The sequence below is a fragment of the Pseudomonas sp. G1002 genome, from assembly GCF_013385455.1.
Classification (GTDB): Bacteria; Pseudomonadota; Gammaproteobacteria; order Pseudomonadales; family Pseudomonadaceae; genus Aquipseudomonas.
The window spans coordinates 1-105,900 of record NZ_JACAPY010000033.1; the positions used below are offsets into that span (position 1 = coordinate 1).

Annotated in this window: 105 protein-coding genes, 2 tRNA genes and 1 pseudogene; 62 read left to right on the forward strand and 46 right to left on the reverse strand. The window is 60.3% G+C overall.

Going from position 1 to position 105,900, the window contains the following annotated elements; translation table 11 throughout:
- Positions 1-65 precede the first annotated feature (65 nt).
- From HX801_RS21705 to HX801_RS21740, 8 genes are all read right to left on the reverse strand, one after another.
- The gene (locus tag HX801_RS21705; RefSeq protein ID WP_174717800.1) at positions 66-395 is read right to left on the reverse strand and encodes a GlpM family protein; all 330 of its coding nucleotides are present in this window, start codon (positions 393-395) and stop codon (positions 66-68) included.
- A gap of 18 nt (positions 396-413) precedes the next feature.
- Entirely contained in the window at positions 414-1,754 is a 1,341-nt protein-coding gene (locus HX801_RS21710; protein ID WP_003208736.1) for a sigma-54 dependent transcriptional regulator, read from the reverse strand.
- Positions 1,751-3,652, reverse strand: a complete 1,902-nt coding sequence (locus HX801_RS21715) for a sensor histidine kinase (RefSeq protein WP_003208735.1) — start codon at positions 3,650-3,652, stop codon at positions 1,751-1,753. Before HX801_RS21715 ends, HX801_RS21710 begins: the two co-directional genes overlap by 4 nt.
- Before the next feature lie 67 nt (positions 3,653-3,719).
- Positions 3,720-4,454 (reverse strand): amino acid ABC transporter ATP-binding protein, encoded by a 735-nt coding sequence (locus HX801_RS21720; protein WP_003208734.1) that lies wholly within the window; start codon positions 4,452-4,454, stop codon positions 3,720-3,722.
- Entirely contained in the window at positions 4,451-5,122 is a 672-nt protein-coding gene (locus tag HX801_RS21725; protein ID WP_003208733.1) for an amino acid ABC transporter permease, read from the reverse strand. Before HX801_RS21725 ends, HX801_RS21720 begins: the two co-directional genes overlap by 4 nt.
- A complete protein-coding gene (locus HX801_RS21730; RefSeq protein WP_003208731.1) occupies positions 5,122-5,868 on the reverse strand; it encodes an amino acid ABC transporter permease in 747 nt (248 codons plus the stop codon). Before HX801_RS21730 ends, HX801_RS21725 begins: the two co-directional genes overlap by 1 nt.
- Positions 5,869-6,063: 195 nt before the next feature.
- Positions 6,064-6,990: a glutamate/aspartate ABC transporter substrate-binding protein gene (locus tag HX801_RS21735; RefSeq protein WP_008433481.1), complete on the reverse strand. Its 927-nt coding sequence runs from the start codon at positions 6,988-6,990 to the stop codon at positions 6,064-6,066.
- 336 nt (positions 6,991-7,326) lie between these two features.
- On the reverse strand, positions 7,327-9,651 hold the full coding sequence (locus HX801_RS21740) for a TonB-dependent siderophore receptor (RefSeq protein WP_177022709.1): 2,325 nt from the start codon (positions 9,649-9,651) through the stop codon (positions 7,327-7,329).
- Between the two features lie 125 nt (positions 9,652-9,776).
- On the opposite strand from HX801_RS21740, the gene HX801_RS21745 reads away from it, so the two are divergent.
- A complete protein-coding gene (locus HX801_RS21745) occupies positions 9,777-10,499 on the forward strand; it encodes a tetratricopeptide repeat protein (protein ID WP_177022710.1) in 723 nt (240 codons plus the stop codon).
- Between the two features lie 48 nt (positions 10,500-10,547).
- On the opposite strand, the gene glpD is transcribed toward HX801_RS21745, so the two are convergent.
- The 4 genes from glpD to HX801_RS21765 form a co-directional block, all read right to left on the reverse strand.
- The gene (gene glpD, locus HX801_RS21750) at positions 10,548-12,086 is read right to left on the reverse strand and encodes a glycerol-3-phosphate dehydrogenase (protein ID WP_008433488.1); all 1,539 of its coding nucleotides are present in this window, start codon (positions 12,084-12,086) and stop codon (positions 10,548-10,550) included.
- Positions 12,087-12,259: 173 nt separating this feature from the next.
- Complete coding sequence (locus HX801_RS21755; RefSeq protein ID WP_003208723.1) at positions 12,260-13,015, reverse strand: DeoR/GlpR family transcriptional regulator; 756 nt, start codon at positions 13,013-13,015, stop codon at positions 12,260-12,262.
- 94 nt (positions 13,016-13,109) lie between these two features.
- On the reverse strand, positions 13,110-14,615 hold the full coding sequence (glpK, locus tag HX801_RS21760) for a glycerol kinase GlpK (RefSeq protein ID WP_003208721.1): 1,506 nt from the start codon (positions 14,613-14,615) through the stop codon (positions 13,110-13,112).
- An 80-nt stretch (positions 14,616-14,695) separates the two neighbouring features.
- On the reverse strand, positions 14,696-15,550 hold the full coding sequence (locus tag HX801_RS21765) for an MIP/aquaporin family protein (RefSeq protein WP_008433490.1): 855 nt from the start codon (positions 15,548-15,550) through the stop codon (positions 14,696-14,698).
- A gap of 360 nt (positions 15,551-15,910) precedes the next feature.
- On the opposite strand from HX801_RS21765, the gene ybaK reads away from it, so the two are divergent.
- Positions 15,911-16,381 carry a Cys-tRNA(Pro) deacylase gene (ybaK, locus tag HX801_RS21770; protein ID WP_003208718.1) on the forward strand — a complete coding sequence of 157 codons (471 nt, stop codon included), beginning with the start codon at positions 15,911-15,913 and terminating at the stop codon, positions 16,379-16,381.
- A gap of 10 nt (positions 16,382-16,391) precedes the next feature.
- Here ybaK and HX801_RS21775 read toward each other — a convergent pair whose 3' ends face one another.
- Positions 16,392-17,501, reverse strand: a complete 1,110-nt coding sequence (locus tag HX801_RS21775) for an ABC transporter ATP-binding protein (RefSeq protein WP_008433494.1) — start codon at positions 17,499-17,501, stop codon at positions 16,392-16,394.
- Positions 17,498-18,418, reverse strand: a complete 921-nt coding sequence (gene argF / locus HX801_RS21780; protein WP_134327267.1) for an ornithine carbamoyltransferase — start codon at positions 18,416-18,418, stop codon at positions 17,498-17,500. The genes HX801_RS21775 and argF overlap by 4 nt, the downstream gene beginning before the upstream one ends.
- A 445-nt stretch (positions 18,419-18,863) precedes the next feature.
- Between argF and HX801_RS21785 the strand changes: the two genes are divergently transcribed.
- Both HX801_RS21785 and grxD read left to right on the forward strand, forming a co-directional pair.
- Positions 18,864-20,960, forward strand: a complete 2,097-nt coding sequence (locus HX801_RS21785; RefSeq protein WP_177019253.1) for a molybdopterin oxidoreductase family protein — start codon at positions 18,864-18,866, stop codon at positions 20,958-20,960.
- 99 nt (positions 20,961-21,059) lie between these two features.
- On the forward strand, positions 21,060-21,398 hold the full coding sequence (gene grxD / locus HX801_RS21790; RefSeq protein ID WP_003208710.1) for a Grx4 family monothiol glutaredoxin: 339 nt from the start codon (positions 21,060-21,062) through the stop codon (positions 21,396-21,398).
- Between the two features lie 78 nt (positions 21,399-21,476).
- Here the strand turns inward: grxD and bfr are convergent, their stop codons facing one another.
- Both bfr and HX801_RS21800 read right to left on the reverse strand, forming a co-directional pair.
- On the reverse strand, positions 21,477-21,947 hold the full coding sequence (gene bfr, locus HX801_RS21795) for a bacterioferritin (RefSeq protein ID WP_177022711.1): 471 nt from the start codon (positions 21,945-21,947) through the stop codon (positions 21,477-21,479).
- Positions 21,948-22,147: 200 nt separating this feature from the next.
- The gene (locus HX801_RS21800) at positions 22,148-22,366 is read right to left on the reverse strand and encodes a bacterioferritin-associated ferredoxin (RefSeq protein WP_003208706.1); all 219 of its coding nucleotides are present in this window, start codon (positions 22,364-22,366) and stop codon (positions 22,148-22,150) included.
- A 237-nt stretch (positions 22,367-22,603) separates the two neighbouring features.
- Between HX801_RS21800 and HX801_RS21805 the strand changes: the two genes are divergently transcribed.
- Positions 22,604-23,206: a peroxiredoxin gene (locus tag HX801_RS21805; RefSeq protein ID WP_003172097.1), complete on the forward strand. Its 603-nt coding sequence runs from the start codon at positions 22,604-22,606 to the stop codon at positions 23,204-23,206.
- Positions 23,207-23,270: 64 nt separating this feature from the next.
- Here HX801_RS21805 and rnt read toward each other — a convergent pair whose 3' ends face one another.
- Positions 23,271-23,948 carry a ribonuclease T gene (rnt, locus tag HX801_RS21810; RefSeq protein WP_003208704.1) on the reverse strand — a complete coding sequence of 226 codons (678 nt, stop codon included), beginning with the start codon at positions 23,946-23,948 and terminating at the stop codon, positions 23,271-23,273.
- Positions 23,945-24,991, reverse strand: coding sequence for a dihydroorotase (gene pyrC, locus HX801_RS21815; protein WP_003208703.1), 1,047 nt, complete (start codon positions 24,989-24,991; stop codon positions 23,945-23,947). Before pyrC ends, rnt begins: the two co-directional genes overlap by 4 nt.
- 156 nt (positions 24,992-25,147) lie before the next feature.
- Between pyrC and HX801_RS21820 the strand changes: the two genes are divergently transcribed.
- The 3 genes from HX801_RS21820 (at position 25,148) to HX801_RS21830 (ending at position 28,692) form a co-directional block, all read left to right on the forward strand.
- The gene (locus tag HX801_RS21820) at positions 25,148-26,056 is read left to right on the forward strand and encodes an OmpA family protein (protein ID WP_087695280.1); all 909 of its coding nucleotides are present in this window, start codon (positions 25,148-25,150) and stop codon (positions 26,054-26,056) included.
- Positions 26,057-26,185: 129 nt separating this feature from the next.
- Positions 26,186-27,403: an argininosuccinate synthase gene (locus tag HX801_RS21825; RefSeq protein ID WP_003208700.1), complete on the forward strand. Its 1,218-nt coding sequence runs from the start codon at positions 26,186-26,188 to the stop codon at positions 27,401-27,403.
- 656 nt (positions 27,404-28,059) lie between these two features.
- Complete coding sequence (locus HX801_RS21830) at positions 28,060-28,692, forward strand: response regulator transcription factor (protein ID WP_003208698.1); 633 nt, start codon at positions 28,060-28,062, stop codon at positions 28,690-28,692.
- A gap of 71 nt (positions 28,693-28,763) precedes the next feature.
- Here HX801_RS21830 and HX801_RS21835 read toward each other — a convergent pair whose 3' ends face one another.
- The 4 genes and pseudogenes from HX801_RS21835 to metG form a co-directional block, all read right to left on the reverse strand.
- Positions 28,764-28,949 (reverse strand): PA3496 family putative envelope integrity protein, encoded by a 186-nt coding sequence (locus HX801_RS21835; protein ID WP_003208696.1) that lies wholly within the window; start codon positions 28,947-28,949, stop codon positions 28,764-28,766.
- A 107-nt stretch (positions 28,950-29,056) separates the two neighbouring features.
- Positions 29,057-29,695 (reverse strand): endonuclease III, encoded by a 639-nt coding sequence (gene nth / locus HX801_RS21840; RefSeq protein WP_010170146.1) that lies wholly within the window; start codon positions 29,693-29,695, stop codon positions 29,057-29,059.
- Between the two features lie 150 nt (positions 29,696-29,845).
- A pseudogene (gene rsxB, locus HX801_RS21845) lies at positions 29,846-30,667 on the reverse strand (electron transport complex subunit RsxB); the annotation flags it as partial.
- Between the two features lie 121 nt (positions 30,668-30,788).
- Entirely contained in the window at positions 30,789-32,840 is a 2,052-nt protein-coding gene (gene metG, locus HX801_RS21850; RefSeq protein WP_177022712.1) for a methionine--tRNA ligase, read from the reverse strand.
- Between the two features lie 172 nt (positions 32,841-33,012).
- Between metG and apbC the strand changes: the two genes are divergently transcribed.
- Positions 33,013-34,107 carry an iron-sulfur cluster carrier protein ApbC gene (gene apbC, locus HX801_RS21855; protein ID WP_102369833.1) on the forward strand — a complete coding sequence of 365 codons (1,095 nt, stop codon included), beginning with the start codon at positions 33,013-33,015 and terminating at the stop codon, positions 34,105-34,107.
- Between the two features lie 496 nt (positions 34,108-34,603).
- On the opposite strand, the gene fdxA is transcribed toward apbC, so the two are convergent.
- Together fdxA and mutS are read right to left on the reverse strand one after the other, a co-directional pair.
- Positions 34,604-34,927 (reverse strand): ferredoxin FdxA, encoded by a 324-nt coding sequence (gene fdxA / locus HX801_RS21860; RefSeq protein ID WP_003208688.1) that lies wholly within the window; start codon positions 34,925-34,927, stop codon positions 34,604-34,606.
- 142 nt (positions 34,928-35,069) lie between these two features.
- Positions 35,070-37,661 carry a DNA mismatch repair protein MutS gene (gene mutS, locus HX801_RS21865; RefSeq protein ID WP_177022713.1) on the reverse strand — a complete coding sequence of 864 codons (2,592 nt, stop codon included), beginning with the start codon at positions 37,659-37,661 and terminating at the stop codon, positions 35,070-35,072.
- 198 nt (positions 37,662-37,859) lie between these two features.
- Between mutS and HX801_RS21870 the strand changes: the two genes are divergently transcribed.
- The 37 genes from HX801_RS21870 to recX all read left to right on the forward strand — a co-directional run bounded on the left by HX801_RS21870 (position 37,860) and on the right by recX (position 66,340).
- Positions 37,860-38,594, forward strand: a complete 735-nt coding sequence (locus tag HX801_RS21870; RefSeq protein ID WP_023659216.1) for an XRE family transcriptional regulator — start codon at positions 37,860-37,862, stop codon at positions 38,592-38,594.
- A gap of 610 nt (positions 38,595-39,204) precedes the next feature.
- Positions 39,205-39,543, forward strand: coding sequence for a phage holin family protein (locus tag HX801_RS21875; protein ID WP_003208680.1), 339 nt, complete (start codon positions 39,205-39,207; stop codon positions 39,541-39,543).
- A 22-nt stretch (positions 39,544-39,565) separates the two neighbouring features.
- Positions 39,566-40,081, forward strand: coding sequence for a hypothetical protein (locus HX801_RS21880; RefSeq protein WP_177009853.1), 516 nt, complete (start codon positions 39,566-39,568; stop codon positions 40,079-40,081).
- Between the two features lie 3 nt (positions 40,082-40,084).
- Positions 40,085-40,693, forward strand: coding sequence for a phage baseplate assembly protein V (locus tag HX801_RS21885; protein ID WP_003208676.1), 609 nt, complete (start codon positions 40,085-40,087; stop codon positions 40,691-40,693).
- A gap of 12 nt (positions 40,694-40,705) precedes the next feature.
- Positions 40,706-41,038, forward strand: a complete 333-nt coding sequence (locus HX801_RS21890) for a phage baseplate protein (protein ID WP_003208675.1) — start codon at positions 40,706-40,708, stop codon at positions 41,036-41,038.
- Entirely contained in the window at positions 41,035-42,030 is a 996-nt protein-coding gene (locus tag HX801_RS21895) for a baseplate J/gp47 family protein (protein WP_177022714.1), read from the forward strand. Before HX801_RS21890 ends, HX801_RS21895 begins: the two co-directional genes overlap by 4 nt.
- Positions 42,027-42,656 (forward strand): phage tail protein I, encoded by a 630-nt coding sequence (locus HX801_RS21900; RefSeq protein ID WP_008433535.1) that lies wholly within the window; start codon positions 42,027-42,029, stop codon positions 42,654-42,656. Before HX801_RS21895 ends, HX801_RS21900 begins: the two co-directional genes overlap by 4 nt.
- Positions 42,657-44,780, forward strand: coding sequence for a phage tail protein (locus HX801_RS32065; protein ID WP_008433537.1), 2,124 nt, complete (start codon positions 42,657-42,659; stop codon positions 44,778-44,780).
- 2 nt (positions 44,781-44,782) lie between these two features.
- Positions 44,783-45,418 carry a hypothetical protein gene (locus HX801_RS21910; protein WP_050550304.1) on the forward strand — a complete coding sequence of 212 codons (636 nt, stop codon included), beginning with the start codon at positions 44,783-44,785 and terminating at the stop codon, positions 45,416-45,418.
- A 98-nt stretch (positions 45,419-45,516) separates the two neighbouring features.
- Positions 45,517-45,690 (forward strand): hypothetical protein, encoded by a 174-nt coding sequence (locus HX801_RS21915; RefSeq protein WP_008433539.1) that lies wholly within the window; start codon positions 45,517-45,519, stop codon positions 45,688-45,690.
- Positions 45,691-45,692: 2 nt separating this feature from the next.
- Positions 45,693-46,859, forward strand: a complete 1,167-nt coding sequence (locus tag HX801_RS21920) for a tail protein (protein ID WP_003208663.1) — start codon at positions 45,693-45,695, stop codon at positions 46,857-46,859.
- On the forward strand, positions 46,859-47,365 hold the full coding sequence (locus HX801_RS21925) for a phage major tail tube protein (RefSeq protein ID WP_003208662.1): 507 nt from the start codon (positions 46,859-46,861) through the stop codon (positions 47,363-47,365). The genes HX801_RS21920 and HX801_RS21925 overlap by 1 nt, the downstream gene beginning before the upstream one ends.
- A gap of 51 nt (positions 47,366-47,416) precedes the next feature.
- Positions 47,417-47,998, forward strand: a complete 582-nt coding sequence (locus tag HX801_RS21930; protein ID WP_177022715.1) for a phage tail assembly protein — start codon at positions 47,417-47,419, stop codon at positions 47,996-47,998.
- A gap of 127 nt (positions 47,999-48,125) precedes the next feature.
- Entirely contained in the window at positions 48,126-50,324 is a 2,199-nt protein-coding gene (locus tag HX801_RS21935) for a phage tail tape measure protein (protein ID WP_177022716.1), read from the forward strand.
- Positions 50,324-50,707, forward strand: coding sequence for a phage tail protein (locus tag HX801_RS21940; RefSeq protein ID WP_003208656.1), 384 nt, complete (start codon positions 50,324-50,326; stop codon positions 50,705-50,707). Before HX801_RS21935 ends, HX801_RS21940 begins: the two co-directional genes overlap by 1 nt.
- A complete protein-coding gene (locus tag HX801_RS21945; RefSeq protein ID WP_177022717.1) occupies positions 50,700-50,912 on the forward strand; it encodes a tail protein X in 213 nt (70 codons plus the stop codon). The genes HX801_RS21940 and HX801_RS21945 overlap by 8 nt, the downstream gene beginning before the upstream one ends.
- 9 nt (positions 50,913-50,921) lie before the next feature.
- The gene (locus tag HX801_RS21950) at positions 50,922-51,929 is read left to right on the forward strand and encodes a phage late control D family protein (protein WP_177009847.1); all 1,008 of its coding nucleotides are present in this window, start codon (positions 50,922-50,924) and stop codon (positions 51,927-51,929) included.
- 64 nt (positions 51,930-51,993) lie between these two features.
- Positions 51,994-52,584, forward strand: a complete 591-nt coding sequence (locus HX801_RS21955; RefSeq protein ID WP_177022718.1) for a hypothetical protein — start codon at positions 51,994-51,996, stop codon at positions 52,582-52,584.
- Entirely contained in the window at positions 52,581-52,763 is a 183-nt protein-coding gene (locus HX801_RS21960) for a DUF2635 domain-containing protein (RefSeq protein ID WP_087695298.1), read from the forward strand. Before HX801_RS21955 ends, HX801_RS21960 begins: the two co-directional genes overlap by 4 nt.
- Positions 52,763-54,259, forward strand: coding sequence for a phage tail sheath subtilisin-like domain-containing protein (locus HX801_RS21965; RefSeq protein WP_177022719.1), 1,497 nt, complete (start codon positions 52,763-52,765; stop codon positions 54,257-54,259). The genes HX801_RS21960 and HX801_RS21965 overlap by 1 nt, the downstream gene beginning before the upstream one ends.
- 64 nt (positions 54,260-54,323) lie before the next feature.
- Positions 54,324-54,671, forward strand: a complete 348-nt coding sequence (locus HX801_RS21970) for a phage tail tube protein (protein ID WP_177022720.1) — start codon at positions 54,324-54,326, stop codon at positions 54,669-54,671.
- On the forward strand, positions 54,668-54,964 hold the full coding sequence (locus HX801_RS21975; RefSeq protein ID WP_177022721.1) for a phage tail assembly protein: 297 nt from the start codon (positions 54,668-54,670) through the stop codon (positions 54,962-54,964). Before HX801_RS21970 ends, HX801_RS21975 begins: the two co-directional genes overlap by 4 nt.
- A gap of 5 nt (positions 54,965-54,969) precedes the next feature.
- Positions 54,970-55,095 (forward strand): hypothetical protein, encoded by a 126-nt coding sequence (locus HX801_RS32070; protein WP_010170085.1) that lies wholly within the window; start codon positions 54,970-54,972, stop codon positions 55,093-55,095.
- Complete coding sequence (locus tag HX801_RS21980) at positions 55,095-56,711, forward strand: hypothetical protein (RefSeq protein WP_177022722.1); 1,617 nt, start codon at positions 55,095-55,097, stop codon at positions 56,709-56,711. Before HX801_RS32070 ends, HX801_RS21980 begins: the two co-directional genes overlap by 1 nt.
- Positions 56,698-57,936: a DNA circularization protein gene (locus tag HX801_RS21985; RefSeq protein WP_177022723.1), complete on the forward strand. Its 1,239-nt coding sequence runs from the start codon at positions 56,698-56,700 to the stop codon at positions 57,934-57,936. Before HX801_RS21980 ends, HX801_RS21985 begins: the two co-directional genes overlap by 14 nt.
- Before the next feature lie 3 nt (positions 57,937-57,939).
- A complete protein-coding gene (locus tag HX801_RS21990) occupies positions 57,940-58,977 on the forward strand; it encodes a phage baseplate assembly protein (RefSeq protein ID WP_177022724.1) in 1,038 nt (345 codons plus the stop codon).
- A 16-nt stretch (positions 58,978-58,993) separates the two neighbouring features.
- A complete protein-coding gene (locus tag HX801_RS21995) occupies positions 58,994-59,503 on the forward strand; it encodes a phage baseplate assembly protein V (RefSeq protein ID WP_017480159.1) in 510 nt (169 codons plus the stop codon).
- Positions 59,503-59,901 carry a phage GP46 family protein gene (locus HX801_RS22000; RefSeq protein WP_177022725.1) on the forward strand — a complete coding sequence of 133 codons (399 nt, stop codon included), beginning with the start codon at positions 59,503-59,505 and terminating at the stop codon, positions 59,899-59,901. Before HX801_RS21995 ends, HX801_RS22000 begins: the two co-directional genes overlap by 1 nt.
- The gene (locus tag HX801_RS22005; RefSeq protein ID WP_177022726.1) at positions 59,891-60,931 is read left to right on the forward strand and encodes a baseplate J/gp47 family protein; all 1,041 of its coding nucleotides are present in this window, start codon (positions 59,891-59,893) and stop codon (positions 60,929-60,931) included. The genes HX801_RS22000 and HX801_RS22005 overlap by 11 nt, the downstream gene beginning before the upstream one ends.
- A complete protein-coding gene (locus tag HX801_RS22010; RefSeq protein ID WP_087695306.1) occupies positions 60,919-61,518 on the forward strand; it encodes a YmfQ family protein in 600 nt (199 codons plus the stop codon). Before HX801_RS22005 ends, HX801_RS22010 begins: the two co-directional genes overlap by 13 nt.
- 11 nt (positions 61,519-61,529) lie before the next feature.
- The gene (locus tag HX801_RS32075; RefSeq protein WP_371316580.1) at positions 61,530-62,627 is read left to right on the forward strand and encodes a hypothetical protein; all 1,098 of its coding nucleotides are present in this window, start codon (positions 61,530-61,532) and stop codon (positions 62,625-62,627) included.
- The gene (locus HX801_RS22020) at positions 62,627-63,064 is read left to right on the forward strand and encodes a phage tail assembly chaperone (protein WP_157721310.1); all 438 of its coding nucleotides are present in this window, start codon (positions 62,627-62,629) and stop codon (positions 63,062-63,064) included. The genes HX801_RS32075 and HX801_RS22020 overlap by 1 nt, the downstream gene beginning before the upstream one ends.
- 28 nt (positions 63,065-63,092) lie before the next feature.
- The gene (locus HX801_RS22025; protein WP_177022727.1) at positions 63,093-63,650 is read left to right on the forward strand and encodes a glycoside hydrolase family 19 protein; all 558 of its coding nucleotides are present in this window, start codon (positions 63,093-63,095) and stop codon (positions 63,648-63,650) included.
- Entirely contained in the window at positions 63,638-64,150 is a 513-nt protein-coding gene (locus tag HX801_RS22030) for a lysis system i-spanin subunit Rz (RefSeq protein ID WP_177022728.1), read from the forward strand. Before HX801_RS22025 ends, HX801_RS22030 begins: the two co-directional genes overlap by 13 nt.
- A gap of 71 nt (positions 64,151-64,221) precedes the next feature.
- Positions 64,222-64,722, forward strand: a complete 501-nt coding sequence (locus HX801_RS22035) for a CinA family protein (RefSeq protein WP_177022729.1) — start codon at positions 64,222-64,224, stop codon at positions 64,720-64,722.
- Positions 64,723-64,805: 83 nt separating this feature from the next.
- Complete coding sequence (gene recA, locus HX801_RS22040; RefSeq protein WP_003208645.1) at positions 64,806-65,864, forward strand: recombinase RecA; 1,059 nt, start codon at positions 64,806-64,808, stop codon at positions 65,862-65,864.
- 8 nt (positions 65,865-65,872) lie between these two features.
- A complete protein-coding gene (recX, locus tag HX801_RS22045) occupies positions 65,873-66,340 on the forward strand; it encodes a recombination regulator RecX (RefSeq protein WP_003208644.1) in 468 nt (155 codons plus the stop codon).
- A 168-nt stretch (positions 66,341-66,508) separates the two neighbouring features.
- Here recX and HX801_RS22050 read toward each other — a convergent pair whose 3' ends face one another.
- Positions 66,509-67,618 (reverse strand): TIGR00730 family Rossman fold protein, encoded by a 1,110-nt coding sequence (locus tag HX801_RS22050; RefSeq protein ID WP_177009844.1) that lies wholly within the window; start codon positions 67,616-67,618, stop codon positions 66,509-66,511.
- Between the two features lie 375 nt (positions 67,619-67,993).
- Positions 67,994-68,434, reverse strand: a complete 441-nt coding sequence (locus tag HX801_RS22055; protein ID WP_003208640.1) for a PA3611 family quorum-sensing-regulated virulence factor — start codon at positions 68,432-68,434, stop codon at positions 67,994-67,996.
- 205 nt (positions 68,435-68,639) lie between these two features.
- Between HX801_RS22055 and HX801_RS22060 the strand changes: the two genes are divergently transcribed.
- The 3 genes from HX801_RS22060 to HX801_RS22070 all read left to right on the forward strand — a co-directional run bounded on the left by HX801_RS22060 (position 68,640) and on the right by HX801_RS22070 (position 70,693).
- Entirely contained in the window at positions 68,640-69,350 is a 711-nt protein-coding gene (locus HX801_RS22060) for a tRNA-uridine aminocarboxypropyltransferase (protein WP_003208638.1), read from the forward strand.
- Between the two features lie 254 nt (positions 69,351-69,604).
- Entirely contained in the window at positions 69,605-70,255 is a 651-nt protein-coding gene (erdR, locus tag HX801_RS22065) for a response regulator transcription factor ErdR (RefSeq protein ID WP_003208636.1), read from the forward strand.
- Between the two features lie 75 nt (positions 70,256-70,330).
- A complete protein-coding gene (locus HX801_RS22070; RefSeq protein WP_003208635.1) occupies positions 70,331-70,693 on the forward strand; it encodes a diacylglycerol kinase in 363 nt (120 codons plus the stop codon).
- Here the strand turns inward: HX801_RS22070 and HX801_RS22075 are convergent.
- Positions 70,690-71,616 (reverse strand): LysR family transcriptional regulator, encoded by a 927-nt coding sequence (locus HX801_RS22075; protein WP_003208633.1) that lies wholly within the window; start codon positions 71,614-71,616, stop codon positions 70,690-70,692. The two genes, HX801_RS22070 and HX801_RS22075, sit on opposite strands and share 4 nt — an antisense overlap.
- A gap of 124 nt (positions 71,617-71,740) precedes the next feature.
- Between HX801_RS22075 and fpr the strand changes: the two genes are divergently transcribed.
- Complete coding sequence (fpr, locus tag HX801_RS22080; protein WP_003189055.1) at positions 71,741-72,520, forward strand: ferredoxin-NADP reductase; 780 nt, start codon at positions 71,741-71,743, stop codon at positions 72,518-72,520.
- A gap of 118 nt (positions 72,521-72,638) precedes the next feature.
- On the opposite strand, the gene tsaA is transcribed toward fpr, so the two are convergent.
- The 5 genes from tsaA to rimO all read right to left on the reverse strand — a co-directional run bounded on the left by tsaA (position 72,639) and on the right by rimO (position 76,577).
- Positions 72,639-73,334 (reverse strand): tRNA (N6-threonylcarbamoyladenosine(37)-N6)-methyltransferase TrmO, encoded by a 696-nt coding sequence (gene tsaA, locus HX801_RS22085; protein ID WP_003208631.1) that lies wholly within the window; start codon positions 73,332-73,334, stop codon positions 72,639-72,641.
- Positions 73,335-73,338: 4 nt separating this feature from the next.
- Positions 73,339-73,800, reverse strand: coding sequence for a DUF1456 family protein (locus HX801_RS22090; protein ID WP_003208629.1), 462 nt, complete (start codon positions 73,798-73,800; stop codon positions 73,339-73,341).
- Between the two features lie 77 nt (positions 73,801-73,877).
- Positions 73,878-74,588 carry an rRNA pseudouridine synthase gene (locus HX801_RS22095; protein WP_003208627.1) on the reverse strand — a complete coding sequence of 237 codons (711 nt, stop codon included), beginning with the start codon at positions 74,586-74,588 and terminating at the stop codon, positions 73,878-73,880.
- 71 nt (positions 74,589-74,659) lie between these two features.
- The gene (locus tag HX801_RS22100) at positions 74,660-75,133 is read right to left on the reverse strand and encodes a GNAT family N-acetyltransferase (protein ID WP_003208626.1); all 474 of its coding nucleotides are present in this window, start codon (positions 75,131-75,133) and stop codon (positions 74,660-74,662) included.
- Between the two features lie 103 nt (positions 75,134-75,236).
- The gene (gene rimO / locus HX801_RS22105) at positions 75,237-76,577 is read right to left on the reverse strand and encodes a 30S ribosomal protein S12 methylthiotransferase RimO (protein WP_003208624.1); all 1,341 of its coding nucleotides are present in this window, start codon (positions 76,575-76,577) and stop codon (positions 75,237-75,239) included.
- 301 nt (positions 76,578-76,878) lie between these two features.
- On the opposite strand from rimO, the gene HX801_RS22110 reads away from it, so the two are divergent.
- On the forward strand, positions 76,879-78,780 hold the full coding sequence (locus HX801_RS22110) for a potassium transporter Kup (RefSeq protein ID WP_003208622.1): 1,902 nt from the start codon (positions 76,879-76,881) through the stop codon (positions 78,778-78,780).
- Positions 78,781-78,834: 54 nt separating this feature from the next.
- Here the strand turns inward: HX801_RS22110 and HX801_RS22115 are convergent, their stop codons facing one another.
- From HX801_RS22115 to HX801_RS22130, 4 genes are all read right to left on the reverse strand, one after another.
- The gene (locus HX801_RS22115) at positions 78,835-80,121 is read right to left on the reverse strand and encodes a virulence factor family protein (protein WP_177022730.1); all 1,287 of its coding nucleotides are present in this window, start codon (positions 80,119-80,121) and stop codon (positions 78,835-78,837) included.
- The gene (mprF, locus tag HX801_RS22120; RefSeq protein ID WP_008433574.1) at positions 80,121-82,763 is read right to left on the reverse strand and encodes a bifunctional lysylphosphatidylglycerol flippase/synthetase MprF; all 2,643 of its coding nucleotides are present in this window, start codon (positions 82,761-82,763) and stop codon (positions 80,121-80,123) included. Before mprF ends, HX801_RS22115 begins: the two co-directional genes overlap by 1 nt.
- A gap of 280 nt (positions 82,764-83,043) precedes the next feature.
- Positions 83,044-83,120: transfer RNA gene (locus tag HX801_RS22125), tRNA-Met, on the reverse strand.
- 206 nt (positions 83,121-83,326) lie between these two features.
- Positions 83,327-83,403: transfer RNA gene (locus HX801_RS22130), tRNA-Met, on the reverse strand.
- 291 nt (positions 83,404-83,694) lie between these two features.
- On the opposite strand from HX801_RS22130, the gene dinB reads away from it, so the two are divergent.
- A complete protein-coding gene (gene dinB / locus HX801_RS22135; protein ID WP_003208617.1) occupies positions 83,695-84,753 on the forward strand; it encodes a DNA polymerase IV in 1,059 nt (352 codons plus the stop codon).
- A 115-nt stretch (positions 84,754-84,868) separates the two neighbouring features.
- Here the strand turns inward: dinB and HX801_RS22140 are convergent, their stop codons facing one another.
- The 4 genes from HX801_RS22140 to HX801_RS22155 form a co-directional block, all read right to left on the reverse strand.
- Positions 84,869-85,822, reverse strand: coding sequence for a hypothetical protein (locus HX801_RS22140; RefSeq protein ID WP_003208616.1), 954 nt, complete (start codon positions 85,820-85,822; stop codon positions 84,869-84,871).
- Between the two features lie 20 nt (positions 85,823-85,842).
- A complete protein-coding gene (locus tag HX801_RS22145; protein ID WP_003208614.1) occupies positions 85,843-87,558 on the reverse strand; it encodes a proline--tRNA ligase in 1,716 nt (571 codons plus the stop codon).
- Between the two features lie 179 nt (positions 87,559-87,737).
- Positions 87,738-89,279 (reverse strand): AmpG family muropeptide MFS transporter, encoded by a 1,542-nt coding sequence (locus tag HX801_RS22150; RefSeq protein ID WP_003208613.1) that lies wholly within the window; start codon positions 89,277-89,279, stop codon positions 87,738-87,740.
- 43 nt (positions 89,280-89,322) lie between these two features.
- Positions 89,323-89,637, reverse strand: coding sequence for an MGMT family protein (locus HX801_RS22155; RefSeq protein ID WP_218166212.1), 315 nt, complete (start codon positions 89,635-89,637; stop codon positions 89,323-89,325).
- A 202-nt stretch (positions 89,638-89,839) separates the two neighbouring features.
- On the opposite strand from HX801_RS22155, the gene HX801_RS22160 reads away from it, so the two are divergent.
- Positions 89,840-90,847 (forward strand): DUF481 domain-containing protein, encoded by a 1,008-nt coding sequence (locus tag HX801_RS22160; protein ID WP_003208606.1) that lies wholly within the window; start codon positions 89,840-89,842, stop codon positions 90,845-90,847.
- Between the two features lie 15 nt (positions 90,848-90,862).
- On the opposite strand, the gene HX801_RS22165 is transcribed toward HX801_RS22160, so the two are convergent.
- On the reverse strand, positions 90,863-91,621 hold the full coding sequence (locus HX801_RS22165) for an SDR family oxidoreductase (protein ID WP_003208604.1): 759 nt from the start codon (positions 91,619-91,621) through the stop codon (positions 90,863-90,865).
- Positions 91,622-91,696: 75 nt separating this feature from the next.
- On the opposite strand from HX801_RS22165, the gene HX801_RS22170 reads away from it, so the two are divergent.
- From HX801_RS22170 to groL, 4 genes are all read left to right on the forward strand, one after another.
- Entirely contained in the window at positions 91,697-92,428 is a 732-nt protein-coding gene (locus tag HX801_RS22170) for a HugZ family protein (protein ID WP_003208603.1), read from the forward strand.
- 66 nt (positions 92,429-92,494) lie between these two features.
- The gene (locus HX801_RS22175; protein ID WP_003208601.1) at positions 92,495-92,971 is read left to right on the forward strand and encodes an FxsA family protein; all 477 of its coding nucleotides are present in this window, start codon (positions 92,495-92,497) and stop codon (positions 92,969-92,971) included.
- A 249-nt stretch (positions 92,972-93,220) separates the two neighbouring features.
- Complete coding sequence (groES, locus tag HX801_RS22180; protein ID WP_017846112.1) at positions 93,221-93,517, forward strand: co-chaperone GroES; 297 nt, start codon at positions 93,221-93,223, stop codon at positions 93,515-93,517.
- A 50-nt stretch (positions 93,518-93,567) separates the two neighbouring features.
- Entirely contained in the window at positions 93,568-95,211 is a 1,644-nt protein-coding gene (groL, locus tag HX801_RS22185) for a chaperonin GroEL (RefSeq protein WP_003208597.1), read from the forward strand.
- Between the two features lie 131 nt (positions 95,212-95,342).
- Here the strand turns inward: groL and HX801_RS22190 are convergent, their stop codons facing one another.
- The 5 genes from HX801_RS22190 to HX801_RS22210 form a co-directional block, all read right to left on the reverse strand.
- A complete protein-coding gene (locus tag HX801_RS22190; RefSeq protein ID WP_177022731.1) occupies positions 95,343-96,770 on the reverse strand; it encodes a glycosyl hydrolase family 8 in 1,428 nt (475 codons plus the stop codon).
- Between the two features lie 85 nt (positions 96,771-96,855).
- On the reverse strand, positions 96,856-98,151 hold the full coding sequence (locus HX801_RS22195) for a HAMP domain-containing sensor histidine kinase (RefSeq protein WP_177022732.1): 1,296 nt from the start codon (positions 98,149-98,151) through the stop codon (positions 96,856-96,858).
- Entirely contained in the window at positions 98,141-98,839 is a 699-nt protein-coding gene (locus HX801_RS22200; protein WP_003208592.1) for a response regulator transcription factor, read from the reverse strand. Before HX801_RS22200 ends, HX801_RS22195 begins: the two co-directional genes overlap by 11 nt.
- 73 nt (positions 98,840-98,912) lie before the next feature.
- Positions 98,913-99,656 (reverse strand): phosphatase PAP2 family protein, encoded by a 744-nt coding sequence (locus HX801_RS22205; protein ID WP_134327250.1) that lies wholly within the window; start codon positions 99,654-99,656, stop codon positions 98,913-98,915.
- A gap of 54 nt (positions 99,657-99,710) precedes the next feature.
- On the reverse strand, positions 99,711-101,660 hold the full coding sequence (locus tag HX801_RS22210; protein WP_177009838.1) for an LTA synthase family protein: 1,950 nt from the start codon (positions 101,658-101,660) through the stop codon (positions 99,711-99,713).
- 201 nt (positions 101,661-101,861) lie between these two features.
- Between HX801_RS22210 and colR the strand changes: the two genes are divergently transcribed.
- The 5 genes from colR to HX801_RS22235 all read left to right on the forward strand — a co-directional run bounded on the left by colR (position 101,862) and on the right by HX801_RS22235 (position 105,635).
- Positions 101,862-102,545, forward strand: a complete 684-nt coding sequence (colR, locus tag HX801_RS22215; RefSeq protein WP_003208587.1) for a two-component system response regulator ColR — start codon at positions 101,862-101,864, stop codon at positions 102,543-102,545.
- The gene (locus HX801_RS22220) at positions 102,535-103,815 is read left to right on the forward strand and encodes a HAMP domain-containing sensor histidine kinase (RefSeq protein ID WP_102369809.1); all 1,281 of its coding nucleotides are present in this window, start codon (positions 102,535-102,537) and stop codon (positions 103,813-103,815) included. Before colR ends, HX801_RS22220 begins: the two co-directional genes overlap by 11 nt.
- A 188-nt stretch (positions 103,816-104,003) precedes the next feature.
- Complete coding sequence (locus HX801_RS22225) at positions 104,004-104,684, forward strand: class I SAM-dependent methyltransferase (RefSeq protein ID WP_008433602.1); 681 nt, start codon at positions 104,004-104,006, stop codon at positions 104,682-104,684.
- Positions 104,685-104,688: 4 nt separating this feature from the next.
- The gene (locus tag HX801_RS22230) at positions 104,689-105,405 is read left to right on the forward strand and encodes a lipopolysaccharide kinase InaA family protein (protein WP_023659223.1); all 717 of its coding nucleotides are present in this window, start codon (positions 104,689-104,691) and stop codon (positions 105,403-105,405) included.
- The gene (locus HX801_RS22235) at positions 105,405-105,635 is read left to right on the forward strand and encodes a hypothetical protein (protein ID WP_008433604.1); all 231 of its coding nucleotides are present in this window, start codon (positions 105,405-105,407) and stop codon (positions 105,633-105,635) included. The genes HX801_RS22230 and HX801_RS22235 overlap by 1 nt, the downstream gene beginning before the upstream one ends.
- The last annotated feature ends 265 nt before the right edge of the window (positions 105,636-105,900 follow it).

Sequence of the window (105,900 nt, forward strand, 5' to 3'; positions counted from 1 at the left end):
AAGAGCGGAACCAATATCAGCCGTTACCTAAAAAATGGACAAACACACTCATTCGGCTCCACATGTCAGGCGTGCATGCGAACCCAAACGCTGACCAAAATCGTAGCCGCCATCAACCACGCCACCGCCGCCACCGCCAGCGAAGCCTCCAGACGCATCCGGTCAACCATCACATACAACGTCGCCAGGTACACAAAGTACGGAATGATCGACCACATCCCGAACACGATGGTGGTCTTCAAATCCTCCACCGACCGACCCTTGCCGACAATGTAATGCGCAATCAACGCGAACGTCGGAAACAGCGGCACCAACCCTGCAATGTAGTAGTTCTTGGTCTTGGCCAGCGCCGCCAGAATAAGCACCACCCCCGCACCCAATGCCGCCTTCAACAATAAATCCACAATGCGCTCCTAGTGGCTCAGCCCGTACTTCTTGACCTTGTCGAACAACGTGGTCTTGGCCATCCCCAGTTCCTGGCTGGCCTGGGTCAGGTTGCCGCCGCTGCGTTGCAAGGCATCGTTGAGCAGGTTGCGCTCGAACGCCTCCACCGCTTCGGTAAAGGCCAGCCCATGGTTGCCGCTGCTGGCGCCGCTCTTCTTGAACGCCGGCAAACCGAGGGCAAACCGCTCGGCCACGTTGCGCAGTTCACGCACGTTGCCCGGCCAGTCATGGCTCATCAGGCTGGACAGGGTCTGGTTGTCGAGGTCCGGCGCGGTGCGGTCGAAACGCAGCGACGACTGCTGCAGGAAGTGTTCGAACAACTGCAGGATGTCTTCGCGGCGTTCACGCAGCGGCGGCAGTTCCAGGGTCACCACGTTAAGGCGGTAGTACAGGTCGCTGCGAAACTGGTTGGCGCGGCTCAGGTCGTCGAGGTCGGACTTGGTCGCGGCGATCACCCGGCAATCCACCGCCACGCTCTGGTTCGAGCCCAGGCGTTCCAGGGTGCGTTCCTGCAACACCCGCAGCAGCTTGATCTGCAGGTTCATCGGCATGCTTTCCACTTCGTCGAGGAACAGCGTGCCTTCGTGGGCGTGTTCGATCTTGCCGATGCGGCGCTTGCCGGCACCGGTGAACGCGTTGGCTTCGTGGCCGAAGATTTCGCTTTCGAACAGGTTCTCGGGCAGGCCGCCGCAGTTCAAGGCGACGAACTGGTGGGAGTGGCGCCGGCTGAAATCGTGCAGGCAGCGCGCGACCAATTCCTTGCCGGTGCCGGTCTCGCCCTCGATCAACACGTTGGCCGAGGTGTCGGCGACGTTGGCGATCAATTCCCGCAGGTTCTGCATGGCCGGGGAGCGACCGATGATCCGGCCTTCCAGCGAATCGCGCTCGGCCAGTTGCCGGCGCAGCGACCAGACTTCCCGGGCCAAACCGCGTTGTTCCAGGGCGCGGCGGGCTACGTCCACCAGGCGCTCGGGAGAGAAGGGTTTCTCCATGAAGTCATAGGCGCCGTTGCGCATCGCGCCCACGGCCATGGAGATATCGCCGTGGCCGGTGATCAGCACCACCGGCAGGCTTTTATCCAGGGCCTTGAGCCGGGTCAGCAACTCCAGGCCGTCGATGCCCGGCAGGCGAATATCGCTGATGACGATGCCGGCGAAGTTTTCACCGACGAGGGTCAAGGCTTCTTCGGCACTGCCCACGCCCACGCTGGGAATGTCTTCCAGGGCCAGGGCTTGCTGGCAGCCGAGCAATACATGGGGGTCGTCTTCGACGATCAGGACGGTCAGGTCGGTGGTTTTTTCTGCGTTCATTTCGACTCGACTTGTTGAGGGCTCGCCAGCGGCAAACTCAGGACAAAGGCAGTACCACCGCTGGCCGGATGCTCGACGGCGAGGTTGCCGCCGGTCGCCGCCGCGAGGCTGGCCGACAGCGTCAGGCCGAGGCCCAGGCCTTGTTCGCCGGGTTTGGTGGTAAAGAACGGTTCGAACAAATGCTTGCGGGTCTCGGGATCAATCCCGTGGCCGTTATCGCGCACCCGCAGGCGATATTTGCCGTCGGCGATGTCGCCTTCCAGCCACAGTTCGGGGGCCGGTTGCGCCTGCATCGCGTCCAGGGCGTTGCCCATCAGGTTGACCAGGATCTGCTCCAGGCGTGTCTGGTCGATCTGCAACTGCGCGCTGCTGAAGTGGCGGTGCACCGTCAGCGGCAGGGTCTCCAGGCGACTGCCGAGGATCTGGAACGTAGCGTCCACCGCCTTGCCCAGATTGGCTTCGCCCTGGTCATCGCCACGCCGGGCAAAGGAGCGCAGGCTGGCGGTGATGCGACCCATGCGGTCGATCAGTTCGTTGATGGTCTTGAGGTTGGCACTGGCGGTGTCCAGCGCCCCACGCTCAAGGAAGCGCACGGTGTTGCCCGACAGGGTACGCAGGGCGGCCAGTGGCTGGTTCAATTCATGGGCGATGCTGGTGGACATCTGGCCGATGGCCGCGAGTTTGCCGGCCTGCACCAGTTCGTCCTGGGCCCGGCGCAAGGTTTCCTCGGCCTGGCGCCGCTCGCGAATCTGGCTCTTGAGCCGCTCGTTGCTGGCCCGCAGGTCGGTGGTGCGTTCGGCAATCCGTCGCTCCAGCTGGTTATTGGCTTCCTGCAGGGCTTCCCGGGCGGCGAGGCGGGTGGCAATCACCTTTCGGCGCTCGTTCCAGGCAATCAGCAGGAATGCCACCAGCGCAAAGGCTACGGCCACCAGGATGCCTTGGTTGATGGCGGCCCGGCGCAGGTCGTTCAGCGGGGTGAGCAGGGTGAAATTCCAGGGGGTGTCGTTCAGTGGGCGGGTCTGGGCCAGGTAGCTGACCTCATGCTCGTCGGCCACCACTTCGCTGTTGGCCGGGAAGGTCAATTTCTCGGTGCCTTCGTTGAGGCGTTCGCGGGCCAGTGGTTCCAGCTCGTTGAGCGTCGCCCAGTAGTATTGCAGGCTGTGGGCGAGGCGGTCCTTGGTGTCATCGCTCAATGGCCGCACGGACTTGAGGCGACGGGCCGGGTCGCTGGAGAGAATGATGATGCCGTTCTCGTCACTGACGAAGGCCTCCAGGCGCGCCCGCTGCCAGCGCTCTTCCAGCGCTTCCAGGCGTACCTTGACCACGGCGACGCCGATGATCTTGCCGTGTTCTTCCAGGCCATGGGCCAGGTAATAGCCGGGTTCGCCGTTGGTGCTGCCGATGCCGTAGAACCGGCCGGGCTGGCCGCGTACGGCATTCTGGAAATAGGCACGGAAGGACAGGTCTTCACCCTGGTAACTGTCGGCATCGCGCCAGTTACTGGTCGCCAGCACACGGCCGGTGGTGTCCATCACGTAGATCGCCCGGCTGCGACTGCGCCGGTTCAGGCCTTCGAGGTAGTCGTTGACGGTTTTGCGGGTTTCTTGATTCGGGTCGGCCAACAGCCTGGAGACGCTGGATTCCAGCTCCAGGAGACTGGGCAGGTAGGTATATTTGCTGAGTTCGCTCTCGACGGTGCGGGCGTGCAATTCCAGTTGGCGTTCGCCGGTATCGCTGAGGGTGCGGATCCCATAGAACTCGCTGATCCAGAAGCCGACGTAACCCAGTCCGATCATCAGGGCGATGATCAGCGGCGGCAGGAACAATTGGCGAATCAGACGAGGCTTCACGGCAAGTGATGGCGGCGCGGCGCGAAAGAGGTTGGGGTCGCATTTCATCACAGATGCCTTGGGTCAACCAGTTGTGGTGAGTGGGGTTGCCCGACCCACCACAACAGGGCAGTGCTTAGTGCTGCAGGATTTTCTCGAGGAAGTGCTGCGCACGCTCGGAGCGGGCGCTGATGTCGCCGAAGAATTCCTCTTTCGGGCAGTCTTCGATGATCTTGCCGGCGTCCATGAAGATCACCCGGTCGGCTACCTTGCGGGCGAAACCCATTTCGTGGGTCACGCACATCATGGTCATGCCTTCCTGGGCCAGTTGCACCATCACGTCGAGCACTTCGTTGACCATTTCCGGGTCGAGGGCCGAGGTCGGTTCGTCGAACAGCATGACGATCGGGTCCATCGCCAGCGCACGGGCAATTGCCACACGCTGTTGCTGGCCGCCGGAAAGCTGGCCCGGGTGCTTGTGGGCGTGAGCCGACAGGCCGACGCGCTCCAGCAGTTGCAGGCCCTTCTTGGTGGCTTCTTCCTTGCTGCGGCCCAATACCTTGATCTGCGCGATGGTCAGGTTTTCGGTGATGGTCAGGTGCGGAAACAGCTCGAAGTGCTGGAACACCATGCCAACGCGCGAGCGCAGTTTCGGCAGGTTGGTCTTCGGGTCGGCAATGGAGGTGCCATCGACCACCACGTCGCCTTTCTGGAACGGTTCCAGGGCGTTGACGCACTTGATCAGGGTCGATTTGCCCGAGCCGGACGGCCCGCACACCACGATCACTTCGCCTTTTTTAACCTCGGTGCTGCAATCGGTCAGCACCTGGAAGTCGCCATACCACTTGTTGATATTCTTGATAGAGATCATACGGCAAACCTTTTTTGCAGACGCTTGACCAGCAGCGAGGCGGAAAAGCTGATGATGAAGTAGACGACACCGGCGAAGATCAGGAACTCATTGGAGCGGCCGATGATGTCGCCGTTGGAACGGGCGGAGTTGAGGAAGTCCACCAGGCCCACGGTGTAGACCAGCGAGGTGTCCTGGAACAGGATGATCGACTGTTGCAGCAGCAACGGGGTCATCTTGCGGAACGCCTGGGGCAGGATGATCAGGCGCATGGTCTGGCCGTAGGTCATGCCCATCGCTTGCGCCGCGGCCATCTGGCCCTTGGGGATCGACTGCACGCCGGCCCGCACGATTTCGCAGAAGTACGCCGCCTCGAACATCATGAAGGCCACGACGCAGGAGGTGAACGCACCGATCGGGGTGTCTTCGCCGGTGATCCAGCGCAGCACGAACGGCACCGCCAGGTAGAACCAGGTGATCACCAGCAGCAGCGGGATCGAGCGGAAGTAGTTCACGTAGGCGCCGGCCAGGCGCGACAGCAGTTTGCTGGACGACAGGCGCATCAGCGCGAGGATCGTACCCAGGATGATGCCGCCGACCACGCCCATGACCATCAACTGCAAGGTCATGACCATGCCGTTCCACAGGCCCGGGATGGCGGGGATGATGCCGCTGAAATCGAAGTCCATTATTTACCCCCCACGGAGATCAGGCCGGGCACGGCGACTTTCTTCTCGACCACGCGCATCAGCAGCATCAGGCTCATGTTCAGGGTGAAATAGATCAGCGTGGCCAGGGTGAAGGCCTCGAACAGGTTGGCCGAGAACTCGGCGGTCTGTTTGGTTTGCGCCAGCAGTTCCATCAAGCCGATCAGGGACGCCACGGAGGAGTTCTTGAAGACGTTGAGGAATTCCGAGGTAAGCGGCGGAATGATGATGCGGTAGGCCTGGGGCAGCAGCACGTTCCAGTAGATCTGCGGCAGCTTGAAGCCCATGGCGCGCGCGGCGGATTCCTGGCCCCGTGGCAGCGCCTGGATGCCGGTACGCACTTGTTCGCACACACGGGCAGCGGTGAACAGGCCCAGGCACACGACAACGCTCAGGTAGGCCGAGGTGGTCGGGTTGAGGTCTTGTTTGTACCAGTCCTGCAGGTTCTGCGGCAGCAGGTCGGGTATCAGGAAATACCAGATGAACAGCTGAACCAGCAGCGGTACGTTGCGAAACAGTTCCACGTAGCAGGTCGCGATGCCCGATACGATGCGGTTTGGCACGGTGCGCATGACGCCCAGAATGGACCCCAGCAGCAAGGCGATAATCCATGCCACGACGGCGATGGCAATGGTCCAGCCCAAGCCGGCGATGTACCAGTCGAGATAAGTCTCGCTGCCCACGCCGGTGGACTTGAAGAACACGCCCCAGTCCCAGTTGTAATTCATTAGGGTCTCCCCTCGAGATCGATCGATGTACAAGCACCCGCTTGGGGAAGATCCTTTCCCGCCCGACGGTGAACGCCAGGCACACGCGATCGGCTCGAAAACCGCCAGGTCGAGTGTTCCAAAATTAAAGCCAGCAGGTAGCAACAGACGCCTGAGGGAGGGTTGGCTCCCTCAGGACATAAGCTTAGTCAGGTATCAGATTTTTACGTCAGGCGCTGGCTTGTCGCTTGGGTTGGCGATCAGATCCTTGACCTTGTCGCTCATCGGGAAGTTGAGGTTCAGGCCTTTTGGTGGAATCGGGCTCTCGAACCACTTGCTGTAGATCTTGTTGATCTCGCCAGACTTGTACAGGCCGACGATCGCGTCATCCACGGCCTTCTTGAAGGCTGGGTCGTCTTTGCGAACCATGCAGGCGTAGGCTTCGAAGGACTGTGGAGTACCGGTGATGACCCAGTCGTCCGGCTTCTTGGCCTTGGCTTCTTCACCGGCCAGCAGCGCGTCGTCCATCATGAAGGCAACGGCGCGGCCGCTTTCCAGCATCTGGAAGGACTCGCCGTGGTCCTTGGCGGAGATGACGTTCATGCCCATCTGCTTGTCGGCGTTCATCGCCTTGATGATGCGCTCGGACGTGGTGCCGGCGGTGGTCACGACGTTCTTGCCTTTCAGGTCGGCGAAATCGCTGTAGGACGGCTTGCCTTCCTTGTCTTTCTTGACCAGCAGGCGGGTGCCGATTTCGAAGATATTGACGGTGAAGTCAACCTGCTGGGCGCGTTCGGCGTTGTTGGTGGTGGAGCCGCACTCGATATCCGCGGTGCCGTTCTGGATCAGCGGGATACGGGTTTGCGAGGTGACCAGGTTGTACTTGGTCTTCAGGTCGGGTTTGTTCAGGTCTTTTTTCAGGGCTTCAACGATAGCCAGCTGAATGTCGTGGGAGTAGCCCACGGGTTTGCCCGAACCATCCGCGATATAGGAAAACGGAATGGAGCTGTCGCGGTGAGCGAGAGTGATCGTGCCGGAGTCGTTGATTTTCTTCAGTGTGCCGGTGAGTTCGGCGGCGAAAACTGGAGTGCTGATCAGAGCAGCAGCGATAGCTGCGCCCAGGATATGGGGAACGATGCGCATCAATACTTCCTCGACATTTGTTTTTTTTATGAGACCGGTTGGGACGGCCACGTTTTTATATAAACAGTACTGCGAAAGCCTGTGACGGCTCCTGAGGCGCCTCAGGCAATCGCCTACGAGTGTAGAGCATGAGTCGTGCCAGACCAGAAATAAAAGGTTAACCATATGATTTATATAGAGATTAACTTTGTATTACGGGTTTTTTCTCCTGTTTTGGTCCGGCAAACCGAATAGGTTGAGCTATGGCGTTCGGAAAACCGAATGGCGGCGTGGGCCTGTATCGCCCATGAAAAAGCCCCGAGAGTGTGGCTCCCGGGGCTTTTGGGTGTGGCTCTGTCAGAACGTGTAGTCGGCCGACACCACTGCCGCGCGGCCATCGCCGGGCACTGCCCAACCGTTGTTGCGGATACGGGTGAGGTACTCCTTGTCGAACAGGTTGTTGATGTTCAGCTGCAGGTTCAACTGTTTGTTGACCTTGTAACCGAGCATCGCACGCTGCACCGCATAGCCGGGGGAAGTCGGCGAGTTGGCGGCGCTGACCAGGTACTGCTTGGTTTGCGCCGTGATGCCGTAGCCCACCTGGAAGTCGTAGGGCAGGTCGTACACCGTCCAGATGCTGGCTGCATGTTTGGGGGTGAAGGTCAGCGGCTCGCCTTTCTGCACGTCGATGCCGGTGGTCGCCAGGGTGTAATCGCTGGCGCTGCGCAGCACACGAGTGTTCAGGTAGGTGTAGTTGGCGAAGACCTTCCAGCGGTCAGTCAGCTGACCGCTCATGCCCAGCGCCACACCGTCTGCACGTGCCTTGCCGTCGAGGGTCTGGGTGCCGCTCAGGTTGCTCGGGTCATTGTCGGCGACTTTATAGTTGGTGCGGTCATTGCGGAAGATCGCGCCCGTCAGCGACAGGGCATTGTCGAGCAGGTCCCATTTGGTGCCGATCTCATAGCTGACGGCGGTTTCCGGGGAAACATCGCAGTTGTTGGTGGCGATGCTTGAGCTTTTGGCCGGGGTGTAGCAACCCCCATTGACGCTGGCCTGGGACGGCGTCTTGCTGTTGCCGTAGGCGATATAGAAGCTGCCGTTTTCCACCGGTTTGTAGACCAGCGCCAGGCGGTAGGAGGTCAGGTCATCCGCCTGGCCGTAGCGAGTGCCGGGCGTTTCCACGCCAGTGCTGGAATAGGCATTGGTCACCGAGCTGCCGGCGTTGTGCTCGTAACGCAGGCCGCCGTTGATTTCCCACTGTGGGTTGAGCTTGAGCGTGTCGAAGGCATAGGCGGCGCGGTTGTTCAGCGCGCCGTCAATGTGGGCGGCCCGGGTGAAGTTGACGGGGCCGGACCATTCGGAGTTCGGGTCGCTGTAGCTGACCGGTGGTGGGACGATGGTGCTGCCGTTGGCGTTGGTCAGCCATTTACCGGTATCCGCCTCGTATTCCTCGCGGCTGATGGCGATGCCGGTCACCAGCGTGTGGTCGATGAACCCGGTGCTGAAGTGGCTGGTGACGTCGGTCTGGTTGGTGAACATCTTGTTCTGGGTGTTGCGCTCGTTACCCAGTGAGCCGCCGCTTGGCTGGAAGTAGCCTGGCTGCAGGCCTGCGGCGCAAGGGGCGCCGGTGATCTGGGTGCCGCTGGCCAGGCAGCCGGTCAATGCACCTTCGGGGCCTGAGGCGCGCAGGTCCTGGCGCACCCGCTCGACGCGGGTGAAGTTGCGCACGGACACGGCGTCGTTGAAGTCGTGTTCGAGCTTCAGGCTGAACGAGTCCGAGGTGATTTGCTGGTCATTGATGTTGTGGTAGCCGTAGTAGTCACTCCAACCCACGCCCGGCATGGGCTTGCCGTTGTAGATCGGGATGCCGTACTGCGGCGTGTTGTTGTCTTTCTGGTGCTCGTAACTGACGGTGACGCGTGTCGGCGTGCCCAGGCCAAACGCGATGGAGGGCGCGATGCCCCAGCGTTCGTAATCTTCATAATCGCGGCCAGGTACGTCGTTACCATGGGCCATCAGGTTCAGGCGGAACGCGGTGGTGTCGTTCAGCGTCTGGTTGGTGTCCAGGGTGGTGCGCTTGTAGTTATCGGTGCCGATGCCCGCACTGATGGTGGTTTTGTCGCGTAATTCCGGCTGTTTGCTCACCAGGTTGATGGTGCCACCGACCGCGCCGGAGCCGGAATACACCGAACTTGCGCCGCTGACGACTTCGACCTGCTCCAGGTTGAACGGGTCGGTGCGGCTGTACTGCGCGCTGTCGCGCACGCCGTCCACGTAGATGTCGCCGCTGGCGGAGAAGCCGCGCAGGTTGATGCTGTCGCCATACCCGCTGCCACCTTCGCCGGCCCCGAAGGTGATCCCCGGCACGGTGCTGAGCACGTCGCGCAGGGTCAGCAGGTTCTGGTCATGAATGACTTCCTTGGGCACCACCGTGATGGTCTGCGGCGTGTCGCGCAGGGCCTCGGTGTACTTGGGGGAAGAAGGCGCCACAGGGTTGTAGACGCTCTGGCTCGGGGCCTGGCCTTCGATGCTGGTCGCGCCGAGTTGGATGACCCCTGTGTTGTCTTCTGGTGCGGGCTCCGCCGCGTAACTGAATCCTCCTTGCGCAGCCACTGCCAGGCCCACTGCCGACGCGAGCAAATGCCGCGATGAGAGGGGGGCAGAACTGATGCCGGTAGCCATTGAGTAATCTCTTGTTAGTGTTAGTGAGATGCGATCGTAATTGATAAGCGATCTCAAATGTAATACTTTGTAACCAAATAAATCATGAAACTTTTTGCGGTCCTTGATCGCTACTCGGGGCAGGAATGCAGAGCGCACAGCCAGGCAGCGAGCCCTCGGATATCGGTGATAACCCGCGTGCCTATGTGCGCTGGGTGATGCATGCGGCACAGCTGGGAGATGTCGACGCACAGGCGACCCTGGCCCAGCTGCTGCTCGACGGTCGTGGCGTGCAGAAGGATGAGGCGCTGGGGTTGAGCTGGTTTCGCATCGCTGCGCGGCAGCGTCACCCCATGGCGATCAACATGATCGGGCGCTGCCTGGAGAATGGCTGGGGCTGCGAGGTCGACTTGGAAGACAGTGCGCGGCATTACCGCAAGGCCGCCGATCTGGGGCTGGATTGGGGTTTGTATAACTACGGCCAGTTGCTGACGCGTGGCCGTGGTGTGGAGCGTGACCTTGTCGCGGCATATGAACTGTTCCGCCAGGCTGCGGCCAAGGGGCACGCCAAGTCGATGAACCTGTTGGGTCGGTTCCACCATGAAGGCGTGGTGGTGCCCAAGGATGTTCAACTGGCGCGCCAGTGGTATCAGCGCTCAGCCGAGGCCGGGGATTTCCGCGGGCAATACAACCATGCTGCGGAGCTGGCTCACGACGGCGACGAAGTGCAGGCCTGCCTATGGTTGGAGCGGGCCCTCGCGACGGCCACGCCAGGCTTTTTGCAGGCGGCTTATCCCGTGTTGCTGGGCTCTGCCTTCAGCGGGATTCGTGAAATGGGCCTGCGCTATCAGCGTCATCTGCAGGCATGAAAAAGCCCCTGGACCTTTCGGTGCAGGGGCTTTTTTACGTCGGGCTGATCAGGCCGCTTCGATCTTGCCGCGGTTGTGCTCAACCTTGGACAGGTAACGCTGCACGTTCTCCTGCTCCTGCGGCGTGGTGAACAGGCCCAGCTTGCTGCGGCGCCACAGGATGTCCTGGGGCTGAGTGGCCCATTCTTCAGCGCACAGGTAATCGACTTCGCGGGTGTACAGGCCGCCACCGAGGTGGTCACCCATGTCCGCCAGCGATTGCACGCCTTCCAGCAGGCGCCAGGTGCGGCTGCCGTAAGTGGTGGACCAGCGACGGGCAATCTCGCTCGGCACCCAGTCGTATTTGCTACGGATTGCATCGGCCAGGGCTTCTGGCGTGCTCATGTTTTCGCCGCCGGGCAGGGTGGCTGTAGCCGTCCAGCTTGGGCGCATCTGCGTGAAGTAAGGCGCCAGTTGTGCCATCGCCGATTCGGCCAGCTTGCGGTAGGTGGTCAGCTTGCCGCCGAACACCGACAGCAACGGCGCCTCGCCCGAGGTGCCGGACAGCGCCAGGGTGTAGTCGCGGGTCACCGCCGACGGGTTGTCGGACTCGTCGTTGCACAGCGGGCGCACGCCGGAATAGGTGTGCACGATGTCATCGCGGCTCAGCTGCTTCTTGAAGTGCGCGTTGACCACGTTGAGCATGTAGTCGGTTTCACCTTCGGTAATCGCCACTTTCGCCGGGTCGCCGGTGTATTCGCGGTCGGTGGTGCCGATGATGGTCAGGTGATTCAGGTACGGAATGGTGAAGACGATACGCTGGTCTTCGTTCTGCAGGATGTGCGCGTGGGCGCCTTCATACAGCTTCGGTACGATCAGGTGGCTGCCCTGGATCAGACGGATGCCGTAGGGCGAATCCAGCTTCAAGTCATCCTTGATGAACTTGGCCACCCACGGGCCGGCGGCGTTCACCAGCGCTCGGGCGCGGATCGAGAACAGGCTGCCGTCGGCACGTTCCATGTTCATTTCCCACAGGCCTTTGCTGCGGTGTGCGCTGACGCAACGGGTCTGGGTGTGGATGTGCGCACCCTTTTCCCGCGCAGCCATGGCGTTGAGTACTACAAGGCGGGCGTCGTCGACCCAGCAATCGGAGTATTCGAAGCCTTTGGTGATTTCGCTTTTCAGCGGGCTGTCGGGGCCGAACTTGAGGCTCTTGGAGCCTTCGAGTTTTTCCCGCTTGCCCAGATGGTCATACAGGAACAGGCCGGCGCGAATCATCCATGCCGGACGCAGGTGCGGGCGGTGAGGCAATACAAAGCGCATCTGCTTGACGATGTGCGGGGCCTTGGCCAACAGCACCTCACGTTCAGCCAGGGCTTCGCGCACCAAGCGGAATTCGTAATGCTCCAGGTAACGCAGGCCACCGTGGATCAGCTTGCTGCTCGCGGAGGAAGTGTGGCTGGCCAGGTCGTCCTTTTCGCAAAGGAATACCGACAAACCGCGACCGGCTGCGTCTGCTGCAATCCCGACGCCATTGATCCCGCCACCGATAACGGCGACGTCATAGACTTCGGCAAGCGGTGGGGCAGGCAAGGTAGAAGGGTTCATCGGCTGGCCTCGCAATCTTTTTCGTATTGGAATTCGAACATAAATGTTCATTTGCGAAAATGGTAGCTTATAAACGCAGGTACAGCCAGCCCGCTTCGATTGAAAATACTGATCGAAGGGCGAAGAAAGGAAAATTTGTGAACATCAGGGGGCAGGACACCCCCTGTATAGGCTTACACCACTTCCAGCCGAATCTTGTGCTGATTCAGCAACTGCACCAGTGCCGGGACCGGCTGCTGATCGGTGACTAAACAATCAATCAAACTGATGGGTCCCAGGCGAATCATGGCGTTGCGCCCGAATTTGCTGGAGTCCGCCGCCAGGATCACCTTGCGCGCATTGGCAATGATCGCCTGGGAAACCCGTACTTCCTGATAATCGAAGTCCAGAAGGCTGCCGTCTTCATCGATACCGCTGATGCCCACCAAGGCGAAATCGACCTTGAACTGGTTGATGAAATCAACGCTGGCCTGGCCTACCACACCGCCATCCCGGCGCACGTTGCCGCCGGTCAGGAGTACGTCGAAGTCGTCTTTGGCACTCAGCATCATGGCGACGTTGAGGTTATTGGTGATGATTTTCAGGTGGCTGTGGTTAAGCAGCGCACGCGCGATCGATTCGGTGGTGGTACCGATGTTGATAAACAGCGAGGCGTGATCGGGGATTTGCGCGGCGATGGCTTCGCCGATGCGCTGTTTTTCGTCGCGCATCTGGTCGGCACGCATGGCGTACGCGGTGTTTTCAACGCTGGAGTCATAGGCTGCGCCGCCATGGTAGCGGCGCAACAGATTGGCTTCCGCCAGTTGATTGATATCGCGGCGGATGGTTTGCGGGGTGACAACGAAGAGCTGCGCCATTTCCTCGATACTCACATAGCCGCGTTCGCGAACCAGTTCGAGGATTTGTTGCTGGCGGGGAGGCAGATTCATGGTGCGTCCTTTGGGCTGCCGTAAAAAGTGGCCCATGATGACGCAGGAATCTGCTCCCTGCCAGTTACAACCCTATGCGCGTCCGGCGCTTGGCTTATTCAGCGCCTTCGTGGGGTTCCCAGTCGCGGGTGCGGCTGACTGCTTTCTGCCAGCCGGCGTAGAGTTTTTCCTTCGCCGCTTCTTCCAACTGCGGTTCGAATTGACGCTCGATTACCGCCTTGCCACGCAGTTCGTCCAGGCTGCCCCAGAAACCGCACGCCAGGCCGGCCAGGTAGGCGGCGCCCAACGCGGTGGTTTCGCGCATTTGTGGGCGTTCAACCTGGGTACCGAGGATGTCGGCCTGGAACTGCATCAGGAAGTTGTTGGCGACCGCGCCACCGTCTACCCGCAGGGATTTGAGGCGTTCGCCGGAATCCTGCTGCATGGCATCGAGTACGTCGCGGGTCTGGTAGGCAATCGACTCCAGGGCTGCACGAATGATGTGATCCACGCGTACACCACGGGTCAGGCCGAACAGCGCACCACGGGCATACGGGTCCCAGTACGGAGCGCCCAGGCCGGTGAAGGCTGGCACCAGGTACACGCCGTTGCTGTCCTTGACCTTGCCGGCGAAGTATTCGGTGTCGGTGGCATCGGCGATGATCTTCAACTCATCACGCAGCCATTGCACGGTGGAACCGCCGTTGAACACGGCGCCTTCCAGGGCGTAGGCCACTTCGCCACGCGGGCCGCAGGCGATGGTGGTGAGCATGCCGTGTTTGGATTTCACCGCCTTGTCGCCGGTGTTCATCAGCAGGAAGCAGCCGGTGCCGTAGGTGTTTTTCGCCTGGCCCGGTTCTACGCACATTTGGCCAAACAGCGCCGCCTGCTGGTCACCGGCGATACCGCCGATGGCGATACCGCTTTTGGTGCGACCGTAGATTTCCGAGGAAGACTTCACTTCCGGCAGCATTTCGCGCGGCACGTCGAGAATCTCCAGCATCTTCGCATCCCACTCCAGCGTGTGGATGTTGAAGAGCATGGTGCGCGAGGCGTTGGTGTAGTCGGTGACGTGGGTCTTGCCGCCGGTAAATTTCCAGATCAGCCAGCTGTCGATGGTGCCGAACAGCAGCTCGCCGTTACGCGCACGTTCGCGACTGCCTTCGACGTTGTCGAGGATCCACTTGAGCTTGGTGCCGGAGAAGTACGGGTCGGTGACCAGGCCGGTGGTGTCGTTGATGTATTGCTCGTGACCGTCGCGCTTGAGCTGCTGGCAGATCTCGGTGCTGCGGCGGCATTGCCAGACTATCGCGTTGTAGATCGGGCGGCCGGTGATTTTGTCCCAGACCACGGTGGTTTCACGCTGGTTGGTGATACCGATGGCCGCGACCTGGTCATGGTGCAGGCCGGCTTGTGCCAGGGCCTCGACCATCACCGCGCTCTGGGTGGCGAAAATCTCCATCGGGTCATGTTCGACCCAGCCGGCTTGCGGGTAATGCTGGGTGAATTCACGCTGGGCGGTGCAGACCACGTTGGCGTCACGATCGAAGATGATCGCCCGGGAACTGGTGGTGCCCTGATCGAGGGCAATGATGTAGTTCTTATTCTGAATGTCGGTCATGTCGATTGCCTTGGACGGAGAATAGGGAAGTCAGTAAACAGCCTGGGCCGCAAAAGGGCAGTACGGTCCAGGCTATCGCATCAGGAAGTACGGGTTTTGGCGGTGGCAGCCGCTTCGGTTGCATCAGTTGTAGCAGGTGCGGCGCTGGGCAGGTGACGGGCAATCAGCCCGCGATAGGCGGCAGCACCGAGGCAGGCGCCGACAATCGGCGCAAAGATCGGAATCAGGAAGTAAGGAATGTCGCGCCCGCCAGTGAAAGCCATTTCACCCCAACCGGCGAAAAAGGTCATCAGCTTGGGGCCGAAGTCACGGGCCGGGTTCATCGCAAAGCCGGTCAGCGGGCCCATGGCACTGCCGATCACGGCAATCAGCAAACCAATCAGCAGCGGCGCCAACGGGCCGCGGGGCAGGCCGTTGTTGTCATCGGTCAGGGCCATGATCACGCCCATCAGGATCGCGGTGATGACCATTTCCACCAGGAACGCCTGGGCCGTGCCCAGCAGCGGATGCGGGTAGGTGGAGAACACCGACGCCAATTCCAGGCTGGCCTGGGTGCCGCGAATCATGTGGTGGGTTTGTTCGTAATCGAAAAACAGGTTGCTGTAGAGCGTGTAAACCAACGCGGCCGAACAGAAGGCCCCGGCGACCTGGGCGATGATGTAGAACGGCAGTTTGCGCTTGTCGAAATCGGCAAAGATGCACAGCGCGATACTGACCGCCGGATTCAGGTGAGCCCCGGAAATACCGGCGCTCAGGTAGATCGCCATGCTGACGCCGATCCCCCAGATGATACTGATTTCCCACAACCCAAAGCTGGCACCCGCGACCTTGAGCGCAGCAACACATCCGGTACCGAAGAAGATCAGCAACGCAGTGCCCAGGAATTCGGCCATGCATTGACTTGAAAGTGAAGGCTGTTGAAGAGCAGTTGTCATGGAAAACCTCTGTTTTTGTTGTTGTCTGGCGTTTTGCCGCAACGGGCAATCGGCGATTTTCACCGTGGCGAGGATCCCCATCCTGTTCGCGGCTTACTGCTGTGAATCCGTAGGTGCATTCCTACAGTATTCGTAAACGAAAAAATATAGACAAGAATGACGGCTGTCAAAGGTCGAAAGTGAACGATCGGTCATTTTGTAATTATTGGTGTGATGAATGATCGTGCCGTGGGCGCGGGAAGCGGCAGGGAAGGTGCGCGTGAGCGCGTGGCAGAGGGCTTCGGACTAGAGCCTTTTGCTTGTTGTTGGCCTAGAATTGGCTGTCTGTTTTTTCACCTTTTTGCCAAGCCTGGAGCCCACATGACGCCCGCATTGGACCTGTTGAAAAAAGTTCGCGCCGAACATCGAATTCACAGTTACGAACATGACCCCAAGGCAGCGTCCTATGGTCTGGAGGCCGCGGAAAAATTGGGCCTGGACCCGGCGCAGGTGTTCAAGACCCTGCTGGCCAGCAGTGAAAAAGCCGAGCTGCTGGTGGCGGTTGTGCCGGTCGTCGGAAGTTTGGATTTAAAGGCGTTGGCGCAGGCGGCGGGGGTAAAAAAGGTCGAGATGGCAGACCCGGCAGCGGCGCAACGGGCCACCGGTTACTTGTTGGGCGGCATCAGCCCGCTGGGGCAGAAGAAACGCCTGCGCACCTTCATCGATGTGACGGCGCAGTCGTTTCCGACAATTTTTATCAGTGCGGGGAGAAGGGGGCTTGAGGTGGAGTTGGCAGCGACAGTGCTGGCCGAACACACCCAGGCCAAGTTCGCGGAAATTGGCCGGGCGTGATGCGTTGACGTCAGGAGGCGGTGCTGTAGCGTCGAACGCCTGACTCAACCTGAGGGATTTGTGCTGCGGTGCTGCCTGAGGCCTGGAACAACACCAGGTGCTCGGCTGCCACGCGAATACCCACGTCGGCACCGACCAAGTGATCGGCGTGGCTGGGAAAGATCGACTCCAGCTGAGCGCCTGTCGGCAGCTGCAAGCGATACAGGGTCGACGCGCCGAGGAACGTCTTGCCGACAATCCGCGCCTTCAAGGCGCTGTCCGGTGCATAAACGATGTCGTCCGGGCGCAGCAACACATCCACCGCGCCGCCGGTTGGCCAGGTGTAGGCACGATTGCCGCGCAACTCCCCCAGTTCGGTGGTAACCGATTCCGGCGTGTTCAACTGCCCGCGAATGAAGTAACCCTGGCCAATGAAGCTGGCGACAAAGGGTGTCAGCGGTTCGTGATAGAGGTTGTAGGGCGTATCCCACTGCTCCAGGCGACCCTCCTTGAACACGCCGACATGGTCACTCACTGCGAAGGCTTCTTCCTGGTCGTGGGTCACCAGAATCGCACTGGTGCCCCGCGCCTTGAGGATATCGCGTACTTCGTGGCTGAGTTTGCGCCGCAGTTCGCCGTCGAGGTTGGAGAAGGGTTCGTCCAGCAGCAACAATTGCGGTTCCGGCGCCAGGGCGCGAGCCAGGGCGACGCGTTGCTGCTGGCCGCCCGAGAGTTCGTGGGGGAAGCGCTTGCCGAGGTTCTTCAGGTTCACCAGTTCCAGCAATTCAGCGACCACACGCTCTTTTTGCGGGTGCTTGCGAATCCCGAAGGCGATGTTGTCGGCCACGCTGAGGTGTGGAAACAGCGCGTAGTCCTGGAACACCATGCCGATCCGACGTTTCTCCGGAGCCAGTGTGAAACCGGCGCTGGAAATGACTTCGCCTGCCAGGCTGATCTCGCCTTCATGCACCGGCTCAAACCCGGCAATCGCTCGCAGGGTGGTGGTCTTGCCGCAGCCCGAGGAGCCCAGCAGGCAACCGATGTCGCCGGCGTTGAGGTGCAGATTGAGGTTCTGCACCACCCGTTGGTCTTGATAGCCGCATGCCAGATTGCGCAGGTTCAGCAGTAGTGGCTGGCTCATGCAGGACGGTACGCTGGCGCAACCAGAAACTCGAGCAGGGCTTTTTGTGCGTGCAGGCGGTTTTCCGCCTGGGCCCAGGCTACTGAACGTTGATCGTCCAGCAGGTCGAGACTGATTTCTTCGCCACGGTGGGCGGGCAGGCAGTGCATGAACAGCACGTCCGGCGCGGCCAGGTCGAGCAGGGCGCGGGTGACCTGGAACGGGGCGAAGAGCTTGAGGCGCTTGGCGGTTTCCTCTTCCTGGCCCATGGAGGTCCACACGTCGGTGCTCACCAGGTGTGCGCCGATGACCGCCTCACGCGGGTCGCGGACGATGGTCACGCGGTCGCCGGCCTCGGCCAGGAAACGTGCATCCGGCTCGTAGCCTTCAGGGCAGGCAACGCGCAATTTGAAGTCGAACTGGATCGCCGCTTCTATATAGCTGTTGCACATGTTGTTGCCGTCGCCGATCCAGGCCACGGTCTTGCCCTGGATCGAGCCGCGCTGTTCGAGGAAGGTTTGCATGTCGGCCAGCAACTGGCAGGGGTGCAGGTCATCGGACAGGCCGTTGATCACGGGCACTCGGGAGTTGGCGGCAAATTCGGTCAGGGTGCTGTGGGCGAAGGTACGGATCATCACCGCATCCAGCATGCTCGACATCACGATCGCGCAATCGCTGATCGGCTCGCCACGGCCCAGTTGGGTATCGCGAGGTGACAGGAAGATAGCCTGGCCGCCGAGCTGAATCATGCCGGCTTCGAAAGACACGCGGGTGCGGGTGGACGACTTCTCGAAAATCATCCCGAGCACGCGGTTTTTCAAAGGCTCGAACAGTACGCCGCGGTTACGCAGGTCTTTAAGCTCAATGCCTCGACGGAGCACGCTGACCAGCTCTTCGGGCGTGCAATCCATCAGGGAGAGAAAGTGCCTTGCGCTCATCATTAACTACCTTTTTGCAACAGACCGCAGATACTCAAAGCCTGGTTTATTTTGAAAACGGGCGAGACCTGCGGCGAAAGCCGCACGGGGCGACGAAATAGGGGAAGGCGCGATCTTATAATTAAATGTCGCGTCTTACCAATAGGGCTACAGTTTTTAGGGGAGTTCAAGGACGCGGGGAGGGCGCTTTTGAAGCCTGTTTCCTGACAGCAGCGGGTCATTTGTACACTGGCGCTGCGCCACATTGCAATGCGTGAGGGCGGGCTGAGGCCGGGCTGCGTCGGTTTCAGCGGGCTGCCGAAGGCTTCTGAAACATTTCCTGATGTTTCCTCATGGCCTGGCCTGATGCCCCTGGATTCACACGACGAACGTTGCTGGCGCTGCTGCCCCGGGCGGGCCATAGTTTTCGTCCGAAGCGCCTAGCCCACAATAAAAGAGACTGGCCATGACCAAGACTCTCCACCACCGTGCCTGCCATCTGTGCGAAGCCATCTGCGGCCTCACACTGGAGACCACCCAGGGCGAAGACGCAAGCCTGGCGATCACCTCGATCAAGGGCGACCCCCTGGATACGTTCAGCCGTGGCCATATCTGCCCCAAGGCCGTGGCCCTGCAAGACATCCAGAATGACCCGGACCGCCTGCACCAGCCCATGTTGCGAGTGGGCAGCGAATGGCAGCCGATCCCGTGGGAAGACGCCTTTGTACTTGTAGCCGAGCGCCTGGCCGCGATTCAGACGCGTCACGGGCAGAATGCTGTGGCGGTGTACCAGGGCAATCCGAGCGTGCACAACTATGGCCTGATGACCCACAGCAACTACTTCCTTGGCCAGCTGAAGACCCGCAATCGTTTTTCCGCCACCTCGGTGGACCAGTTACCCCACCACCTCACCAGCCACCTGATGTACGGCCACGGCCTGTTGCTGCCGATCCCGGACATCGACCATACCGATTTCATGCTGATCCTCGGCGGCAACCCGTTGGCGTCCAACGGCAGCATCATGACCGTGCCGGATGTGGAGAAACGCCTGAAGGCCATCCAGGCTCGCGGCGGCAAAGTCGTGGTGGTTGATCCGCGCCGCAGCGAGACGGCGGCGATGGCCGACCAGCATCTGTTCGTGCGCCCGGGCGGTGATGCGGCGTTGTTGTTCGGATTGCTCAATACACTGTTTGCCGAGAACCTGACCCGTGACAGTCACCTGCCGGTGGACGGCCTGGATGACGTGCGCCACGCCGTGGCCGGATTCACCGCCGAGGCCATGAGCCGTCAATGTGCGGTACCCGCCGAGCAGATCCGCCAGTTGGCCCGGGACTTCGCCGCGGCCGATGCGGCGGTGTGCTATGGCCGCATGGGCGTATCGACCCAGGCGTTCGGCACGCTGTGCCATTGGCTGGTGCAGTTGATCAACCTGGTGACCGGTAATCTGGATCGAGTCGGCGGGGCCTTGTGCACCACGCCGGCAGTCGACCTGGTAGCTTCCACCTCCGGCGGGCATTTCAATCGCTGGCAAAGCCGGGTTTCCGGGCGACCGGAGTACGGGGGCGAGCTGCCGGTGTCGGCACTGGCCGAAGAAATGCTCACCGAGGGTGAAGGGCAAATCCGTGCGCTGGTGACGGTGGCGGGCAATCCGGTGCTCTCCACGCCTAACGGCCGGCAGTTGGAACAGGCGCTGGATGGCCTGGAGTTCATGGTCAGCATCGACCTGTATATCAACGAGACCACGCGTTATGCCGACCTGATCCTGCCGTCCACCTCGGCCCTGGAAAACGATCACTACGACACCACCTTCAATATGTTCGCGGTGCGTAACGTCACCCGTTTCAATCGCGCCATCCTGCCGAAACCCGAGGGTGCGTTGCATGACTGGGAAATCTTCGTCGGCCTGGCCCGGGCGTTTGCCGAGAAGACGGGTAATACACTCAAACCGACGATGCCGCCTGCGCAGATGATCGACTTCGGGCTGCGGGCCGGGCCTTATGGTGACAGGTTGTCCATTGCCGCTCTGGCCGATCACCCTCATGGCCTGGACCTCGGGCCGCTGAAACCCAACCTCGCAGGCCGCCTGAAAACCGCCAATGGCCATCTGCAGGCCGCACCATCGGTAATCCTTGCCGACCTGGCGCGCTTTGCCGCGCAGCCGGTGCCCGAGGTGAATGAGTTGCTGCTGATCGGCCGCCGGCATGTGCGCAGCAACAACTCCTGGATGCATAACTACCACCGGCTGGTGAAGGGCAAGCCTCGCCATCAACTGCTGATGCATCCGGATGACCTTGCCCATCGCCAGTTGACTGACGGGCAGCGGGTACGGGTCAGCTCGCGGATCGGCATGATCGAGGTGGAAGTGTTGGCCAGTCTCGACATGATGCCCGGCGTGGTCAGCCTGCCTCACGGTTGGGGCCACGGCCGCCCTGGCGTGCAGATGACCATCGCCAGCGGGCAGCCGGGGGCGAGCGCGAATGACCTGACGGATGAGCGGCAACTGGATGAGCTGTCGGGCAACGCAGCGTTGAACGGCGTGCCGGTGCAGGTGGCGGCGGCGTAAGGATTGTCTGTCGGGGAGTCCGAGCGTCACGCTGGGGTTTGCGTTACAATGCGCCACCGTGCCGACCCATGAGTCGGAAAGTTCCAGCCGAGGTGTTCCATGGATATCATCGAAACGATCAAAGAGCAGATTGCCAACAACACTATTCTGCTTTACATGAAGGGCGCCCCTAACGCTCCCCAGTGTGGCTTCTCCGCAAAGGCTTCCCAGGCAATCATGCAATGTGGCGAGAAGTTCGCCTACGTGGATATCCTGCAGAACCCGGAAATCCGCGCCAACCTGCCGAAGTACGCCAACTGGCCAACCTTCCCGCAGCTCTGGGTTGCCGGTGAGCTGGTCGGCGGTAGCGACATCATCACCGAAATGGCGGCTGATGGTTCGTTGCAGGCACTGATCAAAGACGCAGCGGCCAAAGCAGCTGCGAAGACCGAAGCCTGATTTGTTTTAGGCCGCGGCAATAAAAAGCCCCGCTTCTCGAAAGAGAGCGGGGCTTTTTAGTGGCCGGGAATTGAAGGGTTATTCACCCATCTGCGATTGCAGGTAATTCTCGATAGTCACTTTGTCGATCAGGCCGATTTGGGTTTCCAGCCAGTCGATGTGTTCTTCCTGGTCTTCAAGGATATCTTCCAGCAGTTCACGGCTGCCGAAGTCGCCCTTGGATTCGCAATGAGCAATGGAGGCCTTCAGGTCGGTGTGGCTCTTGCGCTCGAAGTTCAGGTCGCAGTTGATCATTTCCTGGGTGTGCTCGCCGATGTTCAGCTTGCCCAGGTCCTGCACGTTCGGCAGGCCTTCCAGGAACAGGATGCGTTTGATCAGCGCGTCAGCGTCCTTCATGGCCTTGATGGATTCTTTGTATTCACGCTTGCCCAGCTTTTCCAGGCCCCAATCGTCATACATGCGCGCATGCAGGAAGTACTGATTGATCGCGACCAGTTCATTGGCAAGGATTTTGTTGAGTTGCTGGATGACTGTGATGTCGCCTTTCATGATTGGGGTCCTGCCCTGTATTAGCTGTATATAAGGCGGAGTTTGAGCTGCGCATTTACTACTGTCAAACCTAAGTTATTGAATAATAAATGAAAATTAATCGGAATAAGAATGTTTGTGTTCCGCGTCTTGGCGCTAACTGTTTGAATTACGGGCATAAAAAAACCGGACACTCAGTCCGGTTCTTTAAAACATGCCTGTTAAGCGTGTGTAAATTCTGCTGAGTAGGGGATCGCAGCCTGGGCAGTTTGCAGCTGCGTCAGGGTTTCCCGTACCACTTGCTTGGCGAGGCAGGCGCATTTGCCGCATTGGCTGGCAACGCCGGTGGTTTCACGTACTTCCTTGTAGCTGCAGCAACCTTCGTAGATTGCTTCGCGGATTTGTCCGTCGGTGACGCCAGTGCAAAGGCAGACATACATAAGGGAGAACCATCGCGGTTTAAGGCTTAAGTGCGACGGATCTTAATGTTAACGAGAATGATTGTCAAAGTAGTTTCTCAAGCCTTGGTGTTTGCACGCGGCGTCACTGACGAACGGCTTTTTTCCGGTATGATGGTCGGTCTTCACGAAGCGTGATCACGTCACAGGCCTGTCGTTTAGCTGCGGCACACTGGGACGGATCCTTTTACTTCAGTCACCACCATCAGGAGATACCCAATGAGCGTACTCGTCGGCAAACAAGCCCCGGATTTCGACGTACCCGCCGTCCTCGGCAATGGCGAAATCGTAGACAGCTTCAAACTGTCTGAAGCCATCAAAGGCAAATACGGCCTGGTGTTCTTCTACCCGCTGGACTTCACCTTCGTCTGCCCATCGGAGCTGATCGCCCTGGATCACCGCATGGACGATTTCAAGGCGCGTAATGTTGAAGTGGTTGCCGTTTCCATCGACTCCCATTTCACCCACAACGCCTGGCGCAACACCGCCATCAATGATGGCGGCATCGGCAAAGTCAAATACACCATGGCTGCCGACATGAAGCACGACATCGCCAAGGCCTACGACGTTGAGTCCGAAGGCGGCGTGGCATTCCGTGGCGCGTTCCTGATCGACGACAAGGGCGTTGTACGCTCGCAGATCATCAACGACCTGCCGCTGGGCCGTAACATGGAAGAGCTGATCCGTCTGGTCGACGCCCTGCAATTCCACGAAGAGCACGGCGAAGTCTGCCCTGCCAACTGGAAAAAAGGCGACAAGGGCATGAACGCTTCGCCAGAAGGCGTTGCGGCTTACCTGACCGAGAACGCTGGCAAGCTGTAAGCCACGTTCGAAGCAAAAAAAACCGGCCTGAGAAGGCCGGTTTTTTTATGTGCGGGATTTGGCTTCAGTCGCCGAAGTCTTCCCAGCCGCCCATCTGTTTCCAACGGTTGACGATGCCGCAGAACAGCTCGGCGGTCTTCTCGGTGTCGTAGCGGGCCGAGTGGGCCTCACGACCGTCGAAGTCGATACCGGCAGCCTGGCAGGCCTTCGCCAGCACGGTCTGGCCATAGGCCAAACCGGCCAGGGTCGCAGTGTCGAAGCTGGAGAACGGGTGAAACGGGTTGCGTTTCATGTCCAGGCGCGCCACGGCGGCGTTGAGGAAGCCCAGGTCGAAGCTGCTGTTGTGGCCCACCAGGATCGCGCGTTTGCAGCCATTGGCCTTCAGGGCCTTGCGTACGCCACGGAAGATGTCGGTCAGCGCCGCTTCTTCACTGACGGCCATGCGCAGTGGGTGATCAAGCTTGATCCCGGTGAACTCCAGGGCCGCCGCTTCGATGTTGGCGCCTTCGAACGGCTCGACGCGGAAGAAGTGGGTGTGTTCCGGGAACACGAAACCCTGTTCATCCATGCCGATGGTCGTGGCGGCGATTTCCAGCAACGCATCAGTGGCGCAATTGAAACCGCCGGTTTCTACGTCGATGACAACGGGCAGGTAGCCACGGAAACGCTCGGCCATCGGGTGACGGGAACCGCCACCACCGCCGCCGTGTTCCTGGTCGTCGTCGTAATGGTCTTCACTCACGGGTGTTCCTCCAGCAGGCGCCAGCGCAGTGTTTCACCGGCGCGCAGCGGGATAACGGTCAGCTCGCCAAACGGCAGGCTGGTGGGGGCGGTCCAGTCTTCACGGACCAGGGTAATGCGGTCGGTATTCGCCGGCAGGCCATAGAAACGCGGGCCGTTGAGGCTGGCGAACCCTTCAAGCTTGTCCAGGGCGTTGCGTTGTTCGAACGCTTCGGCATACAACTCGATCGCCGCATAGGCGGTGTAACACCCGGCACAACCACACGCGGCTTCCTTGGCGTGTTGGGCGTGAGGTGCAGAGTCGGTACCGAGGAAAAATTTCTCGCTGCCACTGGTGGCGGCATCGAGCAGCGCTACCTGGTGCGTGTTGCGCTTGAGAATCGGCAGGCAATAGAAGTGCGGCCGAATCCCGCCCACCAGCATGTGGTTGCGGTTGTACAGCAGGTGATGCGCGGTGATGGTCGCGCCGACGTTGGCCGAAGCCTCGGTGACGAACTGCACGGCATCGGCGGTGGTGATGTGCTCGAACACCACCTTGAGGGTCGGGAACAGCTCGACAACTCGGCGCATGTGCTCGTCGATGAAGATCTTTTCACGATCGAACACATCGACATCGCCACGGGTGACTTCACCGTGGATCAGCAACGGCATGCCCACTTCGGCCATGGCTTCGATGGCCGGCAGGATCTTGTCGATACTGGTGACGCCGGAATCGGAGTTGGTGGTCGCGCCGGCCGGGTACAGCTTGGCGGCGTGCACGAAACCACTGGCCTTGGCCTGGCGGATTTCTTCGGGCTGGGTGCGGTCGGTCAGGTACAGCACCATCAACGGTTCGAAGCGGCTGCCGGCCGGTCGTGCAGCGAGAATGCGCTGGCGATAGGCGTCGGCTTCCGCGGCGTTACGCACCGGAGGTACCAGGTTAGGCATGATGATGGCGCGGCCAAACGTGCGCGCTACATCGGCCACGGTTTGGGGCAACGCAGCACCATCGCGAAGATGAATATGCCAGTCGTCGGGACGCAGCAGGGTCAGGCGGTCGGACATTGGGGATTCCAGGCGGGTCAATCTGGTGGGAATGCTACCGGAAAAGACTCTTGCAGGCACTCGCTATCAAGTTTTGCAGGATGCGACCGATATCCCTGGGTATGCCTTAACGATGTATGACGCCTTGATGTGTTGTAGAAACCAGTGGAGCCTCCCGTGCGCCAGCATTATTTAGCCCTGCTCAGTGTGTTCGCCAGCCTGCCCGCGATGGCCCTCACGTTCCAGACACGTCTGGAGAATATTGAGTGGAAAGTGGAGGGCGATAAATTCGAGTGCCGCTTGACCCAGCCGATCACCGATTTCGGCTCGGGCGAGTTCGTGCGCCGGGCCGGCGAGCAGGCGACGTTTCGCCTGAAAGCCTTTAACGGCTCGTTGGGTGCCGGTTCCGCAACCCTGTTGGCGGCGGCTGCGCCGTGGCAGCCGGGGCGTGGCGATATCAACCTGGGGGCGGTGCGTGTCGGCAGTGGCGATGTGCTGTTCAACAGCTCCCAGGCCCAGGCCGGGCGTTTGTTTACCGGCCTGCTCGAAGGGCGCAGCCCGACGGTGCGGCACTATAGCCGCGACGGCGGTTACTCCGAGATCCGCCTGCTGCCGGCGAAATTCAGCAAGGCCTACAACGACTACCAACTCTGCACCACCAAGCTGCTGCCGATGAATTTCGAGCAGGTCAAACAGACCGAGGTGGGTTTCCCGGGTGGCGGCATCGAACTGGACGCGGCGGCCAGGAAAAAGCTCTCGGTGATTCTCGAATTCATGAAAGCCGACCCGACGGTTAACCACGTCGAGTTGAATGGCCACTCCGACAACAGCGGCAATCGCCTGACCAATCGCGACGTTTCGCGGCGTCGTGCATTGGCGGTGATGGACTACTTCAAGGCCAATGGCATCCAGGAATCGCAGATTACCCTGCGCTTTCATGGCGAAAGCTATCCGCTGGCGCCGAACACCAACGCGGCCAACCGGGCGAAAAACCGCCGGGTGAATATTCAGCTCGAACGGGTGGCAGCCCCCGAGAAACCGGCGCCCCAGGCCAAGGCGCCAGGCAACGCTGCCGCCACCTCATAAGGTGCGGCGTTTCGTCGCCCGCTCGACATAATCTGTCGCTTTATCTTCATTTGCTGTCGCGCCTCTGTAATTTCACGGTTTTGGTCGGTAGAATCGACGCCTTTCCGTACAACCCCGTGGAGTGATGGCATGGCCGACGTAAACAAGGTCGTTCTCGCGTATTCCGGCGGCCTGGACACTTCGGTGATCCTCAAGTGGCTGCAGGATACTTATAACTGTGAAGTGGTGACCTTCACCGCTGACCTGGGTCAGGGCGAAGAGGTCGAACCTGCACGTGCCAAGGCGCAAGCCATGGGCGTGAAAGAGATCTACATTGACGACCTGCGCGAAGAGTTCGTCCGCGATTTCGTTTTCCCGATGTTTCGCGCCAACACTGTCTACGAAGGCGAGTACCTGCTGGGTACTTCCATCGCACGTCCGCTGATCGCCAAGCGCCTGATCGAAATCGCCAACGAAACCGGCGCCGACGCCATTTCCCATGGCGCCACCGGCAAGGGCAACGACCAGGTGCGTTTCGAACTGGGCGCCTACGCCTTGAAGCCAGGCGTAAAAGTGATTGCTCCGTGGCGTGAATGGGACCTGTTGTCCCGTGAAAAGCTGATGGACTACGCTGAAAAGCACGCGATCCCGATCGAGCGTCACGGCAAGAAGAAGTCCCCGTACTCGATGGACGCCAACTTGCTGCACATCTCCTATGAAGGCGGCGTGCTGGAAGACACCTGGACCGAGCACGAAGAAGACATGTGGAAATGGACCGTCTCCCCGGAGAACGCTCCTGACAAGGCCCAGTACCTGGAACTGACCTACCGCAACGGCGACATCGTCGCGCTGGACGGCGTCGAAATGACCCCGGCCACCGTACTGGCGACCTTGAACCGTATCGGTGGCGAACACGGTATCGGCCGCCTCGACATCGTCGAGAACCGTTACGTGGGCATGAAGTCCCGTGGTTGCTACGAAACCCCGGGCGGCACCATCATGCTGCGCGCTCACCGCGCCATTGAGTCCATCACCCTGGACCGTGAAGTGGCTCACCTCAAAGACGAGTTGATGCCCAAGTACGCCAGCCTGATCTACACCGGCTACTGGTGGAGCCCGGAGCGTCTGATGCTGCAACAGATGATCGACGCTTCCCAGGTCCACGTGAACGGCGTTGTGCGCCTGAAGCTGTACAAGGGCAATGTGATCGTGACCGGTCGCAAGTCCGATGAGTCGTTGTTCGACGCCAACATCGCCACTTTTGAAGAAGATGGCGGCGCCTACAACCAGGCAGACGCGGCAGGCTTCATCAAGCTGAACGCGTTGCGCATGCGCATTGCGGCCAACAAAGGTCGCAAGTTGTTCTGAGTGTTGTAAGTTGCAATGAAAAATGGCCCCTCAAGGGGCCATTTTTTTTGGTTGAAAATACATCCGGAATCATCGGGCGCGCGCCTGTGTTTATTGTTCGCTTCGAAAAAGTTCAGGTACTCCAGGAGATGATCTGGAGTGTTTATATTTTTACGGGGGCAATGTTTATTAATTTCGCTCGATAAGTGATGCATTGTTGAAAGTGAGATTTTTTCTTGTAGGCAGGAACTATGTACTACAGAAAATTCACTCAGAAATGTACCGCGAATATGTCAGATGCTGACATGCCTGTAGGATTTATGGAGCGTTAGTAATTATGTCGAATGGAACTTTTAAAAACCCGGTTTCCCTCCGGGTTCACAGGTCTTCTGACAGCGCACAAGGGGCATTTCCTGAAACTTGTGTACGGCGCGTTTACCCGGGCCCGCGTAATCCTGGGAATTTTCACTCAAAATATGTTTGTGCTCGGAAAGTTCTGAAAGCCCCAACAAAACTGGATAGCTCCGATCTGGCGTTTTTTTGTAGGTTAAATCCTATGTCTTTGTGGGTTAGGTCTCTGCTTGCTGTTGCTTGGGGGGGAGCGCTATGCCAAGCGAGAAACGACTAGGCTATTGTGCTTACTCTTAATAATTCGAACAGCGAAATTGGACTTGCCCATGAATAAAGTGCTGATCGTGGATGATCATCCCGTCATTCGTCTTGCTGTGCGTATGCTAATGGAACGTCATAGTTATGAGGTCGTTGCCGAGACCGATAACGGTGTCGATGCCTTGCAACTTGCGCGCGAGCATATGCCGGACATTGTCATACTGGATATTGGAATTCCCAAACTCGATGGCCTGGAAGTTATATGCCGGCTGTCATCAACCAAACAGGCACATCCCTTCAAGGTGCTGGTGCTGACGTCCCAGGCGCCCGGGCATTTCTCGATGCGGTGCATGCAGGCGGGTGCTGCCGGCTACGTGTGCAAGCAACAGGATCTCACCGAGCTGTTGAGCGCGGTCAAGGCGGTGCTGTGCGGGTACAGCTACTTCCCCAACCAGGCGTTGAACTCGGTGCGCTCCACAATGGGTAACGCCAGCGAAGCGGACATGGTCGAGCGCCTGTCCGGCCGGGAGATGATGGTGTTGCAGCAGTTGGCCCGCGGCAAGACCAACAAGGAGATCGCCGATGGCATGTTCCTGAGCAACAAGACTGTGAGCACCTACAAGACCCGCTTGCTGCTCAAGCTCAACGCCCGCTCGCTGGTGGACTTGATCGAGCTGGCCCAGCGTAACGGCCTGGTGTAGGCCGGCCTCACATTTACATCCAGTCAGAAAAAAGCCTCCGCAAGGGAGGCTTCTGTTTATCGTTGGATCGATTAGAGATCGAAGTCGTAATCGGCCAACTGTTTTTGCAAGCGCCGCTCTTCCAGAAGGTTGTCGATGGTGCGGCGTTTGCTCAAATTGGTCTTGGCCACCTCTACCGGTGCTTCTGCTGCATCATCGTCGGATTCAGCGCCAACAACGTCGTCTTCTACATCCAGTTGTTCTTTGCCAGTGCTCATAAGGTTAACTCCAGGCTAAGACTGCCGTTGGCGCTCCTTATAACGATAATCTCGGGCCTGGTAAAAAAGATTTTTTCAATCGACTCATCGATAAAAGCAATGATGGCTCAATCGTCGGAAGTCTTTTCCTTGTATTCGCACAGGTCTTCGATGCGGCAGCTGCCACAGCGCGGCTTGCGGGCTTGGCAGACATAGCGTCCGTGAAGGATCAACCAGTGATGCGAGTCCAGCAGATACGGCTTGGGCACGAACTTCATCAGCTGTTTTTCCACTTCCACCACATTTTTTCCGCGGGCAATACCGGTTCGGTTGCTGACCCGAAAGATGTGCGTGTCCACCGCCATGGTCAATTGGCGAAATGCCGTATTGAGCACCACATTGGCGGTTTTTCGGCCAACACCCGGAAGGGCTTCCAGGGCTTCGCGCGTTTGCGGTACTTCGCTGCCGTGCAGTTCCACCAGTAGCCGGCAGGTCTCGATGACATTCTTCGCCTTGCTGTTGTACAGGCCGATGGTCTTGATGTATTCGGACAACCCCTCAACCCCCAGCGCGTAGATCGCCTCCGGGGTGTTCGCCACCGGATACAATTTAGCGGTGGCCTTGTTGACGCCGACGTCTGTGGACTGGGCCGAGAGAATCACGGCGATCAGCAACTCGAACGGCGAGGAGTAGGCCAGTTCGGTTTTCGGTTCCGGGTTGTCTTCGTGAAGCCGACGGAAAATTTCCAGGCGTTTTGCGGCGTTCATGGGGCGAGCGGTTCCTTGCGGACAGTCAGTGTGGTTACGAAAAACGGGCCCAATAACCCAAGCAGGATAAACGCGGCGTGCACCGGCAGTACACGCTTCATCACGTGGGGCCGGTGCTCAAGGGGTTCAGGTGCGGGCATCAGCCACCACCAGTGCTGCAAGCGCCTGCTCTGCCGTTTCGAAGTGCTGTTGCAGAATGATCAACTGCGACTGCTGTTCAAAGGTCGGCGGGTGGCCGAAAGCTTTCAGGGATTTGTGTAATTGGGCGCGGCTCATGGCCAGGTTGATCTTGGCCTTCTTCAAGGCGGCGTCCATGGCCGCGGCTTTTTGTGCACGAACCCGCTCAATGGCCGCCTGGACCGGGTTGACCGTGGCCGCAGCTACCGGGGCGGCGCGCTTGGAGCGTGCCTGGCGTTCGGCAAGTTTCTGTTCCTCTTCGCGTTGCAGCCGCGCGTTGCGCTGTTCAAACCGTCGCCGGGCCCGGTCGCGCTTGAGGCTGCGTGCCTCGCGTTCATGATCATTGGAGGCCAGCCCGCCGACAATCGGTACCACGGTGCTCAACGGACGCATTTCGATGCAATCAACCGGGCAGGGTGCTACACACAGGTCGCAACCCGTGCACTCGTCGACAATCACCGTGTGCATCAATTTGGCAGCACCGACGATAGCGTCCACCGGGCAGGCCTGGATGCATTTGGTACAGCCGATGCACTCCGCTTCACGGATAAACGCGATCTGTGCGGGCGCTTCCCCTCGAGATGTGTCCAACTCCAGCACCGGGAGCTTCAACAGCTGCGCCAGGCCTGCGATGGTTTCCTGGCCGCCCGGAGGGCACTTGTTGATCGCCTCGCCTTGGGCAATGCCTTCTGCGTAGGGCTTGCAGCCAGGATGCCCACATTTGCCACACTGGGTTTGCGGCAGCAGGGCGTCGATACGTTGAATCAGGCTCATGGTTTGATCATTGCGTTGGAACCCGGAAAAGCCACAGCCAACAACGGGCCGACAGCAAACAGAATCCGATTATCCGGCAAGCGAGGAGGGGGTACTAGCTTAAACCGCCCCATGGCCGAGACCATGAGGCAGTTAGCCATTGTTACTTGATGCGCTGACCCGGCTTGGCGCCGCTGTCCGGGCTCAACAGGTAGATCTCTTCACCGCCAGGGCCGGCCGCCATCACCATGCCTTCGGAGATACCGAACTTCATTTTCCGCGGCTTGAGGTTGGCGATCATCATGGTCAGGCGACCATCGAGCTTGGATGGGTCCGGATAGGCGCTCTTGATCCCCGAGAACACGTTGCGTTGTTCATCACCGATGTCCAGGGTCAGGCGCAGCAGCTTGTCGGCGCCTTCCACGGCTTCGGCCTTGAGGATCAGGGCCACCCGCAAGTCCACCGCAGCGAAGGCGTCGAAGTCGATTTCCGGCGACAACGGATCTTTCGCCAGTTCGCCATTGCCCGCAGGTGCAGCGTCGCCGGTATCGGTCTTGCTGGCCTCGAGGTCTTCTTTCGATGCGTCGGTCACGGCCTGCACTTTTACCGGGTCGATACGGGTCATCAGCGGCTTGAACTCATTCAACTGATGGTTGCCGAGCAGTGTCGCATGGTCATTCCAGGTCAGCGGCGGCACATTGAGGAACGCCTCGGCGTCGGCTGCCAGCAATGGCAATACCGGCTTGAGGAAGATCACCAACTGACGGAACAGGTTGACGCCTGTGGCGCAGATCGCCTGGACTTCAGCCTGCTTGCCTTCCTGCTTGTTCAGCGACCACGGCGCCTTGTCGGCGATCCAGGCGTTGGCGCGGTCGGCCAGGCCCATGATTTCGCGCATGGCCCGGGCAAAGTCGCGAGCTTCATAGGCATCGGCGATGCTCGGCGCGGCGGCCAGGAATGCATCGGTCAACTCAGGTGCGGCATTTTCAGCCACCAGCACCCCGGCGTTGCCCTTGTGGATAAACCCGGCGCAACGGCTGGCGATGTTGACGACCTTGCCCACCAGGTCCGAGTTGACCTTCTGTACGAAGTCTTCCAGGTTCAGGTCCAGGTCGTCGACACCACGGCCCAGCTTGGAGGCGTAGTAGTAGCGCAGGTATTCCGGCGACAGGTGGTCCAGGTAGGTGCGCGCCTTGATAAAGGTGCCACGGGACTTGGACATCTTCTGGCCGTTGACCGTCAGGTAACCGTGCACGGCAATGCCGGTTGGCTTGCGATAGCCCGAACCTTCAAGCATTGCAGGCCAGAACAGCGCGTGGAAGTTGACGATGTCCTTGCCGATGAAGTGGTACAGCTCGGCCGTGGAGTCCTTGTTCCAGAACGCGTCGAAGTCCAGCTCCGGCGTGCGGTCGCACAGGTTCTTGAAGCTGGCCATGTAGCCGATCGGCGCGTCCAGCCACACGTAGAAGTACTTGCCTGGTTCGCCCGGGATCTCAAAGCCGAAGTACGGCGCATCGCGGGAGATGTCCCACTGTTGCAGGCCGGCGTCCAGCCATTCGGCGATCTTGTTCGCCACGGCGTCCTGCAGGGTGCCGCTGCGGGTCCAGGTTTGCAGCATCTGCTGGAAATCCGGGAGCTTGAAGAAGAAGTGCTGGGAATCCTTGAGTACCGGGGTGGCGCCGGAGATGGCCGACTTCGGATCCTTCAGGTCGGTGGGCGCGTAAGTGGCGCCGCATTTCTCGCAGTTGTCGCCGTACTGGTCCTCAGTGCCGCATTTCGGGCAGGTGCCCTTGATGAAGCGGTCGGCCAGGAACATTTTCTTTTCCGGGTCGAAATACTGGGTGATCGAACGCGTGGCAATGTGCCCGGCGTCCTTGAGGCGCAGGTAGATCTGGCTCGACAGCTCGCGGTTTTCGTCGGAGTGGGTCGAGTGGAAGTTATCGAAATCCACCAGGAACTCGGCAAAGTCGGCGCTGTGTTCAGCCTGGACATTGGCGATCAGTTGTTCCGGGGTGATCCCTTCCTTCTCGGCGCGCAACATGATGGCCGAACCGTGGGCGTCGTCCGCGCAGACATAAATGCATTGATTGCCGCGATGCTTCTGGAAGCGCACCCACATATCGGTCTGGATGTACTCAAGCATATGGCCAAGGTGGATGGAACCATTGGCATAGGGCAGGGCGCTGGTGACGAGGATCTTGCGTGGCTCGGACATGGGGCTCGGCTACTTGATGAAACGGAGGTCGGCCACTATAAAGCGCCGGGAAATTTATTTCACCCCGTGCGGCTGTTTCCGGATTTTCCCACAGGCCGAAAGCGTGCCGCTGGGGCGCTGGAACGGTTAGGATAGCCGCCTGTTTTAGTCAGTCTTTTTTCGGGAGTAGCCCATGAGCGCCGTCAATCGCGCAGCGGTGGAAGCCGTTCTTCGCCAGTACACCGACCCCTACCTGAACCAGGACCCGGTCAGCGCCGGGTGCGTACGCGCCATCGACGTGCAGGGTGACAAGGTTTCGGTCCAGCTTGAGCTGGGTTACGCCGCAGGCCTGTTCAAGAGCGGCTGGGCGCAGATGCTGCAAATGGCCATCGAAGGCCTGGACGGCGTCAGCGCGGCCAGGGTCGACATCCAGTGCGTGATCGCCCCGCACAAGGCCCAGGCGCAGATTCCGGGCCTGGCCAACGTCAAGAACGTGGTGGCCGTGGCTTCCGGCAAGGGCGGCGTGGGCAAATCCACCACCGCCGCCAACCTGGCCCTGGCCCTGGCCCGGGAAGGCGCGCGGGTCGGGATTCTCGACGCCGACATCTATGGCCCGAGCCAGGGCGTGATGTTTGGCATCCCGGAAGGCACCCGGCCGAAGATCAAGGACCAGAAATGGTTCGTGCCGATCGAGTCCCATGGCGTGGAAGTCATGTCCATGGCCTTCCTGACCGATGACAACACACCGATGGTCTGGCGCGGCCCGATGGTATCCGGTGCGTTGCTGCAACTGGTCACCCAGACCGACTGGGGCAATCTGGACTACCTGGTGATCGATATGCCGCCAGGCACCGGCGATATCCAGCTGACCCTGGCGCAGAAAGTGCCGGTGGCCGGCGCGGTGATCGTCACCACACCGCAGGACCTTGCGCTGCTGGATGCCCGCAAGGGTGTGGAGATGTTCCGCAAGGTCAACATCCCGGTGCTGGGCGTCGTGGAAAACATGGCGGTGCACATCTGCTCCAACTGCGGCCACGCCGAGCATCTGTTCGGTGAAGGCGGCGGCGAGAAGCTCGCGACCCAGTACGGCGTGGAACTGCTGGCGTCATTGCCGCTGTCCATGGGGATTCGTGAGCAGGCTGATGGCGGCAAGCCGACGGTGGTTGCCGAGCCCGATGGCCAGATTGCCATGGTCTACCAGGAGCTGGCGCGCCACGTAGGCGCGCGAATCGTCCTGCAGGAAGCAGAGGCCCAGGCAATGCCGACGATTACTGTCAGCGACGACTGATCCACCGGATGGGAAAAAAGCCTCGACCTTGTCGGGGCTTTTTCTTGCCTGATGAACAGCAACGAGGCGTTTTTTACTCTTTTACGTAATTGCTGGTGTAAGCATTCACTTACTTTTTCGTAAGCGTTTGGGTTTTTTCATCGACGGGGGCGTCTTGAATTGATTGCCTATATTTCTATCTAGTTGAAATATAAGGATTATTTATTCGCGTTTGAGCGCGTAAATCGAAAATCCGGCGGGTTGGATCCCGTTGAACTTCCCCGTGAACTCTCTAAGATCAGCCCTGTGTCCACGGATTGACACAGTCATCAAGGAACGATGATTCAGGGAACCTCGCAGGATGCGATTCATCAGGACGATGAAAAGGAACACAGGGACTAGGGAAAAAATGTGGGCGGGTCATACCGCCCCTTTTTTTTGCCTGTAGAAAAGTGAAACCTGCCCCGCAGAAATGCAAAAAGGCCCGCAAGGGGCCTTTTGGAGGGCATCGACGCTATCAGCGTTCGAGGTCGGCAATCTTGCCTTTTTTGCCATCCCACTCTGCCGCATCCGGCATCGGGTCTTTGCGCTCAGTGATATTCGGCCAGATTTCCGCCAGCTCAACGTTCAACTGAATAAATTCCTGCATCTCTGCCGGGACTTCGTCCTCGGAGAAAATAGCGACGGCCGGGCATTCTGGTTCACACAGGGCGCAGTCAATGCACTCGTCCGGGTGGATGACCAGGAAATTCGGGCCTTCGTAGAAGCAGTCCACCGGACACACTTCTACGCAGTCGGTGTACTTGCACTTGATGCAGTTGTCGGTGACGACGAAGGTCATTTCTAATTTTCTCCTCAGGCGGCGGCAGCGAAACCCTTTGTAGCAGGGCTCGCGAGGTTCGGGAGCGATAGTCTGCAGGCCAGGCTAAAAGCCCGCAGCATCCCAAACCGCGCGAGAGTCTACCAGCTTGCAAGCGTCTGCGTTATATCCGAGTCTTCAGTGCATATAACATTTCGAGCGCTTTTCGCGGCGTCACGTCATCCAGGTCAAGCTTAGCCAACTCATCCAGTACCGGATGAGGCAGGCTGGCGAACATGTCGCTCTGGTGCGGCGCGCTGGGTTTGTTGCTGGCCTTGGCCGGGCTGGCCACTGGAATCTCATGGGGCAGCGCGGTTTCTTCCAGGCGGCTCAGGTGCTCGCGAGCACGGGTAATCACCTCGGCCGGCACCCCCGCCAGTTGCGCCACGGCCAGGCCGTAACTCTGGCTTGCCGGGCCGGGCAGCACGTGGTGCAGGAACACGATGCGCTCGTTGTGCTCGGTGGCATTGAGGTGCACGTTGGCTACCAACGGCTCGTTTTCCGGCAGCACGGTCAGTTCGAAGTAGTGCGTCGCGAACAGCGTATATGCCCGCAGGTGCGCCAAACGCTCGGCCGCCGCCCACGCCAGGGACAGCCCGTCGAAGGTGCTGGTGCCGCGGCCCACTTCGTCCATCAGCACCAGGCTGCGTTCGGTGGCGTTGTGCAGGATGTTGGCGGTTTCGCTCATTTCCACCATAAAGGTCGAACGGCCGCCGGCCAGGTCATCGCTGGAACCGATCCGGGTGAAGATGCGGTCCACCAGTGACAATTCGCAGCTTGCCGCCGGCACGAAGCTGCCGATATGCGCCAGCAGCACGATCAACGCGGTCTGACGCATGTAGGTGGATTTACCGCCCATGTTCGGACCGGTGATCACCAGCATGCGGGTATCGTCGTCCAGCGACAGGTCGTTGGCGACGAACGGCGTGGTCAACACCTGCTCCACCACCGGGTGGCGACCTTGCACGATGCGCATGCACGGCTCGCTGACAAAGCGCGGGCAGTTCAGGTCAAGGTTCAGGGCACGCTCGGCCAGGTTGCTCAGTACATCCAGCTCGGCCAGGGCGGCTGCGGTGTCCTGCAACGGCGCAAGCTTGTCGATCAGGCTTTCGAGTAAGGCTTCGTAGAGCATTTTCTCCCGGGCCAGGGCGCGGCTTTTGGCCGACAGCGCCTTGTCTTCGAACTCTTTAAGTTCCGGGGTGATAAAGCGCTCGGCGCCCTTGAGGGTCTGGCGACGCTGGTAATCGATCGGCGCCTGCTCGGCCTGCTTGCTCGGCAACTCGATAAAGTAGCCGTGCACGCGGTTGTAGCCGACTTTCAGGTTGGCCAGGCCCGTGCGGGCTTTTTCGCGGGCTTCCAGGTCGATCAGGAACTGCCCGGCGTTCTCGCTCAGGGATTGCAGTTCGTCCAGCTCGGTGTCGTAACCGGTTTTCAACACGCCACCGTCACGGATGATCGCGGGCGGGTTGTCGATGATGGCTTTTTCCAGCAGTGCCGCCAGTTCCGGGTAGGTGCTGGTGGTGACGGCAAGCTGCTGCAGGTGCGGCGCTTCCAGTTCAGTCATCGCCGCTTGCAGTTGCGGCAGGGCGCCAAGGGCATCGCGCAGGCGTGCCAGGTCGCGGGGCCGCGCGTTGCGCAGGCCGATCCGCGCAAGGATCCGCTCGATATCGCCGATTTCCTTGAGCTGCGGTTGCAGCTTTTCAAAGCGGTATTGATCCAGCAGGCACGTAATAGAAGTTTGACGGGCTTGCAGCACGGTCAAGTCCCGCAGCGGGCGGTTCAACCAGCGGGTCAGCAAGCGGCTGCCCATGGCGGTCTGGCAACGGTCGACCACCGATTGCAGGGTGTTGTCGCGACCGCCCGCCAGGTTGGTGTCCAGTTCCAGGTTGCGACGGCTGGCGCCATCGAGCACCACGGTGTCGTCCAGACGTTCATGACGCAGGCTGCGCAAATGCGGCAGGGCAGTGCGCTGGGTTTCCTTGGCATAGCTGAGCAGGCAACCGGCGGCGCCGATGGCCAGGGTCAGGGTTTCGCAACCGAAGCCCTTGAGGTCTTGCACGGAGAATTGCTGGCACAGGCTTTTCAGCGCCGAATCACGCTCGAAATCCCACGGCGCACGACGCTTGGTCCCACGGCGACGTTCCGCCGGCAGGTCCTTTGGCCAGTCGTCCGGGATCATCAACTCCACCGGGTTGACGCGCTCAAGCTCCGCCAGCAGATTCTCCCAGCCCTTGATCTCCAGCACCGTGAAGTTGCCACTGGTGATATCCAGGACTGCCAGGCCGAACAGGCGTTCGTCCCCCAGTACTGCCGCGATCAGGTTGTCGCGACGCTCATCCAGCAGCGCCTCATCACTCACCGTACCCGGCGTAATGATGCGCACCACCTGGCGTTCCACCGGGCCCTTGCTGGTGGCCGGGTCGCCGATCTGCTCACAGATCACCACCGACTCGCCCAGCTTCACCAGCTTGACCAGGTAACCTTCCAACGAATGATATGGAATCCCGCACATCGGAATTGACTGCCCGGCCGACTGCCCGCGCGCGGTCAGGGTGATGTCCAGCAACTTGGCCGCCTTCTTCGCGTCTTCATAGAAGATCTCGTAGAAGTCGCCCATGCGGTAGAACATCAACTGATCAGGGTGCTGGTTTTTCAGGCGCCAGTACTGCTGCATCATCGGGGTGTGGGAGGACAGATCGGAAGTGTTTTTACTCATTGGATAGTTGGCAAATTCGTTGAAAGTGATGGGGCAAAGGGGGCGCTTGGCCCAGCATTTTTTGCAATGGGCGCAAGGTTAACACGCGCGGTCGGGGCTTCGCAGTGCACAAACGGTCAGGTCAAATTCGCTGCTCCATGCATTAAATATGCAAATTAGCATTTGCCAAGCATCAAAACTGCCTGCACTATCCGCGTTATGCAAAAACGCAACGTTTCTATCGTCTTAAGAGAGCTGCTGGACCGCGACCGGATCTCCCCCACGGAGCTTCACCGGCGTACCGGCGTGCCTCAATCCACACTGTCCCGGATCCTCAGCGGCAAGATCGTTGATCCGTCGGACAAGCACATCTCGCGCATCGCCGATTACTTCCAGGTCAGCACCGATCAGCTGCGCGGGCGCGCAGGGCTGGTGCCGGCGCGGTCGGACGAGCGTGACCCGATGCATTCGGAACTCAAGGACATAAGCCTGTGGGACGACGAAACCCCCGTTAATGATGACGAGGTGTCGATCCCCTTTCTGCGCGAGGTTGAATTGGCTGCTGGATCAGGAAGATTCGTCATCGAGGAAAGCGAGAAGGCCAGCCTGCGATTCGGCAAGCGCAGCCTGCGGCATAACGGTGTGCAGTTCGACCAGGCCAAGTGCGTGACGGTGCGCGGCAACAGTATGTTGCCGGTGCTGCGCGACGGCGCCACCGTAGGTGTCAATGCGGGCAAATGCGGGATTGGTGACATCGTCGATGGCGATCTTTACGCCATCAATCACAACGGCCAGCTACGGGTGAAACAGCTCTATCGCCTGCCTTCCGGGATTCGCCTGCGTAGCTTCAACCGCGATGAACATCCGGACGAGGACTACAGCTTCCAGGAAATCCAGGATGAACAGATCAGCATCCTTGGTCACGTTTTCTGGTGGGGCATGTACGCCCGCTAACCCTTCTGTGTAAGACAAAGCCCGCCAGTGAGCGGGCTTTTTTTCGTCTGCGTAAAACCACCAAACCCTTTGCCTGCGGGGCTATAAATGCACTTGTGCATTTCTTGCGCAAAAATAAATGCATTTGTGCATTGACTGTATATGCATACATGCATATTCTTCATCTCAAGCCAGCCAAGAAGGCCTGGTGGAGGCGGCAAGGATGCTGCCAAGGAAGACAAGGACGTTACGCAACACCGGCAAGGACGCCATCGAAGCGATGGCAAGGATGCCAGGCAATACCGGCAAGGATGCCGACGCTCTTTAGTTTCAAACCGCTTCAAGAACAGGCAGCGATGAACCGGCCTTAACGGTTCAGAGGGTTGGCAACTGGCCCGGGTGTGCAGCGTAAAGCACCAGAAGCAGTTATCCGGCAGACAGGGATCGTGGTCGGAAAAACATTGAGGAAAGAACCGTACCGCGCCAGTAGCGCCGAAAGTTCGAGGACATCATTACTGAAAAGCCCGGGCAACCGGGCTTTTTGGAATGCCTACCTAGAGAACCCATTCAAATTGAAACAAACACCTACAACCGGCGACCTGCCGGTATCACTCATTCCAGGAGGCGTGACATGACAAACGAGCAGCAAGCGTTGGCGGAAATGCCTATCTGGCTGGTCATCGTATTGGCGGTGATTGGCGGGGTTTCCGGAGAAATGTGGCGCGCCGACAAGGAAGGCGCCCGCGGTTGGTCGCTTATGCGGCGCCTGGCCCTGCGTTCGGGGGCCTGCATGGTGTGCGGGGTATCAGCCCTGATGCTGTGCTACGCCGCCGGCATGTCGATCTGGACGGCCGGCGCCATTGGGTGCCTGACCGCCATGGCCGGCGCCGACGTGGCCATCGGCCTTTATGAACGCTGGGCGGCCAAGCGCATCGGCGTCAACGAAGGCCCTGGCCGGGACCCGCAGTAACCGTTGCAAGGACGCTACTTAAATGACACTTATCGAAAAACCCTCCCAATTGCCCCAGGCCATCAGCGAGGCACTGCGCAGGGCGTTTCCGGAACTTAAGGTCGGCACTCATCAGGACTTTCAGGGCGGCGCGAACAACACCGGCGTGTTGATCACGGTCGAAGGCAATGGGCCGGGCCTTCGCTCCCGCGAGGGGCGCAAGGCCCATGCCCTGGGGATTTCACTCAAGGCCATGGTGGCCCCGGGTGCCTTGCCCTTTGATGCCTGCGACCTGGCCAGCCAACTGATGGACCTGGTGCTGGATAACCGCTGGAACCTGCCGCAGGCGCAGTGCGACCTGCCGACCAGCATTGTCGCTGCGCCTTCAATACGCACCAGCGCAGAGACGGACTACGACACCTGGACCGTCACCTTCACCCAAACCCTCTATATCGGGCCGCCGTTGCTCAACGATCCCACAGGCAAGCCGCTTTTTGCCTGCACCTGGGAAGTTTCGAACATCGACGACCCCGACCAATACAAGCCGCTGGCGGAGTAGCCCATGTTCGACGCGCTGTTACGCATGCAACTGGGGCCGATCGTGGAGCGCCTGGCGGAAATGGAAAGCCAGCTCGAAGACCTGTATCGACGCGCCGAAAGTTTCTGCCGAATCGGCGTGTGCCAGGAGGTCGACGCCGCCAGCAATACCTGCAAGGTCAGCCACGGCGAACTGCTCACCCCGGCGATCCGCTTTTTCAACCCCAGCGCCGGGGCACAGACGGAAACCCGCATCCCGTCAGTAGGCGAGCAATGTTTGCTGCTCAACTACGGCGCCGGGGAGGGCGGGGCGCAATCGGTGGCCTTGTTCGGCTTGAACAGTGACCGTTTTCCACCGGTCTCCAGCGCTTCGACACTGACCCGGCGCCGCCATCAGGACGGCACCCAAAGCGACTACGACGACGCCAGCCATACCTTCAACTGGGTCAATGGCCCCACCACGTTCACAGGTTCCCGCGAACAGGTCGACATCAAGGTCGGCGCCGCCAGCCTCACGATGAGCGCCCAGGGCGTCACGCTGCAAGTCGGCGGCACCAGCCTGTTGCTGGATGCAGGCGGCGCGCACTTCAGTGGCCCGGTGGTGGACCACCAGGGTCGAGTCATCAGCCCCTGACAAGGACATCCCATGATCGGAATCGATAGAAACACCGGTGCGGCGGTCGATGACTGGCTGCAATTTGTGCAGCGCGCTACCCGAGCGCTGACCACGCCCTTGGGCACTCGCCAGAAGCGCCCGCTGTACGGCTCGATGATCCCGCAGCTGCTCGGGCAAAACCTCGGCGATGACCTGCTGATTCTCGCCCAGAGCCATGCCGCCCAGGCGTTCTACAACCCGCAGAACGGCATCGCCGACTTCGAGCCGCAAGTCATCGTCGCCAACCGCCAGGGCGCCGGCCTGTTGCTGCGCTTCGCCGGCACCTGGAAAAACCGCAAGCAATCCTTCGAGGTGGTGACATGAGCATGCTGATACCCGGCCAGAACCAGTTGGCTGAGCCAGCGATCATTGCCGTCGATGAGTTCGAGCCACTGTTGGCGGAGTTCAAGGCGTTTGTCGTTGATTACGTCGCAACTCGTGCGCCTGAAAATGCCGCCAAGCTGAAGGTCAGCCTGGAGAACGAGAGCGAGTTGCTGACGTTGGCGCTGGAAGCTTTTTGCGTTCGCCTGCAAACCCACGAGCGCAAATACAACGCCCGCATCAAGCAGATGCTGGCGTGGTGGGCCACCGGCAGCAACCTCGATGCGCGCCTGGCGGACATGGGCCTGGAGCGCCAGGTGCTCGACCCTGGTGACCCGGCGGCTTTCCCGCCGGTACCGCCAACATTGGAGAGCGACGATGACGCCCGGTTGCGTTATTACCTCGCGCCTCACGCTCCGGCGGCGGGTTCGCGGATGCAGTATCGCCGAGAGGTTTTCACCCTCGGTGAGCGACCATCGGTGAAAGTGCAAAGTGCTACGCCGGGTGTGGTGACGGTCACTTATACCTTCGACCCGGACGGCTACGCGGCACGGGTCAAGGATGGTAATGGCCGTCGAACCGCGCCCGGCGAAGTGATGGTCACGGTCCTGTCCAGAGACGGGGATGGCACACCTTCTGCTGATCTGCTTGACGGTGTACGTCGGCATTTCGCCCGGCCTGACGTGCGACCGGAAACGGATCTCGTCACGGTGCAGGCGGCTCAGATCCTGCGCTACAAAATCCGCGTGGTGGCGAAGATCAACGCCGGCCCGGATTCCGGGCTCACTCAAGTCGCCGCCCAGAAACTGCTGCAAGACTATGCAGAGTCCTGTCATCGCCTGGAAGGGCGGGTGGACCCGAGCTGGATCGACTACGCCATCCACTCGGCGGGAGCTGCACAACTGCAAATCCTTGAACCGCTGGAGCCGATCGTCACCACCGCGTTCCAGGCCCCGTATTGCACGGGCGTCGAGGTGGAGGTGCGCACGCTATGAGTGAGCCCAAAGGCAGTTTGCTGCCCGCCAACAGTTCGCCGTTGGAGAAGGCGCTGGACCTGGGTTTCGGGCAATTGCTCGATCGGGTGACGCCACCTTTTCCCGCCTTGATGAACCCGCTGCAGACGCCAGTGGAATTCTTACCGTACCTGGCTGCAGATCGTGGTGTTACTGAATGGAGTTCCAGTGCTCCTGAGGCTGAAAAGAGGGGCACGGTGAAGCTCGCTTGGCCGACCGCTCGCCAGTCCGGTACACGTAAAGCGCTGGAAAACGCCGCTACAGGGTTGCAGTTGGTCCCGCAGGTTCGCTCGTGGTACGAGCAAACGCCAATCGGTGCGCCTTACAGTTTTTCGGTGAGAGCGTTCACAAGCCTGGCCTACAGCGAAGAAATGGACGCTCGACTGGACCAGCGATTAGTCGCTGCAAAAAGCGAACGCGACATCCTGTCGGTCTCTGTGGGATTGAGCGCATCTGGTACCCATTCCATCGCTGCCGCGACGGTATGCGGCGAACTTACCATTATCCATCCGATTGTTATCGACGGTCTGAAAGCCGCCGGCAATGCATTCTCTGCCGCGGGGCTTTATAGCGTCGAGACGCTCACTATTTATCCACAGAGGTCCTAAATGGCCGACTTTTATACTCTTCTTACCAATGATGGAATTGCCTACGAAACTGCCTGCAAGGCTGCTGGGCTTCCGATCAAGCTTGCACAAATTTCGGTTGGTGATGGCAACGGCGCTGTCTATAACCCGGATGCGACCGCCAAAGCATTGAAGCGTGAGGTATGGCGGGGGCCATTGAATGCCCTTTTCCAAGACGAGAAAAATCCCAGCTGGCTCCTGGCAGAGGTGACGATTCCGTCAGATGTCGGTGGGTGGTATGTGCGCGAGGCGGGTATCTGGACCGATAGCGGCGTGTTGTACGCCATCGTCAAGTATCCGGAGTCGTTCAAACCCGTACTGGCGACATCTGGGTCGGGCAAAGAGTTTTACATCCGCTCGATTTTCGAAACGAGTAATGCGTCTCTGGTGACATTGCTGATTGATGACACTGTCGTCAAGGCAACTCGGGCATGGGTTGTTGATTATCTCGGCGACGAGCTGGCCAAGCTTGATAGCAAGCAGTCGGTTCGTGTGGCGGCTACGGCAAATATCGTCCTGAGTGGCGCGCAGCAAATCGATGGGGTTGCAGTGATTGCTGGCCAACGCGTACTGGTCGCAGGTCAGACGTTGGCGAAGGACAACGGTATTTATATTGTTGCCAATAGTGCCTGGTCGCGCTCGATGGATGCCAGCTCCAGTCAAAGAGTCACTCCTGGACTTAGCGTAATTGTCGAAGAGGGCACTGCCTATGGAGGCTCTTTGTGGCAGTTGGTCAGCAAAGGGGTTATCGCGTTGGGCTCCACCCCGCTGGTATTCGAGATGCTGGCGGGAAGAAGTGGTGTTCAGGCGGGCACCTACAAAGTTCTGACTGTCGACAAATATGGTCGAACCATAGGCGGCACGAACCCTGGAACGTTGGCTGAGATGGGCATCAGGGATGCCTATACGAAAGATGAAGTTGCGTCGATGTTCGGGAAACTGACGGATGAGTCGAAGTTGCCCGTAAAAGGCGGAACTATGACTGGCGCAATCAGCGCAGAGTTTTCTGGCATGGGAGGGGCCTTTGTCGATTGGCAAAAGCGTATCCCCGCCATCCAGATCAATTGTCCGATCAACTCGTATGGTTACTCTATTTGGAAGGGGACGATGTGGGGGGAACGTCATCTGGCGTCCATGGATGTCTACTCTGGTGGAACGTCTACCTCGCTCCCGGTAGTAGCACTTCATATGGGAGCTGTGCCGAGCGCTTTCCTATTTGAAGGCCAAGGTAACTTGACCATCAAGGGCGCCTACATCGGCGAGGGTGGCCAACTCATTAACCTTAACGCGAGCGCCCTGACGAAGGGGGCGGTACCCGCTGCACGACTGCAAGGTTCCTACAATATTGATGTGTCCGGAAACTCCGGAACAACCTCCCGGCTGGCAACACCACGCCAAATCAATGGTGTGCCATTCGATGGCTCGGCCAACATCGCGATTTCCGACAACTCCAAGTTACCCACCACGGGTGGCTTGATGTCAGGCACCGCCAGCTTTGAACTACCTGACATGGGCGGCGGATTTGTAGCATGGCGAGGCCGCTCGCCAGCTGTGCAGATCAATGCGCCGGCAAACTACTTGGCATACATGGTGTGGCGAGCAACGTGCTGGAATGAGCGACACCTCGCGGCAATGGAGGCCTATTCCGGCGGAACCAGCACCTCGCCGGCACAGGTCGTCACTCATGTGGGCGGAACGAATAACGCCATGACCCTTACCGAAGGGGGGCATTTGTCGATCTCAGGCATCTACAGCGGCAACGCCGCCGGCCTGACAAACCTGCCGCCGGCCACAGCCGACGTGCCGGGAGCCGTGCTTAAAAATACGGCCTCACTTGGGCCCAATGGTTGGTGGAAATGTGCCCAGACGGGAATGATCAAGCAGTGGGGAATTACCTTGGGCGCTTCGGATACCGTCACCCATCGCAGTTTTCCTATCGCGTTCCCCAATCGGTGTGCATCGCTTGTTGCAAGCCGGACGAGTCTCTTTTACTCCGATGCCGCAACGGGCACTAATACCTTGATCGTCAGCAATACGCAGTTTTCGGTTATTTCCGGCCCGTTCAACTCACCTGATGATATTTACTGGGAGGCCACAGGCTACTGACTATGACGATTTTCTTTCATGCCCAAACATTAGGTTTTTACGATACCCGAGCCCATGGCGAGCGGACACTTCGGATCCCCGATCCGACGTGGGAAAGGCCTATGGTCAACATTCCGGATCCCGCTTGGGAAGTTGATCCCAGCGCCCCTGAAGCGCAACGGCCTACCGTTGGCATTGCAGATGTCACGGCAGAACCACCCTTGATTGAAGTGGCAAATCCGGACTGCTGCCTGCCGCTCGCAGGAGAGCTGCGGGAAGTCAGTCTTGAAGAGTACCAAGCACTTTTCGCAGCTCAAGCCTCTGGCAAAGTGATCGGGGCCGATGGTAATCGCCCCATTATTTTGGAACCGCCCGAATTGACGTGGGAACAGCGCAAGCTTGAGTGTGTTGCGGTAGTTCAGGCGTTTCTGGATCAGACGGCCAAGTCCGCAGGATATGACGATATCAAGAATGCGATTAGCTATGCCGATGAGCCGGCAGTACCGCGCTTTCAGGCTCAGGGCCAGGCCTTCCGTTCCTGGCGGTCGCTGTGCTGGGCTTACTGCTATGAGCAGTTTGATGCCGTCGAGCAGGAGACGCGCGAGGTGTTCAGTCCGCAAGATCTCGTTTCTGAATTACCACAACTAGCACTTCCTTAAAAAGAGCGTTAGCAGATCGCCTAACGGTCCCATGTTCCATTCTCGTGACAGTCACACAAAACCGCCTTCGCGGTTTTTTTTCGCCTGGAGATCCACCTATGGCCAATCGCCAAACCTACACCGTCCTCATTCCATTCCCCACCGGCAACGGCCACTGGTCTACCGCCGGCGAGGAACTGGAACTGCTGGACGTCGAAGCATCCGCCCTGCGCACCGCTGGCCGCCTGGAACTGACCAGCGTCCTCAACTCCACCCCGAAGAAGGCTGACTGATCATGGCTGAGGTTTTGAACTTCGAACATAACGGCATCACCGTGAATGCCACTGAATCCCCCGAGGCCATGGGTGGCCTGGGCGATAACGTCATCGGCCTGGTGGGCACTGCCCCCAACGCCCATGCGTCGATTCCGAAAAACGCCCCGTTCCGCATCAACAGCTTCACCACCCAGGCGCTGCTGGACCCTACCGGCGCTGAAACCGGCACGCTGTTCCACGCCGTTTACCAGATCCTCAAAGTGGTCAAGGTGCCGGTCTACGTTGTGATCGTCGACGAGGGCACCACCCCGGCCGACACCATCAATAACGTAATCGGCGGTGAAGAGCCGGTCACCGGCCGCAAACTGGGCCTCGCCGCCCTGGCCAGCGTCCCCGAAGACCTGACCATCATCGGCGCCCCGGGCTTCACCGGCACCAAGGCCGTGGCCGGCGAATTCGCCTCCTTCGGCAAGCGCATCAAGGCCCGTGTGGTGCTGGACGGCAAGGACGCAACCGTCGCCGACCAGGTGACCTACAGCGGCGAACTGGGCGGTGCCGATCTCGGTTTCGACCGTTGCCTGCTGGTGCACAACATGCCGTCGGTGTACTCCAAGGCCGCGAAGAAAAACGTGTTCCTGGCGCCGTCGTCCCTGGCCATCGCCGCGCTGGCCAAGGTCAAGCAATGGGAAAGCCCGGGCAATCAGGTGACCTTCGCCGAAGACGTGTCCCGCGTGGTTGAGTACAACATCCTCGACACCTCCACCGAAGGCGACCTGCTCAACCGCTACGGCGTGAGCTACTACGCCCGCACCATCCTCGGCGGCTTCTCGCTGCTGGGTAACCGCTCCATCACCGGCAAGTTCATCAGCTACGTGGGCCTGGAAGATGCGATCAGCCGCAAGCTGGTCAAGGCCGGCCAGAAAGCCATGGCCAAGAACCTCACCAAGTCGTTCATGGACCAGGAGGTCAAGCGCATCAACGACTGGCTGCAAACCCTGGTGGCCGACGAGACCATTCCAGGCGGCAGCGTGTACCTGCACCCTGAACTGAACAGTGTCGAGAAGTACAAGAACGGCACCTGGTTCATCGTCATCGACTACGGCCGCTACGCGCCGAACGAACACATGATTTATCAACTCAACGCCCGCGATGAAATCATCGAGCAGTTCCTGGAGGATGTTCTCTAATGTTTACCAACCGAATCAGACAGGCCATGGCGGCCACCCTTCAAGGCCTGCCGTTGTCGGCGACGGTCACCTCGTTCGCACCGCCGAAGATCGACTTCGACATGGAACAGATGACCGGCGGACGTTTCATCGCCGAAGAAATGGCCAAGAGCGCCAAAGTGCTCAACGCCACATTGGAGCTGCAAGGCGCGGGTCCGGAAATCATGCTTGCCCTGGGGGTGCGCCTGGGCGATGACATTTTGCTGAACGTGCGTGAAGCCGGCCAGGACCAGGACGGCAAGACTTACTTCACCTACCACACCATCGGCGGCAAGCTGAAAACCCTGACCGAGACAACCCTGAAGATGGGCGATAAACCCGCCATCACCCTGGAGTTCTCCTGCCGCACCTACAACCGCCTGGAAAACGGCATCCCGGTGATCGACATCGACGTGCGTACCCAGAAGTTCGTGCTTAACGGCGTCGACATCCTCGGCGATGCCCGCCGCGCGGTACTGATGCCTTAAGCCCCCGGGAGCGGGTTTTCCCGCTCCCATACTTCACCAAGGAATTGATTCATGGCCTGGATGCCTCCGCTGCACATCCTGCTGTCGCCGATCACCGCTGATACCGGCGCGCTGATCGAGCAGATTCAACTCAAGCCGTTGTTCTACGCCGCGCAAAAAGACGCGCTGGCCCGGGCCGGTGATGACGAGGACGATCAGTTCTTCGAACTGGCCAAACTCGCCACCGGCCTGTCGGAAAAAGAACTCGACCAACTCAAGCGTCCGGACTATGTGAGCATCGCCCAGTACGTGCACGACATGTCGACCCGGCCTGCCTCGTACTTCCTCGACGCCGACGAGCAGCCCCGCGAATCGGCGACCAGTGAGCACGTCTCGCTGCTGTTGCCGCTTGACACCGCCGGCCGCCGTCTCACCAGCCTGATCCTGGAAATGCCCGCCCTGCGCGCCACCAAGGCGATGAAAAAACTCGCCACCAACAAAGAGCGCGCCGAGTTCATCACTGCCCACTGCACCGGCCTGATGATCCCGGATCTCGCCGACCTCAGCGTGCCCGACTGGACCGAACTGCAGGGGCGCATCGACGATTTTTTAAACAAACCGGCGGACTTCTTTCGGAGCGCGACATCGAAGTAATTCTCGACATCGTGCCGCTCATTTACTCGGTAAATGAAGCGGAAATCCTGGACTGGGACGCCGGAAAAGCATTGCGCCGCTACGACATCGCGATCACTCGCCTTGGCGTCAAACAGGAGTAGAGCGGATGGCAGACAGTAAATTTGGATTGAGGTCGCTCATCGCCAGGGACGGCGAGGCGATTTACGGCTCGCTCGAAACGGCCGGGGCAGGCGCCAGCATCCAGCCGATTGCGCCGATGCTTGCCGGCCCGTCCTTGCTTGATGCCGTACCCAAGGACGTGCCGGGCCAGGAACTGGCGAATGTCGGTGCGCAACTGACGCAACTGGTCACGGGGCAGACCCGGCTCATCGACACGCTGGAGAGGTTCAACGGCTCATTGCTCGATGTGATGGGTGCCCTGAAAACCGGCAAGGGCAATAGCACGGGCGGCGCCTCATCCGATACCGTCAAACCCTCGCAGGCGCTGGAAACGGCGATGACCGACCTGCATGAAGTGGTGGGGTTTGCCGGGCATGAGCGCACACAACTGCGCGAAGCTAACCTGGCCTTGGCGTCCGACCCGATGGTTGCCGCGAGTGGCGCAGATGCTGTCGACCTGGCAAGGGTGGAGCAGGTGGGGGCCCGGTCCGGCGTAGGCAAGGACCTTGAAACTCGCCAGGCTGATTTGCTGCAGTTCGCCCGCGATAGCGCGCTCATCGCCGCGGCCTTTCAGACCGATATCAAGACGGCCGGCGAGATGATGGGCGGCTGGCGTGGGTCGATGAAGCTGGATCGCCCGCAGGCGCTGGATCTGGCTGACGCCACCAACGTGCTGGGTTCCCACGCTTCGCTCAAGGCCGATGCGGTGGATATTGGTTCGATTGTGCGCCAGAGCACTGCGGCGAGAACGTCGGGCATGAGCCCCGAGCAGGTAGCGGCGTTTTCGGCGGCGTTGCTGACGGTTGGTAACAACCGGGCGTCTGCCGGGCTTGCGGTGGAAAAAGTCGGCGCCGCGCTGGCCAAGGGTGACGGTGCCTCCGAGGGGCAGCGTGCTGCCTGGGCAGAGCTCAAGCTTGACCCGAAGGTGCTTGCGGCAGGCATGAAGCGGGACGCACCGCAAACAGTGCTGACGGTCCTCGAGGCGCTCAAGGCGCAGCCCCAGGAAAGGCAGGCGGCACTGGCCACGCAGTTGTTCGACGGTAACCGCTCGATTCTGAGCCTGGTGCCGGTGATCGACACGCTGAAGCAGGCCTTTACGGCGGTGGCCGACAAGTCGACTTACGCGACTTCGGTCCTGGGAGACCAGGGCTCGGTCATGCGTTCGGCGACCGGGCGGGCAGACTCCACGCAAGCTCATGAACAAGCCTTCCAGGCCAGTACCACCCGCCTGGAGACAGCTTCCGATACGGCGATTGCACCCCTGAAAATCGGCGCACTGACGGTGCTGACCTCAGTGGTCAATGGCTTGGGCTGGCTGGCTGAATCGCTGCCCAAAGCCACGGCCGTCCTCACATTGGCCGCGGTGGTGATGGTGCCGCTGGCGAAGAAGCTCGGCGGCACTGTCGTGGACAAAGTCTTCGACAAGGTCGCCGGGAAAGTCCTGGGCGAGGGTGACGCGCCCCGCGATGCCGGTGGCAACAAGTCCGACCCGTCCGGCAGCAAAGGGAAGTCACAAGGCAACGACACACGCCAGGGCGAGCGCACGCCAGGCAAAAACTCAGGCCCTGATGCGCCCACGAAAACCAACAGAGCCAGCCGAATCGCGAAGCGCGGTTCGTTGGCGTTGGTAGTGGCAGACGCGGGTGTCAATCTCATCAAGGGCGCGAGCAATGGCACCCTGAAAGAGTCCGTTGGCGCCAGTGTGGGGTCGATAGGCGGTGGCGTCGCGGGTGGTGTGGCCGGCGAGGTTGCAGGGCTGGCCATTGGGCGAGCCGTTGGCACGCTCGCCGGGGCGGCGCTGGGTTCGATTATTCCGGGCGCCGGCACAGTGTTGGGCGGTGTGATCGGCGGCTTTGCCGGCGGTGCAATCGGTAAGGTGGTGGGCGGCGTCGTCGGCACGTTCGTCGGCAGCGACGTCGGGGCGAGCCTGGGCGAGAAAGTCATGAGCAGCGACGACCGTCTCCCGCCACCCGAACAGGTCAGCCAAAGCCTTCCCAACGCTCAAACAGACAACCGGCAAATCAACTTCGCCCCGCAGATCAACATTACCGCACCCGAGCAGACCAGTTACCAGGCGCTGGCGGCGCTCGTCGTGCAACAGATCGAGGCGCAGTTCACGCCGCTGTCGATGGACAACCTGCTGGCGACGCGACGCGACGCGGCACTCACCGATGGAGCGGTTTAATGCGACAACAAATGGTGTTGGGCAGCTTTATTTTCGGGCTGTCGCGCGGGTTTGCCTACGCGACCCTCGACCGTAACAGTAGCGGTGGCTGGGTCGCGCTGGACATCATTGCCGGCAAACCCAAGTCCAGCCAGACCGGCCAGGCCCTCGAAACATTGACCTTTGCCGGCAAGGCGGCGCGTGGCATTGGCATGGCCAGGCTCGACGAACTGCGCGACTTGCAGGCCTTGCGTACACCGCTGCCGTTGGTGGACGGGATTGGCCGTAACTGGGGGCTGTGGACGATCAAATCGGTGGACGAGAAACAAGCCAACGTGATCGACGACGGCACCGCCATGCTGATCAATTGGACGTTGATACTGGAGGAATTCGTCAATGCGTAGAGTCCGAAGTATTGCCGGTGACTCCGTCAACCTGCTGCTCTACCGCGAACTGGGTCGCAGCGACGACGCTGCCGAGGAAGCACTGTGGTATCTCAACCCGGACCTCGCGGAACACGGGGCGGTATTGCCGGCCGGCATCGGTGTAATCGTACCGGAGCTGGACGCGCGGCCCGCCGCAAAAAAACCGGTTTCGGTTTGGGATTAAGGAGGAACCATGGCACTTGGATTCACACCGGCGGTGGAAATTTACGGGACCAATGCCGCGCTGCTCAACGAGCGATTACTGGAGTGGGAACACACCGATGCCGCAGGCTTCGTCTCCGACCAGCTCAAGCTGACCCTCGACATCGAAGGGCTTGAGGGATTGCCCAGCCTGGGTGGGAGGATCGGCCTGCGGGTCGGTTACCTGGAGACCGGCCTGGAGGACAAGGGGCTCTTCAAGATTACCCAGCGCACCCCGTACCTGTTCCCCCTGCGCCTGGTGCTGGTGGCCACGGCGGCGCCGTTCGACCAGGACGAATTCAAACAGCGCCGCACAGCCAGCCATGGGCCAACCACCCTGGGCGCACTGTTCCGCCAACTGACCATACGTTATGGATTCTCACCCAGGGTCGCGCCGGATCTGGACGCTGAAAAGATCGCTCACATCGACCAGACCAACGAAAGCGACATGAGCTTCCTGACCCGGCTTGCCAAGCGTTTTGATGCGGTGGCCAAGCCTGTCGACGAGCTGTATGTGCTGGGCCGTAAAGGCCAGATCACCTCGCTGTCGGGCAAGCCGCTGCAAGAAGTGCGGCTGTCGGTCACTCGTGATAACCGTCCGGGCGACCGCGCGTTTATCAGCGCCAGTTTTACCGAGACCAGCCGGGCCAAGTTCGAAGGGGCCAAGGCGTCCTGGTGGGATGTCGCTACCTGCAAGAAACGTGAGGTGGAGGTGGGCGGTGCGCCGTTCAAAGTCCTTGCCCAGCGCTACCAGAGCGAAGACGAAGCCAGGACGGCGGCCGAAGGCGAGATGCGCCGGGTTAGCCGTGAAGGCCTGCAGATCAATGTGATATGCCCCGGCAACCCGGCGTTCCAGGCCGAAGGGCTGCTGGTGCTGGATGAAACCTGGCCCGGCTTCATGCAGGGGCGCTGGTCCATCGACACGCTGACGGCCGTCGGCAAACGCAAGGAAAGCTACCGATGCACGATCAAGGCGAACGGATTGTCGTCACCGCAATGACGTGCTCGATCGGTTCCTTCCACCCACCCGCTTCGGCGGGTTTTTTATTGCCTGGTGAGATGCCATGAAGATAACCCCTCTGGTCAGTCATCTTCGGGATCACTGCCCATCGTTCAACCAACACATCGGCGCCGGCCTCGACCTCGACGCGCTGCAAAACCTGCCAGTGCTCGACTCACCCCAGGCGGTCGTGACGCCGATCAGTGACAAGGCCAGCCCTAACGCTGCGCAAAACAGCAGTCGCCAACCCCTGCGCGAACATTTTGGCGTGGTGCTGGTGCTGGATTTGCCGGAGGGCCAGCAAGCCCAGGCGATGGACCAGCTGCATGCCTTGCGCGCCGAGGTCTGGCGGGCGCTGGTGGGCTACAGGCCCGAGGGGTTCTACGAGCCCATCCAGTACGACGCTGGCGAATGGCTGTTGCTCAGCAAGGTTCGCGGGTTGTACCGGCTACGGTTTTTTCTCGAGAGCCAGTTGGGACGCAACCTCAGCACACAGCCGGCGGAAACCTGGCTCGAGCTTGAACTGGACGCTTTGCCGTCCTTCAACGGGGTGACGGTGCGGGTCGATGCCATCGACCCAGCCGACCCCAACCTGCAACGCCCAGGCCCCGACGGGCGCCTGGAAATGACGTTTTCTGCCGAGGTAAAACCATGAGCAAACGCATCACCGTACTGCCGGTTTCCGGCCGTGCCGTACCTGACCCGGAGGCGGGCGATCTGTTGCCCGCCGAAGGCCGCGAAGTCCCGGACAACGCCTGGTGGCGTCGACGTCTGGCCGATGGCGACATCACAACCAAAGCCGTCAAGGCGGCAAAAACACAGGGAGCCAAGTAATGGCGATCGGATTCAGTCATATTCCGGCGGACATTCGTGTGCCGCTGTTCTACGCCGAGATGGATAATTCGGCAGCCAATAGTGCGTCGTCGGCCCTGCGCCGATTGATCGTGGCCCAGGTCAACGACAACGTCACCAGCCCGGAAATCGGCAGCCTGGTGCTAGTATCGAGCGAGGCCATGGCCAAGCGTATCGGTGGCCAGGGTTCGATGCTGGCGTCGATGTACGAGACGTTCCGCAAGAGTGACCCGGTGGGCGAAATCTGGTGCCTGCCGCTGCACAGCACCGAAGGCAGCGCGGCCAAGGCCGAGCTCAAGCTGACCGGCGCCGCGACCCAAGGTGGCATTCTCAGCCTGTACGTCGGCGGCACCCGGGTTCAAGCGACCGTGATCAATGGTGCGACGGCTGCCGTGGCTGCCACCGCCCTGGCGCTGAAAATCAACGCCAGTGCCGACCTGCCGGTCAGTGCGGTAGCCGCCGATGGCACCGTCACCCTGACCGCCAAGTGGACCGGTGAGAGTGGCAACGACATCAGCCTGCAGCTCAACCGCCTGGGCCAGAGCAACGGCGAACAAACCCCCGACGGCCTGACCGCCGTGCTCGGCAAAATGGCGGCGGGCGCCGGTGTGCCGGACCAGCTCGCGGCATTGGCTGCGCTGGGCGACGAGCCGTTCGAGTTCATCTGCATGCCCTGGGCCGACACCACCAGCCTCAACGCCTGGCAAGCGGTGATGGATGACAACAGCGGTCGTTGGTCGTGGGCCAAGCAACTGTTCGGCCACGTCTACACCGCCAAGCGCGGCACTATCGGCACCCTGGTGGCGGCCGGGCAAGGGCGAAATGACCAGCACGTGACCATCCAGGCCATGGAGCCGGGCGTGCCGCAACCGTTCTGGGTCCAGGCCGCAGCATTGGCTGCACGCACGGCGGTGTTCATCTCTGCCGATGCCAGTCGTCCGACCCAAAGCGGCAGCTTGCCGGGCCTCGATCCGGCCGACGCGAGCGAGCGCTTCACTCTGACCGAGCGCCAATCGCTGCTCAACTACGGCATCGCCACCGCTTACTACGAAGGCGGTTACGTGCGCATTCAGCGGGCCATCACCACTTACCAGAAGAACGCGTTCGGCCAGGCGGACAATTCCTATCTGGACAGCGAAACCCTGCACCAGTCGGCCTTTATCGTGCGCCGCCTGCAGAGCGTGATCACCAGCAAGTACGGGCGCCACAAACTCGCTGCTGACGGCACGCGCTTTGGCGCCGGCCAGCCGATCGTCACCCCGAGCACCATCCGCGGTGAGCTGATTGCCCAGTACGCCAAGCTCGAACTGGAAGGCCATGTGGAGAACGCAGAGCTGTTCGCCGAGCACCTGATCGTCGAGCGCGACAGCCAGGACCCGAGCCGGGTCAACGTGCTGTTCCCGCCGGATTACGTCAACGGGCTGCGGGTGTTCGCGCTGCTCAACCAGTTCCGTTTGCAGTACGACGCGGCGGTGTAGGCCCCGCGCTTTTCGCAACTGATTCCAGCCCGCCGAGTGCGGGCTTATTTTTGGGAGAAACATCATGGGTCAACTGATTGCGGGCACCTGCTACGTCAAAGTGGACGGCGCTCAACTGACCATCAACGGCGGCTGCGAAGCACCGTTGATGGCCGTCAAGCGGGAAACCGTGGTGCCGGGTTTCTATAAGGAAACCGACATCACCCCGTCTTTCAAAGTTACCGCGCTGCACACGCCGGACTTTCCAATGAAGCAACTGATCGCCGGCACCGACATGACCGTCACCTGCGAATTCAACAACGGCAAGGTCTACGTGCTGGCCGGCGCCTACCTGGTGGAAGAGCCGGTGGCCAAGGGCGATGACGCGGTGATCGAGCTGAAATTCGAAGGCATCAAGGGGACCTGGCAATGACCGATACGGTGAAGCTGCAAGCGGCCATCGAGGCCCACGGCGAGTCATTGACCGAACTCACCCTGCGCCGCCCGACGGTGCAGGAGGTGCGGGCAATCAAGGCGCTGCCGTACAAGATCGACAAGGGCGAAGACGTGAATCTGGACCTTGACGTCGCCGCCAAGTACATCGCCGTGTGCGCGGGTATCCCGCCGTCGTCGGTCAACCAGCTCGACCTGATGGACTTCAACGCGCTGAGCTGGGCCGTCGCCGGTTTTTTCATGAGTGCGGCGCAGGCTCCGTCGCCGAGCTGATTGCGGTGGCCTATGACCTGGCCTGGTTCTGGAAGGTTGATCCCGAACAGATGCTGGCCAGGCCTTTGGATACGCTCCGGGAATCCCTGGAGCATGCGCAACGGATCAATGCGATGCAGCAGGTGCAGTGATGGCAGAAGCTCAGAAAGTAGAAAGTACCGCCGTGCGCCTGACCGGCATCGACCAGCTGTCGCCCAAGCTTGCTGCGCTGCAGGCCATGGTCGGGCGCTTCAGGCAGAACCTGGAACAGACCGGTCTCGGCAAACTCGACGTCGCGGGCCTGGTAAAGGGCGGTGGGCTGGCGGCACCGTTTATCAGCGGTATCAATTCGGCGCTGGCGTTCAAGGCTGAGGTCGGCGAGGTCAATGCCGCCGTGGGGCAGGGCGTTACCGAAACGGCGGCGCAAGGGCTGAAGGATTTCAACGCGTCGCTGGACAAGGTGTCGGTGGCGTTTGGTACTGCGCTGTTGCCGGCCGTCACGGCGGTGGTGGTCGGGTTGGAGCCGTTGCTGACGACGGTGGCCCAGGTGCTCACCGAAAATCCGCAACTGGTGCAGGGCCTGGCTGCCGGCGCAGTAGCGTTTACCGCGATGCAGGCGGCCGTCACCGGCGTGTCTCAGGCACTGGGCTTGATGCAGCTGGTGCTCAGCGCCAATCCGATAGTTTTGGTGGCTGTAGGCATTGCCGTGGCGGCAGGCTTGATCGTTGCCAACTGGAAGCCGATTTCGGCATTTTTTGTCGGGCTCGGCGAACGGGTGATGGCGGCGATTGGAACCTTGGGCGAGTTTTTCCAGACGGTCTTTGCGTTTCGTCCGCTGGAACAGGTGATGCGCTTGTGGGGGCCGATCACAGGCTTTTTTGCCGGGTTGTGGACGTCGCTTAAGGTGATGGCGCAGCCCTTGGTCGGCTTTTTCACCACACTGTTTTCCTGGTCGCCAATGGGTTTGATCGTCAACAACTGGACGCCGTTGAGCGGCTTTTTTGCGGCCCTCTGGGACTTGCTCAAGGCACTGAGTGTGCCGGTGGTCGAGTTCATGAAAAGCCTGTTCAGTTGGTCACCCCAAGGGCAAATCATTGCCAACTGGGGCGTGATCAGTGAGATGTTTGCGGCGATCTGGACTGACTTCAAACTCACCGCGCTGGCGGCTTTTACCATCGTCAGCAGTTACTTCGATTGGTCGCCCCTGGACAAGGTTTCTGCCGTCTGGGGAAGCGTCAGCGGTGCATTCGCCTCGATCTGGGGCGATATCAAGTTGCAGGCCCAGGACGCCTTTGTAGTGTTGAGTGGCCTGTTCGAGGACTGGCATCCGATGGAGCAACTTGAAGCCATGTGGGCACCGGTGCTGAGTTGGTTCACGGCGCTGTCGGAGAAGCTTGCGGTGATCACCGCACCGATTCGCAAGCTGTTCAACGGTGGGCTGGGTGAGGTGATCAACCAGGCGACCGGCAGTGTGCTGGAGTTGACCACCGAGCAACAGGAACGTAATGCCGAAAGCGCGCGCGATCCGTCCTGGTTCCGCAAGGGGCCTGGCTTGGTATCACCGCTGGCGTCCAGCTCCAGTTCGCTGCTGCAACAAACCGCTGCCAACAACCGCACGCAGCTCAACGGCGATTTGCGGGTGAGCTTCGACAATGCACCGGCGGGCCTGCGGGTGGACCAGCCCAGAACCAACCAGCCCGGCCTGAGCGTCACCCCACGTGTCGGCTACCGTTCCCTGTCCCTTGGAGGCTCCAATGAGCTGGCGTGATCGTTTGTTGCCGGCGTCGTTTCGTGGCGTCGGGTTTTGGGTTGACCAGGCGAAAGTCCCGGTCGGCAAGAAGGGCCAGTTGCACGAATACCCTCAGCGCGACCTGCCTTTTTTTGAAGGGCTGGGCCAACAGTCCAGGGTGCATGAGCTGACGGCATTTGTAGTGGGCGAGGATTGCCTGGAGCAACGCGACAAGTTGCTCAAGGCCCTGGAGGAGGGCGCCGGCGAGCTGGTGCACCCGTGGCTTGGACGGTTGCAGGTCAAGGTCGGCGAATGCGAGATGACCCAAACCCGCCAGGACGGCGGGCTGGTGACCTTTGCCCTGAAGTTCTATCCCGACGAACCTTTGAAGTTTCCCACTACGGCGGTCAATACCCGCCAGCTGTTGCTGGTGTCGGCCGACAGTTTGCTGGGTTCGGCGGTGCTGCGCTTTGAGCAGGCCGTCGCACTGGTGAAGCAGGCGCGGGTGGGCATCCAGGCGTTGCGCAATGGCCTGGCAGAGGTTTACCAGGTAATTGAGCAGCAATTTGCCCCACTGATTCAGTTGTATGGCGACCTGAATGCCTTGGTCAAAGCCATCAAGGAAGTGCCCAAGGAATTGAGCACCGAGTTCAAGGGCTTGCTCGGCGATGTGAAGGAGTTGAAGGCATTTGCCCGCAGCGGCTATCGCGGCATGCTGGCCAACCTCTCGCAGCAGGTGGAAGCGGCTCGGAATATCGACGTGCCGAAGCTGACCACCGGCAAGGACAGCGTGGCGGCGGTGCAAGCCACTGCCAACCTGGTACAGGATGCGTTGTGGGTGAAGATCGCCCATTGGCTGGCGGACGTACCGGTGGCGACAAAAGCGGTGACCCTCAGTACCACGCCATCCGTGGCGCAACAGGCGGCACAGCCGGTGCAGCGCCGCGAAGTGCCGGTGGCCGACGATGTGCTGGTGCTGCGTGACCTTCTGAACGAAGCCATGTGGCAAGCCGCATTGAAGGCCGACGCCGGGCACTATGTTGCGCTGAACGACCTGCGCCAACAGATGTTCGCGCATCTGACGGCGGTGGCTTCGTCCGGTGTCCGGCTGGTCAATCTGACGCCGATGCGCAGCATGCCCGCCTTGCTGTTGGCCTATCAGCGCTTCGGTGACGCGACGCGAGTGGGCGAGGTGGTGCAGCGCAATCGGGTGGCCCATCCGGGCTTCCTGCCACCGGCGGACCTGCAAGTGGTCAGGGAGTAACCCATGAACGAGTTGGACAATGCCGTCACCCTGACCGTGGACGGCCTGGATTATGGCGGCTGGAAAAGCGTGGAAATCAGCGCCGACCTGGAGCGTCAATTTCGCACCTTCACCCTCAACATCACCTGGCAATGGCCCGGGCAAACCATGGCGGCGCCGATCAAGCCCGGCGCCCGTTGCCAGGTACGCATCGGTTGCGACCTGGTGCTCACCGGCTTTGTGTTCAAGGCGCCCATCAGTTACGACGGCCGACAGATCAGCCTGAGTATTCAGGGCGGTTCAGTGACCCAGGACCTTGTGGACTGCGCAGCGATAAACCAGCCCGGCCAGTGGCGCGGGCAAAGTGTGCTGAGCATCGTCCGGGCGCTGACGGCCACCTATGGCGTGGAGGTGCACAGCGAGATTGCCGAAACCGCGCGCCTGCATACCCACAGCATCGTGCCCGGGGAGACGGTATTTCAATCCATCGACCGCTTGCTGACGTTGTATCGGGTGTTCTCCACCGACGATGCGGATGGGCGCCTGGTATTGGCATCGCCCGGTAGTGCAGGGCGTGCGAATGACAGCCTGGAGCTGGGCCAGAACATCCTTTCGGCTAACGCACCGATGGACTTCAGCTCGGTATTTTCCGAGTACCGCGTCATCGGTCAGCACAAGGGCGATGATCAGAAAAGTGCAGCGGCGGTCAGTGAGGTTTCAGGGATTTCCCGGGATGAAAAAGCCACGCGAAAACGCGTCACGGTGATCAGCGAACCGACGCAGTTGACCCCCGAGCTGGCCCAGCAACGCGCCGACTGGGAACGCGCCACCCGTACCGGAAAAGCCCTGACCACCACCTACACCGTGCAAGGCTGGCGGCAGTCCAACGGCGATTTGTGGCGCCACAACCTGTTGGTGCGGGTGATCGATCCGGTGCTGGGCTTTGACCAGGACATGCTGATCTCCAAGGTCACCTGGTCGCTCTCCGACCAAGGTTCGATCACCACGCTACAGGTGGCGCCGCCGTCCACCTTTGATGCCAATCCGTTGCCATCCGCTTAACCACCAAGGAATTTCCATGAGCTTACTGACTCGCCTGCTGGCGCGCGGCACTGTCGTGCTCGCCCACTCGGCCACCAAGCTGCAATCGCTGCAAATGCGCCTGACGGCAGGCGAAGTGAACGACGACATGGAGCACTTCGAACCCTACGGTTTTACCAGCAACCCTCTGGCGGGTGCTGAAGGCATCGCCACCTTCCTGGGCGGTGACCGCTCCCATGCCATCGTGCTGGTGGTGGCAGACCGTCGCTATCGCTTGCAGTCCCTGGCGCCGGGTGAAGTGGCGATCTATACCGACGAAGGCGACAAAGTTCATTTCAAGCGCGGGCGGGTAATCGACATTGAAACCGGCACCTTGAATATCCGCGCCAGCCAGGCGGTGAACATTGATACGCCGACCCTGACGCAGAGCGGCAAGATCATCTCCCAGGGCGACCAGATTGCCGGCGGCATCAGCCAGATCCGGCACGTGCATGTGGGCGTCCAGCCCGGCAGCGGTCAGACCGGTGCGCCGGCGGGAGGCCAGTGATGTTTGTCTCCGACAACCTGAAAAAGACCCTGACCCGCTCGGTGCTGATCAGCCTGTTCACCTGGCGCCGTGCCGCACCCGACGATGCGGTTGACGATGACGAGCGCTTCGGCTGGTGGGGCGACAGTTTTCCCAGCGTGGCCGACGACCGTATCGGCTCAAGGTTGTGGTTGCTGCGCCGGGTCAAGCTGACCCGCCAGACGCAACTGGACGCCGAATTCTATGCCCGCGAAGCCTTGCAATGGCTGATCGACGACGGGCATTGCAGCGCCATCGAAGTCCTCAGTGAGCGCCTCGACGCCCAGCGGCTCAACCTGCGCACGCAGCTGACCCTGGCCGATGGCGAGCGCCTGGACATCAACCCTGATAACAGTTGGCAGGTGATCTATGCCGTTTGAAACCCCTTCGCTGCCGGTGCTGATCAAACGCACCCAAAGCGACCTGGCCAGCGATTCGCTGCGCCAGTCCGATGCCCAGGTCCTGGCGCGCACACTGAGTGGCGCTGCGTTCGGCCTGTACGGTTATCTCGATTGGATCGCTGAGCAGATCCTGCCGGATACCGCCGATGAATCCACCCTGGAACGCATCGCTGCGCTGCGTTTGAACCAGGCACGCAAGGCGGCGGTAGCCGCCAGTGGCACCGTGAGTTTTACCGCAGCGGCGGGCGCGGTGCTGGATGTGGACACGGTGCTGCAAGCCAGTGATGGTCGCAGCTTCAAAGTCACCGCTGCCGGTACCACCCATGCAGGCCTCAACACCGCCACGGTGCAGGCGATTGATGCCGGCACGCTGGGCAACGCTGATGCCGGGCTGAGCCTGATCGCGGTCCAGCCGCTGCAAGGTATTGGTTCGACGTTTACCGTGCTGGCGCCGGGGTTGACCGGCGGTGTGGCACGAGAAACCCTGGAGTCGCTGCGGGCGCGGGTGATTCGTTCCTATCGCGTTATTCCCCAGGGCGGTTCGGCACAGGATTACGAGACCTGGTCCCTCGAAGTGCCCGGCATTACCCGCGCATGGTGTCGCGGCAATTACCTGGGGCCGGGGACGGTGGGGGTGTTCGTGATGCGTGACGACGACCCGCAGCCGATCCCCAATGCCGCGCAGCTGGCGCAGGTTCAAGCCCATATCGAACCGCTGCGGCCAGTGACCGCTGATGTGTATGTGTTGGCGCCGGTGATGAAACCAGTGGCTTATCAACTGCGCTTGACCCCCGACACCAGCGCCGTGCGTGCGGCCGTCGAGGCCCAACTGCGAGACTTGCACAATCGCGAGGCGGGGCTGGGCGACAGCTTGTTGCTGACCCACATCGCCGAAGCCATCAGCACCGCCACCGGTGAGACCGATCACAAACTGACAAGCCCGCTGGCGGACGTTACGGCGGCGACAAACCAGTTACTGGTGTTTGGAGGTATCACATGGCTGGGATAAGGACGGCTGGCCAGTACGAGGAGCAACTGATCGCCCTGTTGCCCAGCGGGCCGGCCTGGGACCTGGAGACCATGCCGCAGTTGCAGACGGTGCTCAAAGGCATCGCCGAAGAACTTACGCGCATCGACGCCCGCGCCTGCGACCTGCAAAACGAAATGGACCCCGTGACCGTCAGCGAACTGGTGCCGGAGTGGGAAAGGGTGATGCAACTGCCGGACCCTTGCCTGGGCTTGAGCCCGCTGTACGACGACCGTCGCCTGGCGGTGCGTCGACGTCTGTTGGCGGTGGGCAGCCAGCGCGCCGCGTACTACATCGAAATCGCCCGCAGCCAGGGTTATCCCGACGCCAGTGTCACTGAACATCGCGCCCCGCGCATGGGCCGCTCACGGTTTGGCGCGGCGCATTTTGGCACCTGGCAGGCGCACTTCATGTGGACGCTCAACACCGGCGGCCGCCAGCACCTGGGGCGGCGGTTTGGGGCGAGTTATTGGGGAGAGCGGTTTGGCGTCAACCCGGGCAATGCCCTGGAGTGCCTGATTCATCGCAGCGCACCTGCTCATACGCAGGTGCACATCAATTATGACTAGAGGATAGAAGCGTGGATTATCCAAAGAGTGTGCCCAGCGTTGGGCTGGTGAATGGCAAGTTTGTGGATGAAAACCCGGTGACCGGGACGCCGGGGAGTTTGATTCCGGCGGCTTGGGGGAATGGGGTTACGCAGGAGATTTTGAATGTGTTGGCGGCGGCAGGGATTGCGCCGGATGAGACGAAGACCGATCAGCTGACGCAGGCGTTGAGCGTTTTGAGTGACTGGTTGAAGTTGAGGAATAAACCGACGACGTTGGCGGGGTATGGGATTACCGATGCACTGCTGGTTGGACGTACAACAGACCAACGGCCTAGCTTGTCCGCCAGTGATTTGACTGATACCGGTAATGGTCTTGGTGGTGCGCTGGAAATTCGTGAGGCTCAACAGGTAGAAAGCAAAAAGCTGACGTTCGAGTACGCCCCGAAAATCATGTTTCATTGGAAGGACCGCTGGGCGAAAGCGTTGGCGATGGATGCTAACGGAGAGATGGTATGGGGTGGGCAGAAAGTTTGGACTGCTGCCAATTTGGATCTGACAAACAAGGCGGATAAGGCAACCACGCTGGCGGGATATGGGATTACCGATGGCCTTGTAGTGGGCCGCACCAGCCGTCAGCGGGTTAGTTTATCTGCAGAAACACCGGGGGATTGGAGTAATGGGCTGGGTGGCGCCATTGAAATTCGAGAAGCCCAAGAAGTTACTAATACCCAAAGCGGATTTGAATATGCACCCAGAGTGCTCTTTCACTGGGGGGGGATAATTGCCAGGTCTTTGGCGATGAACTCTGCAGGGGAACTCATGTGGGGATCACAGACAGCTTGGACTTCCGGGAATTTTGACCCCGCGCGTAAAGCGAACGTGGCTACTACGCTGGCGGGTTACGGGATTACCGATGCGCTCTCAGCTTCCAGCTTTCTCAAACCTGTAGCTGGGCAATGGATCCAGATAGGGGGGAGCGGTGTGCTTCCAGCAGGCGGAACGTGGGCCTTTTTCTGTGCCAATTACAACGGTAACGGGGCTGCGCTTGGTGGCAACGCCGGAGTGGCAGCTGGTGGCACTGCGGTAGGTAATGGAAACTGTGTCGGTTTTGCATGGAGGATTCAGTAATGGATAACGAACAACGTCCTGAGCAGTACAACATAGAGGACATTTATCTTAAAAAGGACGGTAGCTACTTAGTCACCTTGGATGGCTATCCCTACCATGTGACTGAAGCAGAAACTCCGGACGTTTATCGTGCAGTGCGTTTACTGATTGATTCGGGTGAGCAGTGCCAGGAGTACATCGATCCCGTCATTTCCGATGCTGAAGCCCAGGCAAATGAGCGCATGTGGCGTGATTCAGAAATACAGCGCATTAGTTGGGTAAGTGATCGTCATCGTGATCAGTTGGACATGGGATTGAAAACGACGCTTTCCACTGAGCAGTTCAAAGAGTTGCTCAAATACACTCAAGCATTGCGTGACTGGCCTCAGGCTGAGAGCTTCCCCTTGATTGCCAAACGGCCCGTTGTATTGCCTTGGTTGGATGCTGTTACTCAGTAAACGTGTCGGCGTGAGAGAGTAGAAATCAATGGAGATAACCCTTCCCCAACTTATCCAAGTAATGCCTGGAGCCCGCCTTAGAGCGGGCCTTTTTTTAGCTTCTTTAAATGCGGCTACCGCAGCTCACCAAATCACCACCCCCAAACGCATCGCCGCCTTCCTCGCCCAAATCGGTCACGAATCCGGCGAACTGCGTTACGTACGTGAGCTGGGCAGCGATCAATACCTGAGCAAGTACGACACCGGCACCCTGGCCGCGCGCCTGGGCAACTCCCCCGAAGCCGATGGCGATGGCCAGAAGTATCGCGGGCGTGGCCTGATCCAGATCACCGGCCGGCGCAACTACCTGGCATGCAGCCAGGCGTTGTTCGGCGATGAGCGTTTGTTGCAGCAACCGGAGTTGCTGGAGCAACCGCAATGGGCCTGCGAATCCGCCGCGTGGTTCTGGCAGAGCAATGGCTTGAACGAACTGGCCGACAAAGACCAATTCACCACCATCACCCGGCGTATCAATGGCGGCCTCAATGGCTTGGAAAACCGTATGCAGTTGTGGGCTCGGGCGAAGGCGGTTCTATGGGCTTCCTGACGTCATATCGCCTGCTTGGCTTTTTCCTGTTGGCGGCGGTCTCGGCGGGTATTGCCTGGCAGGTACAGGCTTGGCGGTATGGCATCCAACTTGAGCGCCTGGAGGTGCTGCACGCCGAAGCGCTGAGCCAACAAAGCCTGTCGGCTCAGCGTCAACAACGGTTGGAACAGGACAAACGGCTGGCACTGGAGCAACAACTCAGCGCCAGCGACCAACAACACACTCGGGAGCTTTCCGATGCACAGCGTGATCAGGCTCACCTGCGGGATCGTCTGGCCACTGCTGATGTGCGGTTGTCAGTCCTTCTCGACGCCAGCGACTCAGCCAGCGGCTGCCCAATGCCAGCCACCGCCACCCCCGGCAGCGTGGTTCATGGCGCCCCGCGAGCCCGACTTGACCCGGCGCATGCTCAACGAATTATCGGCATCACCGACGACGGCGATAACGCAATGATTGCCTTGCGCGCCTGCCAGGCGTATATCCGGGCCGTCGCGCGTTAGTCTCTTGTAACTTGCATGGCCCATGGGCTCCTGTAGGGTAGGCAAATGCCCGTCCACTCCAGGAGATGACCGTGAAGGAAATTACTCAACTCGCCGCTGAACTTGGTCGACGCTTGCAGGTGCTCAATGCCCACGTCACAACGGCCGAGTCGTGCACCGGCGGCGGTATCGCCGAGGCGATCACGCGGATTCCCGGGAGTTCGGCCTGGTTCGAGGCGGGCTATGTTACGTATTCCAATCGCCAGAAGACCCGACAGCTGAATGTGTCGGAAGCGCTGTTCCCCAAAGTCGGGGCTGTCAGTCGCGAAGTGGTGGAGGCGATGGTGCGGGGCGCCCAGGAGAAAAGCCTGGCGCGTTTTGCCGTGGCAGTCAGCGGCGTGGCCGGGCCCGATGGCGGTTCGCCGGACAAGCCGGTGGGCACCGTATGGCTGGCATGGGGCGTGGGCGATGAGGTTACCGCCGAGCTCGAACACTTCCCCGGCAACCGCGACGAGGTCCGCCGACAAACGGTAAAGGCCGCGCTAGAGGGCTTGTTGCGACGAGCTGCAGCAGAAATAGAAAATCAGGGGTAGGCGATCACGGATCTTTGTGGAACAATACTGTCTACTTATACAGGTGTTGGCCGCCAGGCCTTATTGATTACGTGAGGACTTTAATGGACGACAACAAGAAGAAAGCCTTGGCTGCGGCCCTGGGTCAGATCGAACGTCAATTCGGCAAGGGTGCCGTAATGCGTATGGGCGATCACGACCGTCAGGCGATCCCGGCTATCTCCACTGGCTCTCTGGGTCTGGACATCGCGCTCGGCATTGGCGGCCTGCCAAAAGGCCGTATCGTTGAGATCTACGGTCCTGAATCTTCCGGTAAAACCACCCTGACCCTGTCGGTGATTGCCCAGGCACAAAAAATGGGCGCCACCTGTGCGTTCGTCGATGCCGAGCACGCCCTGGATCCTGAATACGCCGGCAAGCTGGGCGTCAACGTTGACGACCTGCTGGTTTCGCAACCGGACACCGGTGAGCAAGCGCTGGAAATCACCGACATGCTGGTGCGCTCCAACGCCATCGACGTGATCGTGGTCGACTCCGTGGCAGCCCTGGTACCCAAGGCTGAAATCGAAGGCGAAATGGGCGACATGCACGTGGGCCTTCAAGCCCGCTTGATGTCCCAGGCCCTGCGTAAAATCACCGGTAACATCAAGAACGCCAACTGCTTGGTGATCTTCATCAACCAGATCCGGATGAAGATCGGCGTGATGTTCGGCAGCCCGGAAACCACCACCGGTGGTAACGCGCTGAAGTTCTACGCTTCGGTCCGTCTGGACATCCGTCGTACTGGCGCGGTGAAGGAAGGTGACGAGGTTGTTGGTAGCGAAACCCGCGTTAAAGTCGTGAAGAACAAGGTGGCCCCGCCGTTCCGTCAGGCCGAGTTCCAGATTCTCTACGGCAAGGGTATCTACCTGAACGGCGAGATGATCGACCTGGGCGTGCTGCACGGTTTCGTCGAGAAATCCGGTGCCTGGTATGCCTACAACGGCAGCAAGATCGGCCAGGGCAAGGCCAACTCGGCCAAGTTCCTTGCGGATAACCCGGATGTTGCCGCTACGCTCGAGAAGCAGATCCGCGACAAGTTGCTGACCCCGGCACCTGACGTCAAGGCTGCCGCCAACCGCGAGCCGGTTGAAGAAGTAGAAGAAGTCGACACTGACATCTGAAGCAAACGATGAGCGTTGTCCTGGATACACCCGTCGCCGTAAGGCGCACTGCAATGGACCTGCTCGCACGGCGCGAGCATGGTCGAGTCGAGCTGACGCGTAAGCTGCGTCAGCGTGGCGCAGATCCCGAGATGATCGACGCAGCCCTTGACCGTTTGACGGAAGAAGGGCTGCTGTCGGAGTCCCGTTACCTCGAAAGTTTCGTCTCCTACCGAGCCCGATCCGGCTATGGCCCTGCACGAATTCGTGAAGAGCTGAGCCAGCGTGGCCTGCAGCGTGCTGATATCGAACTCGCGTTGCGTGAGTGCGGCATCAGTTGGCAGGCGCAACTGGAAGAAACCTGGCGGCGCAAGTTTGCCGGTCATCTGCCCATTGATGCGCGTGAGCGGGCTAAGCAAGGTCGCTTCCTGAGTTATCGCGGGTTTTCGATGGAGATGATCAGTCGCCTGTTGAGCGGTCGGGATATGGATGACTGAAGGCTGCGCCTGGTAAATGGTTGCTCTGATCATTGCGGGGCTTGGTGTGGCGAGGGAGCTTGCTCCCGCTGGGCTGCGCAGCGGCCCTAACCTGCGCATCGTTCTACCTGACACAACCCAAAAGGCCCGCTATGAAAATAGCGGGCCTTTTTTCGTTTCAGTGTCACGTCACGCCGTCTCCGTCACCCGCTGCTGCGGTTTTCCCTGAGCCTGGGCCCAGTTTTCCGGCAAGTTGATGTAATCCACCAATTCCCGCAACCGTCCCTGATCACGCCCGTTGAAGTTGAACACCAGCCGCGTCAGATGGCTGAAGCTTGGCTCGTCATGCTCTTCGCCGGTGTACGCGATTTGTTGGAAGTCGCCACTGAGGCGAAGGCTGGCGAACGCCTCCTGCAGGTGGGCCAGTGCGCGGTCACTCAACGGATGATTCATGCGAATCACAAACTGGCGCTTCAGCCAGCGGGTGGAGTGAAAGTTGGCGTAGAACTGGTTGATTTCGTCCACCGCCTCTTCGGCGCTGTACACCAGGCGAACCAGCTTGAGGTCGGTGGGCAGGATGTAGCGATTGGCCTCAAGCTGGCTGCGGATAAAGTCCAGTGCGCCTTGCCAGAAGCTACCGCCCGGTGCATCCAGCAGTACCACCGGTACCAGCGGGCTTTTGCCGGTCTGGATCAGGGTCAGCACCTCCAGCGCTTCATCCAGGGTACCGAAACCGCCCGGGCACAGGATCAAGGCGTCGGCTTCCTTGACGAAGAACAGCTTGCGGGTAAAGAAGAAGTGGAAGGACAGCAGGTTCTCGGTGCCATCGATGGTCGGGTTGGCGTGCTGTTCAAAGGGCAGGGTGATGTTGAACCCCAGGCTGTGCTCCAGGCCGGCACCCTCGTGGGCCGCCGCCATGATGCCGCCGCCACCGCCGGTGATCACCATCAGGTCCGAACGGGCCAGGACCGCGCCCACTTCCCGGGCCAGTGCATACAACGGGCTTTCCACCGGCGTGCGCGCCGAGCCGAACACCGTGACTTTGCGCCGCCCCTTGAACTGTTCGAGCACGCGGAAGGCGTGGTCCAGTTCCCGGATCGCCTGCAAGGTGATCTTGGCATTCCAGCGGCTGCGGTCGTCCTGGGCCATGCGCAACACGGTGAAGATCATGTCGCGATAAAGGGGGATATTTGGGCTGTTGGGCGCAATCAAGTGGAGTTGCGCGTCGACCTGCTGCGTGAGGTCGGTGCCGTTTTCTTCAAATTGACGGATCAGGAGTTCATTCGGTTCGTAAGGCATTCAACTTCTCCTTCTTCACAGAACCCTGGGTGCCGGCGAGAAATTCGTCGGGACCACGACACTGCATGTGTCGTTGCCTCTGATTAACGAGGTGGGCGAAACCGGTTCTGTATATTCCTTATGATTAAAAACCTTTGCATTGCACGCTCAGGAGGGCAACCCTCTTTTGCCCTGAAAATGTTACAGGACGGTGTGAAAACCCGATGTTCCAGGCGTTCAGGATGAATTGATCATGAGCCTATAAAGTCTTGGCTGGCAACCGCTTATTGATCACTTCTGAGGGAGTTTAGACGCTGCCGCGAGCGGGCAATGGCGGAGAGTGCAGAGGGGTATATTGCGCGCCGCTGGTCAGCGGCGCGCGACAGGAGTTATCGCTTACTTTTTCTTCTTCGCGGCAGCCGGTGCCGGGCAATCTGCTTCCTGGAACTTCACCGAGGCTACCGGGCGGTTGGTTTTGTTCTCGGTGATTTCATAGCGCATGATCGCGCCCTTGGCCATCAGCTCGCGGTAACCCTTGTTCAGGCACACACTTTGGCCGAGTTGGAAGTACACAGCCTTGGGGTTGGCGCGCATTTGCTCGGCGCGGTCGGGCAGTACGCTCAGATGGTCAATCAGCTGCAAGCCTTCAACGGTGTAGGCAACTTCCAGGGTCTTTTCGTCAATTTCCCGTGGCAGTTCTTTGTTGGTTTCCTCTGCGACGCTTTGCAGCTTCCTGTTCAGTTGAGCCTCCAGCAACGAGGCCGCTTGGGCACCCAGAGGCAACACCAGCGCGAGGGCGACGGACGGAACTACAAGGCGTGGCATAAGACGCAGCATGAAACTCTCCTGATTCGGTTACTGGTGCATAGACCAGCCACTGCGCTGTGCGTTCAGTGGCGCGGGATTATAGGTGACCGCTTGCCCCTAGGGCCAGCCTATTGCCGGGAAGTGCAGGTGGCCGGGGGCGGCTCTGGTAAACTGCGGTAACTTTTGCCTTCCGAGTTCTATCCGTGTCGATTTCCACTTCCCTGCGGCGCACCCGATGAGCCATGCCGTCTCCCGTTTGCGCACGCAGCGCCTGGCCCGTGCCGTAAAACCGTTTGTAGCGCGAGGCTCGCGGGCCGAACGCTGCCCAGGCTGCCGGGTGATTCCCGAGTACTGCCTGTGCGCCTGGCGGCCCAAGGTCCAGGCCAGATCCGGCATGTGCCTGCTGATGCACGACGTAGAGCCGATGAAACCCAGCAACACCGGCTGGCTGATTGCCGATGTGATCAACGACACGACCGCGTTCCCCTGGTCGCGCACTGAGGTTGAGCCGGAGTTGCTGACCTTGCTGGCCGACCCGCAATGGCAGCCATACATCGTCTTTCCCGGCGAATTCGTGGCCCCGGAGCGGGTGGTCCATCAGGTCAGGCTGGAGGAGGGCAAGCGCCCGCTGTTCATTTTGCTGGACGGCACCTGGAGCGAGGCGCGCAAGATGTTCCGCAAGAGCCCGTACCTGGAGCACTTGCCGGTGCTGAGCCTGGCGCCCGAGCAACTGTCGCGCTACAAGCTGCGTCGCTCCAAGCGTGATGACCACTTCTGCACCGCCGAAGTCGCCGCGCTGTGCCTGGAGCTGGCTGAAGATGCCGCAGCCAGTGAAGTCCTGGATGCCTACCTGGACGTATTCAGCACCCACTACCTGGCCGCCAAGTTTCAACTGGCGCTGGACCCGGCCGATGTCGTCCATACTCGCCTTGCACCTTATCTATAGGTGTCATGGCCAGCCGACCTTTGCATGATGGCCGCGCAAACGCGCAGCCCGCTAAAATAGCCACGGGCGTAGCGCTTGACCACCCAGGCTACGCTGGGCATGCTTGGCGCCGATTGGGGCGCTGTCACAGATTGGATACGTCGCTTTTTGACGTTGAGCGCGCCCTTTGGTGACTGCTGGCCTGGCAGCCACCTTGCGCGTTGGCGAGCACTGAACCCATCAGTGCCGCCCTAAAAAACAGGATCATTTAATAAATGGCCACATACGAAATCCTGATTGCCGATGACCACCCGCTGTTTCGCAGTGCGCTGCACCAGGCGGTCACGTTGGGCCTGGGGCCGGATGTACGCCTCGTCGAAGTCGCCAGCATTGCCGAGCTGGAAACCCGCCTTACCGAAAAGTCCGACTGGGACCTGGTCCTGCTGGACCTGAACATGCCGGGTGCCTACGGTTTTTCCGGGCTGGTGCTGCTGCGTGGGCAATACCCGCAGATACCGGTGGTGATGGTATCGGCCCAGGAAGAGGCGTCGGTGGTGGTGCGCTCCAAGGAGTTCGGTGCCAGTGGTTTCATTCCCAAGTCCAGCTCCATGGAAGACATCCAGAAAGCCGTGCGCACGGTGCTGGATGGCGATGTCTCCTGGCCGCCGCAGGCCTTTGAAGAGATCAACGTCTCCGACGAAGCCAAGGCCGCGCGTGATGGCCTGGCCAGCCTCACGCCCCAGCAGTTCCGCGTATTGACCATGGTCTGTGAAGGCCTGCTGAACAAGCAGATTGCCTACGAGTTGAGCGTGTCGGAAGCGACCATCAAGGCTCACGTCACGGCGATCTTCCGCAAGCTCGGCGTACGTACGCGAACCCAGGCGGCGCTGCTCTTGCAACAACTTGAGTCAATTTCGCAGCATTAAGACGCTGTTCATTCACGTTTTTTTGACTTTGCTTGCTCTAGTTTCCCCACACCTTTTTGCTCAGTTGCCTACTCTATGTCGCCTTTCAAGGGTCAAACCGGTATCAAACGTATTTTCAACGCAGGCGGATATTCCCTGGATGGCCTGCGTGCGGCTTTCACCGGCGAGGCGGCGTTTCGTCAGCTGGTGTTGCTCAATGTCATCCTGATCCCGCTGAGTTTCTTCCTTAACGTCAGCCGGGTAGAGCGGGCGCTACTGATCGCCGTGTGCCTGCTGGCATTGATCGTCGAGTTGCTCAACTCCGCCGTCGAAGCGGCGATCGACCGGATTTCCCTGGACCTGCACCCCTTGTCGAAAAATGCCAAGGACATGGGCAGCGCCGCGCAGTTCGTAGCGCTGACCATGATTACCCTGGTGTGGGCCGTGATCCTGATCTAGGCAATGGTCGGCAGTACAATCTCGTCGCTGCGCTGCACCCCGGCGGTGAACGACCGGCACAGCTCGAGGAATTCGCGCATGGCCGAGGTCTGGTACTTTTGCTTGTGCCAGATGAAATAGAACTGCCGGGCCAGGTCCAGGTCCGGGGTTTCCACCGGTACCAGGCTGCCACGCCGGAAGGCGTCGCGCAGCGCCAGCCGGGAAATGCAGCCAATCCCCAAGCCTGATTCCACCGCGCGTTTGATTGCCTCGGTGTGTTCCAGCTCCAGGCGGATATTCAGCGCGCTGCGGTGATGCCGCATGGCCTGGTCAAAGGTCAGGCGTGTTCCAGAGCCTTGTTCCCGCAGGATCCAGGCTTCATGGGTCAGCTCTTCCATGGTCGCCTGGCCGCGCTTGGCCAAGTGATGCTGGGGTGCGCAGAACACCACCAGTTCATCTTCCACCCAGGTTTGCACCTCGATGTCCGGGTGGCTGCAGTCGCCTTCGATTAGACCCAGATCAATTTCGTAGTGCGCCACCTGATGCACGATATGCGCAGTGTTCTGCACATGCAGCTTCACCTGGCTCTCGGGATGCTGCTGCATGAAGCTGCCGATCAGCAGCGTGGCCAGGTAGTTGCCGATGGTCAGCGTGGCGCCGACCGCCAGGGAGCCGAAGCCCGACTTGCCGTTGAGCAGGTCCTCAATCTCCTTGGCCTGGTCCAGCAGTGCCACCGCCTGGGGCAATAGCTGGTGACCGAGGGCGTTGAGGCTCAGGCGTTTGCCCGCGCGGTCGAACAATTGGCAGCTGGATTGCCGCTCCAGCTCGGTAATCGACGTGCTGGCGGCGGATTGAGATAAGGCCAGAAGGCCAGCAGCGCGCGAGACGCTTTCCTGCTGGGCGACGGCGACGAAGACTTGCAGTTGACGTAGAGTAAATCGCATATCGATATAACCGATAACCCTTATCTTAATAATCCAGTTAACAGATATTGTCGCCGCCATTAGAATGCTGTGCAATTGCGCATCCATCATTTGGCGCAGACCCATTTCCAGGAGTCCCCCGTACATGAGCAACATGAACCACGAGCGTGTCCTCAGTGTTCATCACTGGAACGACACTCTGTTCAGCTTCAAGTGCACCCGCGATCCGGGTCTGCGCTTCGAGAACGGTCAGTTCGTGATGATCGGCCTGCAACAGCCCAACGGCCGCCCGCTCATGCGCGCTTACTCGATTGCCAGCCCGAACTGGGAAGAGCATCTGGAGTTCTTCAGCATCAAGGTGCCTGATGGCCCGCTGACTTCCCAATTGCAGCACTTGAAGGAAGGCGACGAGATCATCATCAGCAAAAAACCGACGGGCACCCTGGTGCTTGACGATTTGAAGCCGGGCAAGCACTTGTACCTGCTCAGCACCGGCACTGGCCTGGCGCCGTTCATGAGCGTGATCCAGGACCCGGAAACCTACGAGCGTTTCGAAAAAGTGATCCTGTGCCACGGCGTGCGTTACGTCAACGAAGTCGCCTACCGCGAATTCATCACCGAGCACCTGCCGCAGAACGAGTTCTTCGGCGAGGCCCTGCGTGACAAGTTGATCTACTACCCGACCGTGACCCGTGAGCCGTTCGAAAACGAGGGCCGCCTGACCGACCTGATGCGCAGCGGCAAGCTGTTCAGTGACATCGGCCTGCCGCCGATCAATCCTGAAGACGACCGCGCCATGCTGTGCGGCAGCCCAAGCATGCTGGATGAAACCAGCGAAGTGCTCAACAGCTTCGGTTTGAAGGTTTCCCCGCGTATGCGTGAGCCGGGCGACTACCTGATCGAGCGTGCGTTCGTCGAGAAATAAGCGCGACGAAAAAAAATGTGGGAGCGGGCTTGCTCGCGAAAGCGGTGTAACAGTCACCAGATGTATTGACTGATCCACCGCTTTCGCGAGCAAGCCCGCTCCCACATTTGTTTCCGGTTTACCCGGCCGACACGACTTCCAGCACACAAATCATCCCGGCTTCGGGATAGTGCCAGCGCACATCAACATCCCAGAACTGCGCCCCGTATTCCCGCTCCGGCCCCGGCGTCTGGTACGCCGGCCGTGGATCCTGCGCCAGGCACTGCTCGATCAACGCCACCAATGGCTCGCCAAGGCGCTGAGCGTGGCCTTCTGCCTGTTGCAGCGCAGTCTTCAGCCACTGCACGGGAATCAGCTGTGGCGCAGCGCTGGCGATGCTGTTGGTCGCAGTGTCAACTATGTCTGCGTACGGCACGTACGGCTTGATGTCGAGAATCGGTGTGCCATCCAGCAGGTCGATCCCGGATATCCACAGGCGTCCATCTTCCACCTTGTCCAGCTTGACCACTGACTGGCCGATGCCGTTGGGCCGGTGCGTCGCGCGGGTGGCGAACACGCCCATGGACGTGTTGCCACCCAGACGAGGCGGGCGCACTTTCAGGCGGGGCTTGTCTTCCAGCGCCTGGTGGAACAGGAACAGCAGCCACACATGGCTGACCTGTTCCAAACCCTGCACCGCCTCACCCTGGTCGAATGGCGCCACCAACTCCAGCACGCCCCGGGCGGCAGGCGCCAGTTGTGGCTGGCGCGGGATGGCGAACTTCTCCTTGAAGCAGGAGCGGACAAAGCCGATGGGCGAGACGCTGTAGTTCACGGGTTTAGGCGCGAACGCGCAGGGTCAGGCCCTTGAGGAAGTTGCGCAACAGCTGGTCACCACAGGTGCGGTAGTTGGTGTGGCCGAACTTGCGGAACAGCGCGCTCAGCTCAGGCTTGGACACCGGAAACTCCGAAGCCTTGAGGATCGCGTGCATGTCGTCTTCTTTCAATTCGAAGGCCACGCGCAGTTTCTTCAGGACGATGTTGTTGGTCACCGGCAGTTCGATCGGCTGCGGTGGACGGCTCTCGTCCTTGCCGCGCTTGAAGATCACCAGGCCATCGAGGAAATGCGCCATGACTTCGTCCGGGCAGAACACGAAGCCTTCTTCCTCGTCTTTCTTGAGGTAGGTCAGCAGGTCGTCCTTGGTGACTTCCATGCCGCCGAGCTTGATGATCTCGACCATCTTGTTGTCGCTGATGTCGAGCATGTAGCGCACGCTGCGCAGTACGTCGTTGTGAATCATGGTGGGCAATCCTGGTCATTCAACTGTGGACACCGCCCAGGCAGGCGGTATCGAGAGATTCGGCGGCGAAAAAAGTCTTAGAACTTTTCTTTGCCGGACAGATAGCGCCATTGGCCTACCGGCACTTTGCCGATGGAGACTCCGCCAATGCGGATGCGTCGAATGGCGACGACTTTCAGGCCGACGGCTTCGCAGAACAAGGCAATCACACCCGGTTGCGGGTTTTTCAGCGCAAAGCGCAGGCGGTTCTCGTTCTGCCAGCTGGCTTTCACCGCCGGCAATTCCTTACCTTTGTAGGTCAGGCCATGGTTGAGGCGGTTCAGGCCGTGGGCGACCATGTCGCCGGACACCTCCACCACGTATTCCTGTTCGATCTTGTTCGCGTCAGCGGTCAGCTTGCGCAAAATCTTCCAGTCCTGGGTGAACACCAGCAGGCCGCTGGCCTTGGCTTGCAGGTCACTGCTGGCGGTCAGGCGCAGGAAGTGGCCCTTGAGCGGGCGCTTGCTGAAGCGGTGTTCTTCCGACAGGGTCTCGGCGTTGATCGACGCCATGGCTGTCTCGGCATCCACGCCGGCGGGGGCGTGGAACAGGATGGTCACCGGCTCCGGCGCTGTGGCCTTGGCTTCAGGGTCAAGCTCGACCTTCTGGGTGGTGACCTTGAACTGCGGCTCGTCGATCACTTCGCCGTCCACCGTGACCCAGCCGCCTTCGATGAACAGCTCAGCCTCCCGACGGGAGCAACCGACCAGTTCGATGAGGCGTTTGGAGAGGCGTAGGGGTTCAGTCATGACAAGGGCCGAAACAAAAGGGGGCGGCTATTGTACCTGTGTGGCGCCGGTTAATCCCGGCTCCATTTCATTTAGCCGCGACGCGCCTGTGGCTGGGCCTGGCGCAAACGCATGTGCAGCAACGGATAAGGCTGGCCCATGCCGTCATGGTCCGTGCGTCCGATCACCTCAAAGCCTTGCTTGAAGTAAAAGCCCAGGGCCTGCGGGTTCTGTTCGTTGACGTCCAGTTGATCGGCATTCATCGACTCGATGGCATAGCGCAGCAATTGCCGGCCCAGGCCCTGGCCACGGTGCTCGGGGTCGATAAACAGCATCTCGACCTTGCCCGCGGCCACCCCGGCAAACCCGGTGATGCGCTGGCGCGAGTCCTTGGTGCAGATCAGCATCACCGCGTCGAGGTAGCGGGTCAGCACCAGGTTTTTCAGCAGCTCGATGTAACTGTCCGGCAGGAAGTCATGGGTGGCCCGCACCGAAGCCTCCCAGATGCGGGTCAGTTCCTGATAGTCGCTGGATTTGGGTGTATGGATAACCGAATGCTGACGCATGCCCGCTGCCCCTTGCCGATGATTGGCGCCGATGGGCAAAACGATAGACCTAAAAAAGCCCCGCATCTTGTCCAGAGGCAGGGCTTTTTCAATTCTTTACACCTTATGCGCGTTTTTCAGCCCACAGGTCGTACTCGTCGGCGTCGGTCACGGTGCACCAGACCTTGTCGCCCGGCTTCAGGCCGCTGGCATCGTCGATGAACACGTTACCGTCGATTTCCGGTGCATCGAAGAAGCAGCGGCCTACAGCGCCTTGCTCGTCGACTTCGTCGATCAGTACTTCGATCTCACGGCCGATGCGCAGTTGCAGGCGCGCCGAGCTGATGGCCTGCTGGTGCGCCATGAAGCGCTCCCAACGGTCCTGCTTGACGTCGTCCGGCACGATGGCAGCGTCCAGCAGGTTGGCCGGAGCACCTTCCACCGGCGAGTACTGGAAGCAGCCGACGCGGTCCAACTGGGCCTCGGTCAGCCAGTCCAGCAGGTACTGGAAGTCTTCTTCGGTTTCGCCGGGGAAGCCGACGATGAAGGTGGAGCGGATGATCAGGTCCGGGCAGATCTCGCGCCAGTTCTTGATGCGCGCCAGGGTCTTGTCTTCGAAGGCCGGGCGTTTCATGGCCTTGAGGATTTTCGGGCTGGCGTGCTGGAACGGGATGTCCAGGTACGGCAGGATCTTGCCGGCGGCCATCAGCGGGATCAACTCGTCAACGTGCGGGTACGGGTAAACGTAGTGCAGGCGCACCCATACGCCGAGGCTGCTCAGGGCTTCGCAGAGTTCGGTCATGCGGGTTTTCACCGGCGCGCCGTTCCAGAAGCCGGTGCGGTATTTGACGTCGACGCCGTAGGCGCTGGTGTCCTGGGAGATCACCAGCAGCTCTTTCACGCCGGATTTGACCAGGCGCTGGGCCTCGTCCAGCACGTCGCCCACCGGGCGGCTCACCAGTTTGCCGCGCATCGACGGGATGATGCAGAAGCTGCAGCTGTGGTTGCAGCCTTCGGAAATCTTCAGGTAGGCGTAGTGGCGCGGCGTCAGCTTGATGCCCTGCGGCGGCACCAGGTCGATCAGCGGGTTGTGGTCCTGGCGCGGCGGCACTACGTCGTGCACGGCGTTGACCACTTGCTCGTACTGCTGCGGGCCGGTCACGGCCAGCACGCTTGGGTGCACGTTGCGGATGGCGCCTTCTTCCACGCCCATGCAGCCGGTGACGATCACCTTGCCGTTTTCCTTGATGGCTTCGCCGATCACTTCCAGGGACTCGGCCTTGGCCGAGTCGATGAAGCCGCAAGTGTTGACCACCACCACGTCCGCGTCCTGGTAGGTGGACACGACGTCATAGCCTTCCATGCGCAGTTGCGTAAGGATGCGTTCGGAGTCGACCAGAGCCTTTGGGCAACCCAGGGATACAAAGCCGACCTTGGGGTTGGCTTTTGCGATGGTGGTGGACATGTCTAACCTCGGTATTGAATGACGCCGCCCGTCGTGCACGAAAGGTGGCGGATGGGCACTTGGTGTGCCTCTGATCAAAAAGTGCGCAATTCTAGCGACGGGAATCGCTCTTGACCAGCTTTATGCAGGGAAATACGACGAGTGCTGCGCTATGCTTCGCGCCGTTGCACCTGAGTGAATTTCCTCGGTCAATAAATCGTCTGTAACGAGAAGTAAAACAGCGCATGCTGTGGACAGCATAGGCGCCCGCAGCAGGCGCGCTGTTTATAAAAGACCGCAGGTCAAAGGGCAGGAGTGGTTGATGGGTCAGGCAAGTAGTCAGGCAGCAGGTGCCGAGCAGTCCAACGCAAAGCCGATCGGCATGCTGGTGGCGGCAGTGGGGGTGGTTTACGGCGATATCGGCACCAGCCCGCTCTACACCCTTAAAGAGGTGTTTGCTGGCGGTTATGGGGTTCAGGTCAATCACGACGGGGTCTTCGGGATCCTGGCGCTGATTTTCTGGTCGCTGGTCTGGGTCGTTTCGATCAAGTACGTGCTGTTTATCCTGCGCGCGGATAACCAGGGCGAGGGCGGCATCATGGCCCTGACGGCTTTGGCCCGGCGGGCGGCGGCACCTTACCCCAAGTTGCGTTCGGTGCTGGTGATTCTCGGCCTGATCGGTGCGGCGCTGTTTTACGGCGACAGCATGATCACCCCGGCGATCTCGGTATTGTCGGCGGTCGAAGGCCTGGAACTGGCGTTTGATGGCCTTGAGCGCTGGGTGGTGCCGCTTTCGCTGGTGGTGCTGGTGGGGCTGTTCCTGATCCAGAAACATGGCACGGACCGCATCGGCAAGCTGTTCGGCCCGGTGATGGTGCTGTGGTTCCTGGTGTTGGCCGGCCTGGGCATCCATGGAATCATCCAGCACCCTGAGGTGCTCAACGCCCTCAACCCTGTGTGGGGCGTGCGCTTCTTCATCGTTCACCCTGGCATGGGCGTGGCGATTCTCGGTGCGGTGGTACTGGCATTGACCGGCGCCGAGGCGCTGTACGCTGACATGGGCCACTTCGGACGCAAGCCGATTGCCCGTGCCTGGTTCGCCCTGGTGCTGCCGGCGTTGGTGCTCAACTACTTTGGCCAGGGCGCGCTGCTGCTGGAAAATCCAGAGGCAGCCCGCAACCCGTTCTACCTGCTGGCACCGGAGTGGGCTCTGGTCCCGCTGGTGGCGTTGTCCACTTTGGCCACCGTGATTGCTTCCCAAGCGGTGATCTCCGGGGCGTTCTCCCTGACCCGTCAGGCGATCCAGCTCGGTTACATCCCGCGCATGCATATCCAGCACACTTCCAGCGCCGAGCAAGGCCAGATCTACATCGGCGCGGTGAACTGGTCACTGATGGTGGGCGTGATCCTGCTGGTGCTGGGCTTCGAGTCCTCCAACGCCCTGGCTTCGGCCTACGGTGTGGCGGTGACGGGCACCATGTTGATCACCAGCATTCTGGTGTCGGCGGTGATGCTGTTGCTGTGGAAATGGCCGCCGGTACTGGCTATCCCGGTGTTGATCGGTTTCCTCTTGGTGGATGGGCTGTTCTTTGCCGCCAACGTGCCGAAGATCGTGCAGGGTGGTGCGTTTCCGGTATTGGCGGGGATTGTGTTATTTATCCTCATGACCACCTGGAAGCGCGGCAAGGAGCTGCTGGTGGACCGGCTGGACGAAGGTGGGCTGCCGCTGCCGATCTTTATCAGCAGTATCCGTGTGCAGCCGCCGCATCGCGTGCAAGGCACGGCGGTGTTCCTGACCGCACGCCCGGATGCCGTGCCCCACGCCTTGCTGCATAACTTGCTGCATAACCAGGTGCTGCATGAGCAGGTGGTGCTGTTGACGGTGGTCTACGAAGACATCCCGCGTGTACCGGCCCAGCGTCGTTTCGAGGTCGATTCCTATGGCGAGGGCTTCTTCCGGGTGATCCTGCACTTTGGTTTCGTCGATGAACCGGACGTGCCCGAAGCGCTGAAGCTGTGCCATCTGGATGACCTGGATTTCAGCCCGATGCGCACCACCTACTTCCTCAGCCGCGAAACCGTGATCGCGTCCCGCATCAAGGGCATGGCGCGTTGGCGCGAAGGGTTGTTCGCGTTCATGCTGAAGAACGCCAACGGCAACCTGCGCTTCTTCAAGTTGCCGGTTAACCGGGTGATCGAACTCGGCACTCAAGTAGAAATGTAAGCCCAACAAAAAGCCCCCGGTGCCTTGCGGCAGCGGGGGCTTTTTTGTGGGCGCTTATTCGGCCGGGGTCTTGCCCTGGCGCTTCTCGATGATGTCTACCAGACGCTTGGCCAGCGCCGGGTAGTTCTCGTCGAAGTGATGGCCGCCAGGCAGCTTCACGGCTTCGCCGACAGCGGTCTTGTCGGTGCAGCCACTCTCGTCGACTTCTTCGGCACCGTAGATGCACACCACCTTGTCGGCCGGCAGCTTGGCCATTTCCGGGCCGGTCGCAGCTTCCTTGCCGGCGTTGCCCAGCCAGCCTTCCACTTCGATCTCGAAGCTGCCGGTGCGGGCGAAGGCCAGCAGGATGATCGCGTCTACACGCTGCTGCTCGCTTTCCGGCAGGCGGTTGTAGATGGCCGGCAGCACGTCGGCGCCGAACGAGTAGCCGGTCAGCACGAAGCGCTTGGTGCCCCATTTCTGCCGGTAGTGCTGCATCAGCTCGGCGAGGTCCTTGGCGCTTTGTTCCGGGGTCTTGTGCTGCCAGTAGTAGCGCAGGGTGTCGATGCCCACCACCGGGTAGCCGATCTTGGCCATTTCACCGGCCACGTCGCGGTCCAGGTCACGCCAGCCGCCGTCACCGGAGAGGAACAGGGTGACGGTGTCCTTGGCCTGGCCAGCCGGCACTTCGACCACCGGGATCGCCAGGCCGCCGTTGTCCGAGCCCACCAGTTGCTTGCGCAGCTCGTTGTTCAGCACTTGCGGGTAGTGAACGTCGTAGTCGCTGATGCTGGTGGTGGCACGCGGTGTGTCGCGTACGAAACTGGCAGCATCATCGTCAGGGTTATCGTTCCAGGCCACCAGCCAGCTACCGTGGGCCGAAGTCTTCGGCAGCGGGTCGTTGCAGCCTGGCTGCGCCAGCGCGAAGCCGACGGAGATGGCATTGGCCTTGTCGTCGTTCTGTGCGGCCAGCCAGCGCCAGGCGAGGGATGCGCCAGGGCCGATGCCGCTGACCAGGGTCGCTGGGCCGGCAAGCTGGCCCAGGGCGGTTTGCAGGGCTTGTTCCTGCAGCTTGCAGTCATCCTTGGGCAGGATTACCTGGACGATCTGCGCTGCGCCGCCCTGGCTCAGGGCGATCAGTTGGCTGTCGGTCAGGGTTTCGTCGGCCAGCACGGCCACGGCCACGCGGGCCTTGGGCGCGGTACCCGGGGTAACGCGGGTCAGGACCGTGCCATCGGCCTGTGGCAGTTGTTCCAGAGTAGGTTGCGGTGCAGGGCGGTTCCAGTACCAGTAGCCGCCACCGAGGATCAGTGCCAGTACCACCAAAAATGCCAATACATACCGCCAGGAGCGTCGAATCATCAGCGTTTCACCAATCCAGTCAAGCCGCCCGCAATCAGGGCGGCGGTGTCGGCCAGTGCCACCAGCGGATCAAGTCCTGCGGGCACGGCCATATAACGGGGTTCCCAGTCAGGCTGGAACTTGTCTTTGAAGCGGCGCAAGCCTTGGAAGTTATACAGTTGCTCGCCACGGCGGAACACCATCGAGCCCAGGCGTTGGGTCAGCGGGGCGCCACGTCGTGGTTGCAGGCCCGACAACGGCACCATGCCGAGGCTGAAGCGGGCGTAGCCATGGTTCTTATAATGTTGAATCAGGCCGACCATCATGAATTCCATGGTCAGTTTCGGCGCGTCCGGGTGCGCACGCATCAGGTCGAGACTGGCCAGGTCGTGGCTGTAGGTCTCAAGCAGGTTCGCAAACGCTACCGGGCGCCCTTCGAAGCGAATGATCGCAATACGAAAGTGCTTGAGGTAGTCGTCGCTGAATCGTCCAAGGGAAAAGCCTTTTTCCCGCACGTTCTTGCCGGTCAGCCATGCGTCGGAGATGACTTTCAACTCCTCCATCGGGGCCTGGCCGGGTTCGTGGATCTCCAGGGACAAGCCATCACGGGTCCCGCGGTTCCAGGTGTAGCGCAGGTCCTTCATCTCTTTGCCCTTGGCTTCCAGGTCAAAGCGTTTGAGGTCGACCCGGGCTTCTTCACCCAGTTTGATCGCGGTGAGGCCGATGTCCATGTAGTACGGCAGGTTCTCCGCGCGCACCTGGTAGAACACCGGGCGGGCGTGGTGAATGTCGCACAGGTCGCGGAACTGCCAGATCATCTCGGCCCGTTGCAGGGTCGGGCCAATCGGATCGTACAAGGCCACCAGGCTGCGACCGCGACGAGCGTACATCAGGAACGCTTCGTCGTTGGGGTGAAACAGCAGGGCCTTGTCGCCGGTCAGCGCCAGGCCGCCGTCGGGTTGTGCGGAGTTCATCAGGATCTTGGTGGCGCGCTCCAGCTCATCCGGTGTCGGCAAGTGGATGATCGGGCGCGCGGTACGCAGCAGCCAGGTCAGCGACACCACCACCAGCACCACGGCCGCGCCCAGCAGCGAGCGCAGGCCACGCGGGGCGTTGGCGTCGAGGGTGAACTGCCACCACAACTGATGGCTATAGGGCACGTCCTGGTAGGCGAACAACAGCAGCCAGATCGACGCACCGAGTACGCACACGCTGGCCACCAGGTACAGCGGCGAGAACGGCAGTTCGGTCAGGCGGCTGGCGCGATAGAACGAGCGCCGGAAGATCGCCAGCAGCACCGCCGTCATGGTCATCAGGCTGGCTTCTTCCCAGTCGAAACCCTTGAGCAGGGAGAGCAGGGCGCCGGTCAGCAGCAGCACCATGGTCAGCATCCACGCCGCGGACAACCGTCGACGCAGGCCCTGGGCCAACAGAAGGCAGAGCACGCCGATCAGGCTGGCACCAAAGTGCGAAGCGTCAATCAGGCGATGAGGAATCAGGAAGCCGATGTTTTCCAGGCGTGAGTCGATTTCCGGGGTTGCGCCGGAAAACAGCAGGACCACGCCTGACAAAAAAACCAGTACGGCCAGGATCGGCGCAGCGAGGCCCGAGGCCGCGCGCAGGCTTTGTTGCGTATGGAACAGGCGCTGGGCTTCGTTGACCAGCAGGAACACACAAGCGATCAACAGCGGCAGCACCACATAGATCATCCGGTACAGCAGCAGTGCGGCCGCCAGTGGCGCGGCACCGAGCTTGTCGGCGAAGGCAGCCAGCAGGATTGCTTCGAACACCCCGACGCCACCGGGTACATGGCTGAGCACACCGGCGGCCAGGGCCAGCAGGTACACCAGCAGGAACGGGCCAAAGGGCGGCGCTTCCGGCAGCAGCATATACAGCACGGTAGCGGCCGCAGCCACGTCGAGGGCGGTGATGATCAGTTGCAGGAAGGTCAGGCGACGGCCCGGCAGGCGCAAGGTGCGACGCCCGGCCCTGACCAGCAGGTTGTCCGGATACGGTTGTTCCGGCAGGCGGCGGCGGTAGATGCCGATGCACAGTGCGGCTGTTAACAGCAACACAGCACCGGCGATGCCGCCGAGCAGGCTGGCAGGTAGATGCAGGGCATTGGACGCGGCAGGCAGGTTGCTCAGGGTGGCCAGCGCAGCGAGCGGCGGCAGGGCGCAACCCAGGGCCAGGCTGGCAAACACGGTCATGCGCGCCACTTCCGAAGCGCCGATGCCATACCGTGCATATAAACGGTAGCGTACCGAGCCGCCCGAGAGCATCGACAGACCAATCGCGTTACCGATGGCGAATGCGGTAAAGCCGCCGTAGGCCAGAGTCTTGGCAGGCAGCTTCACGCCGGCATAACGGGCACCGGAAAATTCATAGCCCAACAAAATGATAAAGCCGGCGACAGCAGCACCGAACGCACCCAGCAGTGCAGGCTTGGGTACTTCAAGGATTGAATCGTGGAGCGCGTACAGATCCAGTTCAAGCAACAGGTGGCGACAGGCGATAAGGGCGATTGCGAACAGCAACAAGGTGACGGCCAGCCCGATGGGTTGGCGGTATTTGCTCAACAGATCCAGCCAGCGCAAACGGGTGGGAGTGATCGGTTGTGTCGCTGTGACAGAGTCTTGTGGTTCAGACGAGTTGGCGCGCATCAATCACCTCGTGGATTGTGCGCGACAGGATGGAGGTATCCAGCCAAGTTACCAATCCCTATGGACAAAATAATTACAAATATTAACGCGTATCGCGAAGTGCGGCGACAGCGCCCATTGGTCGTAGAAGGACAGTGCTTGAAGACTTAGCATAGCTTGCAATGAGATGGACTCTACAAACCGTGTACGGTTTCATGAAAGATGCCATGCCATTGTTTCAAAAGGACTTTTTCGTCAGATACAAAAAAGGCCACTCTTTCGAGCAGCCTTTTTTGATGTTTGGTTGCGGGAGCCGGATTTGAACCGACGACCTTCGGGTTATGAGCCCGACGAGCTACCAGACTGCTCCATCCCGCGTCTGTGTGGCGGCATTCTACAGAGCAACGGCGGGGTGTCAACCGTTAATCGAACGATGGGTCAAATAAGTGCAATTTAGCGTCGGATTGTCACGCGGGTGCGGTAAGTGCGCGATTGGGAAAGGTTTTTTGTCAGACAATCGAAACGAGGGCTAAAACAGACAGGCACAAAAAAGGCCACTCTTTCGAGTAGCCTTTTTTGATGTTTGGTTGCGGGAGCCGGATTTGAACCGACGACCTTCGGGTTATGAGCCCGACGAGCTACCAGACTGCTCCATCCCGCGTCTGTGTGTCGGCATTCTACAGAGGAACGCGAGTGTGTCAACCGCTGATTCAAAGAAAAGCGCTTGTGGTTCAATCGGTTAGCTCTCCAAGGTTGCCCCTTGATAGGCCGCGGGGCCAGTCTGGCCGAGGCTTTCAGCTCTATTGGGGGGTGTGTTTCGATTGAGAAAATGAATTCACCTGCGAATTTTCCTACCGCTTAAGCGGAAGATTCAAACTACTGGTGCTATATACAGGTGTGAGTGAGATACTGCCGGCCTGTCCGTTTTCTGCCCAGAACCACTGCCTTATCTATGACGCAGCGCAAAATCATCCACGTCGACTGTGATTGCTTCTACGCCGCCATCGAGATGCGCGACGACCCGACCCTGGCGCAAAAGCCCCTGGCTGTCGGTGGCTCGGCAGACCGTCGCGGGGTGATCGCCACCTGCAACTATGAAGCACGGGCCTATGGTGTGCGTTCGGCCATGTCGTCCCGCCATGCCCTGAAGCTGTGCCCGGACCTGACCATCGTCAAGCCGCGCATGGATGCTTATAAAGAAGCATCAAAGGAAATCCAGACGATCTTTCGCGACTACACCGACCTGATCGAACCGTTGTCCCTGGACGAAGCCTACCTGGACGTCTCCGACAGCCCGCATTTCGGCGGCAGTGCCACGCGCATTGCCCAGGACATTCGCCGGCGGGTCTCCAACCAGTTGCACATCACCGTTTCCGCGGGCGTGGCGCCGAACAAGTTTCTCGCCAAGATCGCCAGCGACTGGAAAAAGCCCAACGGACTGTTTGTGATCACCCCCGACCAGGTGGAAGACTTTGTCTCGGCGCTGCCGGTGAAAAAGCTCCACGGCGTGGGCAAGGTGACGGCCGACAAGCTGGCGCGGCTGGGGATCGAGGACTGCCTGCAACTGCGGGAGTGGAACAAGTTGGCGCTGGTGCGAGAGTTTGGCAGTTTTGGCGAGCGGCTTTGGAGCCTGGCGCGTGGGATTGATGACCGGGTGGTGCAGAACGACAGCCGCCGGCAATCCATCAGCGTGGAAAATACCTACGATGTCGACCTGCCGGACTTGCCCAGTTGCCTGGAAAAACTGCCGGAGCTGATGGACACCCTGGCCGGGCGCATGGCGCGCATCGACAGCAGTTATCGGGCGGGCAAGCCGTTCGTCAAAGTGAAGTTTCACGACTTTACCCAGACGACCCTGGAGCAGGCGGGGGCGGGGCGGGACCTGGAGAGCTACCGGCAGTTGCTGACCCAGGCGTTCAATCGCGGCGACAAGCCGGTGCGATTGCTGGGAATAGGCGTGCGTTTGCTGGATTTGAGCAACGGCAACGAGCAGCTCCAATTTCCCTGGTAGAAACCGAAAGCCAAATGTGGGAGCGGGCTTGCTCGCGAATGCGGTGTGTCAGTTGACGCATGTGCTGGCTGACACGCCGCATTCGCGAGCAAGCCCGCTCCCACATTTAAAGGCTTCAGCGTGCTCCGGGATCCGCCACCAGGCGTCCGGCATCCTTGGTCAAGGCCTGCAGGAATTCCTGCTGCAACTCCGGATCATTGCGGGTCAGTTCGATCAGGCTCTGTTCCAGCTCGCTGGCTTCTTCTTCCAGGCCCAGCTCCGACAGGCGCTTGACCCGGTGCACCCACTCGTTGACCTCGTCGTCTTCCAGGTCGTCATAGATCAAACCGTGAGCTTCGAGCAATTTGCCCCGCAGGGTGCCGCTGATGGCCAGGGATGAGTCCGAGTGCACGTCATCCTGGGCATCTTCAACACTGATCTTCAGGGTGCTGATGCGGTTCAGGTCCTGCTCGGCAAACGGGCTGTCCAACAGGTTCAGGCGCAGCACCCCATCGCGGTCGGTGGTCAGCTCATGGGTTTGCTTGCCGGCAGTCACCTGTACCGGGCGCTCGCTCCAGGGCAGGCTCGAATACTCCACGCGCTTGTCGCGCTGGACTTCATCGATACCCGCCAGGTTCTGTTGCGCACGGCCGTTGGATTGCACGTTCATGAACGGGTTGAGCCCGTCCACGCCATAGCTGAGCCAATCCCGGGTCATGCTGGCAGGCAGGTTGCCCAGGGCAAACACGTTCGCCACGTTGGCGCCGACGCCCGCCACCAGCGCGACCGCGCCCAGGGGCATCTCATAGAGTTTGCGCCAGGGCTGGTAGGGCGTGTAGCGGTCGTAGCGACGGGTAACTTCGAACTCGGTGACCTCAAAGGTCTTTTGCTCGTGAATGCGCACCCGGCGTTGCGGCAGCTCCAGCACCTTCGGCTCGCCCACGTCGATCTGCAGGCTGTGATCGAGCAATTTGCGCTCGATGCGTTCCTCGTGCTCGCTGCGTTGCGACATTTGGTTGGCGCAGCCGCTGACCAGCAGGGCGCCACATAACGTGGCGCCCCCCAGGGCTATGGTGTTTCGCTTGAACATGACGACTCTTGATCTGGTTTTCAGCGACGAATACGCGCCTGAAGGAAAGACAGCACGTCAGCCACCGGCAACGGTTGGGCCTCGGCTTCGGTCCGGCTCTTGTATTCCAGATTGCCATCGGCCAGGCCGCGGTCACTGACCACGATCCGGTGCGGGATGCCAATCAATTCCATGTCGGCGAACTTGATGCCTGGGCTGGTTTTCTTGTCCCGATCATCCAGCAGCACTTCAAAACCGGCAGCCGTGAGTTCGGCATACAGTTTGTCGGTGGCTTCGCGTACTTGCTCGGTTTCGTAGCGCAGCGGTACCAGGGCAACCTGGAATGGCGCCAGGGCGTCGCTCCAGATGATGCCTTTCTCGTCGTTGTTCTGCTCGATGGCAGCCGCAACCACGCGGGATACGCCAATGCCGTAGCAGCCCATTTCCAGGGTGATCGGCTTGCCGTTCTCGCCCAGCACTTCGCACTTCATCGCCTTGCTGTACTTGTTGCCCAGCTGGAAGATGTGCCCGACTTCGATGCCGCGCTTGATTTCCAGGGTGCCCTTGCCGTCCGGGCTCGGGTCGCCGGCCACCACGTTGCGCAGGTCGGCCACGGTCGGAACCGGCAGGTCGCGTTCCCAGTTCACGCCGAAGTAGTGCTTGTCATCGATGTTCGCACCGATGCCGAAGTCGCTCATCAGCTCTACCGAACGGTCGATGATGATCGGCAGTGGCAGGTTCAGCGGGCCGAGGGAGCCAGCGCCGGCGCCAATGGCATCACGCAGTTCTGAGTCGGTGGCCATGACCAGCGGGCTGGCAACGCCTGGCTGCTGGGCGGCCTTGATTTCGTTGAGCTCGTGGTCACCACGGATTACCAGGGCGATCAGCTTGCCTTCTTCCTCGGCGCGCACGATCAGCGTCTTGATGGTCTTTTCAATCGGCAGATTGAATTTCTCCACCAGGGCCGCGATGGTCTTGGTCTCGGGCGTGTCCACCAGACGCAGCTCTTCGCTTGGCGCAGGGCGGGAAGTTTCCCGTGGCACGGCTTCGGCTTTCTCGATGTTTGCCGCGTAGTCGGAACCGTTGCTGAACACGATGTCGTCTTCACCGGACTCGGCCAGCACGTGGAACTCGTGGGAGCCGGCACCGCCGATGGAGCCGTTGTCCGCTTCAACCGGGCGGAATTTCAGGCCCAGGCGCGTGAACACGTTGCAGTAGGCGGTGTGCATGCGGTCGTAGGTGACCTGCAGGGACGCCTGGTCAGCGTGGAACGAATAGGCGTCCTTCATGATGAATTCGCGGCCGCGCATCAAACCGAAGCGTGGGCGGATTTCGTCACGGAACTTGGTCTGGATCTGATACAGGTTGAGGGGCAGCTGCTTGTAGCTGCTCAACTCGTTGCGCATCAGGTCGGTGATCACTTCTTCGTGGGTCGGGCCGGCGCAGAAGTCCCGGCCATGACGATCCTTGAAGCGCAGCAATTCAGGGCCGTACTCTTCCCAGCGCCCGGATTCCTGCCACAGCTCAGCCGGTTGGGTGCTCGGCATCAACACTTCCAGAGAGCCGGCAGCGTTCATTTCTTCACGAACGATGGCTTCGACCTTGCGCATCACCTTCAAGCCCATGGGCAGCCAGGTGTACAGGCCCGAGGCCAGTTTGCGGATCATGCCGGCGCGCAGCATCAGCTGATGGCTGATCACGACCGCGTCGGAAGGCGTTTCTTTCTGTGTGGCGAGCAAATATTGACTGGTGCGCATGGTAGGCCGTTGTCGGTTGCTTGGACTTGAAATGACTTGGGATTGTACGGGCGCTTGCTGCCGACGTACAGGCATCTGGTTGCTGGAGCAGGGCTTCTGTGGGAGCTGGCATGCCTGCGATGCAGGCAACACGGTGTGTCAGTTACACCGCGGTGATGCAATCGCAGGCAAGCCAGCTCCTACAGTGATTTGTTTTCCTCGGGAGGATTCAAGCGAATCCGCCGGCTTTCCTGAAACCAGTGCAAGGCGATCAGGACCAGCGTCGGCACACCCAGCAGGCAGGTGATCATGAAGAAGTTGTGGTAACCGAACTTCTCGACCATCACCCCCGAATACCCGCCGATCAAGCGCGGCAGCAGCAGCATGATCGAGCTGAGCAGGGCGTATTGGGTGGCGGAGAACTTCAGGTTGGTCAGGCTCGACAGGTACGCGACAAACGCCGAGGTCGCCATGCCGGAACTGAAGTTGTCCAGGGAGATGGTGAAAATCAGCATCTGCAGGTCCGGGCCCATGTCGGCGAGCATCACGAACAGCAGGTTGGTGCCGGCCGATGCAATGCCGCCGATGAACAGGATCGGCAGAATCCCGAAGCGCACGATCAACAGGCCACCCATGCCGGCGCCCAGCAAGGTCATGATCAGGCCGAAGACTTTGCTGACACCGGCGATCTGGTCCTTGGTAAAGCCCTGGTCGATATAGAACACGTTGGCCATTACGCCCATTACCGTGTCCGACATGCGGTAGGTGGCAATCAGCCCCAACAGCAGGAAGGCCTGCCAGCGGTAGCGCAGGATAAAATCGTTGACCGGCGTGAGCACCGGCGCCAGGCCCCGGCGGCCCATGGTCGACAGGCACAGCGTGGTCAGGATGATGTAGAGGATGGCCCGCAGGAACGCGCGATCTTCCAGCAGCAGGTCCAGCAGGCTGACCCCATGGAACAGCACGCTGGCGAAATCAGTGTTGTACAACTGGGTGAACATCGCCGGCACCGACACCAGCAGCACGATCAACACGAACACCGAGACCAGCTGGTGAGCAAAGCTGTAGCGCCCGGCCTGCAATTGGGTACGCAGCGGCACATTGGGTTCGCGCATGAACAGCGTGGTCAGCAGCGCAGGCACCATCAGTGCACCAAACAGCACGTACGTACCGGCCCATGCCGAATGCTTGTAGTTGAACCCGGTGGAACCGAAGCCTTCGGCAAAAAACAGCGCACCTGCGGTGGCAAGCAGCGCGGCCACGCGATAACCGGACATATAGCTGGCGGCAAGCGCGGCCTGCTGGCTGTCGCTGGCGATTTCCAGGCGGTAGGCGTCTACGGCGATGTCTTGCGTGGCGGAAGCGAAGGCCACGATCACGGCGATGGCGATCAGCCAGGACAGATGCTTTTGCGGATCACAGAAACCCATGCCGATCAATCCGAGGATCACCAGCGTCTGGGACAGTACCAGCCAGGAGCGACGACGTCCGAGCTTGCCGAGCAGTGGCAGGCGCCATTGGTCGAGCAGGGGCGACCAGACCCACTTGAAGGCATAGGCCAGGCCGATCAGGCTCGCATAACCGATGGTTTCGCGGGCCACGCCGGCCTCGCGCAACCATACCGAGAGCGTCGAGAACACCAACATGTAAGGCAAGCCGGCAGCAAAGCCGAGCAGCAACAGCACTAACGTCGAGGGGCTGGCATAGGCGGCGAGCGCGGCGCGCCAGGTTTTACGGGGCATGGGCTGGAGTCTGCCTCAGAATTACGCAAATAAAGCGCGCACTCTAACCGCTGTGCTCTACCGGGCGCCAGCCATGACGCTGAATATCAACACGATTGTTCAGGATGCTGACGCCTTCGCCGCGCAAACGCGCACGTTGCTCGTCACCCGAGGCACTGCCCACCGGCAGACTTATCCGACCACCGGCACCCAGCACGCGATGCCAGGGCAGTTTGGTGTCCTCGGGCAGTTGGCTCAGGGTGCGACCCACCCAACGTGCGGCGCGACCCAAACCGGCGAGGTGTGCCAGCTCCCCGTAGCTGATCACGCAGCCTTCGGGTACTTGGGCGAGGGTCAGGTACAGCACGGTGCGGCGCATTTCAGCGGGGCTTTGCGGAGCGTCGGTCAGTTCGTTCACGGTGGCATATCCGATGAAAATATCCGTCTATTTGTAAGAAATTTCTGCAAAATGGGGGGCTGAGAGCGGAACTCGATACGAATACCCGAGTCAGTCCTTGCTAAGAAGTTATCCACCCCGATAATGCCCGTTTTTTCGTCAAACTCGAGCCCCATATCCGCTTATGTTGTCCAGAACCCTGCTGTGCCTCGCTGTCTTCAGCGCCTCCACCCCGTTGCTCGCCGACACCGTCTGGTTGAAGAACGGTGACCGCCTGACCGGCAAGATCAAGGTTTTCGACGGTGGCAAGCTGCTGATCCAGACCGACTATGCCGGCGCGATCCCGGTGGACTGGAAGCAGGTCAAGACCCTGGAGAGCGATCAGGAATTGCTGGTCAAGCAGGATGCCTACAGCGGTGAGAAGGCCAAGTCCCTGCAGCCGGCCGACGATGGCAAGGTCATCCTGGCCAACGGCGAGGCGCCCAAGACCGTCGAGCTGGCGAGCATCCAGCAGATCATCAAGCCCAAGCCGGTGATCGAGGACCTGGTGTGGAAGGGCAATGTCGATATGGCGCTGGACTACAAGCGCGCGGAAAAAGACACCAACGACTACGACATCGACTTCAAGACCACTGCCCGCCATGGCCAGTGGCGCCATACCGCCGAGGGCGAGTACAACCGCGAATTCCAGGACGACGTGACCACCACCGACAACTGGGCGCTGGAGTACGACCTGGACCGGTTTATTACCGAACACTGGTTCTGGCAGGGCCGCTTGACCTACAAGCGCGACAAGGTCGAGGACCTGTCCCGCCAGCGCACCGTGGGTACCGGCCCGGGCTACCAATTCTGGGATGACGAACTGGGCGCGTTCTCCCTCGGTTCGCTGGTCAACCGCACCGACTATGAATACCAGGACGGCGGCAAGGACAACTTCTATTCGCTGGCCATGAAGTGGAACTACAACCGCTACCTGGTGGGCAAGACCGTTGAATTCTTCACCAATGGCGAAGTGGGCAAGCCGCTGGCCGGGCCGTCCGAGTACTCCCTGGATGCGGAAATGGGCTTGCGCTACAAAGTCACCGAGTGGGCCTCCCTCAACCTCAAGGCCGAGCGCGACATTATTAGTGGCGACTCGGAAAGTGCGTTGAGCAAGACCCGCTACACCGCAGGGTTCGGCGTCGCCTGGTAACGAGCCGCCTGGTAATTAAAGGCGTAACCCGCCGTCCATTTCCAGAATCCGCCCGGTGTAGTAGTCGTTCTCGAAGATATACGCCGCTGAATGGGCAATCTCCTCAGGCCGCCCCATGCGCTTGAGGGGAATGCCGGCGGTCATCTTCTCCAAGGCCTCGGGCTTCATGCCCAGGGTCATCTCGGTCTCGATAAACCCCGGTGCGATGCCCGCCACGCGGATGCCGTAGCGCGCCAGCTCCTTGGCCCAGGTCACAGTGGCGGCCGCTACACCGGCCTTGGCGGCGGAGTAGTTGGTCTGCCCGACATTGCCGGCCCGCGAGATCGACGAGATGTTGATAATGGTGCCCTGGTTCTTCAGCTCCACCATTTTTGCCGCCACCTCACGGGTGCACAGGAACACCCCGGTGAGGTTGACATCGATCACCGCCTGCCACTGGGCCAGGCTCATCTTGGTCATCTCGCCGTCCTTGACCTTGAGCAGCAAGCCATCACGCAAGATCCCGGCGTTGTTGATCAAGCCGTTGATCGCACCGAAGTCTTCGGCGATCTGTGCCACGGTGTGGGTCACCTGCTCTTCATTCGCCACGTTGCACAGATAGGCGCGGGCCTTCACTCCATGGGCCTGGCAGGCGGCCACCGCCTGGTCGAGTTTTTCCTGATTGAGGTCCACCAGCGCCAGGTTGGCACCTTTGGCGGCAAAATACTCGGCCATGGAGCGGCCCAAACCCTGGCAACCGCCGGTGATAATGATTACTTTGTCGTTGAGATGCATTCGCAAGTCCTGTGGGCAGAATTAAGCGGCTATCCAGGTTTGTTTTTTGACGAAATTTATCGAAGGAGTCATAAGTTGAGCGCGCACGTTGCCAAGAATGCCCGAGAACTACTGCTCAAGGAATACCGTGGGGCACTCGCCACCTTGTCCAAGGCCATGCCCGGTTTCCCTTTTGGCTCGGTGGTGCCGTATTGCCTGGACGCCGAGGGTCGGCCGCTGATCCTGATCAGCCGTATCGCCCAGCACACCCACAACCTGCAGAAAGACCCCAAGTGCTCGTTGCTGGTCGGTGAGCGTGAGGCCGACGACGTGCAAGCGGTAGGGCGTCTGACCTACCTCGCCGAGGCCGAAAAGCTCGAAGACGGCGCTGCGATTGAAGCCGCCGCCGAGCGTTATTACCGCTATTTCCCGGACTCGGCGAACTACCACAAGGCCCATGATTTTGACTTCTGGGTGCTCAAGCCGGTGCGCCATCGTTATATCGGCGGGTTCGGCGCGATCCACTGGGTCGACCAACTGACCCTGGCCAATCCGTTTGCCGGCAAGGCCGAGCTGAGCATGGTCGAGCACATGAACAGCGACCACACCAAGGCGATTGCCCACTATGTCGAACTGGCCGGCCTGCCGACCTCCGAGCCTGCGCAACTGGCCGGTATCGACAGCGAAGGCATGCACTTGCGCATTGGCCAGGCCCTCTACTGGCTGCCCTTTGCCGAGCCTTGCAACACGCCGACACAAGTACGCGAAGCCTTGGTTTTCCTGGCTCACGCCGAGGTCTGGCCGAAAAAAGCAGCCGCTGAAGCTTGAATTCACGAAACGGCGACGTCATCTAAGGTGGAGTAGCAAGGCATTCTTGCGTTGAGGAACCATTTGATGCGCCCTTTTTTGTTGCTTTTTTTGTTGTTTCCGGTGCTTGAGCTGTTCGTATTCGTACAAGTCAGCGGGGCAATCGGGTTTTTCCCGGCGCTGCTGCTGATCATTCTCGGCTCGATGCTCGGCGTACTGGTGCTGCGCGTCGCCGGCCTGGCCACGGCGCTGCGTGCCCGTGAAAGCCTGAATCGCGGCGAGCTGCCGGCCCAGACCATGCTCGAAGGCCTGATGATGGCATTGGCCGGTGGCCTGCTGATCCTGCCGGGCTTTATCAGCGATGTGGTTGGCCTGGTGATGTTGCTGCCATTCACTCGCAAAGTGCTGGCGGGCAAGATGCGCCAGCGTGCCGAAGAGGCTGCCATTCGCCAGCGCGCCTTTGCCGATGACCTGCAACCCCGTGGTGGCCCGGCCCCGCGCCAGCCCCTGGGGCGCGAAGGTGACGTGATCGAAGGTGAGTTCGAACACCGCGACCCCAAGTAATCCCCTCACTGGCACGGCACCCGCGGGTGCCGTGCGGCTTTTGAAGACGCCCCCCGACACAAAAATTTTCATCTCGGTACCCTTGTAATAAGCTTATGCGCCCTTATGTAACGGTCACCGCAAGGTTTCTGGTGGCGACACCAGACAGACTTCCGCGTTTCGCGCCGCGAACCGCGACCGGCACCGCCGGAATTTAACTAGCCGGAATTGACACCGGCCGATGAAAAACACAATTAGGAGAGATCGACAATGAGCAAGCTTCGTCCTCTGCATGACCGCGTCGTCATCCGTCGCAGTGAAGAAGAAAAGAAAACCGCTGGCGGTATCGTGCTGCCAGGTTCGGCTGCTGAAAAAGCCAACCACGGTGTGATTGTCGCTGCTGGCCCAGGCAAGACCCTGGAAAACGGAGAAGTACGTGCGCTGGCTGTGAAAGTGGGTGACAAGGTTGTGTTCGGCCCTTACTCCGGCAGCAACACTGTGAAAGTCGACGGCGAAGACCTGCTGGTAATGGCTGAGAACGAGATTCTCGCTGTTCTGGAAGGCTGATTTCCCCGTTCATCTTCCCGTTACTACAAAGTATTTAAGGAATATCGATCATGGCTGCTAAAGAAGTTAAATTCGGCGATTCCGCCCGTAAGAAAATGCTCGCCGGTGTGAACGTCCTGGCTGACGCAGTAAAAGCGACCCTGGGCCCTAAAGGCCGTAACGTGATCATCGAGAAGAGCTTCGGCGCTCCGACCATCACCAAGGACGGCGTTTCCGTCGCCAAAGAAATCGAGCTGAAAGATCGCTTCGAAAACATGGGCGCGCAGCTGGTCAAAGACGTTGCCTCCCGTGCCAACGATGACGCAGGCGACGGCACCACCACCGCTACCGTTCTGGCTCAGTCGATCGTCAACGAAGGCCTGAAAGCCGTCGCTGCCGGCATGAACCCGATGGACCTGAAACGCGGCATCGACAAGGCGACCATCGCCATTGTCAAAGAGCTGAAGTCCCTGTCCAAGCCATGCGCTGACACCAAGGCAATCGCTCAGGTCGGCACCATCTCGGCCAACTCCGACAGCTCCATCGGCGACATCATTGCCGAAGCCATGGAAAAAGTCGGTAAAGAAGGCGTGATCACCGTTGAAGAAGGCTCGGGCCTGGAAAACGAACTGTCGGTTGTTGAAGGCATGCAGTTTGACCGTGGCTACCTGTCCCCGTACTTCGTCAACAAGCCAGACACCATGACCGCCGAGCTCGACGGCCCGCTGATCCTGCTGGTTGACAAAAAGATCTCCAACATCCGTGAACTGCTGCCAGTTCTGGAAGCTGTTGCCAAGGCCGGCCGCCCACTGCTGATCGTTTCCGAAGACGTTGAAGGCGAAGCCCTGGCGACTCTGGTTGTGAACAACATGCGCGGTATCGTGAAAGTGGTTGCTGTCAAGGCACCTGGTTTCGGCGATCGTCGCAAGGCCATGCTGCAGGACATCGCTGTCCTGACTGGCGGTACCGTTATCTCCGAAGAGATCGGCCTGAGCCTGGAAAGCGCTACCCTGGAACACCTGGGTAATGCCAAGCGCGTCACCGTGACCAAGGAAAACACCACCGTGATCGACGGTGCCGGTGTTGAAGCTGACATCCAGGCACGTGTTACCCAGATCCGCGCTCAAGTGGCTGATACCACTTCCGACTACGACCGTGAAAAACTGCAAGAGCGTCTGGCCAAGCTGTCCGGCGGCGTTGCAGTGATCAAGGTTGGCGCGGGTTCCGAAGTTGAAATGAAAGAGAAGAAAGCCCGCGTTGAAGACGCCCTGCACGCTACCCGTGCAGCCGTTGAAGAAGGCGTGGTACCTGGCGGTGGCGTGGCACTGGTTCGCGCTCTGCAGGCTATCTCCGAGCTCAAAGGCGACAACGCTGACCAAGACGTCGGTATCGCTCTGCTGCGTCGTGCTGTTGAAGCACCTCTGCGCCAGATCGTTGCCAACTCCGGCGACGAGCCAAGCGTAGTGGTCGACAAGGTCAAGCAGGGTTCGGGTAACTTCGGTTACAACGCTGCTACCGGCGAATACGGCGACATGATCGAAATGGGCATCCTGGACCCGGCTAAAGTGACTCGTTCGGCTCTGCAAGCGGCTTCGTCGATTGCCAGCCTGATGATCACCACTGAAGCAATGATCGCCGAGATCAAAGAAGATGCTCCAGCTGGCGGCGGTATGCCAGACATGGGCGGTATGGGCGGCATGGGCGGCATGATGTAAGCCAGCCTTACCCCGATACTGAAAAACCCCGCCTGCAGCGATGCAGGCGGGGTTTTTTTATGCTGATCGTTCCCACGCTCTGCGTGGGAATGCCGCCAGGGACGCTCCGCGTCTCTCTTTACACGCACGCCTCAGCTGACGCCGCGACGCCCCAGCAGTTTCTTGAACATGAAGCCGCGAGCCAGCATCAGGTGCGAGGCGGGCGGCAAAGATGCCACGGGTCCCGGTGCCGCAGAGCCGGATGACGGATGGACAGGCACGTGTGCGGTTTTTTTGAGGGGCGCCGGTTGGGGCCGCTCCCAATGGCCGGACATGACCACCATGCCCAGCAGTTTGAGGGTATTGCCGTAATAGTCATGGTCACGGATGGACCGGCGTTGCAGGTTGTCCCAAAGGTTATTGAGCCACAGCTGATTGTCGGGGTTGATCATTGCGCTGACCCCGAGTGCCGCCACAAAGGCCGGCTCATTGTGCGCTTCCTCGATCGCACTGCCGTCGATTCGGTAGCCACTGTTGAAGTTGCCCGGTTCATCGTGGGTAACGGCGCGTGCCCAGCGATTGAAGGTGGTCAAGGTGTACAGCGCACGCGGGTCACCGTACATCAGGTAATCCAGGCCGATGCGCCACGGGTAGCGGGCCGCGTTCCACGAATAGCTGCCGTCGTATGGGCCTTCCACCAGATCGGGCCGCGCCGGGGTGATCGAGGTGTCCAGGTGGCTGATGAAGTCCGGCACCAGCCCGCTGTTGGCGCTGTACCGTTGGGTAAAGTCACTGATGATCGAATAGGTCTTGTCGCGCACCGCCTGCCAGCGCTTGTCCCCGGTCATGGTGAAAAAGCTGTAGAGGTGCGACTGCATGAAGTCCGAGCTGCGGGTGGTGTACTCAAGCTCTGCGTCACCGTCGGTACCGGCCCAGTCGCCGAGCATCAGGTGCTGAGTCCTGGGGTGCACCTCGTGTTTCATGATTGCCGCCATCACCGTGTTGGCCTCGCTGCGATAGTCAATGGAGCCCTCGCTGCCCCATTTCTGATCGGCCAGCAGCAGGGCGTAGGCGATGTCCAGGTCGCCATCGGTGGCACTGACGTCACCACGGAAAGGGTCGGTGGAGTCGCCGCATCCCTCGGTCTGGTTCCAGGCCATCAAGCCGGGATCGGACGCTGCGGGGTGATCCTGGAAGTAGCGCACCATGCCGTCGAAAGTCCGTTGGGCCTGGTCATCGTAGTCGGCCATCATCACAGTGAGCAGCATGCCGTAGCCATGGGCCTCGGACACGGTGATGGTGTTGGGCGCGGCGCCACCACCCACGGGTTTGTGGTCGGCGTTGACCTTGATGAAATACCGGCCGCTGCCGCATTCCCCCGACAGGTAAACCGCCTTCCAGTCCTTGTAGAACGTGACCAGTTGTTGATCCATGATCGCCTGGGGCTGGCGATTGGGCAGGATGGTGCCGGGGTAGTAGGGCGCTTGGACATTCTGGGCCGCAACGCCGCCTGACCATGAACCGGCGGCCATGCACAGTGATAACAGCAGCGTGGGCAGATGCCGTCTAGGGTGACGCATGAGCTGACTCTCCAACCTGATCCAAAGGGCAAGGTCGCGAGGTTAGCGGCAGCGCGGATGTTCCACTGTCACAGGCTGTAACAGCCTAGGCCGGGCGCAGTGCGAGGGTCAGGGTCAGGCGTGCGCCGCCCAACGGGCTGCGGGTGATCGACAGCTCACCACCGTGCCAGTGGGTGGCGCGCTTGGCCAGTGCCAGGCCGAGGCCAAATCCGCTGGGCTCGTCGCCGCCCATGGCCAGGCGCACGAAGGGTTCGAAGATCTTTTCGCGGTTTTCCGGCAGTACGCCCGGGCCGTCATCATCCACATGCAGCACCAGGTGCTGGCCCTGGCACGCAGCGCTGACGTTCACCCGTTCGCGGGCGTAGTTAATGGCGTTGCTTAACAGGTTGCGCACGATCAGATGCAGCAGGGCGCGGTCGCCGATCAGTTCCAGGTCGGCCGGGTCGGTGTCCAGGGTCAGCAAGCGATGGTGCCCGTCCAGCAGGGCAAACTCCTGCTGCAGCCAGGCATGGAGATTGATTGGCTCATGCTGCAGGTCGCTGGGTGCATCGGCCAGCCGGGCAAAGGCGAGGCTGGCGCGAACCAGCGACTCCAGTTCTTCGATATCGGTGTGCAGGCGCTCTTGCAGGCGGGTGCGGGTGTCGGGGTCGGCGCTTTTACTCAGCAGTGCCAGGGCAAAACGCATCCGCGCCAGGGGTGTGCGCAGTTCGTGGGACACCGCCTGGGAAACCTCCCGGTGGCGTTCGCCCATCGAGCTGATATCCAGCGCATGCCGTTGCAAGGTCAGCAGCAGCGGCGCCCACTCCTGGCTCATCGCGGGCAGCAGCGTGTTGGGCGAGCGGGCGAGGGTAGCAATGCAGGCATTAAGGGCATCGAGGTCATGGGTGTATTTGCGCCGGGCACGCAGGGCAATCCAGAGAAACAGCAGTACCGGCAGGCCGGCGACACAGGCGGTCACCCAGTACACCGGATATTGCAGCAGGTCCTTCACTTCGGCAGTTCCCCACAAGGGACCGAATTGAATCACCGTGTCATCGTCCAGCGGGAAGTAGGTGACGTCCTCATCACTGTTCTGCGCCGGCTGATGGTGGTCGAGCATCACAATAGCTTCAGGCGGCAGCTCGATATCATCCTTTTTCACCAGGCTCACCGGGTACTGAAAGCGTGCTTGCAGTGACTCGATGCGCGCTTCCCGTTGTTCGGCGGGCAAGGCCTTGAGTTGCTCGGCAACGAGATAACCCGGCCCGGCCATCAGGCGCAGGAAACTGTAGTCCCCGATAAACACCGAGGCGTTCGAGCACAACCACAGCAGGTAAAAAGTGAGGGCGGCCCAGCTGGTGCCGGCCGCGATGGCCATCCACGGGCGGACTTTAGACAGCATGCTGGCTCCCCGTCGGGATTTCGACGAACAGGTATCCCTGCGCCGTGATGGTCTGGATGGTCACGGGGCACTCAAGGCTCATCAGCTTTTTGCGCAAGCGCGACACCCGCATATCAATCGATCGGTTCAGCCCGTCGTACTCCAGGCCGCGCAGGCGCTGGAGCAGCTTTTCCCGCGTGAGCAATACGCCGCAATGGCGGGCAAAGATGGCGAGCAACTCGAATTCGGCCACCGAAAACTGCAAGGGCGCCTCGCCAAGCCAGGCGAAGTGGTTGTTCAGGTCCAGCCGAAAAGCGCCCCACTGATAGTAGCTGCGAGGTGCCTGGGGATGGCGGCGCAGCAGCGAGCGGATCCTTGCCAGCAACAGTTGCGGGTCGATCGGCTTGACCACGTAGTCGTCGGCCCCGGCGGCAAACCCCACCAATTGTTCGGCGTTCTCGTCCAGGGCCGTCATCATCAGGATCAGCCCGGGGTAGTGGTCGCGAATCTGTCGGCACAGGGTAAAACCGTCGATGCCCGGCAGCATCACATCGAGGATCAACAGTGCCGGCTGTTCATCCTGGATACGCTGGGCGGCGCGGTCGCCACGGTGTTCCACTGCAACGCTAAAGCCTTCGGCGCGCAGGAACTCGGCCGTCAGTGCCGCCAGGGGCAGGTCGTCTTCGATCAGCAACAGGGTATCGGACATGGCTCAGCAGGATCGTTGCCAAAAAGTGCGCAGAGTGTTGCGCCCTTGCCCCCGGCTAGGCAAGGGCTGTTCATCACGGCATCACGGGCTGCTTGCGGAAGGCGGGCTGCGGTGTTTTCACCGGCCGGTACAGCAGGAAGTAATAGGCGCCCAAACAAATCAGCCAGCTGAAAATTGCCGTCCACACGTTGTGGGAAAGAAAGTGCGCCCCTTGCATCGTGCGGCTCACCGAAAGCACCGTGCCCAGGCCCAGCGCAAACAGGAACGCCGAGCGCGCCATCCGCGGTCGGCGATCCCTCAGGGCAAAAAACAACGCAAACAGCGCAAACCCGGTCGCCGCATGTCCGCCCGGCCAGCAACGGCCAGGCTTGTCGGTCGGCGGCCTGGGGCTCAGCAGTTCGCTGTACGTCTCCTGGCCGCCAAACTCCTTGACGCTCCACGGGCATTGCACCCCGGTCACCGTCTTCAACGGTGAAACGAACGAGGTGGCCAGTGCCAGCGACAGCACCAGGCAGCCCAGTTCTCGGCGATAGGGTTTGAGTCGCTCAAAGACAAAGGCCCCGGCAAACCCGGCGATTGCCAGCACCGAAAACACGATCACCATCTGCTTGGCGCGATCGTGAAGAATGTCCTCCAGAAAAAAACTGTGCCGGCCCACGAAGCCGCCTTCGGACGCGTCGTAAAACAGCCTGGCGATGTCCATGTCCAGCGACGTCAGCTCCAGCAGCAACATGGCCACCGCCAGAACGGCAGGCACACCGAGGCACAGCCAGAAGTTGAGGGGTTGGGATAACGGACGAACAGCGATTGCGTGCATGGCGAACTCAGACTCTAAAAAAAGCCCCGGTCAGACCTGGCCGGGGCATTTTGGTTAGCGTGTACTCACTTGGGAAGCCTCGTCCTTGGGCACCCTCCAGCTCAGCAACTGTTGCTTGTAGTCATAACTGGCGCCCTGGTAGTAGGTGATGGCCCGTTGGATCAACGGGTCATCGCTGCCAACGCGGATTTCGTGGCTGTCGCCCAGGGCCTGGTCATGCCGACGCAAGCCTTGGCGCGGGCTGAGAATCGCCAGGTCCTTGCCGTCGAACAACCCCAGGTACTGGTAATTGCCGACTACTACCCGTGGCGGCAGGGGGTTGTCCTGCAGCAGGTTGCGGCCAAAAAACGTCGACTCGTAGCTCAGGTTCAGCAAGCCCAGCAGGGTCGGGGCGAGGTCGATCTGGCTGGCCAGCTTCGCGTTCTCGCCGGCGTCTACCAGTTTGGGTGCGTAGATGAACAGCGGGATCTGGTAGTTGACCATCGGCAGGTCTTCCTTGCCGGCGCTGCCCGCCGTGTGGTCGGCGACGAAAATAAAGATCGTGTTGTCGAACCAGGGTTTCTGGCGCGCCGCCTCCAGGAACTGGCCGATGGCATGGTCGGTGTACTTCACCGCGCCGTCGCGACCGTCACCGGATTTGATATCAATGCGGCCAGCCGGGTAGGTATACGGACGGTGGTTGGAGGTGGTCATCAGTTGCAGCAGGAATGGTTGCTGCTTGGCGTAGTCGGCGTCCGCCAGTTTCAGCGTCTGTTTATAGAGGTCTTCGTCGGCCATGCCCCAGGCGTTTTTAAAGCTGATTTCGGATTCGGGCACGCTGCTCTGGTCGACCACGCGGTAACCGTTGCCGCTGAAAAACGCGTTCATGTTGTCGAAGTAGCCCCGGCCGCCGTAGACAAACACGCTGTCGTAGCCGATGGCGTTGAGCTGCTGGCCGAGGCTGCCGAAACCGCTTTCCCGGCCGATACGCTTGACGATGGAACGCCCGGGCGTCGGCGGGATGGCCAGGGTGATGGCTTCCAGGCCGCGGTCGGTGCGGGTGCCGGTGGCGTAGAAGTTATTGAAGTACAGGCTCTGTTTGCGCAGCGCATCGAGGTTGGGCGTGAGGTTATTCGGGTCGCCGTTGCTGCCCATGTACTTGGCACTGAAGCTTTCGATGGTCACCAGCACGATGTTGGGTTTGCGCAGCGTGCCCGGGTTGGTAATGGCGCGACGGATATCCAGCGGATCCGTGCCGATAAACCGTGCGTTGGGCTCGCTGAGTTCTGCGCGCAACTGCTTGGCGACTACATCCGCCGGCAGGCTCTTGTAGAACTGGGTGTAGTCCAGTTCGTTGTTACGGAAAGCGGCGAAGAACTGATAGGGGCCGTTGCTGGCCAATTCGTTGTTGTAGGCGTTACCGCCCTGGCTGCGCGGGCTGTCCTGGTTGATCAGTTGCAGGCTCAGGCCGGCCACCAGCAGCAGGCCAAGGGCACTGAGCAGACGCTTGCGCATCGCAGGCAACGGCGCGTCCATGGCCGCGTTGAACGGTTTACGCAAGACCACGCTCAAGACGATCGCCATCACGGCCAGCAGGCTCAGCAGCTTGCCGATCGGATACGACTCCAGCAGGTTGTTCAGCACTTCCTTGGAGTAGACCAGGTAATCCACGGCAATGAAGTTGAAGCGCACGCCGAACTCGTCCCAGAACAGCCATTCGGCCACGCTGGTGAAAAGCATGGCGAACAGGCTGACGGTGAGTACCGCCTGCAGGAACCAGCGATGGCCGCGACGGCGCCACAAGCCTGGCGGGCACAGCAGCAAATACAGGCCCAGGGGCAGGGCGGCATAGGCGAGGAAGCCGAGGTCATAGAGCAGGCCCACGCCGAATACCGGCAGCAGGTTACCGCTCACTTCATCCAGATGGGTTACTAGCAGCACGCTGCGGGTCAGTAGAAAAACCACCAGCCAGGCACCGGTTACCAACAGCAAATAGCGCATTGGCGCTGTTTTGGGAAAACCCATGTCAATGTTCCTTATTTTCGATGGGCGCGATCTTCGCGCTGACACTGTAGTCAGGTTGTGAACCTATAGTGAAAAACTCGTTAAGTTCCCCAATCGGTTGAAAACAGTAATCGGCGCGGCCTTCAGGCCTAGCCGTGAGCCATACTTGGCCTTAAGCTGCGCGAGCCAACACGGCCGTTACCGCGTACGGAGACACTGCCCATGCGAATTTTATTGGTTGAAGACAACCGCGATATTCTGGCCAACCTGGCCGATTACCTGGGGCTGAAGGGCTACACCGTAGACTGTGCGCAGGACGGTTTGTCGGGCCTGCACCTGGCTGCCACCGAACATTACGACCTGATCGTGCTCGACATCATGCTGCCTGGCATTGATGGCTACACCCTGTGCAAACGCCTGCGTGAAGACGCGCGCCGGGACACGCCGGTGATCATGCTCACCGCCCGCGACCAGCTGGATGACCGGCTGCAGGGCTTCAAGTCCGGCGCCGATGACTACCTGCTCAAGCCGTTTGCGCTGTCGGAGCTGGCCGCGCGTATCGAAGCAGTGCTGCGTCGTGCCCAGGGCGGCGGGCGCCGTGCCTTGCAGGTGGGTGACCTGAACTACGACCTCGATACCCTGGAAGTCACCCGCGAAGGGCGCCTGCTCAAGCTCAACCCGGTCGGCCTGAAGCTGCTGGCGGTGCTGATGCAGAAAAGCCCGCATGTATTGCGCCGTGAGATTCTCGAAGAAGCCCTGTGGGGCGATGACTGCCCGGACAGCGACAGCCTGCGCAGCCATGTCCATCAACTGCGTCAGGTGATTGATAAACCCTTCGCCAAGCCGTTGCTGCAAACGGTGCACGGTGTGGGTTATCGCCTGGCCGAGGGTCGTGATGGAGTTTAAGCAAAGCCTTGCCCAGCGGATCATCATCGCCTTCGCCTTGATGAGCGCGTTGGTGGCGGGGGCCTTCGCCATGGGCATCGTCGCAACGGTGCACCTGGTGGAAGAAAAACTCATTTCGGCAGGCCTGGGCGGTGACTTGCAACGCCTGTTGCTGATGGACAGCGTCGAGGACTGGAGCCATCGCCCCGAGCCCGACCAGTTGTTCTACTTCAGCGGCGGCCCCGGCGATTTCGAACTGCCCAAGGACTTGCGCCACCTGGAGCCTGGTTTTCACGAGGTGTTTCGGGAGGCGCTGTCCTACCATGCCATGGTCGAGGTGGTCGACGGCCGCCGTTATGTCCTGCTGCAAGACCAGAGCGATTTCGAAGAGCGCGAGCGCGTGCTGTTTGCCGTGGTGCTGGTGGGGTTTGTACTCAGCCTGGCGTTGGCGGTATTCCTCGGCTGGGTGCTGGCGCGCAAGGTAATGGCGCCGGTGGTGCGTCTGGCCCGCCAGGTGCGGCACCGCGACCAGTTACTCGGACTGGCACCACCGCTGGCGCCGGATTACGCCGCGGATGAAGTCGGCGAATTGGCCGTGGCCTTCGACGCCACCCTGGGCCGTTTGCGCCAGGCATTGTCCCGGGAGCAACTGTTTACCAGTGACGTGAGCCACGAATTGCGCACCCCGCTGATGGTGCTCGCCAGTTCCTGCGAGCTGTTGCTGGAGAACCCCGCGATTGACCAGCGCGGCCGCAAGCAGGTCGAGCGCATTGCGCGGGCCTGTGAAGAAATGCGCGAACTGGTGCAGACCTTCCTGATGCTGGCCCGTGCCCAGCGCGAGGAGGCCGGCATGTCGCCCCAGGCCAACCTGGCCCAGGTGGCCGAGGACTTGCTGGGGATCTGGCGTGAGCCGATCGAGCGCAAAGGCCTTGAGCTGATCTATCAACCGGGCAATCCACTGGATACCCGCTACAACGCGACCTTCCTGCACGCGGTCATGGGCAACCTGTTGCGTAATGCCCTGCACTACACCGAGCATGGCTTGATCCGCCTTACCCTGGAACCGAGCGGTTTTGTGGTGGAAGACACTGGCGTGGGCATTCCCGAGGACAAGCGCGAAGCGATGTTCGAACCGTTTGTGCGTGGCAGTGAAAAGCGCGGTGAAGGCCTCGGCCTGGGTTTGTCCTTGGTTCAGCGCATCTGCGAGAACCAGGGTTGGAGCGTCAGCCTCAGCACCATGGAGCCCAACGGCTGCCGCTTTCACGTCGAATTGAGTCAGGTCAAAGCCTGATGCCTGCCCTGCCGCTAAGCTGCGGCAGACTTCCTGATTTTCGCCGAAGATGGCATCATGCCACGACTTGTGTCTGCAAAGTTTTGTAATGTATACGATTCGACAGGACAAGTTTTTCACAACGTGTTGACCTGTTGATCACAGGATTCTTCTTAAGGTTGTAGGCATCAGTAACTGGAGACCCGGTGATGCCTACCCCGATCAAGCTCGAATTTTCCGAAAAGTACGACGATCAGCACGCGCAGAATTATTTGCTCAAACATCAGGACAATCTGGCTCGCCGGTTGTCCCACAAACGCGACGAGCAATTGGCCCGTGGTGCGTTGGCCATGGCCGGTGAGCCTGGCCTGGTGCTGGACCTGCCATGTGGTGCCGGGCGCTTCTGGCCACTGCTGGCTGAAAAGCCCAACCGTGTGATCATCGGCGCCGATAACTCAGCGTCGATGTTGAAGATCGCCACGGTCGCCCAACCGGCGGATGTGGTGAAACGGGTACGCCCCTTGCAGACGTCTGCCTTTGATATCGATTTGCCAGATAACGCGGTCGACAGTATTTTCTGCATGCGCTTGATGCACCACATCGGTGATCCTGAGCACAGGCTGGCAATACTGCGCGAATTTCAGCGCGTTACCCGTGACAGCGTGATTATCTCGTTGTGGGTGGATGGCAACTTCAAGGCGTGGAAACGCAAGCGTGCCGAAGTGCGGCGTCGCAACAAGGGTGAGCAGGAAGGTTACCAAAATCGGTTTGTGTTACCGGCTGCTACTGTTGAGGCAGAGTTTGAGCAGGCCGGTTTCCGTGTTCAGGAATCTCTGGACTTCATACCGCTCTACGCCATGTGGCGAGTGTATGTATTGCGCAAGAGGTAACAGGATGGCTGTCGAGTGTTTACCAGGTAGTGAAGTAGCTCCCGAAGAGCGATTTGATTATTTCTGGCGCCAGCAGGGCGAGTGGGTCGAAGAGCCCAATCGTCGTCGTGGCGGTGAAAGTGGTGTGCAACGGGTAACGGGCACCAATGGGCGTTTGCTCTACAGCAAGCGCCAGACCGGTCATATCTACCGTAGTTGGCTCCATCCGTTTGGGCGCCCCACTGTGTTGCGTGAGCGTGACGCCCTGAAGGGCCTGCGCTTGCTGGATGTACGCGTACCGGAGTTGGTGTTCTGCGAGGCCCGTCGCGATCCTGAGCACCAATGGAAGGCGTTGTTGGTGACGGCGTCGCTGGACGGTTTCGACGAGATTGAAAACTGGTACGCCGCCGGTGGTCGTGAGCAGTATGGCGAGTTGGTGCATGAGCGTTTGCTCAAGGAACTCGCGGGTACGTTGGCGCGGATGCACAAGGGGCGTTGGCAGCATGGTTGCCTGTATATCAAGCATATCTTTGTGCGGGTGACGGGTGAGGGTGACGCGGCGAAGGTTGAGGTGGCGTTGCTGGATTTCGAGAAGTGCCGGCAGCGCTTGACCGCTTTGCGGGCGGCCCGGCATGACATGTTGCAGTTACGCCGCCATTCGTCGTGGAATGCTACGGACTGGCAAAAACTGAGCTACTTTTACGAGACGGCGTTTGGCAGCGCTATCAAGGGTTTAACGTAATGAAGCTAGAAATTGCACGAGGTTTGTTTCTGTTGGGGGCGTTGGGCATAGCTGCCCTGGCCCTGGCTGCCTGGGAGCAGCCCCGGACACAAGTTCTCAGTGCGGTGCAGGGTGTCGGGCAGCAATGCCCGATGCCGCGGATCGCCAAGGTCGGTGTCGCGGCCAAGCCTGATCATGAGTTGTTGTTGTTCATGTTTGGGATGTCCCAAGGGATGAGGCCACAGAGTTGAAGAGATTGAAGCCCAAATAAAAGGCCTCGCTAGTTCGAGGCCTTTTATTTGGGCTTGGGTTTTGGGTTGGTTGGTTGGTTGGTTGATCGAGTACATATCCGTTGCTGCGGTAACGGCGGCTTATGGTTCCGCTCTTACAGCGGGTCACTTTTGGCAAACGCCCCAAAAGTAACCAAAAGGTCTTTGCCCCACCACTCGGTGCCTCGCCTAGGCTCGGCATGCCCGCACTCCGGCCCGGTTCCGCGGGCCGCCGCGACGGGCCATC

Coding starts and splice junctions, on each gene's coding strand:
- HX801_RS21710 (WP_003208736.1), bottom strand. CDS start 1,754: ATGAACGCAGAAAAAACCACCGACCTGACCGTCCTGATCGTCGAAGAC.
- HX801_RS21715 (WP_003208735.1), bottom strand. CDS start 3,652: ATGAAATGCGACCCCAACCTCTTTCGCGCCGCGCCGCCATCACTTGCC.
- HX801_RS21720 (WP_003208734.1), bottom strand. CDS start 4,454: ATGATCTCTATCAAGAATATCAACAAGTGGTATGGCGACTTCCAGGTG.
- HX801_RS21725 (WP_003208733.1), bottom strand. CDS start 5,122: ATGGACTTCGATTTCAGCGGCATCATCCCCGCCATCCCGGGCCTGTGG.
- HX801_RS21730 (WP_003208731.1), bottom strand. CDS start 5,868: ATGAATTACAACTGGGACTGGGGCGTGTTCTTCAAGTCCACCGGCGTG.
- HX801_RS21735 (WP_008433481.1), bottom strand. CDS start 6,990: ATGCGCATCGTTCCCCATATCCTGGGCGCAGCTATCGCTGCTGCTCTG.
- HX801_RS21740 (WP_177022709.1), bottom strand. CDS start 9,651: ATGGCTACCGGCATCAGTTCTGCCCCCCTCTCATCGCGGCATTTGCTC.
- HX801_RS21745 (WP_177022710.1), top strand. CDS start 9,777: ATGCAGAGCGCACAGCCAGGCAGCGAGCCCTCGGATATCGGTGATAAC.
- glpD (WP_008433488.1), bottom strand. CDS start 12,086: ATGAACCCTTCTACCTTGCCTGCCCCACCGCTTGCCGAAGTCTATGAC.
- HX801_RS21755 (WP_003208723.1), bottom strand. CDS start 13,015: ATGAATCTGCCTCCCCGCCAGCAACAAATCCTCGAACTGGTTCGCGAA.
- glpK (WP_003208721.1), bottom strand. CDS start 14,615: ATGACCGACATTCAGAATAAGAACTACATCATTGCCCTCGATCAGGGC.
- HX801_RS21765 (WP_008433490.1), bottom strand. CDS start 15,550: ATGACAACTGCTCTTCAACAGCCTTCACTTTCAAGTCAATGCATGGCC.
- ybaK (WP_003208718.1), top strand. CDS start 15,911: ATGACGCCCGCATTGGACCTGTTGAAAAAAGTTCGCGCCGAACATCGA.
- HX801_RS21775 (WP_008433494.1), bottom strand. CDS start 17,501: ATGAGCCAGCCACTACTGCTGAACCTGCGCAATCTGGCATGCGGCTAT.
- argF (WP_134327267.1), bottom strand. CDS start 18,418: ATGAGCGCAAGGCACTTTCTCTCCCTGATGGATTGCACGCCCGAAGAG.
- HX801_RS21785 (WP_177019253.1), top strand. CDS start 18,864: ATGACCAAGACTCTCCACCACCGTGCCTGCCATCTGTGCGAAGCCATC.
- grxD (WP_003208710.1), top strand. CDS start 21,060: ATGGATATCATCGAAACGATCAAAGAGCAGATTGCCAACAACACTATT.
- bfr (WP_177022711.1), bottom strand. CDS start 21,947: ATGAAAGGCGACATCACAGTCATCCAGCAACTCAACAAAATCCTTGCC.
- HX801_RS21800 (WP_003208706.1), bottom strand. CDS start 22,366: ATGTATGTCTGCCTTTGCACTGGCGTCACCGACGGACAAATCCGCGAA.
- HX801_RS21805 (WP_003172097.1), top strand. CDS start 22,604: ATGAGCGTACTCGTCGGCAAACAAGCCCCGGATTTCGACGTACCCGCC.
- pyrC (WP_003208703.1), bottom strand. CDS start 24,991: ATGTCCGACCGCCTGACCCTGCTGCGTCCCGACGACTGGCATATTCAT.
- HX801_RS21825 (WP_003208700.1), top strand. CDS start 26,186: ATGGCCGACGTAAACAAGGTCGTTCTCGCGTATTCCGGCGGCCTGGAC.
- HX801_RS21830 (WP_003208698.1), top strand. CDS start 28,060: ATGAATAAAGTGCTGATCGTGGATGATCATCCCGTCATTCGTCTTGCT.
- HX801_RS21835 (WP_003208696.1), bottom strand. CDS start 28,949: ATGAGCACTGGCAAAGAACAACTGGATGTAGAAGACGACGTTGTTGGC.
- nth (WP_010170146.1), bottom strand. CDS start 29,695: ATGAACGCCGCAAAACGCCTGGAAATTTTCCGTCGGCTTCACGAAGAC.
- metG (WP_177022712.1), bottom strand. CDS start 32,840: ATGTCCGAGCCACGCAAGATCCTCGTCACCAGCGCCCTGCCCTATGCC.
- apbC (WP_102369833.1), top strand. CDS start 33,013: ATGAGCGCCGTCAATCGCGCAGCGGTGGAAGCCGTTCTTCGCCAGTAC.
- fdxA (WP_003208688.1), bottom strand. CDS start 34,927: ATGACCTTCGTCGTCACCGACAACTGCATCAAGTGCAAGTACACCGAC.
- mutS (WP_177022713.1), bottom strand. CDS start 37,661: ATGAGTAAAAACACTTCCGATCTGTCCTCCCACACCCCGATGATGCAG.
- HX801_RS21870 (WP_023659216.1), top strand. CDS start 37,860: ATGCAAAAACGCAACGTTTCTATCGTCTTAAGAGAGCTGCTGGACCGC.
- HX801_RS21875 (WP_003208680.1), top strand. CDS start 39,205: ATGACAAACGAGCAGCAAGCGTTGGCGGAAATGCCTATCTGGCTGGTC.
- HX801_RS21880 (WP_177009853.1), top strand. CDS start 39,566: ATGACACTTATCGAAAAACCCTCCCAATTGCCCCAGGCCATCAGCGAG.
- HX801_RS21885 (WP_003208676.1), top strand. CDS start 40,085: ATGTTCGACGCGCTGTTACGCATGCAACTGGGGCCGATCGTGGAGCGC.
- HX801_RS21890 (WP_003208675.1), top strand. CDS start 40,706: ATGATCGGAATCGATAGAAACACCGGTGCGGCGGTCGATGACTGGCTG.
- HX801_RS21895 (WP_177022714.1), top strand. CDS start 41,035: ATGAGCATGCTGATACCCGGCCAGAACCAGTTGGCTGAGCCAGCGATC.
- HX801_RS21900 (WP_008433535.1), top strand. CDS start 42,027: ATGAGTGAGCCCAAAGGCAGTTTGCTGCCCGCCAACAGTTCGCCGTTG.
- HX801_RS32065 (WP_008433537.1), top strand. CDS start 42,657: ATGGCCGACTTTTATACTCTTCTTACCAATGATGGAATTGCCTACGAA.
- HX801_RS21910 (WP_050550304.1), top strand. CDS start 44,783: ATGACGATTTTCTTTCATGCCCAAACATTAGGTTTTTACGATACCCGA.
- HX801_RS21915 (WP_008433539.1), top strand. CDS start 45,517: ATGGCCAATCGCCAAACCTACACCGTCCTCATTCCATTCCCCACCGGC.
- HX801_RS21920 (WP_003208663.1), top strand. CDS start 45,693: ATGGCTGAGGTTTTGAACTTCGAACATAACGGCATCACCGTGAATGCC.
- HX801_RS21925 (WP_003208662.1), top strand. CDS start 46,859: ATGTTTACCAACCGAATCAGACAGGCCATGGCGGCCACCCTTCAAGGC.
- HX801_RS21930 (WP_177022715.1), top strand. CDS start 47,417: ATGGCCTGGATGCCTCCGCTGCACATCCTGCTGTCGCCGATCACCGCT.
- HX801_RS21935 (WP_177022716.1), top strand. CDS start 48,126: ATGGCAGACAGTAAATTTGGATTGAGGTCGCTCATCGCCAGGGACGGC.
- HX801_RS21940 (WP_003208656.1), top strand. CDS start 50,324: ATGCGACAACAAATGGTGTTGGGCAGCTTTATTTTCGGGCTGTCGCGC.
- HX801_RS21945 (WP_177022717.1), top strand. CDS start 50,700: ATGCGTAGAGTCCGAAGTATTGCCGGTGACTCCGTCAACCTGCTGCTC.
- HX801_RS21950 (WP_177009847.1), top strand. CDS start 50,922: ATGGCACTTGGATTCACACCGGCGGTGGAAATTTACGGGACCAATGCC.
- HX801_RS21955 (WP_177022718.1), top strand. CDS start 51,994: ATGAAGATAACCCCTCTGGTCAGTCATCTTCGGGATCACTGCCCATCG.
- HX801_RS21960 (WP_087695298.1), top strand. CDS start 52,581: ATGAGCAAACGCATCACCGTACTGCCGGTTTCCGGCCGTGCCGTACCT.
- HX801_RS21965 (WP_177022719.1), top strand. CDS start 52,763: ATGGCGATCGGATTCAGTCATATTCCGGCGGACATTCGTGTGCCGCTG.
- HX801_RS21970 (WP_177022720.1), top strand. CDS start 54,324: ATGGGTCAACTGATTGCGGGCACCTGCTACGTCAAAGTGGACGGCGCT.
- HX801_RS21975 (WP_177022721.1), top strand. CDS start 54,668: ATGACCGATACGGTGAAGCTGCAAGCGGCCATCGAGGCCCACGGCGAG.
- HX801_RS21980 (WP_177022722.1), top strand. CDS start 55,095: ATGGCAGAAGCTCAGAAAGTAGAAAGTACCGCCGTGCGCCTGACCGGC.
- HX801_RS21985 (WP_177022723.1), top strand. CDS start 56,698: ATGAGCTGGCGTGATCGTTTGTTGCCGGCGTCGTTTCGTGGCGTCGGG.
- HX801_RS21990 (WP_177022724.1), top strand. CDS start 57,940: ATGAACGAGTTGGACAATGCCGTCACCCTGACCGTGGACGGCCTGGAT.
- HX801_RS21995 (WP_017480159.1), top strand. CDS start 58,994: ATGAGCTTACTGACTCGCCTGCTGGCGCGCGGCACTGTCGTGCTCGCC.
- HX801_RS22000 (WP_177022725.1), top strand. CDS start 59,503: ATGTTTGTCTCCGACAACCTGAAAAAGACCCTGACCCGCTCGGTGCTG.
- HX801_RS22005 (WP_177022726.1), top strand. CDS start 59,891: ATGCCGTTTGAAACCCCTTCGCTGCCGGTGCTGATCAAACGCACCCAA.
- HX801_RS22010 (WP_087695306.1), top strand. CDS start 60,919: ATGGCTGGGATAAGGACGGCTGGCCAGTACGAGGAGCAACTGATCGCC.
- HX801_RS22020 (WP_157721310.1), top strand. CDS start 62,627: ATGGATAACGAACAACGTCCTGAGCAGTACAACATAGAGGACATTTAT.
- HX801_RS22025 (WP_177022727.1), top strand. CDS start 63,093: ATGGAGATAACCCTTCCCCAACTTATCCAAGTAATGCCTGGAGCCCGC.
- HX801_RS22030 (WP_177022728.1), top strand. CDS start 63,638: ATGGGCTTCCTGACGTCATATCGCCTGCTTGGCTTTTTCCTGTTGGCG.
- recA (WP_003208645.1), top strand. CDS start 64,806: ATGGACGACAACAAGAAGAAAGCCTTGGCTGCGGCCCTGGGTCAGATC.
- recX (WP_003208644.1), top strand. CDS start 65,873: ATGAGCGTTGTCCTGGATACACCCGTCGCCGTAAGGCGCACTGCAATG.
- HX801_RS22050 (WP_177009844.1), bottom strand. CDS start 67,618: ATGCCTTACGAACCGAATGAACTCCTGATCCGTCAATTTGAAGAAAAC.
- HX801_RS22055 (WP_003208640.1), bottom strand. CDS start 68,434: ATGCTGCGTCTTATGCCACGCCTTGTAGTTCCGTCCGTCGCCCTCGCG.
- HX801_RS22060 (WP_003208638.1), top strand. CDS start 68,640: ATGAGCCATGCCGTCTCCCGTTTGCGCACGCAGCGCCTGGCCCGTGCC.
- erdR (WP_003208636.1), top strand. CDS start 69,605: ATGGCCACATACGAAATCCTGATTGCCGATGACCACCCGCTGTTTCGC.
- HX801_RS22070 (WP_003208635.1), top strand. CDS start 70,331: ATGTCGCCTTTCAAGGGTCAAACCGGTATCAAACGTATTTTCAACGCA.
- HX801_RS22075 (WP_003208633.1), bottom strand. CDS start 71,616: ATGCGATTTACTCTACGTCAACTGCAAGTCTTCGTCGCCGTCGCCCAG.
- fpr (WP_003189055.1), top strand. CDS start 71,741: ATGAGCAACATGAACCACGAGCGTGTCCTCAGTGTTCATCACTGGAAC.
- HX801_RS22090 (WP_003208629.1), bottom strand. CDS start 73,800: ATGATTCACAACGACGTACTGCGCAGCGTGCGCTACATGCTCGACATC.
- HX801_RS22095 (WP_003208627.1), bottom strand. CDS start 74,588: ATGACTGAACCCCTACGCCTCTCCAAACGCCTCATCGAACTGGTCGGT.
- HX801_RS22100 (WP_003208626.1), bottom strand. CDS start 75,133: ATGCGTCAGCATTCGGTTATCCATACACCCAAATCCAGCGACTATCAG.
- rimO (WP_003208624.1), bottom strand. CDS start 76,577: ATGTCCACCACCATCGCAAAAGCCAACCCCAAGGTCGGCTTTGTATCC.
- HX801_RS22110 (WP_003208622.1), top strand. CDS start 76,879: ATGGGTCAGGCAAGTAGTCAGGCAGCAGGTGCCGAGCAGTCCAACGCA.
- HX801_RS22115 (WP_177022730.1), bottom strand. CDS start 80,121: ATGATTCGACGCTCCTGGCGGTATGTATTGGCATTTTTGGTGGTACTG.
- mprF (WP_008433574.1), bottom strand. CDS start 82,763: ATGCGCGCCAACTCGTCTGAACCACAAGACTCTGTCACAGCGACACAA.
- dinB (WP_003208617.1), top strand. CDS start 83,695: ATGACGCAGCGCAAAATCATCCACGTCGACTGTGATTGCTTCTACGCC.
- HX801_RS22140 (WP_003208616.1), bottom strand. CDS start 85,822: ATGTTCAAGCGAAACACCATAGCCCTGGGGGGCGCCACGTTATGTGGC.
- HX801_RS22145 (WP_003208614.1), bottom strand. CDS start 87,558: ATGCGCACCAGTCAATATTTGCTCGCCACACAGAAAGAAACGCCTTCC.
- HX801_RS22150 (WP_003208613.1), bottom strand. CDS start 89,279: ATGCCCCGTAAAACCTGGCGCGCCGCGCTCGCCGCCTATGCCAGCCCC.
- HX801_RS22155 (WP_218166212.1), bottom strand. CDS start 89,637: ATGCGCCGCACCGTGCTGTACCTGACCCTCGCCCAAGTACCCGAAGGC.
- HX801_RS22160 (WP_003208606.1), top strand. CDS start 89,840: ATGTTGTCCAGAACCCTGCTGTGCCTCGCTGTCTTCAGCGCCTCCACC.
- HX801_RS22165 (WP_003208604.1), bottom strand. CDS start 91,621: ATGCATCTCAACGACAAAGTAATCATTATCACCGGCGGTTGCCAGGGT.
- HX801_RS22175 (WP_003208601.1), top strand. CDS start 92,495: ATGCGCCCTTTTTTGTTGCTTTTTTTGTTGTTTCCGGTGCTTGAGCTG.
- groES (WP_017846112.1), top strand. CDS start 93,221: ATGAGCAAGCTTCGTCCTCTGCATGACCGCGTCGTCATCCGTCGCAGT.
- groL (WP_003208597.1), top strand. CDS start 93,568: ATGGCTGCTAAAGAAGTTAAATTCGGCGATTCCGCCCGTAAGAAAATG.
- HX801_RS22190 (WP_177022731.1), bottom strand. CDS start 96,770: ATGCGTCACCCTAGACGGCATCTGCCCACGCTGCTGTTATCACTGTGC.
- HX801_RS22195 (WP_177022732.1), bottom strand. CDS start 98,151: ATGCTGTCTAAAGTCCGCCCGTGGATGGCCATCGCGGCCGGCACCAGC.
- HX801_RS22200 (WP_003208592.1), bottom strand. CDS start 98,839: ATGTCCGATACCCTGTTGCTGATCGAAGACGACCTGCCCCTGGCGGCA.
- HX801_RS22205 (WP_134327250.1), bottom strand. CDS start 99,656: ATGCACGCAATCGCTGTTCGTCCGTTATCCCAACCCCTCAACTTCTGG.
- HX801_RS22210 (WP_177009838.1), bottom strand. CDS start 101,660: ATGGGTTTTCCCAAAACAGCGCCAATGCGCTATTTGCTGTTGGTAACC.
- colR (WP_003208587.1), top strand. CDS start 101,862: ATGCGAATTTTATTGGTTGAAGACAACCGCGATATTCTGGCCAACCTG.
- HX801_RS22220 (WP_102369809.1), top strand. CDS start 102,535: ATGGAGTTTAAGCAAAGCCTTGCCCAGCGGATCATCATCGCCTTCGCC.
- HX801_RS22225 (WP_008433602.1), top strand. CDS start 104,004: ATGCCTACCCCGATCAAGCTCGAATTTTCCGAAAAGTACGACGATCAG.
- HX801_RS22230 (WP_023659223.1), top strand. CDS start 104,689: ATGGCTGTCGAGTGTTTACCAGGTAGTGAAGTAGCTCCCGAAGAGCGA.
- HX801_RS22235 (WP_008433604.1), top strand. CDS start 105,405: ATGAAGCTAGAAATTGCACGAGGTTTGTTTCTGTTGGGGGCGTTGGGC.